A 115,343-nucleotide genomic window follows, 5' to 3' on the forward strand; every position below is an offset into this window, starting at 1 on the left:
TTCGCGCGGCAGCACGGTCTTCCTCACCTCGGACGGCCGGGAGCCGGCGGTGCGCTGCGGCCTGATCGAGGACCCGGAGATCACCGGGCTGGCGCTCTGCAGCGACGGCGTGCTCGACGCCGTGCTGGCCGCCGGGCGCGACGCCGAGGGCCGGCCGGCCCTGCTGGCGCCGGCCGACTTCACGGCCTATCTGCGCATGTTCGCCGATCCGGCGGCCCGGCCGGCCGACCTGGACGAGCGTCTCCGGTCACCCGACTTCACCGCCAGCTCGGCCGACGACAAGACGATGGTCCTGGCGGTGCGCGCATGACCCTCTACATCGAACCGGGCCGCCCGATCAACCTGGGCCCGCTCGTGCCCCTGGGCGAGGGCGGCCAGGGCGTGGTGCTGGGCCTGCCCGACGAGCCCGAGGTCTGCTTCAAGTTCTTCCTCGAGCCCTCCGAGGACCTCGACCGCCGGGTCAACGGCCTGCTCAAGCAGCGGCCGACCGAGTGGCCGGACGGCGGCGAGCAGGTCATCGCCTGGCCGAAGTGGCCGCTGCGGGACGAGACGGGCCGGATCCGCTCGGTGGTGCTCCCCCGCTTCGACGGCGCCTCCCTCTACGCGCTGTTCGACGCCGACCAGCGCCTGGAGTTCCTGGACCGCCCGACCTGGGCCACCTGCCTGCAGGCGGCGATCCGGATCAGCTCGATCTACCGGCAGCTGCACCGGGTCGACGTGGTCGTCGGCGACGTGAGCCCGAACAACCTGATCGTCGACCGGTCGGGCCGGATCGCGCTGATCGACTGCGACAGCGTGCAGTTCGTCGACGACTGGTCCCGCGAGGTCTTCCCGGCCGACGTGGCCACCCGCGAGTACTGCTCGCCCGAGGCCCTGCGCAGCCCGATCCGCCACCTGGCCCCGTCGCACGACCTGTTCGGCATGGCGATCCTGCTCTGCCAGCTGCTGATGGACGGCGACCACCCGTTCGAGGGCCGGCCGTTGCGCGGCCCCGACCGCGGCGTCGAGGGCAACATCCGGGAGGGCACCAGCGCCCTGTTCACCCCGGAGCGGCTGGTGCCGGTGGCCGGCCGGCTCGACCTGCGGGTGCTGCCCACGGTGGTCCAGCAGCTCGCGTTCCGCGCGCTCTCCCAAGGGCACACCCAGCCGCACGTACGGCCGAGCGCCGCCGAGTGGGAACGGGTGCTGCGCGGCGTGCTCAACGACCTGCTCGGCTGTCCCCGCCACGCCAACCACTTCTTCCCGGCCGCGCTCGGGCGGTGCCCCTGGTGCGCCCGGTACGACGCCGGCATCGCCGACCACTTCCCGCTGAGCTCCCGGAGGCCGCGATGACGACACTCGACGTGGCCGAGACGCATCCGGCCTGCACGGTCCTCGGACCCGGCCGCCGCTACGTGGTCTGGGTGCAGGGCTGCGGCATCGGCTGCGCGGAATGCGTGAGCCCGCAGTGGATCCCGTTCGACCACACCCGCGCCCGCGACGTGGCCGGGCTGGCCGGCGAGATCGCCGAACGGGCCGACGACGGCCTGACCATCAGCGGCGGCGAGCCGTTCGCCCAGGCCGACGCGGTGGCCGAGCTGGTGGCGGCGGTCCGCGCGCGCCGCGACCTGTCGGTGATGAGTTACACCGGCTACACGCTGGAGCATCTGCGCGCGCACGGCACTCCCGGTCAGCACCGGCTGCTGGCCCAGCTCGACCTGCTGGTGGACGGCCCCTTCCTGGCCCACCGGCAGGCGGCGCTGCGCTGGCGCGGCTCGGCCAACCAGCGCCTGCACTTCCTCACCGGCCGGCACGCCGCCCTGCGCGGCGACGCGGACCTCAGCGCCGGCCTCCAGATCGAGGTCGCGGCCGACGAGACCGTGCGCTGGCTCGGCGTGCCACCCGTACCGGGCTTCCGGCAGTGGATCGAGAACCGGCTCGACCTCGAGCCCCTTGAGCAGGAGCGAAACCTATGAGCGGATCCCCGAAGTACCAGACGGTGTCGAGCGGCGAGATCCGCCGGCGGCAGGCCGAGGAGGCGCGCAAGCGCCGCGAGGAGCAGCGCAGGGAGAAGGAGCGGCAGCGGCTGGCGGCGGCCCTGGAGCGGGCCCGGACGCTCGCCCTGCGCCGGGCCGAGGAGGTGGCCGAGCGGGCGGCCGCGCTGCGCCGCGAGGCGGAAGGGGCCGGGCTGGCCGGCGACCAGGCGGCCGAGAACCGGCTGGAGCAGGCCCGCGACCAGATCCGCTCGGCCGCCGACCGGGCCGCGGTCGGCGCCGCGGCCGGGATCGCCGAGGAGGTCGAGCGCTCGCTGGTGGGCCTGCGCCAGCACATCGACGACCACCAGCGGCAGCAGGCCCAGGAGCGGGTGGAGGCGGTGGCCGCGCAGCTCGCCGGCATCCCGGCCGACGTCCGGGCCCGCTACGACCGGAACGGGGCCGAGGAATGCGAGGAGCTGCTCGGCACGGCCCGCCGCTACGCCGGCCAGGCGCCCGCCAAGTCCGACACCCGGGCCGAGACCGCGGCCCAGGCCGTGCGGGAGCACCTCGACAAGGTCCTCACCCGCCGGGCCGAGGACGAGGCCCGCACCACGGCCGCCCGGGAGGCCGCCGAGGAGGTCTACCACCGCTTCGCCGAGCTGCGGGCCGACGCCGAGCAGGCCCGCGTGCCGCTGCCGGACTCCGACCGCATCGACGAGCGGCTGCACGACATGGCCACGGCCGTGCGCCAAGGCGACCCGGGCCGGGTGCTGGCCGCCCTGCCCGAGCTCACCGGCCTGGTCGACCGGGCCGAGGCCGCGCTCGACGGGCACATCGACCGGGTCATCGAGCGCCGCGAGCTGCTCAACTCGATCATCCAGGCGCTGCCCGAGGCCGGGTTCTCGGTCGACCGCGACAGCTTCGTGCAGCGCGAGGACGGTGCGATGGAGCTGCGGGCCGGTAGCACGGACGGGCAGCAGTTCGCGGTGCTGCTGCGCGACGGCGCCGGAAACGCCACCGAGGTGCTCTACAGCACCGACACGATGCACGAGGCGGTCGCCGCCGGCGACGGCAAGGCCGGCGAGTGCGGATCGCTGCTGTCGGTCATCGAACGGCTCAGCGAGCGGAGCCGCCGCGAGGGCTTCGAGCCCGGGACGGTCCAGTGGGACGACGAGGACGGCGACCAGCCGCCGCCCGCCGCCTACGCCCGGTCGAGCCGGCCGGCGCCGCACGGGCGGACGGCCGGATGAGGAGCGACACGCCCCGGGTGGCGGCCTGGCTGGTCCGGGCCTTCCACGAGCTGCAGCGCGGCCGGCACCTGCTCGTGCACGGCCACGTCGACGAGCTGGTCCGCTGGGATCACGAGTACCTGCCGCTGGCCGAGGTGCTGGCCGAGTTCCTGGCCGGGGCCGGCTTCGAGATCGTGGGCCGGCACAGCCTGGTCGACGGCCTCACCTATCACGACGACAACGCCCGGATGCTGGCCGAGCGGGCGGGCCGCACCGCGCCGTCCGCACTGCCCGCCCAGTCGGCGCCGTCCGCTCTGCCCGCGACGTCCGCTCTGCCCGCGACGGCCGCGGACCGGCCGAACGGCAACTGGGCCCCGTTCGGCGGCGGCGATCAGCAGCCGAGCCGCCGCGCCCACCGGCTCGCGCAGTCCGAGGCGAGCACCCGCGAGGCGCTCGGCAACGCCCCACCGGCCCGTCCCCGCACCACCACCGAGGCCCTGATCACCATCCGGCAGCTGCTGACCCAGCGGCGCACCCCCAGCGCCATCATCGTGGACGCGGCCGACCTGGTCGTCGGCGACGAGGCCCAGCCGGACGAGCGTCGCCCCGTGAACATCGCCCACGTCCGCCGGATGCTCGGCGACGCGGCCCGCACCGACGTGCTGGCCGGCGGGCAGCCGCTGCGCAACACCCTCGTCTTCGTCTGCCGCGAGATCGGCTCGCTGCCGGAGTGGCTGCGCGAGAGCCCCGACGTGGCCACCGTGCTGGCCGAGCTGCCCAGCGCCCAGGAGCGCGAGGACCTGCTCCAGCGCCAGATCAACGACTTCCACGGCGCGTCCGGGGCCGGGCCGGACTCGCTGCGGCAGGCGGTCACGACGCTGGTCACGCTGACCGACGGGATGGGTGTCCGCGACATCCAGGCGCTCCAGGTGACCTCGCGGATCACCGAGATCGGCCCGAACTCGCCGCGCAAGCTCGTGGCCCGGCACCGGTTCGGCGTCCGCGACGACCCGTGGGAGCACCTGGACATGGACCGGGTCCGCGACGCCGAGCGGGCCCTCAACGCCCGGGTCATGGGCCAGCCCACGGCCGTCCGGGCCGTCTCCGACGCGCTGGTCAACGCGCGGGTCGGCATCGACTTCGTGGCCGGCGACGCCGACGTCGGCAGCCGGCCCAAGGGCGTGTTCTTCTTCGTCGGCCCGACCGGTGTCGGCAAGACCGAGCTGGCCAAGGCCGTGGCCGAGCTGGTCTTCGACGACGAGACGGCGCTGCGCCGCTTCGACATGAGCGAGTTCAGCCAGGAGCACACGAGCGAGCGGCTCACCGGCGCCCCGCCCGGTTTCATCGGGCACGAGCAGGGCGGTGTGCTGACCAACTGGATGCTGGAGCGGCCGTTCAGCGTGATCCTGTTCGACGAGATCGAGAAGGCCCACCCGAAGATCTTCGACAAGTTCCTCCAGATCATCGACGACGGCCGGCTGACCGACGGGCAGGGCCGTACGGCGTACTTCTCGCACTCGATCGTCATCTTCACCTCCAACGTGGGCGCCTCCACGCTCCAGCCGGCCCATCCGGGCGCCCCGCCCGGCTACGAGTTCATCCGGCGGCACTTCACCGACGAGGTGACCCGGTTCTTCACCCAGGACCTGGGGCGGCCGGAGCTGCTGGGCCGCCTCGGCAGCGGCGTCGTCGTCTTCGACATCCTGCGCGAGCAGGTGATCCGCAGCATCGCCGGCAAGTTCCTCGAGCAGATCATCGTGTCGGCCCGGGCCCGCGGCTTCGAGCTGATCCTCGACCGGGAGGCGATCGACCGGGCCGTCGTCGAGCAGGTCATGGTCTCCGGGGCCGATCTGGGGGCCCGGCCCATCCGCGATCCGTTGCTGGAGCAGTGGATCCGGGTTCCGCTGAACCGCTGGATCATGGCGAACCAGCCGCCGCCGGGCACCCGGATCCTGATCCACCGCACGGCCTCGTCGCCGCCGTTCGGCGTCATGACCTATCCCGGGCACGGCGGTGACGCCGGATGAGCACCGACGCCGCACCCCGGTCGATGGACGAGCTGCTCACCGAGGTCACCGCCCTGGAGACCCTCGAAGAGCTTTCGAGAGAGCAGTTCGAGAGGTACGTCGAGGCGGAGGCGACCCTGGAGCAGGGGCTGCTGGCCGAGGCCACGAGGCTGCTGCTGGCCGTCGAGCACGACCGGTCGGTGCAGGTGCTCGACATGGTCACCGAGCTCAACCAGACCCTGCGCCGGATCGCCGCCCGCGAGGCGTCGCGCCCCGGCCGCACGCCTGAGGAGAGCGAGTTCTACGGGTGGTGGCGCTCGGCCGCCGACGGGCTGCTGCTGATGGTCGAGGGCCAGCGGCACATGACGACCGCCGAGCAGTACCGCATCCAGGGCGACCTGGAGAGCGCGAGCGAGCACCTGCGCCAGGGCTACGAGCTGTTCGACGACCTCTCCGAGAGCGACCATCCGCAGGCGCCGGTCGGTGAGATCCGCAAGCGGGTCGCGGTGGCCACGGCCCAGCTGTACGACTCGATCGGGCAGTCCCGCATCGGCAACTACCGGGGCGCGCACGACCTGCTCGACAGCGTCCGGGCCGGTTTCGACGAGCTGCTGGCCGAGATCGCCGAGGTCGACACCGACGACCTGCCGCCGCTGCGCGCGGTCCTGGCCGAGCTGGTCCGCGACCTGAACGGCTCGATGGTCGACATCGCGGCCCTGCAGGGCGTGGTCGAGATGATGATGGCCGGGCACGCGGGCCGGTTCCGCGACATGATCGTCACCGGCACGGCCGCCCTGGAGTCGTACCAGATCTCGCTGAACGCGGCCAGCGCCTCGGCCGCCGGCCGGCACGTGCTCGCCCTGCGCCGGCTCGAGATGGGCACCATCTCGTTCTGGATCGCCTACGCCGAGTCCGAGATCGCCGTCGACGACGGGAGCTGGGACCGCGCCGGCGAGTTCATCCGCAAGGCCCGCCGCCATCTCATGGACATCAACCGGCTCGGGGTCCGCAACCAGGAGGTCGGACTGACCGCGCAGCGGCCGGACATCTCCACGCTGGAGTTCATGCTGGCCGGCCTCGACCGGCGGGCCGAACGGGAACGCCGGCTCCGCGAGGACAACAAGGACCTGCGGGCGTCCCTGCACCGCGCTCAGCTCAGCAACATCAACGTCTACAACAGCGCCGAGGCGCGGCAAGGAGCAACCACCATGGGCGACTCGTTCCAGTTCAACGCCCCGGTGCAGAACACCGGGAACATGGGTGGCGGCAACAACCAGGCCACCACCCACCAGGCCGCGCAGGACGCGGGCGGCCCGGCCGACCTGCGCCGGCTGGCCGACCAGCTGGCCCAGCTGCGCGCGGTCCTGGAGACCGGCCCGCGCACGCCGGTCGAGCAGGAGTCCATCGAGCAGGTGCGCCAGGCCGAGACGGCGGCCCGCTCCGGCGACGAGAACACCATGCGCAGCCACCTGGCCGGTGTCGGCCGGTGGGTGCTGGGCGTCGCCGAGCGGATCGGCGTGGAACTGGCCACCACCGCCCTGCGGGCGAGCATCGGCGCCTGAGCCGAGACCCACGACAAGGAGCCGACATGACCATCTGGACCTCCGGCAACAACAATCACGCCGACGAGCCGGACGACGGCCTGGTCGACGACCCGATGCCGCCCACCGGCAACAACCGGCCACCGCGCCAGTCCGACCGCGGCGCCGGCCCGGCCGACCCGGCGCAGGGCGCCCGGCCCTCGGCTCCGGCCAACCCGTTCGCCATGTTCGACGACACCACGGCGCCGCCGCGCCGCCCGCAGCCCGCCCCCGCCGAGAACCTCGAGCCACCGCCGTCGCCGCTCGGCATCAACGTGCCGCCGATCCCGATGGACACGCCGGCGGCCCCGCCGCCGAGCAACAGCAACCGCACGATGACCGAGCCGGCGCCGCTGCCGATCCCCGGCGGCATGCGCCCCGGCCAGGTGCAGGACTCGACGGTCCGGATCGGGCTGTGGGGATCAACCCGGTCGGGCAAGAGCACCTATCTGGCCGCGCTGCCGATCGCCGCCATGCAGGGCGGTCACGGCTCGTGGGTGGTGGCCGGCACCGACGACCTGGCCGCCGACTATCTCAACCAGAGCGTCAACCGGCTGGTCGTGCAGCGGCGCTTCCCCCGGCCCAACCGGGTCATCGAGCCGATCAGCTGGACCTTCCACGGCACCCCGCCGCCGGCCGGCTGGGGCCGCGCCTTCTTCTCCAAGCGCAAGCCGGTGCCGGACTCGGTGGACTTCCGGCTGGAGCTGCACGACCCGCCCGGCTCCTTCTACGAGAACGGCCGCATCAGCGAGGAGGCGATCGAGCATCTGGCCAACGCCAACGGCCTGATCTACCTGATGAACCCGGTGCTCAACCGCAACGAGATCCAGATGAACTTCGAGGCGTTCTTCAGCGCCCTCCAGCGGCTGACCACCCGCATGTCGGCCTCGGGCCAGATGGACAGTGGCAAGCTGCCGCACTACGTCGCGGTCTGCGTGACCAAGTTCGACGACGAGCACCTGTTCCGCCACGTCGTCAGCAACACGAACTTCGTCCGGCAGGACCAGGACGGTCAGCGCCTGCCGCGCATTCCCCACGAGCGCTCGGCCGAATATTTCGCCTGGGTCTGCGAGCGGCTGCTCGGCGGCAACACCGAGCTGGTGCGCTCGGCGCTGAGCACCCATTTCCACGAGGACCGGATCAACTTCTTCGCGACCTCGGCCATCGGGTTCCGGCTCAACAGCAACAACATCTTCGACTTCCGCGACTTCCGCAACACCGAGCAGATCGACGGCGACACCGGGCTGCGCGGCATGCCGAGGCCGATCAACGTCCTGGAGCCGCTGATCTTCCTCGAGCGGCGCATCCGCGCCGCTCGGCGGTAGGGAAGCGGCATGTACCCGAGCACGGCGGCCGGTGACCCGGCTGCGACAGCGGCCACCCCGGTGCGGGCCGGTTGGGCGCTGTTCGGCAAGCACGCGGGCCAGACGATGGACTACACCATCCTCGAGGGCAGCATCCGCCCGGTGATGGCCGAGCAGTACATCCGCATGGGCCTGACCGCGCACGCCGACGACGAGGCGCTGGGCCGGGCCGAGGCGCTGCCCTGGCTCAGCTTCGTCGGCACGGCCGGCGAGCCGGCCACGGCGTCCTGCGTCATGCGGGTCGACTGGAGCGACCGGCGCGACGGCACCGGCCAGGTCGTCACGCCGACCCGGCTGCTGCTGATCCCGTGGGAGGACGCGGCCCGCGGCCGTACCACCTTCTTCGACCAGGCCCGCGCCATGACCCTGAGCTGGGAGGAGGTCAACGGCGCGCCGGTGCTGGCCGACACCGACGGCGTCTCGTTGTCCCTGCACCCCGACCACGCCGAGGTGTCGGAGACGGCCATCGAGCAGGTCGGCCCCGAATGGGCGGCCGCGGTGGCGGCGCTGCTGCTCGAGGGACGGCAGGTGGTGATCGCCATCGACCGCGCGCCGGTGTCGCTGGGCCAGCGGCTGCGCTATCTGGACGCCGTGTTCGGCCTGCTGCCCTACGCCTACCGGGCCCGGCTGAGCGCCGCCACCTGGGCCAGCTACCGGGTCAAGCACACGATGCGCCTCTCGATCGCCGAGCGGGCGGTGGCCGGGCAGATCGAGGTGAGCCCCGGCCAGCCGCCGGCCGAGCCGCAGGGACCGGAGGCGGCCGAATATCTGCGGATCCTGCGTGCTCTGACGAGCAAGGGGCTGACCTGGCGCCAGATCGTCGCCCACCTGGCCCAGCAGGGCGATCCCGCGCGCTGCCGGAGCGCCTCGGACGCGGTCGACCTGCTGGCCATGATGGACCTCTCGGCCTCGGTCTACCGCGACATCGTCAACGAGCGCGGGTCGGCGGTCCGCGTGGCGCAGGTGCTCGACACGTTCGGCTGGGAGGGTTTCGAGACGGCCGCGCGGCAGGCCGTGGTCGCCGGGTTCCTGGCCGGGGCCGCGGCCGGGGGCGACATGGAGGCCCAGGCGGTGGTCGCCGCGCACTGGTCGGCCGAGCCGGTGGTGGCCGAGGTGAACCAGCGGGTGTTCGCCGATCTCACGGCCAACCGCATCGACGCGCTGCGGGTCTGGTTCGCGCTCGCCCTGCGCTACGGCCCGAGCTGGCCGCAGACATTGCTGATCAAGGTGACCGGAATGGTCACCGAGCATCCGACCGGAGCGACCGTCACCGGCTGGCGCAAGCTGCTGGCCCGGCCGCCGGAGGGCACGGACTTCGCCGACCCGGAGATCCACCGGCTGTTCCTGGCGCGGGCCGGTGCGACCGCGACGCTGCTGACCACGTTCCGCTTCGACGCCGCCGGGATGCGCGGGCTGGACGCGCTGAGCGACCTCTGGCTCACCACCGTGCAGAACCAGCGGTCCTGGGTCAGGCCGGTGATCGCCGCGGTGAAGGGCAACTCGCGCGACATCTCGACCGCGCTGGTCGACATGATGTACAGCCACTGGCCGGGCGGCGTGCCGTACGTCCTCGAGGTCGCCGTGACCACCGGCCACTTCGACACCGTGATCGTGCCCATGATCCCGACGCTGGCCGCGGCGATGACCCAGTCGCCGGAGCACGAGGCGAGCATCCTGTCGGCCCTGCGCCGCCTCCGGGAGAACCGGGCGCTGCCCTCCCCGGCGTCGCAGGGCTTCATCGACGGGCTGATGCTGGTCGGGGAGAACAGCGCGCCCTTCCTCAACCGGACCCGGGGACGGCCGCACGACGCCTACACCGCCGCGCTGTGTCAGGTCGTCAGCCTGCCCGTGGTGGCGCGGCGGCGCACGGCCATCATCGACGGCCTGCTGAGCATCCTGCTCACCGACACCGCCACGGGCGAGGGGATCCGCCGGGCGGTGGCGGTGGCCAGCCAGGTGGGACCCGAGCTGATCGACCGGATCGCGCAGTACGTGAGCGCGTACTGCTACAGCCACCCCGACGAGATCGCGTCGCTCCAGTTGGGCCCGCAATGGCGGGCGCGGCTGGACGACTCCCTCATGCGATACAACGAGTTCGCCGAGCACTGCCGCACCGGCGCGCCCGGCGAGCGGATCGCGGGGGACCTCCTGGAACTGCTGGGCAACATCCCGCCGCAGCTGCTGGTGCAGCCCTTCCAGACCTGGCTCACCCCGGACCGGTCGTTGCAGGACGTCTTCATGGCGCGCCGGATCCTGTTCGTGCACGGCACGGCCGACGACCGTTACGAGGAGTTCGCCGGCTACATGATGTCCCTCATCTACCACGGCCCGTTGCGGGATCCGTACGCGAGGCACGTCGACGATCTGCTGGGCGCCGCTCGCAGCGAGCAGGACCAGCTCAAGAAGGCCAAACAACAGTGGGGCAACCAGCGCGGCTGGGCCTGGTTCCTCCGCCGGTGACAAGAGGAGCAACGATGATGCAGTTCACCCGTCGCGTCGCGGCCGTGAGCGCCGTGGCGCTGGCGCTGGTCGTGCCGCTGTCGGCGCCGGCGATGGCCGACGACAGCCGGGAGGACGTGTTCCGGCGGCTTCAGGTCGACCAGGTGCCGGCCGACTACGTGATCCTCGTGGACACCTCGGGCTCGATGGACGACCTCTTCGGCGGGGTCCGGTCGACGCTCGGCACGTTCCTGTCCGGGCTCTCCCCCACCGATCACGTCGCGTTGTTCACGTTCGACTCCGGCGCCGTGCCCCGCTACATCGGCCCGGCCGGCAACACGGCGCGGATGATGGCCGACCTGCCCGTCGTACCGGACGGGAGCAGCACCGACATCGGCCGGGCCATCGAGCAGGCCGTCTCCGAGCTGGAACGCCCCGGCGCCGCCGCCGTGGCCTCGGTCGTGCTGATCAGCGACGGCGGGCACTATCCGGGCGCCGGAACCGACTATCCGAAGTCCACCGGGACGGCCTGGGATGCTTTGAAGGCGCGGGCCGGCAAGCTGAAGACCACCTCGGTCAAGGGCTACGCGCTACCGCTCAGCGGCGAGAGCGGGGCGCCGCTGCTCGGCTCGGTCATCCGGGACACCACGGTGCTCGACCCCAAGGCGGTCACCCAGCTCGGCGAATATCTGGACCGCAGCAAGGAGGGCGCCCGCCTGGAGAAGGCACGGGTCATGCTCGCGCCCGACCAGGGCAAGGGCGTCACCGCGACCTGGGAGGCGCCGGCCACCGCCGACCTGACCGGCCGTGACGTGCCGGTGACCCTGACCCTGCAGTCGGACACCACGCACACCCCGGTGACCGTGACCGGCCTGAAGGCCGGCATGGCGGGCGGCCCCGACATCGCCGGCGAGATCCCGGAGCAGATCGACCTGGCCCCCGGCGAGAGCCGCACCTTCCCGCTCACCCTGACATGGGACCGCGAGCCGTGGCCGATCCCGTTCCACGACGAGCGCACGTCGACCGGCCCGCTGTCGCTGACCGGGCAGGTCACCGTCCCCTGGGCGGCCGCGCTCAAGCCCGACATCGATCTCAAGACGCCGGCCGGGCCGGCCGGGAACCCGCCCGGGCTCACGGTCTCGTCGACCGTCGGCACCTGGACGGCACAGGCCGTGGCCGCCGCCGTCGCCCTGGTCATGGCGCTGCTGATCGCCCTGATCCTCTATCTGCGCAAGCGGGCGCCGCAGTCGGGCACGCTGGTCGCGATCTCGCCGATGACCGGGCAGGAGGTGGCGCGGTTCCCGTTGCGGGGCCGGGTCACCCGCATCGGCGGCCAGGGCCTGACCGGCGAGGGCACCGTCGTGGCCCGGCGGGTCCCCCGTCAGGCCGCCAACACCGACGGCGTCGAGTACGAGATCAGGTTCCGCGGCCTCGACCGCACCGACACCACCACCCTGCCGTCCCGTGGATCGGTGCTGGTCGGCGGCGTGGCCTTCGAGCACCAGCCGCCGCCGGAGCCGATCCCGGCCGGCCGGCGCTGACTTTTGGGAGCGCTCCTGTTGAACCGTGCGCGGGGTGGATCACGTACTGACCGGCGTCGACACGCATTGCTCCTCGCCCGTCAACGAAAGGCCTCGCATGAGTCGCTCCCGCTACCGCGCACCGGGACGCACCTGGCTGTCCCGCCGCCGAGTCCTCGCCCTCGCCGCGACCGGCGTCGGCGTCTCGGCAGTCTCGGTCGCCGGGCTGAGCCTCGCCGGTGAGAACGAGCCCACGAGTGACGGTTCCCCGCTGGTCATCTCGATCCGGGACGCCAAGAAGGGCACGATCGACGTCTTCTCCGGCCAGAAGCTGAAGACGATCACCGACAAGAAGCTCGTCGCCAGCCTGCTCAAAGCCGCTTCTCGCTAAGGGGATCCGTCATGTCGTCACATCGCGAAGCCCCGGAGATCAGCAAGGACCCGGTGGCCGACAGCTCCGACCTGTACGCGTTCGTCAGCCCCGACGACCCCGACACGGTCACCCTGATCGCCAACTACGTGCCGCTGCAGCTCCCGGCCAGCGGCCCGAACTTCTTCGAGTTCGGCGACGACGTCGTCTACGCGATCCACATCGACGCCGACGGCGACGCCCGGGCCGAGATCACGTACGAGTTCCGCTTCCGCACCGAGCTGCGCAACAACAAGACGTTCCTCTACAACACCGGCCCGATCGAGTCGCTGGACAGCGAGAACTGGAACCGCCGCCAGTTCTACTCGGTGACGAAGGTCGACAAGCACGGCAAGAGCACGGTGCTGGCCACCAAGCTGCCGTGCCCGCCGTGCAACGTCGGCAAGGTCTCGATCGCCGACTACGACGCCCTGGCCGAGGACGCCGTGCACAAGCTGAAGACGGGCGAGAAGGTGTTCGCCGGCCAGCGCGCCGACGCGTTCTTCGTCGACCTGGGCGCCATCTTCGACCTGGGCACGCTGCGCCCGTTCCAGGACAAGCACCTGGTCGGCCAGCAGCTGTTCAACTACGCCGGCAAGGCGGTGAACGCCACCGACAAGACGAACGTGCACAGCATCGCCCTGCAGATCCCGGTCCACCAGGTCCGCCGCGACGGCAAGAAGAAGGTCCGCGGCCGTGACGCGGGCGCGGTGATCGGCGTGTGGACGTCGGCCAGCCGCCAGCAGGTCCAGGTCCGCGACGGGAACTCGTCGGGCGACGTGGCGGTCGGCCCGCAGGTGCAGGTGTCCCGCCTCGGCAACCCGCTGTTCAACGAGGTCATCGTCCCGATGGCCGAGAAGGACAAGTGGAACAGCCTGCCCCCGGCCGAGGACAAGCGCTTCGCCGAGTTCGTGGCCACGCCCGAGCTGGGCGCGCTGCTGCCGGTCCTCTACCCCGGCCTGTTCGACAACCTGGCCGCCCTGAACAAGAAGAAGGAGCCCCGCGCCGACCTGCTGGCCATCCTGCTCACGGGCGTCCCCGACGGCCTGATCGACGGCTTCCAGAACAACACGGGCGACCTCCAGGCCGACATGCTGCGCCTGAACACGGCGATCCCACCGGCCAAGGCGGAGAACAAGTTCGGCGTCCTGGGCGGCGACGTGGCGGGCTTCCCGAACGGCCGCCGGATCGCCGACGACGTGGTCTCGATCTCGCTGCGAGCGATCGCCGGCGCCACGATCCCGCTGGTGAACGCCGACTTCAAGCCGGACGCGGCGGCCGCGCTGGTGGAGCAGGGCCTGAGCATCAAGAACTCGAGCGCCAAGCTGCTGAAGAAGTTCCCCTACCTGGGAACTCCTTTCGACGGCTTCAGCAACCCGTCATGACGCACACCCATCACACCCTGGCCCCTTCCGGCCAGGGCACGGTGATGCTCGACATCGGCGGCACGATCGGCGCCCTGATCATCCACACCGGCGCCAGGTGGCACGGGCACGAGATCGAGGTGAGCCCGGCCGGCGACCCGTCCCACCGCACCCACGCGGCGGTCCGGGCCCGCCACGTCGACGGCGGCGTGACCTATTGCGCGGTCATCGACGCCCTGCCCGCCGGCACCTATCTGGTCTGGCAGAAGGCGGTGAACCCGTTGACCCACCTGGAGGTACGCGGCGGCGCCGTCACCGAGTACACCTGGCCCGCCCACGCCGAACCGGGCCGCGACTTCGTCGCACACTGACGACGCTCCGCTCCGGACATGCCGCGACCAGTTGATCACGGTCGCTATGGTCGCGGCATGTCGCCGAAGCAGAGATATGTGTTGCTGGGCCTCATGGCCGCATTCGTCCTGCTGGTGGCCGGCGGAATCGTCGTGCTGGAAGCGGACAGCCGCCAGGAGCGGGAGCCGGTCATCGCGTACGACGAAGCCCCGAAGGTCTTGCCGGTCCTGAAGTCGCTGGCCGAGGAGCACGTGACGTTCCTGAAGGATCAGAACGGGTGCCACGCGTACGAGGACGACAGGGAACGGCGGGCGAACGACCTCGGGGACACCTGCGCTCCGAGGCACGGCTACGAACAGTTCGACGCCGCGTCGGAGAAGCGCTTCGCCACCCTGCACGACAGGCTGGACGACCTCCCGTACGACGTCTTCTCGATCACCCTCGAGTACGCCCCCGGCGGCACCCCCGCCAAAGCCGGGTTGATGGTCGACACCGTCAACCCGTTCAAGCGGGACACCCTCTACTACGAGCCCGGTCACGCACTCCCCACCAGCGTGAACCAGGACGTCGAGTGCTACACCATCGACGCGGACTGGTACTACTGCTCAGAAGACTGGAATTAGCTCAGCCGCGGGCCGCTATCAGGCGGTTCACCTGCTCGCGGTGGCGGAAGCGGAACGTCGAGCAGCGCGAGTCGGCGAGGCTGGGATTCATGGCGTGATAGGCGCAGCCGCCCATGCAGACCGGCAACGCTATGCAGGAGCGGCAATCGGGGTCGGAGAACGGGTCGTACGTCAGCCATTTCGACAGGCGGTCGTTCTCCTTCGGCCAGTCCCGGAGGTTGCCGATCACCTCGCGGGGGTCGCCCACCGTCTCGGTGCACTTGTAGAGCTCGCCCCGGCTTCCGACGATGAGCTCGTTGGCGCGGACCGCCGTGCACGGCGCGCCGAGCGGGCGGGGAGCCGATGTTCTGAAGCCCAGACCGCCCGCCAAGGTGATGAATTGTTGTTCGGCCTCGGCGAAAGCGGAACGCGTCAGGCACTCGGTGGCGTAGCCGGCGCTGGGGGCCAGCGGGTTCACCCGGGCCGGCAGCACGTGGCCGGGGTGGACGCTCACGCGACCGGACAGGCCCGCCCCGGCCAGCAGGTGCAGCAGGCGTGGGTAGTGGGCCAGGTTGCCGGCGTCCAGGTTGACCCGCACCGACACGTGGAGGAGGTTGGCGGCGGTGACGATGTTGGCCAGGATCTGATCGAAAGTGCCCCGGCCACCGGCCAGGGGGCGGCGGCGGTCGTGCTGCTCGGGTGGGCCGTCCAGGGTGATCTGGCAGCGGGTGACGGCCCGGGAGCGCAACTGCTCGGCGACCTCGGCCGTGAGCAGGTAGCCGTTCGTGATGATCTGGGCGTTGTAGGCGGCGCCGGCCTCGGCGGCGCGGGCCAGGAGGCGGTCCGAGAGGCTGAGCAGGGCGGGCAGGCCGACCAGGGGCTCGCCGCCGTACCAGAGGACGGACAACGTCCGTACGGCCGAAAGCCGTTTGTCCACCAACTGCAGCAGGCGCTCCTGGACGTCGTCGTCGAGCAGCGACGGATGCTTGGCCTCGAAGCAGTAGGGGCAGTCGAAGTTGCAGCCCAGGCTGGTGACGATCGTCAGGCGGAAGGCCTGGTCGTCGTGCCGTGATCTCGCGTAGCGGTCGCGCAGCAGCGCCAGCTCGTCCAGCGAGTCCCTGATGATCATCTGGGCGGCGGCGAGGGAGTGCAGAAGGTCCGGGTCGACCGGCGCGCCGTCGTCGCCGGCGAGGAAGCGGGCGATCGGCTCCCGCTGTGCCGACGGCACCTCGACGATGCGGCCGGAGACGCCGTTGTAGACGTGCGACCGCGAGCCGTCGCCGACCCAGATGTTGTAGCGGGACTCCTTCACGGGCTCAGGCCTTCGATGACGGCGGCTTCCGCGGCCGGTCCATGGACGAGCACGATCTGGTTGTCACCCTGTTCCCGCGCCCTCCCGAAGTCCTCGCCCGACACCGCGCCGCAGGCGACGAACGTTCCCGATCCCTCGTCGTTCCCCTCCGCCTCTCCGGCGGTCTGCTCCGTGCTCGCCCTCAGGTCCAGCGGCGCCGGCGCCGGCTTCCGGCCGGAGACCACGTCGTCGACGTACTCCGTCAGCGTCCCGATGGCCCGCTGGATGTCCTCCGGATAGGACGCGAAGACGCGGCCTTCGAGGCGAAAGACGGTAAAACCGGTGCCGCCCAAATTGTCAGACATTGATGGTCGCCCCCTGAGCAATGGATCAATTAAAAATGATCGAGAAATGCCCATCCAATTCGCACACTCGCCTTCGCGAGGGCCGAAGTCAATACGCGGATCAGTCAGACGCGGCGGCCGATAATCAGATGCAGTCTGCGATTCCCCGGGCCTAGCATCAGGCATGGCCAGGCGACCGAGAGTCGTCGCCGCGGCGTGGCCCCAGCCGGCCGTCATGGTGGAACGGGTGCGTGAGCTCGCCGCGCTACGAGCATGCCTGCGTGACATCGGCCAGGGCACGGCCCGGGTCGTGGTCATCGAGGGCGCGGCCGGGATCGGCAAGACCGCGCTGCTCCAGGCCACGCGCGAGCGGGCCCTCGACGGCGGGCTGCGAGTGCTCGCCACCCGGGTGCCCCATCTGAGCACCGCCGCGCCGTACGAGTTGCTGCGCCGCCTTCTCGGGCCTGAGGTGGCCCGCCTCGGCGGGCCGGCCGCGCTGACCGGCGCCGCCGCCTTCGCGGCCCCGCTGTTCACGCCGGGCGCCACCGTCGCGGCCGGCGTCGACTACGGCTGCCAGTGGCTGCTGGCCGGGCTCGCCGACCAGGGACCGCTCCTGCTCGCGATCGACGACGCCCACTGGGCGGACGCCGATTCCCTGCGGGTGGTCGTCGACGCCGCCGAAGACCTGCAACAGGCCCCGATCGCGATCGTGGTGACCGCCCGTCCCGACACGGGCACGGTGGCCGAGCCGTTGCTGGCCCGGCTGGCCACCCTCGACTGGGCCGGCGTCGTCCAGCCGGCGCCGCTGTCCGAGGCCGGCGTCGCGACCCTGCTGCGCTACACGTTCGGCCACGACACGGACGCCTCGTTCACCGCCGCCTGCGCCCAGGCCAGCGGTGGCAATGTCTTCTACCTGCGCGAGCTGGTCCGCCCGTTGAAAGCAGCGGGTCTGTCGCCGGGCTCCCTCACCCCGGCCGACCTGTCCGCGACCGGGCCCGGCGCGCTGGCACACACCATGCGGTGGCGGCTCGGCGAGCTCGGCCCGGTGGCCACCGTCGTCGCCCAGGCCGCCGCCGTGCTCGGCGAGGACGTGCCGCTGGCCGGCGTGGCCGCCCTGGCCGGGGTGGCGGCGGAACCGGCCGGCGATGCCGCGGCCACCCTGCGCGGGTCGTCGATCCTGGCCCGCACGGACCCGGTCGCGTTCCTGCATCCGCTGCTGCGGGCCGCCGTCGAGCAGACGACCGGCCCGGAACGGCTGGGCCGGCTGCACGCCCGGGCCGCGGCCCTGCTGACCACGGCCGGAGCGCCGGCCAGCCGGATCGCCGGACACCTCCTGCACGCGCCGGCCACCGGCTCGCCCGAGGTCGTCGGCCTGCTGCTGGCCGAGGCCCGGCGTGACCTGGACGCCGGCTCGGTCGGCGCCGCGCGCCGGCTGCTGGAACGGGCGGTCGCCGAGCCACCCACCCCGGCCGCCCGCCCCGAGGTCCTGGCCGCCCTGGCCACGGCCGAGCGGGCCACCGGGGCGACGGCCGAGGCGCTGAGCCATCTCACCGAGGTGGTCGACACCGGCGGCCGGGAGGTGGCTCTGAGCGCCCTGGCCGACCTGCTGGAGCTGCTGTACGACCTGGGCGACCACGAGGCGGCGGCGAAACTGCACCGGCGCGCGTTCGACGCCGAACCGTACGGCGACGCGCCGGGCGAGGTGCGGGTGCGCGCCGCCCTGCTCCTGCACGTCGCCAACGGGCACGCCGAGCGGGCGCCGGACCGGCTGGTCGACGTCGACGTTGCCACGCTGCCGATCGGCTCCGGTGAGGAACGCCGCCTGCTGCTGTGCGCCGCCATCCATCACCGCGCCACCGGGAAGTGCCCGCCCGGCGAATTCGTCAGGCACCTGCTGCGTGTCGTCGAGGACCTGCCGTCCGACCGGCCGCTCACCTACTGCGAGGTCCTGGCCGCGCTCGAGGCGGCCGCGTTCCTGGCCGCGGCCGAGGCCATGGGAGAGGCCGAGGCGATCCTGGCCCGCCTGCAACCCGACGTGGCCCGGCTGCGCCGCGTCTCGCCCGAGCTTCAGGCCGAGTGGTCACACCGGACCATCCTCAACAGCCTGCGGCGCGGTCGCTTCGAGGAGACCCTGACCCGGCTGAGCGAGGCGGAGACGTTCGCCGTCCGGCACGGTCTACCGATGTACGCCTCGCTGGCCAGATATGCGCGCGGCTGCACCGAACTGGAACGGGGCGACTATCCGGAGGCCGCGCTGCACCTGCTGAACGGCAACACCGAGGTGCCGTTCGTGGGCGCGCTCGGCGAGCTGCTGTGCGGCCGCCCGGCCGAGGCGCTGAGCCGGCTCGGCCTGCCCACGGCGCTGGACGCCCCGATCACCGAGATCGAGATCGCGTACGAGGCCCATCTCGTCGCCAGCCACGCCTGCGAACTGCTCGGCGATCGGGTGGGGGCGCTGCGCGAGGCCGACCGCGAGTTGCTGATCCGGCGCCGGCACGGACCGTCGTACCGGCTGGCCCTGGCCCTGCGGCGGCGGTCCTCGTTCGCGCCGGCCCGCGAAGCCGTGGCGATGCTGGCCGAGGCGGTCGAGGTGTGTGCCGGCACTCCCCGGCTGCCCGTTCTGGCCCGGGTCCGGGCCAGCCACGGGGCCGCCCTGCGCCGGGCCGGGCGGCTGCGGGAGGCCCGCGCCGAGCTGGCGGCCGCCCTCGACCTGGCCACCCAGGTCGGCCTGGACCGGCTCGCCGGGCGCCTGGCCGGCGAGATCCACGCCGCCGGGGGCCGGCCCCGGCGTACCCGGGTGACCGGGGTCGCCTCGCTCACGGCCGGACAGGCCGCCGTGGCCCGGCTGGCCGCGGCCGGCTGCACGAACCGGGAGATCGCCGAGCGCCTCTACATCACCATCAAGACCGTCGAGACCCATCTCAACGCGGTCTACCGCAAGCTCGCCGTGCCGGGGCGCGACCATCTGACGCAATTCTCAGGGTCGCTACCCTGACGCTCGCGGGCGTCACCGAAGGCGAGGATGCCGTCATGCAGACCATCCGTATCCTCATCGCCGACGATCAGCCGCTGGTCCGCGCCGGGATCGCGGCTCTGCTCGCCGCCCAGCCCGGCATCGTCGTGGCCGCCACGGCCGAGGCCGGGCCCGGCGCCGCCGAGGCCGCCGCCCGGCACCGCCCGGACGTGCTGCTGCTCGACCTGCCGCCCGCCGCCGACGACAAGATCGACCTGATCGGGCGGCTGGTCACCGACACCGCCTGCCACCGAGCCGGCCATCCGGTCCGGGTGCTGCCGATGACCGCCGACTACAGCCCGGAGCGGGCCTGGCAGGCCATGCGGGCCGGCGCCGCCGGCTTCCTGCTCAAGTCGCGCCCGCCCGAGACCCTGATCGGCGCCGTACGGACCGTGGCCGAGGCCGGTGTCTGGCTCGATCCGGTGGTGCTGCGCGACATGCTGGTCGAGCTGGCCTGGCGCCCGGCCGGCGGCCGGAGCCCGTCCCGGCTCGTCGCCCGGCTCACCGCCCGCGAGCGCGAGGTGCTGATGCTGCTGGCGTACGGCCTGGGCAGTGTCGAGATCGCCGAACGCCTGTTCCTGAGCCAGGGCACCGTCCGCACCCACATCGGGCGGATCCTGATGAAGCTGGAGTGCCCGGACCGTACCCGGGCGGTCGTCGTGGCGTACCGCTCCGGGCTGGTCCGTACCGGCGCCGCCGCGGCCTAGGTCATTTCGGCGGTCTTCCTCCGGAGATCCTTGGTGTCCCTGATGGTCTCCGGATCGAAGGCCTTGACCGCCGCCTTGTCATTGAGCATGTCGTCCAGCAGATCGACGGCCTGTTTCGGCTCGGCCCGGCTCGTGCCCAGCCGGTCGTCCTGGTGGTAGAGGTTCGCCCGGCCGTAGTAGATGCCGAGGGCGCGGTTGAGCGCCGCCACGATCGGGTCGCCGGTGCCTTCGGTCCGCCGCCGGTCGGCGCGGACCTCCTGGAGCCGGCCGGCGACCTCGGGGAGCGCGTCCGTTCCGCCGACCGAGAGCCAGACCTGCGAGTCGGCGTCGAGCAGCACGTCGCCGTGCGCCTCGTCGCGCCGGCGCGTCGGATAGGCCACCCGCACGTCGAGCGACTCGCCCAGAACCACCAGCGAGTGACCGTGTGTCGTCCGGTCGGGGATGGCCACCAGCGGCGTCAGGCGGTAGCGGCCGGGCTCGGCGACCAGATAGCCGCCGGCGCCGAAGCTGAGGTAGAGATTGCGCTTCCTCGGCGGATCGCCCTTGGCCAGCGTCTGCGGGCGGCCGGAGACTTCGGCGAGGCAGCGCCGCACGGCCGGTGAGAACGACTGCGCGACGTCGATCCGGATGGGCCCGGGCGCGGGGTTGCGCTCGACCAGGATCTCCAGATATCCCGCTTTGATGTCGAGGACGTCGTCGGGCAGCGAGACCGGGGCGTCGCCCCTGTTCTCCAGGCTGACCTGGAGATAGAGCGGCTGGCCGTACGCGAACTTGGCGCCCCGGGCCGGCGGCCGCAGGGTGAGGCGCAGATCCTTGCCGGGCGTGGACGACAGGAAGGACGGCTTGGCGCCCTTGGCCCCGCTCCAATAGTCGAACGAGCGGAACAGCGACGCCCCCGGCATCACGGCCGGCAGCGCGCCGTGCCGTACGAAATCCAGCTCGTCGTCGTCGAAGCGGCTGCGGTACGCGTCCCAGTAGGCGTCCACCTCACCGCCGCCCCGGAACTTGTCGGGATAGTTCATGACCGACGGCGAGTCGGCGAAGCCGACCGCCCGCTCGAACCGGTGGGCCAGGTTGAGAGCGTGCCCGACCTCGTGCACCATCGTGTACTCGATCTGGCGCTCGGGATTCCGGTCGTGGAAACGCTCGCGGATCTCGTCGACGAAGACGGCGCAGCCCTGTCGCGGGAAGAGCTTGACGTCGAACATCACCCCGTACAGCCCGGCCCGGGTGGCCTGGGACAGGAGCATCAGCTGGACCCGCCAGTCCGGCACGCGCAGGTTGACGTTCTCGGCGGCGTACTTCTTCATGGCGATGTCCAGCACGGTGTAGACGTTGCCGTCGTGCCAGGCCCAGGCCGTGTGCCGCGGGATCCGGGGGCCGCCGTCGATCTCGTTCACCTCGAACCCGGCGCCGTCGAGGGACCGGCGGAGAGCCGCGCGGGCCTCGTCGCGGACCTCGACGCCCTCCTCGACCTCGATCTCGACGCTCAGCCGGCGGAGCCGGTCGCTGCGCCGCTCGACCTTCACCACCAGCGGAGTGCGGGCGGACAGGCCGTTCACCTGCTGGTCGAACCGCAACTTGACGGTCAGGACGTCAGGCCGGTCGTCCTTGCGCCGTACGGACAGCAGCCCCTGGGTGACCCGGCCGTCGGACGACTGGCAGATCACCGGCCAGGGACCCTTGGCGCTCGGCCCGCGGATGCCCGGTGCGAGCCGGAAGGAGGCCAGATAACCGCCGCCCGCCGCCTCCAGGAAAAGATCGCCACTCATCATTCCGGTGTCGTCCTCGCGGAACTCGAGACCGATCCCTTGATCGTTGGCCCCTTTGAATCTTCCATTCCTCATGAATCACATTCTTCAACCGGAGGGCCGCGTCATTCGTCGGCCGCACGCCCGATATCCGGTGTCGGATCACAGACGTACACACCGGGTTCTCTACGGCGTTTCGCCTATGCCGGACGACGTACCCGATGACGGCAATCGGCCGACGCGGAAAGCGACACCGGAAATCGACGATGGGAATCCGGCTTCCGCGAGGAAAGGACCACCGTCATGCCCGCCGTCACCCCGCCCGACGTGGAGATCACCGATCAGGCGCGCACCCCCGTCGAGGACCCCACGCTAGGGATCGGCGTCACCGTCGACCGCGACGGGACCCCGCCGCACCGTCTGGTCACCATCGGCGACTCGCTCACGCACGGGATGCGCAGCGGCGCCGTCTATCAGACCGAGCTGTCGGCGCCGGCCATCGTCGCGCACGAGCTGGGCTGGCTCGACCAGTTCCGCTATCCCACCTACGGCGGCCCCGGCGGCCTGCCGCTGAACATCGAGCTGTTCCTGCGCGAGCTGCAGGACCGCTACGGCGACAAGGTGGACTGGTGGGAGCTTCCGCTGGCCCTCTACAGCGCCCGGCAGTGGATGGACGGCGGCGAGGACTACTGGGAGCGCGGCCCGGGCTCGGCCGTTCCCACCACCACGAGCATTCCCCACAACCTGGCGATGTACGGATGGGACCTGCGCGACGCGCTCAGCCAGACCGCGGGCCGGATGCTGTCGCGGCTGCGCAGCCCCTCCGACGCCCTGATCAACCAGCGGATCGAGAACGACTCCGAGCGGGCCGCCCTGCGCATCTATCCCACCCAGCCGGTCTCCGGCCGCGACCGCACCGTCTTCGACCTGGCCGCCGAGCTCGGCAACGACGGCATCGAGACCCTCGTCGTCTTCCTGGGCGCCAACAACGCCCTCGGCGCGGTCACCGACCTGAAGGTCGTCTGGAGCGGCGACGGATATCGCGACCTCGACCGCAAGGGCGAATACACGGTCTGGCGGCCCACCCATTTCGTGGAGGAGCTGGCCGAGGTCGCCCTGCGCGTACGCGGGATCGGGGCCCGGCACGTCATCTGGTGCACGGTCCCGCACGTCACCATCGCCCCGATCTGCCGCGGCACCGGCGCCAAGATCGAGCCCGGCTCGCGCTACTTCCCGTACTACACCCGGCCCTGGATCAGCGACCGCGACTTCGACCCGGGCCGCGACCCGCACATCACCGCCGACGAGGCCCGCGCCGTGGACAGCGCCATCGACCAGTACAACGACGCCATCACCGACGTCGTCCGCGACGCCCGCACCGGCGGCGAGGACTGGTATCTGCTCGACATGGCCGGCGTGCTCGACCGGGCGGCCAGCCGCCGCTACCTCGACGACGTGACGGCCCGGCCCGACTGGTGGCGGCCCTATCCGCTGCCCGCCCCGCTGGCCATGCTGAACCCGCCGTACACCTCGGAGTTCCTCACCGCCGACGGCAACGGGGGCCGGGCCACCGGCGGTCTGTTCTCCCTGGACGGCGTGCACCCGACCGCGACCGGCGCCGGGATCCTGGCCCAGGAGATCATCCAGGTGATGCGGAGGGCCGGCGTCGGGTTCCGTACGCCCAACGGCGCCCCGCGCACCGAGCCGGTCGGCGTCGACTTCGCCCGGCTGCTGCGCCGCGACACCCTGGTCACCCGGCCGCCGCAGAACATCAACGCCGCGCTGTCGGTGTTCGGCTGGGCCGACGAGGCCCTCGACCTGATCCGCACGGCCGTCCCCTTCTGAAGCCATGACACAGACCCCCTCACCCCTGCAGACCTGGCCCGAGCCGTGGGCGGTGCAGGCGGCCGTCGAGGCCGACCGCATCGAACACCGCCTGCGGGCCGCGACCACCGGCACCCTGACCGGCGCGCAGGAGGTGAGCCGGGCGGCCGTCGAGTCGCATCTGAGCCAGGCCCGCGACGCGTGCCGCTGCACCTCCCGCCGCAAGCGCCGCGGCCTGCGCGACAAATGGCGCGGCACGTCGGTCGAGAGCGCGTACATGCACCTGCACGCGGCGAAGATCTTCCTGGCCGATCTGCTGCCCTGCGCCGAGTTCGAGGCGACGGTGCCCGAGGCCACCACCCGCCTGGCCATGGTGCTGGGCCCCGACGATCCGCGCCGCTGCGAGGTCGAGCGCCTGCTGAAGAACAGCCCGCCGGACCAGCGGCGCGCGGTCCTGAAGCAGGTGATGGAGACGGCCTACGACGCCCGGGACGAGGAGTACGTACGGCTGCGCGACTTCCGCAACATCATCCTGCTCACGGCCATGTCCATCCTCCTGTTCACCGGCATCCTGGTGACGGTGGTCGCGCTGTTCCCGAACGCGATACCGATGTGCTTCGAGCCGGGCGTGACGACCGCCGCGCCCAACCAGCCACCGCAGCCGAGCGTGTGCCCGAGCGGCGACCATCAACAGCCCACCGGCGGCGACATCCTGATCGTGGCCGCCCTGGGCGCGGTCGGCGGTTTCCTGGGCGCGCTCATCGCCATCCGCAATCTGCGGGGCACGTCGACCCCGTACTCGGTCTCGACGGCTCTCGCGGTCCTGAAGGTGCCGGCCGGGGCGCTGAGCGCCATCATCGGCATCCTGCTGCTGTCCGGCGGCTTCGTGCCCGGCCTGACCAACCTCGACAACCAACGGCAAATTCTGGCGTACGCCCTGTTGCTCGGCATCGCCCAGCAATTGGTGACCCGGGTCGCCGACGACCGGGCCCAGCAGATCCTCGATCACCTCCCCAGCAAGGAATCGCGCCCGGAGGCCAAGCCGTCATGAAACCCGAGAAGATCCTCAAGGCCGTACGGTCGGCCGGCGAGACAAGCATCGAGGACCTGCTCCGCCGGGTCGGCTCGGAGGCCGGCGTCAGCAAACTGAAGGTCGCGGCCGAGCTGTGGGACCTCATCCACTGGGGCCGCATCGGCCTGACCGGCGACGGCTGCGTGACCGCCCGGGGCGACGACCGGCGCCGCCCACCGCCCGCGCCCACCGGCCGCAGTTTCCGCGTGTCGGCCGAGTACCGCTGCGACGACTCACGCAGCGAGGGCCGCCTCGACTGCGACCGCGTCCTGCACTCGTACGCGCTGCACCGGCTGGCCGGCGTCACCCAGATCGTCAGCCCCGACTACTCCGGCTATCTGATGCACAGCCGGCTCACGCACTCCATCAAGGTCGGCCAGGTCGGCCGCCGGATCGCCGGCCGCCTCGCGGCCCGCACCGACCCCGCGGTCATCGAGGCCGGCGGCGGCCTGGACCCGGACGTCGTCGAGGCGGCCTGCCTGGCCCACGACGTCGGCCATCCACCGTTCGGCCACGCCGGCGAACAGGCCCTCGACAAGTACGCCCGCGAGCAGATGGACCTGCCGAACGGCTTCGAGGGGAACGCGCAGACCTTCCGCATCCTCACCGGGCTCGAGCACCGGTTCCAGCACCATCGCGGCCTCAACCTGACCGCGGCCACCCTGGACGCGGTGGTCAAGTACCCGTGGCTGCGCGAGGACCTGCCGGGCAGCCTGAAATGGAAGAAGTTCAACGTCTACCAGGTGGACTACGACATCTTCAAGAAGGTGCGGGCCCGGGTGCCCGTACCGCCGTACTCGCAGACCCTGGAAGCCTCGATCATGGACACGGCGGACGACATCACCTATGCGCTGCACGACCTCGAGGACTTCTACTGCGCCGGATCGTTCCCGCGCAACCAGATCGTCGCCGTGCTCCGCGATTTCCTGGGCGCGCGGCGGCAGAAGGCGTACGTACCCGTGGACGAGGACTTCCAGGAGCTGAAGGCGCTGGACGCCAAGCTCGCGGCCGAGCACCCCACGGTGTACGACCCCGAGCTGCTGGCCGCGGCGGCCGAGAAGGTCCTGGTCCTCATCGACTACACGATGCTCCGCCACTTCGACGGTTCGCGGGCGGCCTACGCGACGATCCGCTCCGCCTTCGCCAGCCGCACCGACTCGTACGTCCGCGGGGTGACGGCCGAGCCGAGGGGCTCGTACAAGGCGGTCACGGCCCGGCTGAGGGACGACCATTGGCACGAGGTCCAGGTGCTGAAATGGCTGACCCGCACGTTCGTCATCGACCGGGCCGAGCTGGCCCTGAGCCAGCTAGGCCAGACGCGGGTGCTGCGCGACACGGTCGCCCGGCTGGTCGAGTGGTCCGAGCTCGACCCGCGCCGCCTGCCGAAGACCCTCCAGGAGTACCAGAAGGGCCTGGCCGGCTCGCCCACCGACATCGGCCGTGCCGTCCTCGACTACGTCGCCTCCCTGACCGACGCCCAGCTCCTGACGTTGTCGAGGGCTCTGGCCGGCTCCGGCGAGCGGGGCATCGGCGGCACGTTCTTCATCCTCTGACCTCCGATCGCCCGGATCGTTCTTCCCGGGCAGAGGGGAGCCGGCCGCAGCACGCCGCTCGCACGGACAGCCGTGTGCTTCTGGCTAGGCTGGCCGGCATGCGGAGCATCAACGCGCTCGTGGTGGACGAGTACGGGGCGGTGAGCGGATTCTTCCCGGCCGGCGACCTCGTCTTCCCCGTTGATCCGGTCGAGGTCGCCATCCTGGACAACGCGGTCCGGGCCGCCCTCGGCGTGATGTGGGCCGTCTCGGCGGAGCAGATCGAGGCCTACGACTCCGGACACGGGCCGGCGCGGCCGAGCGATACCGCACGGGACGGCGGCGCGGGGCTGGACATCCTGATCGGTTACATCCGACAGCGACTGCCGGCGTTCGAGCAGGGGCTTCTCGCCCAACGATCGGCGGTGACCGGCGTAGAGCTGGCCGCCTTCGCCGGGACGCTGCGGATCACCCCGCGCGACCTGACGGCGAGACTGGCTCCGGTCGACGTCGGCGGCCGGCCCACCATCCCGGCCGTGACCAGGACGACCCTGGACCGGACGATGGCGAAGCTCAACCACCCCTACGTCAGCGGGCCGATCGCTGAACACCTCCGCGAGCACGCGATCGCCGTCGCCACCGAGGTCTGGCGGCCGGTGATCGACCCGGTGGCTCTGATCCCGGATCCGGTCCGGAGCGCGTGGCAGGTGGATCCGGACCGCTGGCCCGGGCACCCACCGATGGTCACCGCCGACATCACCGACCTGGTGCTGCTGGCCGCCCTCTGCGCGGTCGGTCCCGCGGCCGAGACGGTCACCACCACCGGCGATGAGGCGTGGCGCGAGTTGGGCCGACCGGACGACCCCGACCGGGTCCCCGGCGGGGGCGTGATCGTCCAGCCGGGGATCGACGTCGAGCGCTTGGACTACGCGCTGAGGCCCGAAACGGCGTTGCTCGCTGTCAATCAGGCATGACGACAGGCGTGGTCTTCTTCGACGTGGACGGAACGCTCGTGCCGGGGATCAGCAGCGGCCAGCACCTCGCGAACCGGCTCGGGCACGCTGAGCAGTGCCGGCAGGCCGAGGTCGGGTACGACTCCGGCCTCCTGACCAATCAGCAAGCCTCGATCATCGACGCCCGCGGCTGGGCCGGCTGGACACCCGCCGACGTGCGCGGATTCCTCGACGACCTGCCGCTGGTGGCCGGCATCCCCGAGACGATCGCCTGGTGCCGCGCGAACGACCTGCTGCCGGTCCTCGCCACGCTGGCCTGGGAACCGGTCGGCGCCTACCTCTGTGAACGGTTCGGGTTCGCCCGGACCTGCGGTCCGCGGCTGGAGATCATCGAGGGTCGCTTCAGCGGCGAGGTGGCCGAGCACACCGACGAGTACGGGAAACGCGACTACGCCGTGCGGGTCGCCGCCCACGTGCGCGCCGAGGGCGGTGACCTGCGCACGGTCCTGCCGCACGTGTCTGCCTGGCGGGGTGCTTCCGGCTCATTGGCCGGCTGATTCTCCAAGTGCACGCGAAGGGGGCGGCTGACATGGCTGGTTACTCGGGCACGCCGCTGCATCGCAAGCTTGGAATCAAACCCGGGCACCGAGTCGCGCTGCTCGGCGCGCCCGCCGGTTTCGCCGCCACTCTCGGTGAGCTGCCTGAGGCGGTCGTCATGGTGCCCGGTCTGGATGTCGACGCACCGAGCGATGTGATCGTGCTGTTCGTGACCGGACGCCATGAGCTGCGGGGTCGCCTCGACGAGGTCAGAGCGGGCATGGCCCAGGACGGTGGCTTCTGGGTCGCGTGGCCGAAGCGAGCGTCGAAGGTACCCACGGACGTCACCGAGGACGTCATCCGCGAGATCACACTGCCGACCGGGCTGGTCGACAACAAGGTATGCGCGATCGACGAGATCTGGTCGGGGCTGCGGCTGGTCATCCGCCGCGAAAACCGAAATCCACCCACCACCAGCGCTCTTTAGAAGGGTGGTGCGTCGGAGCCCGGTGTCAACGGGATCCGTTCGCGGTTACCGTTTCGCTTCTCCCGCGGCCAGCGGTCGTCGATGACTGCGGCCGCCTCCTCGCAGTCGTCGCAGGCGTTGTCCCGGGCCGGGGACCACGGGTACGGCGAAGCCGTCGCTTCGTCCCGGTAGCGACCGCACAACGTCGCTCCGAAGTAGCCGTATGCGTGGGCCTCGTCCGCTGGGACCTCGGCCCTTTCCCAGCGGGTGGTGGGCGGCTCGTGCTGCTGCCGCGTGATGTCGCCGGAGCGGGCCCACACCGTGGAGCGCGCGTAGCACCACGTGCACGCCCACTCCTCGTCCGGGTCGGGGCTCGGCAGTCGCCTCATCTCGTGCCCGCACACGTCGCACCGCAACTCGATCGGCTCCCGTCCGGGTCGATGAAGGCCACCCGCAGGGCAGGCTAGCCTTACTTGATCTTTAAGTGAGGAGCTCGGCGGTTGTCCAGACAAGGTAAGCCAGGCACGGCGATCCTGCGCAGGGCCGTCGCCCGGCAGGGCAAGCGCCTCTGGACCGGGACCGCCCTGGCCGGTTTGTACCAGTTGTGTGCGGCTCTGGTGCCGGTCCTGATCGGTGTGATCGTCGACCGGGCCGTCGGCCACGGCAGCTGGAGCGCGCTCGCCGTCTGGATCGGGGTGCTCGCCCTGATCTACCTGGTGCTGGCCCTGTCCTACCGCTTCGGCGCGCGCAATCTCCAGCGGGCCATCGCCGAGGAAGGGCACCAGCTGCGGGTCGAGGTCGCGGCCAAGATCCTGCACCCGCGCGGGCTGCGGACCGACCAGCGCTCCGGTGACCTGCTCACCGTCACCACCACCGACGCCGAGTACACGTCCTACTTCCTCGACCACATCCCGCGGATCACCAGCTCCTTCGTCGCCGCCTCGGTCAGCGCGGTCACCCTCCTCGTGATCTCCCTGCCGCTCGGGCTGATCGTGCTGATCGCGACGCCGATCGTGCTGGCCGCCCTCAACCTCACGGCCCCGCTGATCGCGCGCCGCGTCGCCGACCAGCAGAGCCAGGCCGGCAAGGCCACCTCGCTCGCCACCGACCTGGTGACCGGGCTGCGCCCGCTGCGCGGCATCGAGGGCCAGGACGCCGCCGCCGAGCGTTACCGGACGGTCAGCCGCCGGTCGCTGGCCGCCACCGTGCGCTCGTCCCGCACCCAGAACGCCTACCAGGGCGTCTCGACTCTGCTCAGCATGCTGCTGGCCGGCGGCATCGCGATCACCGCGGGCTGGTTCGCGCTGACCGGCCGGATCACGATCGGCCAGTTCATCACCGTGATCGGCTCGGCCCAGTTCCTGATCGAGCCGTTCGGTGTGCTCGCGGTCGTGCCGAGCTGGGTCGCCACGGCACGGGCCTCGGCCGACCGGGTCGCCTCGGTCACCCAGGCCGGGCATGTTCTGCGAGAAGGGACAAAGACCTTTTCCAGTACGCCGTACGAGCTGCGCCTGCACGACGTCTCCCACGGGCCGCTCACCGGGTTGTCCCTGCACGTGCGGCCGGGCGAGTTCGTCGGGGTGGTCGCGCACCGGCCCGCCGACGCGGAGGCCCTGGTGCGCCTGCTGGCCGTTCCCGAGACGTACGACGGCGAAATTCTCTTGAACGGTGAGCGCCTCGAAGCGGTGGACCGGGACGAGGCGCGGCGGCTGCTGCACGTCGAACCGCACCAGACGGACCTCTTCAGCGGCACGCTGGCCGAGAACATCGACCTGCGCGGAGGCGTACGTCTCGAGGACGCACTCCGTGCGGCCTCGGTCGACTTCCACGAGGAAGGGCTCGACGCGGAGGTCACCGAGCGTGGCACCAACCTCTCCGGCGGCCAGCGGCAGCGCCTCGCCCTGGCCCGCGCGCTGCACGCCCGGCCGCCGCTGCTCGTCCTGCACCATCCGACGACCGCGGTGGACGCGGTGACCGAGCAGGGCATCGCCGACGGCATCCGCGAGCTGCGGCAGGGACCATCATTCGCCACCGTGGTCATCACCAGCAGCCCGGCCCTGCTCGCCGCGGCCGACCGGGTCGTCGTCATCGGCGACGGCGCGGTCACCGCCGAGGGGCGGCACGCCGAGCTCAGCGAGAACGACGAGGCCTACCGGCGGGCGGTGCTGCGGTGATCCTCCCCGTGGCCACGCCCCGGGTGACCAGGGCCTGGGTGAGCCGTGAGTTGCGCGGCCGCCGGCTCGAGACCGCGCTCGCCCTGCTCACCGGAATGGTCGCGGCCGCCGCTTCGATCGCCCCCGCGTACGCGCTCGGGCTGCTCGTCGACCGCATCAGCGCGGGCGGCGACACCGGCTCGATCGTCCCGGTCGCGGTCGTCATCGTCGTCGCCGCCGTGGTCGGCGGCGCCGCCACCGGGCTGGCCGGCTTCCTGGTCGGCCGGCTGGGCTCCCGGATCCTGGCCGACCTGCGGGAGAGCACCGTCGCCACCGCCCTGCGGCTGCCCGCGCTGGTGCTCGACCGGGCCGGCCGCGGCGACCTGCTGTCCCGGGTGAGCGCGGACATCGCGGCCATCGACCGGGCCGTCAAGGAGGTCCTGCCCGGCATCATCTCGGCGATCCTGCTGGCCGGGCTGACCCTGGTCGCGATGGCCGGCATCGACTGGCGCCTCGGCCTGGCCGGCGCGGTCGCCGTGCCCCTCTACGTGATCGCGCTGCGCTGGTACCTCCCGCGCGCCGCCCCGTCGTACGCCGAGGAACGGGTGGCCATCGCCGCCCGCTCGCAGCTGTTCGTCGAGGGCATGCAGGGCCTGCCGACGGTGCACGCCTACCGCCTGGAGGACCGTCAGCTCGAGAGCATCGCGGCCGCCTCGGGCCGGGCCCGGGACATCTCGATCAACGTCTTCGGCTTCTACACCCGCTTCGTGGGACGCATCAACCGGGCCGAACTGGCGGGGCTGGGCGCCGTGCTCGTGGCGGGCTTTCTGCTCGTACGGGGAAATCTGGTGTCCGTCGGTGAGGTTTCCGCCGCCGCGCTGTTGTTCCATCGCCTGTTCGGCCCGGTCACGCTGCTGATGGCCACCTTCGACCGGGCTCAGGACGCCGGCGCCAGCCTGGCCCGGCTGGTCGGGGTGCTCGGCATGGACATCGAGCGCCGTACGACCGTGACGGCGCCGGCCGGGCGCGAGCTCACGCTGGACGACGTCACCTTCGCCTACAACGCGGAGCCCGTGCTGAGCGGCGTCTCCCTGCGGGTCGGCCCGGGCGAGCGGGTCGCTTTGGTCGGTTCCACCGGTGCGGGCAAGACCACGGCGGCGTCGCTGGCCGCGGGCATTCTCAAACCTTCCCAGGGGTACGTCTCGGTGGGCGGCGTTCCCGTCGCCGAGCTCCCGCCACAGACGATCGCGATCGTGAGCCAGGAGACACACGTGTTCGCGGGGCCGCTCGCCGAGGACCTGAGGCTGGCCCGCCCGGCGGCGTCGGACGGCGAGATCGAAGCCGCCCTGGACCGGGTGGGCGCGCTGGGCTGGGCCCGGGAACTGCCGGACGGCGTCGACACGGTGGTCGGCGACGGCGGCCACCAGCTGACGGCCGCCCAGGCGCAGCAGCTGGCGCTGGCCCGGGTGGTCCTTCAGGACCCGCCGGTCGTGGTGCTGGACGAGGCGACGGCCGAGGCGGGCAGCGAGGGCGCCCGCGACCTGGAACAGGCGGCCACCGCGGCCCTGGAGGGAAGGACGGCGCTGCTGGTCGCCCACCGCCTCACCCAGGCCGCCTCGGCCGACCGCGTCATCGTCATGGAACACGGCAAGATCATCGAAGACGGCCCGCACGCCGATCTGGTCGCCGCGGGCGGCCGGTACGCCCAGCTGTGGGCGGCGTGGTCGAGCCGGGCCTGACCGTCCAAGCTTCCCGCAGCAGACGCACAGCGGGCCCATAGAAAATCGAACTACACCGGAGGTGAACGAGGCTTCGCCCAGAGGGAGACTCCGGTGACCATTCCCGACCAGAACACGCCCGCCCCCACCCCGGCCGGCGAGCACCCCACGTCCACCCCGGCCGCGCACAGCGCCGGATGGACAGCGCACGGCGAGCACCCCACGGCCGCGGCGGGCCCGGGCGGGTGGCTTCCGCCGGGCGAGCACCCCACGGCCGCCACAGGCCAGGGCGGGTGGCTTCCGCCAGGCGAGCACCCCACGGGCCAGGGCGGGTGGCTTCCGCCGGGCGAGCACCCCACGGGCCAGGGTGGCTGGCTTCCGCCGGGTGGGCACCCGACGATCCAGGGTGCGTGGTCGCCGCCCGGCGGAAACTCCGCGACTGCGGGGTGGCAGCAGTACCAGCCCTCCCCTCACCCGTCACAGCCCCGGCGCCGGGCGAACCGCCTCGCCTTGGCGATCGGCGGCGGCGCGGCCGCGCTCGTGGTGGCCGCCGGGGCCGGGTTCGCGGCGGGCTGGTCCCTCCACCCGGACAATTCGGCCTCATCGGCGCAAAGTAGCGCGTCTCCCGTTCTTCCGCTCGTGCCCGGAACCGGCTCACAGTCCGGAGAGGGCGGCCTCGGCTCGGGATCGGGATCCGGCCTGGGATCGGGATCCGGCTTCGGGTCCGGATCGGGGTCCGGCTTCGGCGCCGGGTCAGGTGCGGACGGGTCCGGGTCGGGGGCGGCCGGGTCCGGGACCACCGCGGGCGGCGCCACCGCGAGCCAGGTCGCCGCGGTCGCCGCGAAGGTGGACCCGGCGCTGGTGGACATCACCACGGTGCTCGGCGCCCAGAACGCCGAAGCGGCCGGCACCGGCATCGTTCTCACCTCGGACGGCGTGATCCTCACCAACAACCACGTCGTCGCCGGGGCCACCAGCATCACGGTCACCGACATCGGCAACGGGAAGGACTACCGGGCGGCCGTCGTCGGCTACGACCGGAGCGCCGACATCGCCGTGATCAAGCTGTCCGGCGCGTCCGGCCTGGCCACCGCCACCCTCGCCACCTCGGCGACGGTGAGGACGGGCGACCCGGTCGTGGCCATCGGCAACGCCGGCGGCACCGGCGGCACCCCGAGCGCGGTCGGCGGCGCCGTCACCGCCCTGGGCCAGTCGATCACCGCCTCGGACGAGTCGAGCGGTTCCTCGGAGCAGCTGACCAACCTGATCCAGGTGAACGCCGACATCGAGGCCGGCGACTCCGGCGGGCCCCTGCTGACCACGTCGGGCCAGGTGATCGGCGTCGACACCGCCGCCTCGGCCGGCTTCAGCTACCAGTCCTCGGGCGGCGCCGGCTACGCGATCCCCATCGCCACCGCCGTCAAGCTGGCCGACCAGATCCGTTCCGGCGAATCATCGTCCACGGTCCACATCGGCGCCACCGCGTACCTGGGCATCCAGACGACCGACAGCTCCGACTACGCCACGTCCGGCCCGGCCGTCCTCGGCGTGGTCACCGGCTCCCCCGCCGCCACGGCCGGCCTCACCCGAGGCGACGTGATCACCTCGGTGGCCGGCACCAGGGTCGCCTCGGCCACCGCCCTGACCACGTTGCTGGACCGCTACCACCCGGCCAACAAGGTCAAGGTTGCCTGGACCGACGTCTCCGGCCAGTCCCACACCGCCACCGTCACCCTGGCCACCGGCCCGGTCGGCTGACAAGACCACCCACCCCGCCCCCAGACGGCCTCAGCCGGCCACGTCGACGACAACCCGGCTGAGGCCGTCCTTTCCCACCCCACCCGCATCCGCGCTCCCGCCCTCGCCGCTTCCACCCGCGCCACCTCCGCTCGCGCTGACGCTCCGGCCCGCGCGCAGGATGACGTTCTCCGGGTAGAGCTTGCCGAGCAGGGCCAGGAGGGCGAGGTCGTCAAGGGCATCGGCGTTCACGGCGACGTCACCCTCGCTCGTCCAGACCAGCCCGCCGGCGGCCAGGACAGCCGCGGGCTCGACGCTCCTCGGGGCCGCGCCCGCCGCCCCACCGGTCGGCGCGGGCGGCGCGTGGTAGGCGTATCGGTGGCCTCGCAGCGCCTGTCCGAGGTCGACGGAGGCCGGGCCCATCGCGATGTGCGCCGTTCGCACACCTTCGCCGATCGGGCCGGCGACGACCCGGGCCTCGCCCAGCTCCGGCGCCTCGGCGGGGAGCTGCTCGATGAGCGTGCGTGGCGCGGCGTAATAGTCCGCCGTCTCGCTGACGTACGCGGTGACCGGCGATCCCGGCGCCGCGGAACGCCACGTCAGCAGGTGGGCGGGCGCCGTCAGCGGCGAGGCGCCCACCACCGCCGGCAGGACCGTGCCGCCGTCGTGATCGAAGCCGTAAGCCCGCGTCCCGGGGACGGCGGCGCCCGTGACCGCCTGCCGGGCGAAGGCCACGATGCTGCTGTGCCGGATCTGCCGGAACAGCGCCTCGGCCAGGAACCTCTCGCGGGCCTCCTCGATGTGGCGCAAACCGGTCGGCGTGACCCACAGCGGCACCTCATCGGGGTTCGTGAACGGCAGCAGCGCGTCGCGCAGGAGCACCATCTGGTGCAGCCATTCGTTGAACAGCTGCATCGGCACCGGGCCGCCGCGCCGGCCCAGCAGCATGTCGGCCGCGGGCGCGGTGAGGAGATGCCCGTCGCAGTTGCTGCGGATGGCCAGCCGGCCCGCCGGCAGCGGGATCGGGTCGGTGAGCAACCGGTCGAGGGCCTGCCCGGTCCATCCCGCGATCAGCGCGCCGATCGCCGCCGCCTGGGCCGCCAGCTCACGATTGGCCGCCGACGCGGCCCGTAGCGGCAGGCTCGCCTCCCTGGTCTCGAGCCCGAGCGTCGCCTTGATCTGGTCGTCGAGCACGCCGCGGTCGAGCTCCGGGCTGGCGTCGATGACCCCCTGCAGCAGGGGTTCGCATCCGGTGAAGAACTCCCGGGCGGTCATGGTTCCCGTCTCCGGGAAGGTGTTCCAGCGGGTGCCTCCGAGCGGCATGATTGCCTCCTTCACCGCAGTGCGTCCAGGGCGACCTCCACGAGCGGTTCGAGCGCGCGCGGGTCCGGCGTCGTCTTCGACGACACGAGCAGTCCGTTCAGGAACGTGACCAGGAATTCGGCCAGTTTTCGCGGATCGCGGCCCGACCCGATCTCGCCCCGCGCGGCCGCCGCGCTCAGCACGCCGGTCAGCGCGTCCTGGCTGGCGGTCAGCGCCGCCCGCACGACGGCGCCGGTCGCGGCGTCGCCCGGCAGGCGCTCGGTGGCGGCGTTGACGAACAGGCAGCCGCGGCCGCCGTCGCAGGCGATCCGGATCCGCTCGATCAGCATGGCCCGGATCGCCGACCGGGCGTCCCCGCCCTCCTCGAGGCTGCGCAGCGCGTCGGCCGCGAGGGTCGCCCGATAGTGCTCGAGCGCCGCCCGGTAGAGCCCGTCCTTGCTGCCGAAGGCCGCGTACAGCGATCCCTGGCCGACGCCGAGGTGCTCGGTCAGGTCGCGGACCGAGGTCGCCTCGTACCCACGCCGCCAGAAGAGCTCCATCGCGCGGGCGACCACCGCCGACGTGTCGAACTCCCGCGTCCTCGCCATGAGCCGACGCTAGCAAATCTGTAACGGGCGTTCAAGAAAAGAATCCGGTCAAGAAAGCGGCCGCCCCTCCCGCAGCTCGCGCACCAGGGAGGAGACCACCGCCTTGAGGCTGCCGGCGTTGGCGTCGGCCACCCGCAACTGGCGCTGATAGCTGGCGCCGCCGGCCACGATGTCGCGCAGCCGGGCCAGCTCGGCCGTGCAGCCGAGCGACTCCGCGACCGGGGCCAGGGCCGGCATCAGCTCCTCGAGGTCCTTCGTGACCAGCAGCTCGTCGCCGGCGCCGTTCTGGATGATGATCGCCTCCATGCCGTACCGTGCCGCCCGCCATTTGTTCTCATGGACGAACCAGGGCTGGAGCCTCGGCACCTCGCGGCCGGCGTCGAGCTCGGCCGAGAAATGCTCGACCAGGCACTGCGTCAGGGCCGCGATGGCCGCGATCTCCCACGCGGTGGAGATGCCGTCGAAGGTGCGGACCTCGATCGTGCCCCACTTCGGCGACGGGCGGATGTCCCAGCGCAGCTCGTTCAGCTCCTCGATGACGCCGGTGTGGGTCAGGTCGGCGACCAGCTCCTCGTACTGTCGCCAGTCGGTCAGACAGGGCGGCAGCCCGGCCGTCGGCAGCTGCTGGAACATCAGCGCCCGGTTGGAGGCGTACCCGGTCCGCTCGCCCGCCCAGAACGGGCTCGACGCGCTCAGCGCCTGGAAGTGCGGCAGATAGGTGAGCAGGCCGTCGATGATGGGCAGCACCTTGCGGCGGTCCTCGACCGCGACGTGCACGTGGACGCCCCAGATCATCATCTGGCGGCCCCACCACCGGGTGCGGTCGATGAGGGTGTCGTAGCGGGGTTTACCCGGTGTCACCTGCTGCTGGAACCACTGGCTGAACGGGTGGGTGCCGGACGAGATGAGGTCGACGCCCATCGGCTCGGCCAGGTCGCCGATCCGCTCGGCCAGCCGGGTGAGGTCGTCGACGGCATCGCGCGCTCGCCGGTGAGGCGCGCTGACGATCTCGACGGTGTTGGTGAGCAGCTCGCTCGTGACGTGCGGAAACCCGTCCGCGATGCCGATCTTGGCCAGGAGCTCGGGCGCGGCCGGGGCGAGCTCGCCGCTGCGGCGGTCCACACAGGCGATCTCCCACTCGATCCCTAGACGCGATCTGTCCGACCGGGCGAAGTCGATTCCCATGCCCATACTGTACGTAGTCGAGGTTGCTCAGAGCGTCACGGCGGCGTAGACATCGCTCTATGCCCAGCGTGCTGCGCCGCCTCATACTGCTGACGTCCGCGTTGACGGTCGTCCTGGTGCCCTCCGCCGCCATCGCCCAGCCCTCGGAGCCCTCGGCCGGCCTGCTCCCCTTCCCCAGCGACCGGTTCACGGTCGCCGACAGGAGCAGCCCCACCGGGCGCCGCGTGCACTTCGCGGGCGGCGCGCTGCCCGCGAACGTGGCCGGCAAGCACATCGACCCCGCCGAGTGGAACCGGCAGGACGGCTTCAGCCCGGGCACGCCGATCCTGGCCGAGGTGCCCGGCCTCGACCCGGTGGCCAGCGGCATCGCGCCGGTCACCGACATCGGCCGCTCGCTGGCCCCGAACGCGCCGATCCTGCTGATCGACACCCGCACCGGGCAGCGGACGCCGCACTGGGCCGAACTCGACGCCCACGCGACCGAGCGGCCGTTGCTGATCATCCGGCCCGCCGTGGCCCTGCGCGAGGCCACCCGCTATCGCGTCGTGCTGCGGAACCTGCGCGACAGCGGCGGGAAGCCGGTCCGCGCGCCCCGGCCGTGGGAGTTCACCGTGGCCAGCACGGCCGGCCTCACCGGGCGGGTGCTGCACATGCGCGACCAGGCGTTCGCCGCCCTCGGGGGCCGCGCCCCGGCGTTCGCGGTCACCCAGGTCACCGACTACACCGCCGAGCAGGACGCGCGCATCGCCCGCCAGGTCCGCGGCACGGTCACCGTGCCGAAATACTTGACCGGCGACGGCGGCCCGGGATCGCGGCTGCTCGCCGAGCCGTCCGGCGACCTGGCGGCCGACTTCGTCTGCAACCTCCCACGCAGCGCCACCGCGGACCGGCCGGCGCATCTCTCGCTCTACGGGCACGGGCTGCTCGGCGCCCCGACCGAGATCAACGCGGGCAACGTCAAGCAGATGTCGCAGACGTACGACTTCATGTTCTGCGCGTCGAGCTGGATCGGCATGGCCTCGGGCGACATCCCGTACGTCGTACAGACCTGGAGTGACCTCAGCACCTTCCCCGCGGTGCCGGACCGTCTCCAGCAGAGTTTCCTCAATTTCCTCTTCCTGGGCCGGACCATGCTGGCGCCGGCCGGCTTCGCCTCGCACCCCGCGTTCCGGGACGCCCAGGGACGCAGCCTGCTCAACCGGGCCACCGGCCTGCACTACGACGGCAACAGCCAGGGCGGCATCAACGGCGGCGCCCTGACCGCGATCGCCCAGGACTGGACCCGGTCGGTCCTCGGCGTGCCCGCGATGAACTACAGCACGTTGCTGCAGCGCAGCGTCGACTTCGCCCTGTTCCAGCAGCTGCTCAACCAGTCCTACCCGGACGGGCACGATCAGCAGCTCATCTTCGCGCTGATCCAGATGCTGTGGGACCGGGCCGAGGCCAACGGCTACGCCCGCCACATGACCGGTGACCCGTTACCCCGTACGCCCGCTCATCAGGTCCTGATGCACGTGGCCTTCGGCGACCATCAGGTCTCACCGGCCGCGGCCCAGGTCGAGGCCCGCACCATCGGCGCCCGGATCCATCGGCCGGCGCTGGCTCCCGGCTGGTCCGACGAGGTCACGCCGTTCTGGGGCATCAAGCCGATCCCCTCCTATCCCTATCGCGGGTCGGCTCTCATCGTCTGGAACAGCGGATCGGCGTACGCCCCACCGCCCACCAACCTCGCACCCAGCGGCCCGCAGTACGGCCAGGATCCGCACGAGTTCCCCCGGGCGCAGGAGAGCGCCCAGCTCCAGAAGGCCACGTTCCTGCTCACCGGGAAGGTCATCGACGTCTGCCACAGCTCACCCTGCCCGCGCATCTGACTTTCGGCCGAGGCGGCCGTTCGGCCGAAAGACACAATTCGATGGAACCTCACAGGATCCTCACAGCTGTCCTTTTTGGATGTTCCGGAGCGGTTGCCGCAGCGGCGGCCGCCCGACCGGAAGGACCCCATGAGGCGATCACACTTCATCAGGTACGGAGCGGTGGCGGCGACGCTCGCGCTGACCGCCACCGGCGTGGGCGTGGCCCAGGCCGCGGCCGCACCGCCTCCGCTGTCGTTCGTCGCCGCCACCGGGCAGGTGACCGCCGAACGGTACGACTACGACGGCGAGATCTACTTCGACTTCGATCTGGGCCTGCACGTCATCGCGGGCAAGGACCCGCTGGAGATCTGGGCCCGCCGCACCGGCTACGACAAGCCGATCGTCGCCGAGCGGGCCGTGGTCCAGAACGGCAAGAAGAAGAAGGTGGCGCTGCCGGCCGGGCTGGTCACCGATTTCTCCGGCCTGAAGGACTTCACCACGATCACCATCACCGACCAGGCCGGCGCCGTGGTGACCGAGTACCGGACGCCGTTCTGCGGCAACAGCTGGCTGTCGGCCCGGACCCGGCCGGACGCCCCGGCCACCAACCCCTATCCGACGGGCTGCGGCGGCTACAACCCGTTCACGCTCGGGGCGGTCTGGGGCGTGCAGGCGGGATGGGACGCCGCGGTCCTCGACCAGCCGCAGACCGAGGCGTTCGATCTGCCGGTCGGCAAGTACACCGCCACCGCCACGGTGAACCCGGTCTACAAGTCGCTGCTCGGCATCCCGTCCGACCAGGGCACGGCCAAGGTCGAGGTCACGGTGGTGGACGCCGAGATCGACCGGGAGGGCCTGGCCCGGCTGAAGGCCTCCGAAACCCACGATGATCACTCCGCCGAGGGACCCCAGGTCTCCACCTACGTGCCGGAGCTGCGCGCCCCGGCCAAGCGGCCCACCCCGCTGAAGGCCACGCCCGCCGCCGGCCCCCGGCCCGACCTGCGCTCGCTGCCCGCGTGGGAGATCGCGCTGTCCGAGGAGGACGGCAAGGACTACGTCAACTTCGGCGCGACCGTGTGGAACGCCGGCACGTCCCCGCTGCTGGTCGATGGCTTCCGCCGCACCGGTACCGAGCTGATGGACGCCTACCAGTACTTCTTCGACGCCAAGGGCAACCAGGTCGGCAGCCGCCCGGCCGGCACCATGGAGTGGGACGCGCGCGAGGGCCACAAGCACTGGCACTTCACCGACTTCGCCCAGTACAACCTGCTCGACTCGACCCAGAAGCTCGCGGTCCGCAGCGGCAAGGAGGCGTTCTGCCTGGCCAACACCGACGCCGTCGACTTCACCATTCCGAACGCCAAGTGGCGCCCCGAGAACACCGACCTGTCCACCTCGTGCGGCGCCAACACCGTCGTCGCCGTCCGTGAGGTCCTGGACATCGGCAACGGCGACACGTACAGCCAGTACCGCCCCGGCCAGTCCTTCGAGATCACCGATCTGCCCAACGGCACCTACTACATCCAGGTGCTGGCCAACCCGGAGAAGAAGCTGGCCGAGCTCGACACCACCAACAACTCGGCCCTGCGCCAGATCATCCTCGGCGGCACGCCGGGCAACCGCACCCTGACCGTTCCCCCGGTCCACGGCATCACCGGCTGAGAAACGCGAGGGCCCGCAGGCCGCCTAAGGCTTGCGGGCCACCGCGCCGTAGACCGAGACCTGCCCGTCGGACGGCGCCGGCTGATCGCCCGGTTCGCCCAGCTCGGGCCGCCACGCGGGCAGGACGCACAGGCCCGGGTCGACCGGCTCCAGGCCGGTCAGGAACCGCTCGATCTCCGGCCGCGAGCGCACCTTCATGGTGACGCCCTGCCGGCGGTAGACCTCGGTCACCTGCTCCCACGCCTCCGGGCGGAAGTCGCCGGTCAGATGGGACAACGCCAGGTAGCTGCCCGGCGGCAACGCCGCCAGGAGCCGCTCGACGACGCCCCACGGATCGTCCTCGTCGCCGATGAAGTGCAGGACGGCGATGAGGAGCAACCCGACCGGGCGGCCGAGGTCGAGGGTGTCCCGTACGGTCGCCGAGCCGAGGATCGCCTCGACGTCACGCAGGTCGGCGCCGAGATAGCTCGTACGGCCGCGGGAGTCGCCGGTCAGCAGCGCCCGGGCGTGCGCCAGCACGATCGGGTCGTTGTCCACGTAGACGACCCGGGCGCCCGGGTCGACACCCTGGGCGACGTGGTGGACGTTCGGCGCGCTCGGGATGCCGGTGCCGATGTCGAGGAACTGATCGATGCCCCGCTCGGACAGGAAGCGCACGGCCCGGCGCAGGAAGAGACGGTTCTCCCGGGGCGGGATCCGGCTGTCCGGATTGGCCCGCAGGCCCCGGTGGGCCGCCTCGCGGTCGGCCGCGAAGTTGTCCTTGCCGCCGAGCAGGTAGTCGTACACCCGCGCCGGATGCGGCCGATCGGTGTGCAGGTCGATGCGCTCGGCCATCGGTGCCCTCTTCCCCCGCGGACATCAAGTGGCGTCGATCATCGCACGATCGCAATTGATTGACACATATCGATAGACCGGTCACCATGTCGTGGGAGCGCTCCCGACGAGAGGTGATCGGCATGCGACGGGCTCTGGTGATCGCAGCGGCGGTGTTTCTCCTGCTCACCGGCTGGGCGGTCCCGGCTCGAGCGGCCATCGACTCGAACATCAGTTTCGTGGGGCGCTGGAACAACAACGTGCCCTACTGGGCCGGGGCCTATCTGCGGGTCGGCTTCACCGGCACGACCGTGAAGCTCAAGCAGCGCAACACCGTCGACCTGTGGGCGAGCATCGACGGGAAGGCGTTCACCGCCTTCAAGGGCTCCGGCACCGTCAATCTGACCCCGGCCGCGCTGGCCCCCGGCAACCACACGCTGATCGTGAGCTATCGGCAGGTGGCCGGCTCGTACACCGGCGACGCGATCTTCCAGGGGCTGATCCTCGACGCCGGGGCCACCACCTTCAAGCCGCCCGCCCGCAGCCGGATGGTCGAGTTCATCGGCGACTCGATCACGGCGGGCACGACGAGCAGCCAGCTGGCGGTGACCGGGTACGGCTTCCAGACCGGGGAGCGGCTCGGCTACGACCACAGCCAGATCGCCATCGGCGGCATGTGCCTGTCCGAGACCACGGACGGCTGCTGGGCCCACGAGACCCGCTACTGGATGTCCAGCGGCGGCCAGGCCGGCGCCGACGCCTGGGACTTCTCCCGCTACACGCCCGACAGCGTCGTCATCAACCTGGGCACCAACGACAAGAGCCACGGCGTGAGCGGCCCCAGCTTCCAGGCGAAATACACGAATTTCCTGGCCCGGATCCGGGCCAAATTCCCGTACGCCAAGCTCTTCGCCCTGCGCACCTTCATCGGCCGCTACGCCACCGAGACGCAGGCCGCCGTACGGGCGCGCAACGCCGCCGGCGACGCGAACGTCGCCTACGTGGACACGACCGGCTGGCTGCCCGCCGACGGGCTCAGCGACTCCGTGCACCCCAACGACAAGGGCCACCGCGCCATCACCGACCGGCTGGCCCCGATCCTCAGCGCCCCGTCGTCCCTCAGCGCCCCATCGTCACTGTGCGCGCCGGTCGCGCCGGTCGCCGCCGCGGCCGCGACCACCGTCTGGATGGCCGGCGACTCCACGATGATGAACGCCTCGGCCTGCCCGATCGGCTGGGGCAGCCAGTTCGCCCCGTACCTGACCTCGGATGTCACCGTGCGCAACAGCGCGGTCGGCGGCCGCAGCATTCAGACCTGGCTGTACGAGGGGAACGTGACCAGCACGAAGAACGCGGCCGGCGAATGCGTGCTCAGCTCCACCGCCTACAGCTCACGGTGGACCGCCATGCTGGCCGGCTTCCGGCCCGGCGACCACCTGATCGTCCAGTTCGGCATCAACGACGGCACCTCGGCCTGCCCCCGGCACGTCGGCCCGGCGCGCTTCAAGGAGCTGCTCGGCGTGATGGCCGCGGCCGCGAAGGCCCGCGGCGTACAGCCGATCTTCGTGACGCCGGTCGCCGCCATCACGTGCAGCGGCGGCACGGCCGTCGGCAACCGTGGTTTCGTCACCGAGACGAAGGACGCGGCCGCCGCCAACGGCGTGCCCGTGATCGACCTGCACGCGCGCAGCGTCGCCCTCTACAACACGCTGAAGCTGTGCCCCAACAACGGCGACTACACGACCGGCGCCGTCGGCGCCTTCTTCTGCAACGACCACACCCACTTCGAGGCGGCCGGCGCCCAGCGGATCGCCGGTGTCGTCGCCACCGCCCTGCGCGAGCAGAACCTGCCGCTCGCCGCCTATCTCAGATGACGTCCGTTTTCTTCAAGACCTCGAAACCCCTTCCGCCGTACGGTCGTCGCATGGCACCCACTTTCAACGCGATCGGCCTGGCCGTGGCCGACATGGCAGCGTCCCTGGCCTTCTACCGCCGCCTGGGCCTGGAGTTCCCGCCCGGCGCCGAGAACGAACCGCACGCCGAGGCGACCGTCGCCGGTGGCATCCGGCTCATGTGGGACACCCACGCCTCGCTCCAGTCCTTCGACCCCGGCCACCGTCCCGGCGAGCCGTCCGGCGGCTGGGCCTTCCTCTGCGCCGACCCGGCCGAGGTCGACAGCGTCCACGCCGAACTGACCGCCGCCGGCCACAAGTCGGTCAAGGCGCCCTGGGACGCCCCCTGGGGTCAGCGATATGCCCAGGTGGCCGACCCCGACGGCAACGTGGTCGACCTTTTCGCCTGGTCATCTCAGTAGTGCACCGAGCGGCACGCCGGCCATGGCCCGCACCTCACGCGCCAGGTGGGCCTGGTCGGCGTAGCCGGCGTCGGCCGCCACCGCCGCGAACGGCACCCCGTCCCGGGCCAGCGCCACCGCCCGTTGCAGCCGGAAGACCCGGTGCAGCGTCTTCGGCCCGTATCCGAAGGCGTTGTTGCTGCGCCGCTGGAGCTGCCGCGCGCTGAGCCCGCACCTCTCGGCCACCACACCCACCGGCACCCCGGCCCGGGCCGCACCGGCCACCGCGACCATCACCCGGTCGGCCCCCTGCCACCGCCGCCGCGCCGCCGCCGTCAGCGCGCCCAACGGATCGCCGGCCTCGGCGATCGCCCGCACCTCGGCCGCCGGCCACAGAGCCTCCAACGGCACCTGCCGATCGACGACCTCGCAGGCGGGCACCCCGAGCACCCCGGCGCCGGTGCCCGCGCCGAACCGCAGCGCCACATGCCGGCTCCCCACCACGGGCAGCCCGAGCTGCGCGGTCGTGTCGGGCCCGGCGACGAACACCGTGCCGTCGCGCCAGATGAGATCGAGACAGCCGTCGGGCAGGATCCGCTTGGGCCCGTCACGGGCACCCGTCACACTGCGCCATGCGACGACGTACGGCAGCTCCGACTTCCATTCCTCGTACATGCCCCGACCCTCCCACGGGCGTACGACAAATTACTTGATCTCGTTCCCTCGCTGGTCGAGCTTGTGCGACTCCCAGTACCGGTCCCAGCCGTCCCCCACCTTCCGCGGCTCCTTACCCGCCGGGAAGCGCACATAGCCCTCCGGCACCGGCTCACCGTCGGGCACGCACCCTCGACCGGTGAGGCTGTCCACGGCGGCCACCGGGTATTCGCCGGAGCTGCAGATCGCCTCCTCGAACGAGCATCCCGCCACGCCGGCCAGCAAAAGGGCCACCACCAGGAACCGTCTCATGCCGTGAAGTCTTGTCGCCGGCGAAAAAGGGTGCATGGGTACGCGTACTCAACCGCTATCGTGCCGCCATGGCCGACACACACGAGCAGTTCGTCGCCTCCGGGCCGTTGCGGATCTGGACCGAGCGGACCGGTGGCCCGGGGCGCCCGGCCGTGCTGATGGTCATGGGGTCGGCCGCTCAGGGCGTCAGCTGCCCCGATGAGCTGGTCGCCCGGCTCGTCGAGCGCGGGGTCCAGGTGATCCGGTTCGACCACCGCGACACCGGCCGCTCCAGCGTCGTCGACTTCGACGCCCACCCGTACACGATCAGCGACATGGCCCGCGACTGCCTGGCCGTGCTGGACGGCCTCGGCCTCCGCTCGGCGCACGTGGCCGGCGCCTCCCTGGGCGGCATCATCGGCCAGTGGCTGGCCGTGCACGCGCCCGATCGCGTCCGGTCCCTGACGGTGATGTCGAGCTCGCCGATGGATCACGATCCGGGCGAGCTGTGGGCCCGGGCGCGGGCCGGGGAGCCGGCCGACCCCGACGACCTGCCGCCGCCGACCGCGGCGTTCCTCGCGCACGAGGCGGCCGGGCTGCCGCCGGGCGTGGAGTCCGATGTGGCCCTGTTCCGGGTCTTCAACGGGCCGGTCCGCCCGTTCGACGAGGCGGCCGCCCGGGACATGCTGGAACTGGCGCTGTCGCGGGCGAACGACCCGGCATCCGCGGCCAACCATCACCGGGCCGTGTGGCGGCCCGACCCGAGCCTCAAGGCACCGCTGTCGTCGATCACCGCGCCCACCTCGATCGTGCACGGCGACCAGGACCCGATCTATCCGCTCGGTCACGGCCGGGCCCTGGCCGCCGCCATCCCGGGCGCGACCCTGCACGTCGTGCCCGGAATGGGGCATGTCCTGACCTCGCCCGGCCTGCCCGGGGAGGTGGCCGACCTGATCCGGCTGTGACCGGGTCAGGTCCAGTTGAGCGGGCGCAGCTCCGGGCCGACGATGTGGCCGACGTGCGGGTCGGGGTGCTGCTGATCGTGCATGAAGTGGCCGGCGTACCAGATCACGACGTCCGTGCCGTCGATGCTCTCCCCGTTGACGTACTGGCTGATCTTGGTCTGGGTCTGTGACGGGGTGCCGCCGACACCGCCGTAGCCGTCGTCGATCTCGTCGCCGTGATAGCGCAGGAACCACATGTCGGCCACGCCGTACGAGTCCGCGGTGCCGTCGGTCAGGCCGGGCACGATCGTGTATCCGCGGTTGGTGTCACCGTCCCGCACCCGCCAGGGCCGGGCCGGCACGCCCCGTTTGACCGATCCCTCCCGGAGGCGGCGGACCCACGGCGGCTGGTTGGGCACCAGCGGCATGCGGCGTTCGACGACGTCCCGGCCCGCGCCCTCGATGTCGAAGTCGAGCCGCCAGTAGACGTGGTGCTGGTGCCGCTTGCACGTCCGCGGGTTGCGCGTGCCGGCGAAACCGAACCGGGGCTTGATGGTCCCGTCGTCGCGCAGTTGCCACTCGGAGACGTACCGGTACCAGGCCGCCTGGACCTCGCTGACGATCCGCAGCTCGCCGTCGGCGTAGCGGAACGCGACACCCTGGAAGTTGCCGGCGTCGGTGCCGGAATCGAGGATCGTGGCCGGCTGCTGGCTGCACACCCGCCAGCCGTTGCCGACCGGATCGGCGCCGACGGCCTGGAACGGGGTCTCCTCGTTCTGCCAGTCGCGATAGGTCGTGCCGTCGTCGTACAGGACGTTCAGGATCGGCACGTGGGCCCGGTAGAGCACCAGCCTGCCGCGATATCGCACCATGCGCAGCTCGACCCCGGAGCCTTTGCCGTACGTGGTGGGCTCGGAGTCGCGCGGCCGCACGACGGTGAAGCTCCACAGCTCGGTGCCGCCCCGGACCACCCGCACGTTCACCCGGCCCGGGCCGCCGGCGTCGGGCTCGCTCTCCACGCCGACCGGCAGCGTCGCCTCGCAGTCGTGGTTGGTGTGCCGGTCGACGCCCTCGGGGGACAGATCGACCTTGCGGTCGGCCAGGTCGACCGCCACGATCCGGTGCTTGGGGCTGTCGGTGGGCCGGTAGACGCCCAGGGTGACCCGGCGCTGGACGGTGCCGTCGTCCCGCTCGACGTTGGCCAGCGGCGGCATCGGCTGGTAGATGACGACGTCGGCGTAGTCCGGGTCCGCACGCAGGATGGCCGCCGCCTCGCGCAGCTCGGCGCGTGTGGGCAGGGGAACGTACGCGCTCGGCCGGGCCCGGAACTCGCCCGGCCGGCCGGTGTCGCCGGACACCTCGACCGCCTGTCCCGACTGGGTCGAGTAGAGCAGCGCCCGGTAGGCGCCCATCTGCTCCCCCTCACGGCTCTCCCACTGCGGCGGGCTGCCGATCACCATCTCCGGTTTGGCCACGCCCAGAAGGGCGGACACCTCCGCGTCGGCCAGCGCGGCCGCCACCAGTTGATCGGTCGTCAGCGCGGGCTCCGGCACGGGCTCGAGCAGCACCTCGGTCGTCTCCGGCATGTCTCCTCCCAGCTTCGTATCCGCCGAGCGTAGGACGGTCGCCGCCCAGCCCGGGGGCTCCGTCCTTGACTCGACAACGCCTAAGCTCACGATCGGGGGATGGGGGAAAAGACTCGATGACTGACCAGGCGTTGTACGGGCGTGACGCCGAGCTTCGGCTGCTGAACGGGCTGGTGCGGTCCGGCCGGGAGCGGGGTGGCGCGCTGGTGGTCCGGGGCGAGGCCGGCATCGGCAAGTCGGCGTTGCTGGCCGCGGCCCGCCGGACCGCCACCGCCGAGGGTCTGCTCGTGCTGTCGGCGACCGGTGTCGAGGCGGAGGCGCGGCTGCCGTTCGCCGGCCTGCACCACCTGCTGCGGCCCGTGCTCGACCGCGCCGGGTCCCTGCCCGCCCCGCAGCGCGACGCCCTGCTGGCCGCCTTCGGCATGACCGCCGCCGCCACGCCCGACCTGTTCCTGGTCGCCCTGGCCGCGCTCAACATGGTCGGCGAGACCCAGGGCACGCTGCTGATCGTCGAGGACGCGCACTGGCTCGACGAGGCGAGCGCCGAGGTGCTCGGTTTCGTCGCCCGGCGGCTCGACGCCGACCCGGTGCTGCTGCTGGCCGCCGTCCGTGACGGCTTCCCCTCCTCCTTCGGCGCCGACCTGCCCATGCTGCACCTGGAACGGCTCGGCGAGCAGGCCGCGGCCGCCCTGCTCGACGCCCGGGACGGTGCGCTGCCGCCGGGGGTGCGCCGCCAGGTGCTGGCCGAGGCCGCCGGCAACCCGCTGGCCCTGGTCGAGCTGGCCGCGGCGCCCGCGGCCGGCGCGTTGCGCCCGCTCAGCGACCGCCTGGAGGAGGCCTTCGCGGCCCGGGTGGCCAAGCTGCCCGCCGCCACCCGGTCCCTGTTGCTGGTGGCCGCGCTCAACGACGGCGACTCGCTGTCCGAGGCGCTCGCGGCGAGCGAGGGGACGGCGGCCGATGTCGGGCCGGCCGTCGAGGCGTCCCTGCTGGAGCCGGACGAGACCCGGGTCCGCTTCCGTCATCCGCTGATGCGCTCGGCCCTCCACCAGCGGGCCGGCCTGGCCGAGCGGCACGCGGCGCACGCCGCCCTGGCCCGGGTGCTGGCCGATCGTCCCGGCCGGGCCATCTGGCACCGGGCGGCGGCGCTGACCGAGCCGGACGAGAGCGTGGCCGCCGGCCTGGAGGAGCTCGCCGCGCAGTCGCGCCGGCGCGGCGCGGTGACGGCGGCGCTCTCGGCGCTCGAGCGGTCGGCGCGGCTCACCGCCGATCCGGCCCGCCGGGCCGAGCGGCTGCTGCGCGCGGCCGAGGCGGCGGTCGAGCTCGGCCGCCACGACGTGGTGACCAGCCTGATCGAGCAGGCCCGCACGGCCGAGCTGTCGCCCCGGCAGCGGGGACAACTGTTGTGGATCGAGGCGAGCTTCGGTGGCGGCCTGCGTGAGGAGCACCGGCGGCCGGAGGCGATCGCGGCCGCGGCCGAGAGGGTGGCGGCCGACGGGCACGTCGACGTCGCGCTGCGGCTGCTGAACGGGGCCGCGCTGCGCTCGTTCTGGACCGGGGCCGACATCTCGGCCCAGCACCGGATCGTCGACGTGGCCGAGGCGCTCGGCGTGGCCGCGGGCGATCCCGATCTGCTGGCGATCCTCGCCTTCGCCGCGCCCATCGACCGGGGCGCCACGGTCATCGCCAGCCTGCGGCGCAGCGCCGAGCGCTCGGGCGGCGACCCGGACGCGGTGCGGCTGGTGGGCTCGGCGGCGATCCTGGTCGGCGCCTTCGACCTGGCGCTGACCTGTTCGGCCGCGGCCCTGCCGGCACTGCGCTCGCAGGGCCGGCTCGGCCTGCTGGTCCGGGCTCTGGGCGCGCAGGCCTGGAGCGCCGCCCACCTGGCCGATCTGGACGCGGGCATCCCGGCCGCCGAGGAGTGCGCCCGGCTGGCCGCCGAGACGTCCCAGCCGCTGTTCGTCGGGATCGGCCGGTCCACCGCGGCCGTGCTGGCGGCGCTGCGGGGCGACGAGGAAAGCGCGCGCGGCCATGCCACCGTGGCCGAGCAGGGCGCCCTGTCCGGCGGGGTGCGCCCGGTGCTGGCCACGGCCCGGCTCGCCCGCGGGCTGGCCGCGCTGGGCGCGGGCCGCTACGCCGAGGCGTACGAGCACCTGCGGCGCATGCACGACCCGGCCGATCCCTCGTTCCACCCGGCGCTGCGGTGTTTCTCCCTGGCCGACCTGGCCGACGCGGCCGTGCACAGTGGACACGCCGATGACGTGCGGGACGTCATCGCCGAGATCGAGGAGTTCGGCCGGCGGACCCCGTCGCCGGCGCTGCACGGCGGCCTCCGGCACGCCCGGGCCGTCCTGGCCGACGACGACCGGGCCGAGGACCTGTTCCGGGCGGCTCTCGAAGAAGGCCCGTTCGGAAGGGCGAGGGCCCAATTGGCGTACGGGCGATGGCTGCGCCGTCAGCGCCGGGTCGCCGACTCCCGCGGTCCGCTGCGGGCCGCCCGCGACACGTTCGACAGCCTGGGCGTCACCCCGTGGGGCGAGCTGGCCCGGCAGGAACTGCGCGCCTCGGGTGAGACGAGCCGCCGCCGCACGGTCGAGGCGCACGAGCGGCTGACCGCCCAGGAGCTCCAGATCGCGCAGATGGCCGCCGACGGCATGACGAACCGGGAGATCGGCGAAAGGCTGTACCTGTCACACCGTACGGTCAGCTCGCATTTGCACCGGATCTTCCCGAAGTTGGAGATAACCTCGCGGGCGCAGTTGGGCGCGATCGTGCGCAGCCGGCCCACGGCCGTCATCTGACGCTCGCGAGCGTCACCGGCCGCGCCTAGCGTCACGCTCATGGGGAAGATGTGGTTCACGGTGCTCGGCCCGGTGCGGGCCTGGCGGGACGGCGCCGAGATCGACCTCGGCGCCCCGCAGCAGCGGTCCGTGCTGGCCGTGCTGCTGGCCCGGGCCGGTCAGCCGGTCAGCCTGGCCGAGATCGTCGACACCCTGTGGCGGGACGACCCGCCGGCGACCGCGGTCAACGCGGTGCACCGCAGCGTGGGGCTGCTGCGCCGGGCCCTGGAGCCGGGGCTGAGCGTGCGCGGGGTGGGCCGCTGGCTGGTCCGGGCCGGCGGCGGATATCGGCTCGAGGCCGGGCCGGACGAGGTCGATCTGCTGCGTTTCCGCGAGCTGCTGGGCCTCCAGGCGTACGCCGAAGCCCTGGAACAGTGGCAGGGTCCCGCCGCCGCCACCCTCCCGGCCGAGGTGCGCGGGCAGGCCGTCTTCGCCGCCCTGGACCGGGAGTACGAGGCCGCGGCGGCCGAGGCCGCCCTGGTGACCGGTGGTTCCGGCCGGCTGCTGCGTGCCGTGGAGCTGGCCGCCGACCGGGCCCCGCTGAACGAGTCGTTGCAGGCCCGGCTCCTGCTCATGCTGGCCGCGGCCGGCCGTCAGGCCGATGCCCAGAAACGCTACGAGGAGGTCCGGGCCCGGCTCGCCGCCGAGCTGGCCGTGGAGCCGGGCACGGAGCTGGCCGCGGCCGGGAAGAAGCTGGTCAAACCCACCACCGTGGCCCAGCTGCCGCACACCCTGCCGGGCTTCGCCGGCCGCGAGACGGAGCTGACGGCCGCGCTCACCCTGCCCGACCGGGAGCGGGTGGGCGCGATCAGCGGCATGGCCGGGGTCGGCAAGACGACCTTCGCGGTGCATCTGGCCCATCGGGTCGCCGGCCGCTGCCCCGACGGTCAGCTCTACCTCAACCTGCGCGGGTTCGGGCCGGGCGCGGCCATGGACCCGGCCGAGGCCCTGGTCCGGCTCCTGGCCTCCCTCGGCGTCCCGTCGCATCAGATCCCGGCCGATGTGGACTCGCGGTCCGCGCTCTACCGCAGCCGGCTGGCCGGCCGGCGGATGCTGCTGCTGCTCGACAACGCCCGCGACACCGCGCAGGTCCGCCCGCTGCTGCCGGGCGCGCCCGGCCACGTGGTGCTGGTGACCAGCCGCGACCGGCTCGCGGGCCTGGTCGTGTCGGACGGCGCGCGCCCGATCGCCATCGGCACGTTCTCGACCGGCCAGGCCCGGCAGCTGCTGGCCGCGCGGCTGGGGGCGGACCGGATCGCCGCCGAGCCGGCCGCGGTCGACAAGGTCATCGGCCGGTGCGGTGGCCTGCCGCTGGCCCTGGCGATCGTGGCCGCCCGCGCGGCCACCCAGCCGGGCCTGAGCATGGCCGAGCTCGCCGGCGAGCTGGACGCGGCCGACCGCCTGGCCCAGCTGACCACCGGCGACCCGGACAGCGACCTGCGGACGGTCTTCTCCTGGTCCTACCGGATCCTCGCCGACGGCCCGGCCCGGCTGTTCCGGCTGTTCGGCCTGCATCCCGGGGCCGACATCTCGGTGGCGGCGGCGGCGAGCCTGGCCGGCCTCGGCCCGGCCGCGGTCCGCCCCCAGCTGACCGAGCTGGTGCGCGCCGGCCTGCTCACCGAGGTGTCCCCCGGCCGGTACGGCGCCCACGACCTGCTGCGCGCGTACGCCGCCGACCTGGCCGGCACGGACGAGGCCGCCAGTTCCCGCTTGCTGAGCCACTATCTGCACACCGCGTACCGGGCCGCGATGCTGCTGGCGCCCGGCCTTGAGCCGATTCCGCTCGGCGAGACCGCGCCGGGCAGCCGCCCGGAGAAGCTGACCGGGGAGGACCAGGCTCTGGCCTGGCTCACCGCCGAATATCGGGTGCTGCGGTCCTTCGTGGACCGCATGACCGGCCTCGCCGCCTGGCAACTGGCCTGGACGCTGGACACGTTCCAGCGCCGCCAGGACCTGCGCCACGACCAGGTCACCACCCGCCGGATCGCGCTGGCCGCGGCCAAAGAGCTGGACGACCCGCTGTTGCTCGCCGACAGCTACCGCGATCTGGGCCACGCGCTGGCCCGGGCCGATCGCGCGGACGAGGCCCGCGCCCACTTCACGTACGCCATCGAGCGCTACATCGAGCTCGGCGAGGCCGTCCGCCAGGCACACACCGAGCGGGGTATCGGCTACACGTTCGTGAAACCGGGCCAGTACGACCGTGTGCTCGAGCACTACCTGCGGGCCGAGAGCCTGTACCGGGCCGCCGGTCATCGGGCCGGCCTGGCCAAGAGCCTCAACGAGACCGCCTTCCTGAACGCCAAGCTCGGCCGGCACGAGCCCGCCCGGCAGCGCTGCGAGCAGGCCCTGATGGTCTTCCGCGAACTGGGCGACCGGCACGGCGAGGCGGCCACCCTGGACACCCTCGGCCTCGCCCACACCGGCCTGGGCCAGCACGAGAGGGCGGTCGAGTGCTTCCGCTCCTCGGCCGAGCTGTGCGTGCGGATCGGCGACCGGCGTTCCGAGGCCGAGGTGCTGGTCAACCTCGGCGACGCCCACCTGAGCGCCGGCGACCAGGGGAAAGCCGTCGCCGCGTGGCGGTCGGCCGTGGGCATCCTCGAGGACCTCAAGCGGCCGGAGGCGACCGCCGTACGCAAGAAGATCGATGCCCACACTTTGCCCACTAGCGCTGCCTAACGTCTCGGGGCATGACGATTCCTGTTGTCTTCATCCATGGCCTGTGGCTGCACTCCTCCTCGTGGCAGCCCTGGATCGACCTGTTCACCGAGCGCGGATACCAGCCGGTCGCGCCGGGCTGGCCGGGCGACGCCCCGACCGTCGAGGAGACCCGGGCCAACCCGGACGCGCTGGCCGGTCACGGCATCGACGACGTCGTCGAGCACTACAGCGCGATCATCGCCGGCCTGCCCGCGAAGCCGATCCTCATCGGGCACTCGTTCGGCGGCATGATCGCCCAGAAGCTGCTCGGCCTCGACCTCGGCGCCGCGGCCGTCGCCATCGACGCCGCCCAGATCAAGGGCGTGCTGCCGCTGCCGCTGTCGACGCTGCGTTCCGGCTTCCCGGTGCTGGGCAACCCGGCCAACAAGAGCAAGGCAGTCTCGCTGACCCCCGAGCAGTTCCGGTACGCCTTCGGCAACGCCGTCTCCGAGGAAGAGTCCCGGCAGCTGTACGACCGCTGGTCGATCCCGGCCCCCGGCAAGCCCCTCTTCGAGGCGGCCGCGGCCAACTTCAACCCGCACTCGCCGGCCAAGGTGGCCACCGACAACGAGTCCCGCGGCCCGCTGCTGCTGATGGCCGGCGGCAAGGACCACACCGTCCCCGAGAACGTGGTGCGCGCGACCCTCAAGCAGTACCGCCACTCGCACGCGGTCACCGACATCGTCGACTTCCCGGACAAGGCCCACTCGCTGACCATCGACTCCGGCTGGGGCGAGGTCGCCGAGACCGCCCTGACCTGGCTGAAGAAGCAGGGCCTCTGATGGACCTGGCCCTGAAAGGCAAGACCGCCCTGGTCACCGGAGCCAGCAAGGGCATCGGCCTGGCGATCGTACGGGCCCTGGCCGCCGAGGGCGCGACCGTCGTGGCCGGCGCGCGCCACGTCACCCCTTCGCCCGGCGTGCACCCGATCACGGCGGATCTGAGCACCCCGGACGGTCCCGCCGCGCTGGTCGAGTCGGCGGTCGCGGCGCTCGGCGGCCACCTCGACATCCTCGTCAACAACGTGGGCGGGGTGAAGCCGCGCACCGGCGGTTTCCTCTCGGTGACCGACGACGACTGGCTGGAAGCCTTGACGATCAACTTCCTTTCCGCCGTACGGGTGACACGCGCGGCCCTGCCCTACCTTCTCGACAACCGCGGCACCATCGTCACGGTCGGCTCGGTGAACGCATCACTGCCGGACCCGCTGGTCATCGACTACAGCGCGGCCAAGGCGGCCCTGGCCAACTTCTCCAAGGCGCTGTCCAAGGAGGTCGGCCCCAAGGACGTCCGGGTCAACACGATCAGCCCCGGCCCGGTGGCGACCGACCTGTGGCTCGGCTCCGGCGGCGTCGCCGAGACCGTCGGCGGGGCCGCGAACCTGGCCCCCGACGACGTGGCCAAGGGCGCCGTGAGCGGCACCGCGACCGGCCGTTTCACCCAGCCCGAGGAGGTGGCCGACCTGGTGCTGCTGCTGGCCGGCGGCCGGGCCGGGAACGTCACCGGCGCCGACATCCTCATCGACGGCGGCATGACCGCCTCCCTGTGAAGGACTCCTCTGTGACCATCGCTGATCTGCGCGCGAGCGTGACCGGCCCGGTCCTCACCCCCGAGGACGACGGCTACGCGAACGAGCTGCACACCTACAACCTGACGGTCGTGCACACGCCGGCCGTCGTGGTCGGCGCCATGAACGCGGGCGACGTCCAGGCGGCGGTCCGCTACGCCGCCGCGCACGACCTGCCGGTGGCGGTGCTGGGCGCCGGGCACGGCAGCTCGGTCCCGTCGGCCGGCGCGGTGCTCGTCACCACCCGGCGGCTGACCGGCCTGAGCATCGACGAGACGGGCCGCACGGCGCGGGTCGAGGCCGGCGTGGTCTGGGCCGAGCTCATCGAGCAGGCGGGCAAGCTCGGGCTGGCCGCCCTGAACGGGTCGTCGCCCACGGTGACCGTGGTGTCGTACACCATCGGGGGTGGCCTCGCGCCTTTCGGCCGCAAGCACGGCTACGCGGCCGACCACGTGACCGCGCTCGAGGTGGTCACCGCGGACGGCGAGCTGCGCCGGGTGACCGCCGGGAGCGAGCCCGACCTGTTCTGGGCGCTGCGCGGCGGCAAGGGCAACTTCGGCGTCGTGCTGGCCGTCGAGTTCGCCCTGTTCCCGATCCGCACCTTCTACGGCGGCGGCATCTTCTTCCCGGGTGAGCTCTCCGGCGAGGTGCTGCATCTGTTCCGGCGCTGGACCCAGGACCTGCCGGAGGAGATGTCGGCGTCGGTCGGGCTGCTGCACCTGCCGCCGCTGCCGTTCGTGCCGGAGCCGCTGCGCGATCGTCTGGTGGCCCACCTGCGGATCACCTATCTGGGTGACCCGGCCGAGGGTGAGCGCCTGATCGCCCCGTTCCGGGCGCTGGGCGAGCCGGTCATCGACGCGGTGGCCGAGTTGCCGTACACCGCGATCGCCTCTGTCCACAGTGACCCGGTCGACCCGTTGCCGCTTTATGAGCACGGCGCCCTGCTCCGGTCCCTCCCGGCCGAAGCCGTGGACGAGTTCCTGCGCCTGGCCGGGCCCGGCTCCCCGCTGGTGCTGGCCGAGATCCGTCACATGGGCGGCGCCCTGTCCCGTCCATCCGCGGTCCCGAACGCGGTCGGCAACCGCGACGACACCCTCTACAACGTCTTCCTGGTCGCGGCGGGCGGGCCGCCGGACGCCGAGGCCCTGCACGCCTATGAGCAGCAGCTGATCGACGCCCTGTCACCGTGGTCGACCGGCCGCCGCTACCTGAACTTCATGTTCGCCGGCGAGACCGCCGGCCTGGCCTGGTCGCCCGCCGACTATCCCCGGCTCCAGGCGGTCAAGCGCCGCTACGACCCGGCCAATATGTTCCGGATCAACCACAACATCCCACCGGACTAGAGGCCACAACCTGGCCGCAATACCTGTGATGCTGGGCCCGTGACAGAGACACTCGACTCACGGGCCCTCAACCGGGCGACGCTCGCCCGTCAGCATCTGCTCGAGCGCGCCGGCGGCCCGGCGCTGGACATGGTCGCCCACCTGGGCGGGTTGCAGGCCCAGGAGCCGCAGGAGCCGTACGTCGGTCTCTGGTCGCGGGTGACCGCGTTCGAGCCGGCCGAGCTCTCGGGGTTGCTGGAGCGGCGAGAGGTCGTACGGATGCATCTCATGCGCCGCACGGTCCATCTGGTCACCGCCGGGGACGCCCGGAACTGGCGTCCCCGGCACCAGGCGCTCCTGCGCCAGAAGGTCCTCGGCGTCTATCGCCGCGAGCTCGCCGGCGTCGACCTGGAGGAGCTCGCGGCGCGGGCCGGGGCCCTGATGGCCGACGGCCGCCCGCGCACGGTCGGCGAGGCCGGCCGCGAAATGGCCCGGCACTGGCCGTCGGCGGCCCCGCGCGCGCTGGGCGAGGTGGTCATCGCGCTGGTACCGGCCGTCCAGATCCCGCCCCGGGGCATGTGGCGCGCCACCGGCGGCGCCCACTACCTGCCGCTGTCCACGTGGCTCCCCGCCAAGCCGCCGGCCGAGTCGGCCGACGCCGGTCTGATCCGGCGCTACCTGGCCGCCTTCGGGCCCGCGTCGACCGCCGACCTGCGCGCCTGGTGCGGCCTGGCCGGCCTGCCCGAGGCCGTCGCGGCCCTGCGCGACGAGCTCGTCGACGTCCGCGACACCCGCGGCCGCCGCCTGCTCGACCTGGCCGGGGCGCCCCGCCCCGACCCGGGCACGCCCGCCCCGGTCCGTTTCCTGCCGGCGTTCGACAACGCGGTCCTCGGCTATCACGACCGCAGCCGCGTCATCGACGACGAGCACCGTCTGCTCTCCGTCGCCGGCACCCGCTTCGTCCTGATCGACGGCCGCGTCGCCGCCACCTGGACGACACCCACCGCCACCAGCGGCCCGGTCGCCGTCACCCCGCTCCGCCGCCTCACCCGGGCCGAGCAGAGCGAGGTGTCCGACGAGGCCGAGCGCCTAACCGCCTTCCTGGGCCGTGACTAGCCGCGCGTGGTCGCGTTCGTTCTGGTCGGCGTAGTCGACGGCGAACCGGGTCATCGCCTCGTCGAAGCGGCGGCCCTTGCCGATGTAGCCGGCGATCGCCAGGGCGTCGCCGGTGCGGGCGTGGGCCCGGGCCAGCACGTGGGCGCAGCGCTCGGCGAACGGGACGAGGAAGGGGGCGATGAGTTCGCCGTTCGGGATCACCTTCATGTCGCGGAACTGCCGCACGTACAAGTCGCCGGTCCAGCCGAGGAAGATGTCGCTCGCGGCCTGGATCTGCCGCTTGCCGCGGATCACGCGCTCGCCGTGACCGGGGTACGGGCTCGCACCGAGGAACGGTTCGTAGACCGACGGCCCGGCCTGCTTGATCTGGAGGAACAGCGGCTCGCCGTTACGCCCCTGGAGCAGCACCAGATAGACCCGCATCCCGACGCTTCCGACGCCGACGACCTGGCGCACGGCGTCGACGAAGGTGAAGCGGTCGAGCAGGCCGCGCCGTTCGTACGGAAGGCTGTCGTGATAGGCCTGCAGCGTCTCCTCCACGTCGTCGGAGACCCGCACCCGGATCGGCGGATCCTCGACGATCCGCAACCGCCCGTCCACCACCCGGGTGAGCTTGCGGGCCGCGCCCGCGCTGGTCCGCCGCCGGGCCCGCCGCGCCAGCCGCGCCGACGCCTCCTCCTGCTCCTCGGGCCCGAACAGGTCGAGCAGCTGATCGGCGGTGACCACGTCGTACCAGATCCGCAGCTCGTCCGCGGTCGCATAAAATCCGATCTTCTCCCGGTACGCCCGCAGGGCCGCCCCCACCGCGGCCGAGCCGCGGTCGCCCCGCCCGGTCTCCCGGGCGAGCACGACGAGGCTGGCCAGATAGCGCTTGACGTCCCACTCGAAGGGCCCGCGCACGGTCTCGTCGAAGTCCCGCAGATCGAACGAGAGCTGCCGCTCCGGCGTCGCCCACAGCCCGAAGTTGAGCACATGCGCGTCCCCGCACAGCTGCACGTCGATCCCCGTGTGCGGCGCCGCGCCGAGATCGGCCGCCATGACCGCCGCCGCCCCACGGAAGTAGGTCCACGGCGAGACCGCCATCCGCCGCAGCCGCAGCGACACGAGCTCGGCCACCCGTGTCTCGTTCTGCGCGAGCACCGTCCCCAGCGCCTCATGCTCGCGCGTGGCGGGATCCCAGTCACCCAGCCCCGCCAGCGGCACGACGTCACGGGCCGCCCGCCCACGCCGCCGCCGCTCCCCCGGCGGCGCCGCCGGCGCCCGCACCGACCGGTACCCGCTGTCGCTCACCGGCCGAGGCTATGTCCGCCTCACCGCCGCCACCTCGCCCCCACCGGATGATGCGGCGCCGTCATCGGCTGAGCAGCGCGGGCAACTCGGACATGTGGGTGAAGACCAGGCTGGCCCCGGCCGCGCGCAGCACCTCGGGCGAGGCGTGGGTGGGGCTCGCGGGCGCGAACCCGAACACCGTGGCCCCGGCCGCCACGCCGGCGGTGATGCCGGCCACCGAGTCCTCGATGACGACGGCCTGGGCCGGATCGACCTGCAGAGCCTCGGCCGCCGCCAGATAGACGTCGGGGGCCGGCTTGCTGCGGGGCACCTCCATGCCGCTGAAGACCCGGTCGCCGAAGTAGCCGTCCAGGCCGGCCAGTTTCAGCTGCATCTCGACCTTGCCGCGGTCGGCCCCGCTCACGCAGGCGAACCGCTCGCCCATGAGCTCGGCCACGGCCCGGACCGTCTCCTGGACGCCGTCGATCGGGACCAGGCTCGACCGCAGCGCCTCGTCGCGGCGGCCGCGGAAACTGGCCAGCCAGGCGTCGTCGACGCGGAACCCGGTCTGCTTCTGGATGACCGCCCACTCGTCGCGCAGCGCCTTGCCGACGAACAGGTCGATGCAGTCGCGCTCGGAGATCTCCCACCCGAGGTCGATCAGCATCGTGCGCAGGACGCCGTTCGTGATGGGCTCGGAGTCGACGAGCACGCCGTCACAGTCGAAGAACACAGCGGAGGGAGTCACGGGCCGCCAGTCTAGTCCGCACAGCCGCAGGTGACACCATTGACGATCATTCATGGACGGAGATCAATTCATAAAGGCGATCTTCAAAAAGTACGCCGAGTCAGGTACAAGACATTCTTAATATTCGTCTTCTTCGTTGACTCACTCCCGCCAATCGACCACTGTGGGCAGCTGACAGCCATGACTCAACGGCGCGCGGGGGCGATCCGGAACAGGAGCTGTTGCAGGCGTGCCCCATTCTCGTCGCCGTTGATGCCGGCCGATTTTGGAGGTGGCATGCCGGTCACGCCGACATATCCCGGTGTCTACATCGAAGAGTTACCCAGCGCGGTGCGCACCATTACCACGGTCACCACATCCGTCACCGCCTTCGTCGGTCACACCGCCCGCGGCCCGGTGAACACGCCGGTCACCCTGACCGGCTTCGCCGACTTCGAGCGCCGCTTCGGCGGCCTGTCCGCGGACAGCCTGGTGAGCTACGCGGTCCAGCAGTTCTTCCTCAACGGCGGCTCGGTCGCCGTCGTCGTACGCCTGGCCAAGGGCGCCGTGGCCGCGTCCTTCCCGCTGACCGACAGCGAAGGCGCGACGGTGCTCACCGTCACGGCCCGCGAACCGGGGACGTGGGGCGACGGCCTGCGGGTCGAGATCGACCACGACGCGCCCGGCGAGGACGGCTTCAACCTGCGGGTGTTCGACTCGTCCGGCGCGGTCGACGAGCGCCACCAAGGCCTCACCCCGGACACCGCCGAGTCGGTGGTGAACGCGTCCTCCCGCACCATCGAGGTGCGAGCGGCCGAGGGCGCCACCAACCGGCCCGCCTCCTCGGGCACGGTGTCGGCCGATCTGACGACGGTGCCCGACCTGACCGGCCAGGAGATCGCCGTGTCGGTCGGCGCCGAGCCCGACGAGCAGACGGTCGAGTTCCTCCTGTACGACCCGGATACCGACGGCCCGCCTCCCGACTCCCCGGCCCGGCTGGCCCTGCTGCTCGAGCGCAAACTGCGGACGGCCGGAGCGGCGATCCCCGCGCTGGGCCGCGCCCGGGTCGGCACAGTCGCCGGCGGGCGGCTGCGCGTCGTACCGGGCGATCCCACCGCGACCGTCGCCTTCGCCGAGCCGAACGTGCTGGGCCTGGCCGGATCGCGGCCGGGCGCGTACAGCCTGGACGGCGGCGAACCCGGCGGCTTCCCCGACGCGGCCGACTTCCTCGGCAGCGAGGACGCCAAGTCCGGCATCCACGTGCTGCGCGACGTCGAGGACGTCAACCTGCTGTGCCTGCCCGACGTCAGCTCGACCGGCTTCGTCAACCGGGACGGCGTGCTGGCCGCGGCCAACGCGCTCTGCGCCACCAAGCGCATGTTCCACCTGATCGACAGTCCGGAGTCGTGGACCAGCCTGGACGCCGCCCGCGCCGGACTGCCGAACTTCGACCCGGCGCGCAGCTCCTACGCCGCGCTCTACTTCCCGCGCATCCGCCTCACCGACCCGCTCACCGGCCGCCTGCGGGAGTTCCCGCCGTCGGGCGCGGTGGCCGGCGTCATGGCCCGGACCGACGCGCAGCGCGGCGTCTGGAAGGCGCCCGCGGGCACCGAGACCAGGCTTTCGGCCGTACGGGAACTGAGCGTGCCGCTGACCGACCCGGAGAACGGCCTGCTCAATCCGCTCGGCGTCAACTGCCTGCGGACGTTCCCGGTGGTGGGGCCGGTCGTGTGGGGCGCCCGGACGCTCGACGGCGCCGACCAGTTGGCCTCGCAGTGGAAATACGTGCCGGTGCGCCGGCTCGCCCTGATGCTCGAGGAGAGCCTCTACCGCGGCACCAAGTGGGTGGTCTTCGAGCCGAACGACGAGACGCTGTGGGGTCAGATCCGGCTCAACGTCGGCGCCTTCCTGCATACGTTGTTCCAGCAGGGCGCCTTCCAGGGCACGTCGGCCCGCGAGGCGTACTTCGTCAAGGTCGACCGGGACACCACGACGCAGGACGACATCAACCGCGGGATCGTCAACGTCGTCGTCGGGTTCGCGCCGCTCAAGCCGGCCGAATTCGTGATCATCAAGATCGAGCAGCTCGCCGGGCAAGTGGAGGTGTGAGGGCCGGATGGCTGAGTTCGTCGTCAACGCCCAGCGGTTCGACCCGTACAAGAACTTCAAGTTCCTCGTCCTGTGGGACGGGCGGGTCGTGGCCGGCGTCAGCAAGATCAGTCCACTCAAGCGCACCACCGAGGTGGTCAAGCACCGCAGCGGGGGCGACCCCAGCACGCCGCGCAAGTCGCCCGGGCGCACCGAGACCGAGGCGGTCACCCTCGAACGGGGTGTCACCCACGACCCGGAGTTCGACCGCTGGGCCAACAAGGTCTGGGCGGTCGGCGCGGGCCGCGGCACCGAGGTGTCGCTGCGCGACTTCCGCAAGAACATCGTGATCCAGGTGCTCAACGAGGCGGGCCAGGTCGCGGTCGCGTACAAGCTCTACCGCGCCTGGCCGAGCGAGGTGTCGATCCTCGGCGAGATGGACGCGAACGCCAACGCGGTCGCGATCCAGAGCCTCAAACTCGAGTGCGAGGGCTGGGAACGCGACTTCGAGGTGCCCGAGCCGGAAGAGCCGATCGTCCAGATCCCGGCCTGATCATGATCGGGCCCGCGGACCTGCTGACCGCCTGGGAGTCCGGGCTGGCCGCGGGCAACCTCCAGCGCGCGCTCCTGCTGCACGCGCTGGCCGCCGGCCGCCCGGAGGCGGAGTTGCTCGCCGTTCCGGTCGCGCGGCGCGACGCCGACCTGCTGGCGCTGCGGCGCGCGTTGTTCGGCGAACGGCTGCCCGCCCGGATGACCTGCGCCGGCTGCGACGAGGAGCTGGAAGTCGACATGGAGGTGACCAGCCTGATCGGGGCCGGGCCGGCCGCCGGCGAGCCGGTCACGGTCGCCTCCGGGCCATGGCGGGTGCGGGTGCGCCCGCCCACGCCCGGCGACCTGCTGGCGGTCGCCGGTTCGGCTCGGGCCCGGGAGGCGCTGTTCGCCCGGTGCCTGCTCGAGGCCGAACGGGACGGCGAACCGGCCGGGGCGGCCGACCTGCCGGCCGACGTGAGCGCGAAGGCCGTCGCCGCGCTGGCCGAGGCCGACCCGTGCGCCGACATTCAGCTCACCGTCCAGTGTGTGCGCTGCGGTGGACCGGTGCGCTCGGCCCTCGACGTCGGCTCGTACCTCTGGGCCGAGCTGGACAACTGGGCCCGGGCCACGCTGCTCGACATCCACCTGCTCGCGTCCACGTACGGCTGGAGCGAGCCGGACTGCCTGGCCGTCAGCCCGACCCGCCGCCGCTACTACCTGGAGCTGGCCGGCCATGCCTGACTACTTCGACCGCCTGATCGGCCGCAGCCTGGCCACCGGCGACGCCTCCGGCCAGGCGTGGGTGCGGCCCCGGTTGCCGCAGCTCTTCGAGCGCCCGGCGGTGGAGGTCCAGGAGACCTGGGCCGAGCCGCCGGCCGCCTCACCCCCGCCGTCCGCCGCCGTGGCGCGTCCACCGGCCACCGCGGACCGTGAGCGCGTCATCGTCGACCACTCGCGCACCGCTGAGACCGTACGGGAGACAAGCGTGCGGGAGACGCTCAGGCCGACCGCCGCGCCCCCGCCGGAGGCGCCGGCTCCGGCCGAACCACGGGCCACCCGGCTCGAACGAGTCGTCGAACGACAGCCACCCCGTCCGGCCGCCCGGGCGCCGGAGAACCCGAGCGTGACCGAGCCGCGGCTGGAACGCCCGCTGGCGGCGCGGGCCGTCCCGGCGCTCCCCGTCGATCCTCGCCCGGCCGCGCCGATCGCCACCCCGTTCGCCACCCCGGAAACACCGGCGGCCCCGGAACGGACCGTCCGCGTCAGCATCGGAAAGCTCGCCGTAACCGCCGCGACACCGGCCCGCGCCACCGGCGGCGAACGGCCCGGCCGGGCCCGGCCGCGCGTGAGCCTCGACCGTCACCTGGGACGCGAGGAGGGTATGGCGTGAGCAACTATCTCGCGGCCGCGACCGTGACCGAGGCCCTGCGCCAGTTCTTCTTCCGGACGATGACCGACTTCCCGGTCGGCTTCACCGTGTCGGCCCGCAAGCCGCCGCCCGACCCGCCCACCGACCCGACCATCGGCATCTTCCTCTACAAGGTGCAGCCCAACGGCGCGCTGCGCGGCCAGGACGCGCCGACCCGGGCCACCGACGGCACCCTGCTGAAAAGGCCGCAGGCCGCGCTCGACCTGCACTACCTGATCAGCTTCTACGGCGACGAGTCGGAGCTGATCGCGCAACGGCTGATGGGGGCCGCGGTGCGCAGCCTCCACGAGGAACCGGTGCTCAGCCCGGCCGACATCGCCGAGGCCGCCCTGCAGCCGCACCTGGCCGGCACCGACCTGGGAGCCGCGCCGCAGCGGGTCCGCTTCACCCCGACCCAGCTCGACGTGGACGACCTGTCCCGGCTGTGGCAGATGCTCGCCGGGTCGTCGTTCGCGCTGTCGGTGATGTACCAGGCCACCGCCGTCCTGCTGGACGGCCGCGCGACCCCGGCCGCCGGACTGCCGGTGCTGCGCCGGCGGATTCACGTCGAGCCGTTCTCCCGGCCGGCCGTCGAACGGGTGCTGTCCGCGGTGCCGGGCGGCCCGGCCGACGACGGCCCGGTCACCGCCGACCGGGAACTGGTGCTGGCCGGGCACGGTCTCGCCCGCCCCGGGATGACGGCCGAGGTGGGCGGCCTGGCCGCGCCGGTCCTGCGGGTCACCGAATCCGGCGTGTTCGTCGGCCAGCCCGGCGAGCTGCCGCCCGGCGTCCAGCCGGTGCATCTGAGCTACGGGCCCGGGCTCGAATCCAACGCCGTGTCGTACGTGCGCCGCCCGCGCATCGTCGAGGCGGCCCACGACGACGGCCGTGTCCGCGTACGGCTGGACATGGGTGTGCGGACCGGGCAGCGGGTCGTGCTGCTGCTGGACGAGCACCAACCGTCCGGGCGCGGGCGCGGCTACCAGTTCACCGCGCCACCGGCGAACGGCGACGAGCACACCGTGCCGGTCGAGGGCGTGCGGGCCGGGACCTACGTGATACGCGTGCAGGTCGACGGCGCGCAGAGCCCGATCGAGGTGACCGAGCACGAGATCAGCGGCCCCGTCGTGACGGTACCGGCATGAACGACGGGGAGCTGCATCGGCGTGCGCTCCTCGCCGCCGTGGAGGCGGTGCTGGCGCAGCTGGAGGCCGACCCGGCTCCTCCGCCCGGACCGGGGCCGGCGCCGGCCCCGGTCCGGGCGGAGGAGCCGGCGGCCCTGGACGTGCTGCGCTCCTGCTTCGGCCTGACCGCGTTCGAGACCGACGTGCTGGTGCTGACCGCGGCCATGGAGCTGGAACCGAGCACCCCGGCCCGGTGCGCCAAGGCCGCCGGGGATCCGCTGCGCCCGTACCCCAGTTTCGCTCTCGCCCTGACCGCGCTGACCGAGCCGCACTGGAGCGCGCTGACCCCGATGGGGCCGCTGCGCCGATGGCGCCTCGTCGAGCTGCTCGGGGACGGCAGCGTCACCGGCGACCGGCTGCGCATCACCGAGCGGGTCCTGCATTTCCTGGTCGGGGTGTCCTATCTGGACACGGCGTTCAGCGGCCTGCTCCAACGGATCGAGCCGGTCCCGATCCCGGAGACGTACCGCCGGACGGCCCGCGAGCTGGCCGCACTGGACGTTGCCGACCTGGTCGGAGGTGACGCGCGGAGCCGCGCCGAGATCGCGGCGGCGGCGGCCCAGGAGAACGGCCTTGCGCTGTACGGGATCCGCGCGGCCGACCTGCCGGGCGAACCCGCCGACCGGGACGCCCTGCTCCGCCTCTGGGAACGTGAGGCGCTGCTGCTGCCGGCCGCGCTGCTCATCGACGCCGAGCCGTCGCAGGCCCCGGCCGTCGACGCGTTCGCCTCGGCCCTCGCCGTGCCCGTCGTGGTGTCGAGCGACGAGCCGGTCGCCGCCGCCCACCGCCGCCCACGCCGGGTGGTGCCCGGCCTCGACGCCGGCGAACAGCGGCAGATGTGGTCGGAAGCCCTGGGCGGCCTCCCGGCCGAACGGCTCGGCGGGTTGGTGGCCCAGTTCTCGCTGCCACCGCACGTCGTCCGGGCGGCCGGCGCCACCGCCCGAGGCGCCGTCTCTCGAACCGCGGCCTCCCCCACCGCGGACGGCGATGACCTCGTGGCCTCGGCCTGGCAGGCCGGCCTGGACGAGGCGCGGATGGGCCTGGACGAGCTGGGCCGCCGCATCGAGCCCACGGCCGGATGGGACGACCTCGTGCTGCCGGCCGCCCAGCGCCGGATCCTCACCGAGATCGCCGCCCACGTGCGCGGGCGCGACATCGTCTACGACCGGTGGGGCTTCGCGTCGGTGCTGCGCCGCGGCCTCGGCGTGACGGCGCTCTTCGCGGGCGGCAGCGGCACCGGCAAAACCCTGGCCGCCGAGGTGCTGGCGGCCGAGCTCGGGCTCGACCTGTTCATCATCGACCTGTCCCAAGTGATCAGCAAATACATCGGCGAGACCGAGAAGAACCTGCGCCGCGTCTTCGACGCCGCCGAACGCGGAGGCGCGCTGCTGCTGTTCGACGAGGCCGACGCGCTCTTCGGCAAACGCAGCGAGATCAAGGACAGCCACGACCGGTACGCCAACATCGAGGTCAGCTACCTGCTGATGCGGATGGAGGCCTACCGCGGACTGGCCGTCCTCACCACCAACATGAAGAAGGCGCTCGACTCGGCCTTCCTGCGCCGCATCCGCTTCGTCGTCGACTTCCCCTTCCCCGGCGTCACCGAACGGGCCGAGATCTGGCGCCGCGTGATCCCGCCCCAGGTGCCCGCCGACAACCTCGACTTCGACCGGCTGGCCCAGCTCACCGTTCCCGGCGGCAGTATCCGCAACGTGGCCCTGTCCGCCGCCTTCCTGGCCGCCGGGGACGGCACGGCCCTGGGCATGCGGCACGTGCTGGCGGCGGCCCGCAGCGAATACCTCAAGCTGGAACGCTCGCTCAGCCCGGCGGAGGTGGCCGGATGGGTGTAGACCGGATCGAGCTGGAGATCGGCGAGCTGATCCTCGACGGTTTCCCCCGCGCCGACCGCGACCGCATCGCGGCGGCCTTCACCCGCGAGCTCACCAGCCTGCTGCACGAGCGTGGCATGCCCTTCACCGGCGCCGACATCGACGTGCGCGACCTTCCTCCGCTGCCACCGACGGCCGGCCCGCGACGGCTCGGCCGCTCACTCGCCCGCGCCGTCCATGACAGCCTCTGCGAGGCCGCGGACTTCGGCGGCGCGGGCTTCAGCGGCAGAGACTTCGGCGGCGCGGGCTTCAGCGGCACAGACTTCGGCGGCGCGGGCTTCAGCGGCGCAGACTTCGGCGGCGCGGGCTTCAGCGGCACAGACTTCGGCGGTACGCGGTGAAGGCCGCGCCCGCGGCGCCGGCCGCCGCCCCGACCACGCGCCGTAAGCCCGCGGCGTCCTCGGCGCGGGTGCCCCGCGACCTGCGCGAGGTGCTGGCCGCGCCCGGCCGCCCGATCGACCTGGGCGTGCGCCGCGACGCCGAGAACCGCCTCGGGCACGACTTCAGCCGTGTGCGCGTCCACGCCGACCGCGACGCGGCCGCCCTCACCGAGATCCTCGGCGCCGAGGCCGTCACGGTCGGCCAGGACATCTTCTTCGCCGAGGGCCGCTACCGCCCCGACACGGCCGAGGGCACCCGCCTGCTCGTCCACGAGCTCCTGCACACCATCCAGGTCCCGCACGCGCCGGGCGCCCTCCGAGCGGGCCGCGACAGCGGCGCGGTCAGCCTCGCCACCGACGCCGTGGAGCAGGAAGCCGAACGGATCGCGACGGGCGACGCCACCGAGGTTCGCGAACGCGACCAGCAAAGCGCCGCCTGGCTCCGGCTGGCCACCGTGGGCGCGGACCGTCAGCGCACCGAACACCTCGACCCGGCCACGCTGGTCGACCGCCTGGCGGCGGGATTGGTGCGGAGTCTGCGGGGTGACCCCGAAGACAGGTCGGGCCGGGTGAAGCTGCAACTGGCGCGGTTCACGCCGGAGCTGCGCTCCGAAGTGCTCGACCGGATCGAGGCGCGGCTGCCGTCGGCCGAGTTCCTGGCGGTCAAGGAGTCGGCGGCGGAGGCCGACGCGGCGCCGGGAGACGGCGCGGTGGAGTCGGCGGAGACGCCCGCGCCGGTGACCGAGCCGACCACGGAGGAGCAGAAGCGGCAGGAGGCGGAGGAACAGACTCGGCAGGGCGACGAGGCTCAGCAGGAGCAGGTCGAAGAGGACGAGTCGCAGGAGTCGCCACCCGCCGGCAAGACTCCCACGCCGCCCGGCGAGGACCCCTCCGTCGAGGACCCCTCCGCCGAGGACCTCGCGACCGAGGACGAGCCGGCCGACGAAACCGCCCAAGACGAGAAGGCTGAAGAAGAGAAAGATCCCGGCGAGGAAGAGAAGGACAAGGAAGAGAAAGACAAGGAGAAGAAGCAGGAAAAGGCTGCCTCGAAGGAGGAACAGGAGAAGAGCGAGGCCGAGAAGGGCAAGCCGGGTACGCCGGCACCGGGCGCTCCGGGCACGGTGCCGCCCGCGACCGCCGCGCCGGTGGCCGGACCGGGCGCTTCACCGGACGCGGCGCTGGTGGGTGCGGGCGGCGCCGAACCGGTGATGGCCGAGAGCGTCGACGAGATCGCCGAAGGCCCGAACAGTCCCCTGACCCACCATGGCGTGCTGCGGCCGGAGCCCGCCGCTCTCGTCGAAGAGCCACCGCCCCTCGATGCCGCACAGCCCGACGAGGCATTGCCCAGCGAGGCACCGCCCGGCGAAGCTGAGCCCGACGAGCCGCCACCCGACCTTCTTCCCAAGACCGACCTCGACGTCTCCTCGGTGCCGACGGCGGACCAGGAGTTGCGGCTGCCGTCCTCCGGTGAGCCGCCCAAGCCGAGCGGGGTGCCCAGTTTCCCGGCCCCGCCACCGCTCGAACCGGCCGCGGAAGAGCAACTGGCCGCCGAGGCGGCCGGTCCGGCCCCCGCCCCGGGGCCCGCCGCCCTCGGATCCACTGAGCCCGCCGCCCTCGAAGCCGCTAAGCCCACCGTCGGGCCCACCGATCCCGCACTCGGGCCCGCCTCACTCGGGCCTGCCTCACTCGGGCCCGGTGCGCCTTCGGCCGCTGATCTCGGGACGGCTGGAATCCCGGCCGCCGGCGCGGGTGCCGCGCTGGGCGACACCGGGCCGATCACCGGAGCCGGTCCCGGCGTACCCTCCGAACTCGCCCCTGGGAACCTCGCGCCGGACGCGCCCGGCGCGGCACCGATCCCGCAGGACGCCTCGCTGGAGCCGGGTGGTGGCGCGTGTGGCGGGCCGCCGCAGCCGAGCACCGAGGAGGCCGGCGCGGGCGGCTGCGGTGGCGGTGGTGGCGCGGCCGGAGGCGAGGAGAAGCAGGAGCCCGAGCCGGCCCCGCCCGACGTCTCCGGGCAGGAACCCGCGGCCGCGCTGGCCACCACCGCGAACCTGCCGCCACACCAGATGACGACCGCGCTGGCCGGAGTGGACCAGGCGTCGGCCCGTACGGTCGGCGAGGAACACACGGCCCTGGCCGACGCCCCGCCCGAGTTGGACCGCCCGTCCGGCGCACCACAGACTCTGCACGGCGCTCCCGAGACCGCACCGGTCGCCGAGAACACGGTTGGCCGGCTCGAACGGGTCACCCCTGAGAACACCGGCCAACAGGACGCACCGCATGGCAAGGACGTCAACGGCAAGCCTTTGCCCGCTTCGGCGGTGCCGAGCCCGAACGTGGCCGGCACGCCCGAGGGCGACCTGACCGCGGACGACGTCGACAACATCGAGGCGGCCGTCGACAGCGTGCCGACCAGCGACCCGGCTTTGAACAGCGCCACGGTCGGCCCCGCACCGACGGTGGACCTTCAGGGCGAGACCGACCCGGCGCTGACCGACGAGCAGAGCCGGAAACTCGCGGAGAGCTCCGGCAAGCTGGCCGCGGTCGGGCGCGACGACGCCGCCCGCCCGCTCGGCGAGGATCAGATCTTCCCCGACGTGCCCCCGGAGACGTTGCGGGCTGAGGTCCCCGCCCCGCAGCCGGCCGGCATAGGCGCCGGCCCCGCGCCCGGCGGTCCCGGTCCGGGCCCGGGCGGTCCGGCCGGCCCGGGCGGCGCGCAGATGCAGGCCCTCTCCGTGGTGGCCCAGGAGGAACGCGGCCCGCAGATCCAGGCGTCGGCCGGCGAGGGCCAGGCGCAGATGGCGGCCGGCCGGCAGGAGAAGGACGCCGGTTCGGCGGCGGCCCGCGAGGAGAGCAGCGCCGAGGTCGCCGCGGCCGTTCAGCAGGGCGTCGAGTTGCAGACCTTGGAACGGGCCCGGGCCCAGGAGGAGGCGAACGGCCAGCGGGCGGAGTGGCGGTCCGAGCAGGAGACGCTGCTGACCGACAACGGCAAGCAGGCCACCGAGCATCACGGCACCGCCAACAAGGACATCACGACGGAGCACGACAGCAAGAACAACGAGATCAAGAAGGAGCAGGAGAACCACAACGACGGCATCCAGGCCGAACGCGAGAAGGCCGAACGCGACGCCCGTAAGGAAAAGGAGAAAGCGAAAGAGGACGAGGGCGGTTTCTGGGGCTGGGTGAAGAGCAAGGTCAAGGCGCTCTTCGACGCCATCATCTCAGCGATCAAGACCGTCTTCGAGTACGCCCGCAAGGCCGTTCAGGGCCTGATCGACGGCTTCAAAAAACTCGCCACCGGCCTGATCGAGGCCGCCCGCCGCTTCATCGTCGCCGCGATCCAGGTGCTGGCCGACGCCCTGATCGCCATCGCCGACGTACTGCTGGCCGCTTTCCCGGGTTTGCGGGACAAGTTCCGCCAGTTCATCACCGAGCTGCGCGACAAGGCCATCAACGCCGTCAACGAGCTGGCCGACCAGCTCAAGAAGGGCGTCGAGGCCCTGCTCGACCTGCTCGGCAAGGCCTTGACGGCACTGCTGGACCTCTACGAGAAAGCACTGCTGGCCGCCGTCGAACTCGTCCGCTCCGCCGTGAACAAGGCCATCGAGTGGGCCAAGGCCGCCATCGACGCCCTCGGCCAGCTGGCCGCCCTGATCGCCGACATAGCACCGGACCCGATCGGCTGGATCAAGAAACTGGGCACGGCCGCCAAGGAGGGCATCCGCAACCACCTCTGGGGCGAGATCAAGATCGCCGTCAAACAGTGGTTCAACCAGAAGGTCGAAGGCATCCTAGGCCTGGGCAAAATGGTCTACGACATCCTCGTCAAGGGCTGCATGTCGGTAGCCGAGATAGGCCGCATGGCCTGGCAGGCCGTCGTCAAAGCCCTCCCCGTAATGATCATCTCGCTGGTCATCGAAAAACTGGTCTCTCTGATCATCCCCGCCGCCGGCGCCGTTCTGGCCATAGCCCAGGGCCTGATAGCCGCGTACGGCACGATCAGCCAGATCATCACCGCTTTCGCCAAGTTCTTCGCCTTCCTCAAGGCCGTCAAGAACGTAGCCGGCGCGGCGTGCTTGTTCGCCCAGGCGATGGCCGCGGGCGTGGTGGCGCTGCTGGAGTTCATCACCAACTTCCTGCTGACCCGTCTGGGAATGGCCCTGAAGAAGGTGGGCGCCAAGCTCAAAGGCCTCGCCAAGAAGATCGCCGACAAGCTCCGCAAGCCTTCGGCCAAGCCGGGAGGCCGGCCGGGCGGCGCGGACGGAGTGAATCCGGGACGGCCGTCTCGGCCCGGTGTGGAGGCGGCACCCAGCAGGACATCCCGGTCCGGAGGCCGGCCGTACACGAAGGACCCTGGCCGCCGACGGCCTCGCCGGCGATCTGAGCGTCCCGGTCGAGACAGGCTCGGCCGGCCGCGGAATCGGCAAGGCCCACGCCGGTCGCGGCGCCCCGATCGACAGACGCCCCAGCGCACCGGCCGTGACCGGCGGAGGCCGAAGCAGACGAAGGACGAACGACTGAATCGGGCCGCGGCTCGGATTCGCCCGATCGTTCAGCGCCTGCTGAACCGCGGAGTACGCCGAGGCGTCCTGAACGCGGTGCTCGGTGCGATGCGACTCTGGTACCGCCTGTCGGCGGTCGAGGCCGAAGGACTGCGGACTGTTCTCATCCGGGCGCGGCTCAATCCGCAGGTCAAGATCACCGATGGTTTGACAATCGACGACGACCAGCTCCTACGCTTCATCGCCGAGGTGGCCGCGGAGATCGAGAATCATCCCGATACGGTCGCGGCGGAGGCGCGGATCAGCCCTATTCCGGTCGACCCCGAGGAGCTCAAGCAGCAGCCGAAGTACGCGCAGAAGGCCGAAGTCGGCGTCGAACGTTTCGGAATACCCAAAGGTGTTGGAATGGCCGCCGTCTTCCGCTTCCTCAGGGGACGCGACGCCCGGGGCGAATTGACGCACGACACACTGCATTTCCTGGATGCCGACGCAGTGGTCGACATGGCTGACCCGGAGAGCTTTCTTCCCAAGGTCTCGACCTACCAGAAAAACCAGTCGGACACCATCAGGAATGCGCGGGAAAACAGACTCGAACAGGCACGCCAGGAGGGCCGAGAGGCTCAGCAGCAGCAGTACGAGGACCAACGGCAAGTCCAGCTCCAGGTTTTGAAGAGAGTGAATCAGAAATCAGTGCGCCGCCGGTCAGGCCCCGCGGTCAGAGAGAACCGCGAAAGCGAACTTCCCTATGACAAGATCGAAAAGCTGTTCGGCGACGAGCAGCACGGCCGGCGCGTGGCAGAAGCCACTGAGACCCTGTCGCACGGCGGCCGGGTGACCGGAGAGGTCGGCCGGGATGCGGCCTTCCTGGGCGTACTCACCATGGGTGTCGAGGCTCGGCGAAACCCGAGAACCCTGGTCACAGCGGGCATGATGGTCCAGATGGCCGCTAGGGGCCAACAGCTCGATCTGAGCGATCCGGAGAATCCACGAGCCGTCGCCGGGAAGCCGTTTTCTCTCCCGGACGCGTTGAAGCTTCTTCCTATGGCGCCGGGAGGAGCGATGGAGGAGGCCCGGCAACTGGCCGATCATCTCGACAGACACGAGAGGGCAACGAATGAGGAGCGAAGTCGAATGACTCGATCGACCCCGGCCGAGAAACTTGCCGGACGCGAAATATTAATCATCCGAGCCTGGGTCAAGTCGATGAATATAACGACGTCGACGGGGAGCGAGCTGCAAACCGCCGATGACTTGAAACGGCAAATACGTGAACGAATGTATAAGCTGTACGGACTGCCTGGCCCCCGATGAGAACGAGGTCTGGATAAGAGATGCCCAGTACGTCGCAGCCGTGGACAAGGACCCGGCGCCTGATATTGCGACCGGAAGTCGGCAAGAATGCGGTCGATAATTACACGCGGAATCTTGGTTGGAGCGTGCGCAAAGAGGTTCAGGCCGACCCGGAAGAGGGAACTTCCTACCAACTCATCTGGCAGGCGGAACCTTCGGTAGAAGTCAGCTATTTCGACGACGAGGCGTCCGGCGCCAGGTTCCTGGTGGTTGTCGCCGAGGACGCCGGCGCGGCTCGGGCGACAGGCGAGAGGCTGGAATCGGGCCTTGACACCTGGCGGGTCGACGATCTCGTCGCCGCCGTCGACGACGCCGAGAATCCGGTCGAACTCGCCCGAGCAGTCCTACGCGCTGGGGTGGGCGCACCTGAGGAGCCCGACGAACGCTTCCTCAGCCGCATCACACGGGCCATGCGCCACGAGGACGAACGGGTTCGCGAGACGGCGATCTGGGCGGCCACCTATGTGCCCCGCCCGCAATACCGGAGCGCGCTGATCGAGGTTCGCGATCACGACGACAGCGATGAGCTCAGGGAACTGGCCGAGATCACGTTGGAGTCTTACGACGACGCGAATGTGCCGCGGCCATGACCCAATTCGTGGACATACCTAAGCCGGTGCGTGCGGGGATCGTGCTGATCGACCCCGAGCGGGGGACGCCGCAGCGGGTCATCGTCATGCAGTTCAATCCTGACTCGCTGCAGCGGTCGCTGACGCCGCAAGGGGCCGGGGGTGAAGGGCAAGGCGACCGAACCGAGGCGTTGCGGCTCAAAGGGCCGGCCGTCGAGACGTGGAAGTTCGACGCGGAGATCGACTCGACCGATCAGCCTGAGGTGCCCTCCCCCCATGGGATTCACCCTCAGCTCGCTGTGTTGGAGATGCTCATCCAGCCGCCCAGCGCTCGAGTGCGGGCCAACCAGGTGATCGCGGCGACCGGGGCTCTCGAGATCACGCCGGTCGAGGCGCCTCTGACGCTTTTCGTGTGGGGGAGCAAACGGGTGATGCCGGTCAAGCTGACCGAGCTGAGCATCACCGAGGAGGCGTTCGATGTCGATCTCAACCCCTATCGGGCGCTCGTGAGCATCGGGTTGCGGGTGCTCTCCACCAGTGACCTTCCCACCGGGCACCGGGGGGCCGATCTCTATCTCGCTCATCTCGCTCAGAAGGAGCGGCTCGCCGGCACCTCCGCCGGTGGGCGGCTGGCCACTCTCGGGCTCACCAACATCTGACGGCAGGAGGCACACGCATGACGGATCCCGCGGCGCTGGGCGCGGCTCAATCGCCGTACCCCCGGACCAGCCGTTATTTCGGTGCGGAGACCGCCATCCACGGCGACATCCCCTATCTTCGGCGGCGGCTTCTGCCTCAACCGGGCAGCTTCGCCTCGGTCGCCGAGCACGAGGTGAGTGCCGGTGATCGCGGAGATCTGCTCGCCAACCGGTATCTGGGCGATCCGGAGCTGTGGTGGCGGCTGGCCGATGCCAACGGCGTGCTCGATCCGGCCGAGCTGACCGCCACCGCTGGACGGCGTCTGCGAATCACGTTGCCCGAGGGTGTGGCCGCTCCTCCGGCCGGGACCGAGGTCTAGCGCATGCCCGATGTCGCGCCGATCTATCTCACGCTGCTGATGGGGCGCCAGATCGTGGCGCCCGCCTCCCAGCAGGTCACCGATGCTCTGCTGTCCGCGCAGATCACTGTGACCGCCGGGCAGCGCAGCGGCTTCCAACTGTCCTTCGATCTCTCACGGAACGGGGTGATCAACCGGACGTTGCTGCCGGCCGGCGGCTTCGACCCGCAGGTCCGGGTGGTGCTGGCGGCGACCGTGCGCGGGGTGCAGACCGTACTGATGGATGGGGTGATCATCCGGCAGGAGGTGGGGGTCAGCGGGGTTCCGGGGCAGTCGACGCTGACCGTCACCGGTGAGGATCTGACCGTCCTCATGGATCTGGAGGAGCGGGAGGGTGTGCCGTTCCCGGCCATGTCGCCGTCGGCCCGGGTGGCCGCGATCATCGCCCAGTACGCGCAGTACGGCATCACGCCTCAGGTGATTCCGGAGCTTGTTCCGCAGACACCGATGCCGACGCAGCGCATCGATTTTCAGAAGGGCACCGATCTCGGCTATCTGACCGAGCTGGCCAAGGCCAACGGGTACGTGTTCTATCTGGATCCTGGTCCGGCGCCGGGCCTCAGCCGGGCCTATTGGGGGCCCGAGGTGCGCCTCGGTGTGCCGCAGCACGCCATCAACGTCAACATGGATCACCTGTCGACGGTGGATCAGCTGACGTTCGGGTTCGACGGGTCGGCCCGGGAGGATCCGGTGGCCCGCATCCAGATTCCGTCGACCAAGGTCTCGGTCGTGCTGCCCGTGCCCGAGGTGAGTGTGCTGCGCCCGCCTCTCGCCCAGCGGCCGGCGCCCGCGCTCAAGAAGAAAGTCATCGCGGACACGGCCAAGAAGGACGCGCCGCAGGCGCTCGCCGAGACGATCGCCAAGGTGATCGAGTCATCGGACGCCGTCACCGGCTCGGGGCAGCTCGACGTGGTGCGGTACGGCGACGTGCTGCGGCCCAGGGAGCTGGTCGGGGTGCGGGGCGCCGGTGTCACGTACGACGGCCTCTACTACGTCAAGAGCGTCACGCACAACCTGCAGCGCGGCACGTACACCCAGAACTTCACGCTGGCCCGCGAGGGCCTGATCTCGCTGTTCCCGACCGTCGTCCCCTGAGGTGAGGTGAGCTGTGGCGCAGCCGGAGAGGTACCTCGGCAAGTTCCGGGGCACCGTCGTCAACAACGTCGACCCGATGCGGATGGGACGCGTCCAGGTGCAGGTGCCCGACGTGCTGGGCGTCACCGCGTCCTCGTGGGCGATGCCCTGCCTGCCGGTGGCCGCACCGCAGATGGGCGTCTCGGTGGTGCCGCCGGTCGGCGCCGGGGTGTGGGTGGAGTTCGAGCAGGGCGACGTCAGCTTCCCGATCTGGGTGGGCTGCTGGTACGGCTCGGCGGCCGAGGTGCCGGCGGCGGCGCAGACCGGGCCGCCGGACCGGCCGAACATCCTCGTGCAGACGCGGGGGCAGCAGGCGGTTGTGCTGTCCGACCTGCCCGGCAACGCCGGCATCACGCTCAAGGCCGCCAGCGGCGCGGCCATCGTCATCAACGAGTCCGGTATCTCGATCACCAACGGTCAGGGCGCCTCGATCACGCTCGTCGGTTCGACCGTGACCGTCAACCAGGGTGCACTGACCGTCACCTGAGAGCAGGAAGGAACGCATGTGGGGAACCTTCTGCACGTCGGCGCCACGGTGAACTGCCCGCACCAGGGCCGGGCGTCGGCTCTGCCCGCGCAGTCGCGGGTGCTGGTGGCCGGGCAGCCGGTGGCCAGCCTGGCCGATCTCTGGACCGTCGCCGGGTGTGTCTTCACCGCCGGCACGAAACCGCAGCCGTGTGTCAGCGTCACCTGGGTGTCGCCGGCCGCGCGGGTGATGGTGAACGGGTCGCCGGCCCTGCTGCAGTCGTCGTCCGGCATCTGCCAGAGCGCCGAGCGGATCCCCCAGGGCCCGCCGAACGTGGTCGTGGTGCAGCAGCGGGTGGTGGGCGAATGACCCGCGTGGACCTGGACTTCCCGTTCCACCTCGACCGGCGCGGGCGTACCGCGGATGTCGGGTACGACGGGCACGTCCGCGACATGGTCGAGCAGCTGCTGTTCACCAGTCCGGGCGAGCGCGTGATGCGGCCGGATTTCGGCTGCGGGCTGCTCGATCTGGTCTTCGAGCCGAACAGCCCGGAGCTGGCGGCCACGCTCCAGCTGTCCGTGCAGGCCGCGTTGCACCGCTGGCTGGGCGACGTGCTCGAGGTCGAGACGCTGGAGATCTTCAGCGTGGACAACCTGATCCGGGTCGAGCTGTCCTATGTGGTCCTGTCGACCGGGTCGCGGCAGACGGCCGTGCTAGAGGCGGGAGAATCAGCATGATCATCGAGCGGCGGCGTGGCGACGTGCGCCACGGGCCCCTCAACGGCATCGACGGCGTCGAGGCGAGCGACGACGGCCGCCGGCTCACCGTCACCTTCCTCGGCAAGGCGCCGCGGCGTCTCGGCCCGGCCAACGTACGGATCGACGGCGGCCGCCGGATCACCGGCATCCGGGTGCTCGACGTCCAGGTACGCCGGGAGGACGACCCGGAGCTCGACGATCATGCGGAGGTGACCGTCGACCGGGCCGGTGACACGTCCACGTACACGCTGAGTGTGGTCGAGGAGGGCGCGCACGGCCGCCCCGGAACCCGGCCCCTGCACGGCTTCGACCCCAGGTACGCGAGCGCGCCGGTCCGTTTCCGGCTCAACTGCCCCACCGACGTCGACTGCGCCGATCAACCACCCGCGCCGCAACCGCACCGGTCGCAACCGGTCATCGACTACACCGCCCGCGACTACGCGCGGCTGCGCCGCCTGCTGTTCGACCGCCTCGCCCTGACCATGCCGAAGTGGTCCGAGCGGCACGCGCCCGACCTCGGGGTGACCCTCGTCGAACTTCTCGCGTACGCCGGTGATCAGCTCTCCTACTATCAGGACGCGGTGGCCACCGAGGCCTATCTGGACACCGCGCGCCTGCGGGTGTCGGTCCGCCGCCACGTACGCCTCGTGGATTACCAGATGCACGACGGCTGCAACGCGCGGGCGTGGGTCGCTCTGTCGGCCGAGGAGCCGGTCGAGCTCGAGGCCGGCACGTTCCGCTTCGTGTCGGTGGACGTCAGCCGCCTCGACCCGCGGGACCGCCCGGATCTGCCGGTCGCGCTGACCGAGGAGACCCTGCGCCGTCTCCCCGCCGGCACTTCCTACGAGATTTTCGAGCCGGTACGGGACACCGCCCTCACCGTGCGGCCGGAACGGAACGAGCTCAGCTTCTGGACGTGGGGCGAGGACAAGTTCCACCTGCCGGTGGGCGCCACCTCGGCCACCCTGCGCGACGACTGGGCCGGCGACTGGCAGGAACCGGCGGAGGAGGAGGGCGAGGACGACGGCGAGGAGCGCCACCCGCGACCGCGGCGGCTGGCGCTGGCCCCGGGCGACGTTCTCATCGTCGAGGAGGTGATCGGCCCGCGCACCGGCTCGCCCGCCGACGCCGACCCCACCCACCGCCAGGCCGTCCGGCTCACCGGCGTCACCGCCGAGGTCGACGATGTCCACGGCCAGCCGGTCCTGGAGGTCACCTGGGCTGTCGAGGACGCGCTGACCTTCCCGCTCTGCGTCGCCACCGGCGGCCGCGCCGGCGTGAGCGTGGCCCGGGGCAACGTCGTCCTGGTCGACCACGGCGACGGCCGGGGCGAGCCCGAGGAGATCCCGGTGCCACCCGGCAACCGTAAAGGCGACGAGATCAGCGTGCCGCTGACCGAGGACGACGTCATCGCGCTGGCCGGGTGGTTCGGCCGGGACGCCGTCGACCGGGCCGGCGTCGACCACCGCGCGCCGGTCGCCGACCAGGCCGCGGCGCTGGAGGCTCTGTTCGCCCAGGTCACCTATCCCCCGCTGCCGCCACGGTTCCGGCCGCGGCTGCGCGAGGCCCCGGTCACCCAGCGGGTGCCGTTCCCCGAGCCGTCGGTGGTCTCCGCCGGCCAGTCCCGTGTGCTCGCCGGCTTGCCCGACCGGGCGCGGGAGCGGCTGGAGGAGCTGTGGCGGGTCGCCCGCGACAAGCACCGCCTGACCCGTCGTCAGATCGACGAAGTGGCCACGCTGTTCGGCGCGGGGCTCGTCGAGGAATGGGGCCTGGCCCGCCGCCCGGCCCGGGTGCTGCGCGATCTGCTGGCCCGCTTCGACCGGCTGCTCGCGGCCAAGCTGCGCCGGCTCGCCTCGCTGCGCAGCCGGACCGCCAACGGCGAGGTGCTTCCCGCCGGCTACGTGTGGGAGATCGCGCACAGCTGGGGCCCGGCCTACGCGGACGGCCTCGACCCGGCCGGCCCTCGCCTCGCCGGTCCGGCCGCCGGGGCCCTGCGCCAGGACCCGCGGCAGGCGCTGCCCGCCCTGACCGGCGCCTGGACTCCCCGGCGCGACCTGCTCCGCAGCGGCCCCCGCGACCACCACGTGGTCGGCGAGCTGGAGGACGACGGCCGGCTCGCGCTGCGGTTCGGCGACGGCCGGCACGGCACGGCCCCACCACCGGGCGGCCGGTTGCTCGTCGGCTACCGGATCGGCAACGGCGCCGCCGGCAACGTCGGCGCCGGGGCCATCGGGCACCTCGTCGTGGCCGATCCCGTGGAGCTGGCCTGGGTACGCAATCCGATGCCGGCCGGCGGCGGCGCCGACCCCGAGCCCGTCGACCAGGTACGCCAGCTCGCGCCCCTGGCCGTCCGGCGCCACCGGCTGCGGGCCGTGACCGCGGCCGACTACGCCGAGCTGGCCTCGGCCGTGCCCGGCGTGCAGCGCGCCGCCGCCCAGCTCCGCTGGACCGGTCTCGGGCAGCGGGTGCACGTGGCGGTCGACCCGCAGGGGGCCGAACGCCCCACGCGGGCTCTGCTCGACGCCGTGGCCACCGCGCTCGAGCAGTACCGGCGGATCGGTCACGACGTGGTCGTCCAGCCGGCCGTCCTGGTGCCGCTGGACGTCGAGCTGACCGCCTGCGTGGCCGGCGGCTACCGCTCCGGCGCGGTGCGGGCCGAGCTGCGCCGGGCCCTCCGCGCGCTCTTCGACCCGGACGCGCTGACCTTCGGCGACCCGGTGCGGGCCAGCCGCCTCGTCGCGGCCGCGGCCGCGGTTCCCGGCGTCACCACGGCACGGGTGACGCGTCTGGGCCGGCTGTTCCATCCCGACCCCGCCGAGCCGGACGGCGGTGTGCTGCCGCTCGGCCCGCTCGAGGTGGCCCAGCTGGACGACGACCCCAGTCTGCCGGAGAACGGCCGGCTCACGATCGTGCTCGGAGGTGAGCGATGACCTGCCTCGACTGCGCCGAGGACTGCGGTTGCGCCGGGGACTGCGGCTGCGCCGGGGTGGACCTGGCGACGCCCCGCCCGGTGGACAATCCCCCCGGCCGTTCCGCGCTGCGGTACCGCACCGGCGACCACGGCGAGTTCCTGTCCTCGATGCTGGCCCGGCTGTCCAGCCCCGGTCATCCGGCGCTGGCCGGGCTGACCGTGCGCTCGGCCGACGACCCGGCGATCGCGCTGCTCGACGCCTGGGCCGTCGTGGCCGACCTGCTCACCTTCTATTCCGAGCGGATGGCGAACGAGGGCTATCTGCGCACGGCCACCGAGGAGAGCTCGCTGCGGCTGCTCGGCCGTCTCGTCGGGCATCTGCCCCGGCCGGGCGTCTCGGCGGGCACCTACCTGGCGTACACGGTGGACCGTGATCCGGCCGCCGAGGGTGACACGCGGGCCACCATCCCGGCCGGCGCCCGGGCCCAGAGCGTGCCCGGCGAGGGTGAGCAGCCGCAGCCCTTCGAGATCGCCGAGAGCCTGCCCGCCCGGTCGTCCTGGAACGACCTCCAGGTCCGGCTCCGCCGTCCCCGCCGGCTGACGCTGGAGACCCTCGACCGGCTGGACCGGGTGCACCTGGCCGGCGCCGCGACCAACGTACGGGCGGGCGACCGGCTCCTGTTCGTCTTCGGCTCCGAGCCGGCCCGCCAGGCGATGCGCGTCGTCCAGCGCGTGACCATCGACCGGGATGCCGGTGTCACGGTGGCCGAGCTCGACGGCCCGCCGCTGCCCGGCCTGGCCGATCTCACCGGCGCGTTCGAGGCGCTCGTCGGCTGGGCGAGAACAGACGAGGGCATGTACGAGCGGAGCCGCATCGTGCAGCGCTACGTCACCGACCATCTCGACACCATCGTCGCCGGCCTGCCGATCGACTCCGCGACACGGTTCGGCGACCGGCTCGACGCCGCCCTGGAGCGCCTGGCCGAGACGGTCGCGCTCGCCCGCCCGTACGCGAACGTCCACCGCTGGCTCACCGGCAAGCTGGAGCCGGCGCTGAGAGAGCTGCGGGCTGCCGTGGCGGCCCTGGAACCGGCCCAGCCACCGGCCGGGGCGCCCCGGCTGCACACCGCGCTCGGCCTGGACCGCGCGGACGCCACCGCGGCCGCGATCGCCGGCATCGGCGCGCTGCTCGGCGCCCTGCGGGTGCCGCCGTCCCGGCCACCGGACGGGCCGCGGGCGCTGGACCGCGACCCGGCCCAGCTCTACGCGCCCGGCTCGGACGTCGCCGTGCAACTGCTGGCCGCCCTCGACGAGCGCCTGCGCGACGGTCTCTATCCGGCGCTGCGCGAGGTCGGCCTGACCGCGCCGCCGGCCCTGGCCGCCCTGCTGGCCGTCCGGACGGTCGCCACGCCGTTCGGCGCCACCGCCCCGCTCCAGCCGGTGACCGACGACCAGGGCCAGGTCACCGGCTACGTCGACTGGCCGCTGCGGGGCCGGCAGAGCCTGGCCACCCGGGTCTTCTTCGACGAGGACAACGGCCAGGTGCCCGAGCGGGCCGAGTTGACCTGGACCGAGCAGGACCGGATCGTCGACGCCCGGCGCCAGCTGGCCGACGACACCGACGACGAGTTCGACTTCGGGCCCGGCCGGGTCCACCTGACCGTTCAGGGTCCCGTCATCGACCTCGCCCGGGCCGAGCTGGGTGTCACCTTCGTGTTCCGCCCCGAGCTGCCCGCCCGCCGCGTCTTCGTCGCCCGCCCGGACGGCGACGACCGGGTCCGGATCGTGGTGGACACCGAGCCGCCCGGCGGCGGGGAGCCGCTCACCGTCCAGCTGTCGCGCCGCGAGTCGCGCACCGCGACCCACCTCGGCCTGCAGCTGAGCATCGCCCGCGAGACGACGGTCGTGACCGTCACGATCGCCGCGCCGGTCGCACTCAGCTCGCCCAACGTCATCGCGCTGGACGCCGTCTACGACGGCATCGCCCCGGGCTCCTGGGTGGTGATCCAACGGCCCGGTAAGACCTCGCCGCTGGCCGAGGTGATCACGCGGGTCCGCTCGGCCCGGGTGGTGTCGCGGGCCGCGTTCGGTATCACCGGCAAGGTGACCGAGCTGGTGCTGGACAGCCGCTGGCTGGACGAGGACGACCAGTCGCTCTCCGACATCCGGCAGACCACCGTCCACGCCCGCGGCGAGCCGGTCGAGCCGGCCACCGAACCGGTCACCGACGACGTGTCCGGCGCCGAGCTGGAGCTGGCCCGGCTGTACGAGGGGCTGATACCCGGCCGCTGGGTGGTGGTGACCGGCGAGCGCACCGATCTGCCGGACACGCCCGGCATCACCGGCACCGAGCTGACGATGATCGCGGCGGTGCGGCAGAGCGTCGACGAGCAGCGCCCCGGCGACCGGGTGCACACCACGATCGTGCTGGCCTCTCCTCTGTCGTACCGCTACCGCCGGGAGACCGTGCACCTGCTGGCCAACGTCGCGCCGGCCACGCACGGCGCCACCCGTGACGAGCCGATCGGCAGCGGCGACGCCGGCCGGGCCAACCAGAACTTCCGGCTCTTCCAGGGCCCGCTGACCTGGCTCGCCGCCGACACCCCGCGCGGGGCCCGCAGCACCCTGGAGATCCGGGTGAACGGCGTGCTCTGGTCGGAGGTCGACAGCCTGGCCGGGCGAGGGCCGCTCGAACGCGTCTACACCAGCCGGGCCGACGACGACGGCCGTACGTCGGTCACCTTCGGCGACGGCGAGCACGGGGCCCGGCTGCCCACCGGTTACCAGAACGTGCGGGCCCGCTATCGGGTCGGCACCGGACGGCCGGGCAATGTGGACGCCGGCCGGATCACCCAGCTGCTGACCCGGCCGTTGTGGGTGTCGGCGGTGCACAATCCGCTGCCCGCCACCGGTGGCGCCGATCCGGACGACGCCGAGCAGGCCCGCCGCGGCATCCCGCTGTCGGTCACCGCGCTCGACCGCCTGCTCTCGGTGCCGGACTTCGAGGACTTCGCCCGGCTGCGGGCGGGGATCGGCCGGGCCTCGGCCCGCCGCCTGTTCGACGGTTCGCGGGAGGTCGTGCACGTCACGGTGGCCGGGGCCGGCGACATTCCGCTGACCCCCGACTCCGGTGTCGTGCGGTCCCTGCACGCGTCGCTGGCCACCTTCGGCGACCCGCAACTGCCCGTTGTGGTCGCGGTGCGTGAGCTGGTCCTGCTGATCATCGCGGCTGACGTACGGGTTCTGCCCGCTCACTCATGGGAGGCCGTCGAACCGGCGGTCCGCGCGGCGCTGCTGGACCGGCTCGGCTTCGACCGCCGCGAGCTCGCCCAACCGGCGTACCTCTCCGAAGCGGTGGCCGCCGTGCAGGCCGTGCCCGGCGTCGACTGGGTCGACGTGAACGTGTTCGCCGGTGTTCCGGCCGGCATCACCCCGGCCGGGCTGGAGACCTTGGCGGCGCAACTCACCGAAGCCCGCACCGTGGTTCCGGCCGGGCCGGCCCGTTTCGCCGAACAGAGGTACGAGGTGGCGGCCGGCACGACCGAGTCCCTGACCGCGATCGCCGCCCGCTCCGGCATCACCGTGGACGCCCTGCTGCGCCTCAATCCCGGCCTGACCGACGCGTCGCCGGTGCGCGGGCCGCGCTCGCTGGTGGTGTTCCGCGGCGTACGGCCCGCCCAGCTGGCACTGCTCTCGCCCGCCGTGCCGGACACGCTGATCCTTAAGGAGGTCCGATCGTGATCGGCCCGGACCGTCTGTTCGAGCTGCTGCCGCAGCTGCACCAGCGCCGCGACGCCGAGGCCGGCGGCCCGCTGCGCGACCTGCTGGCCGTCATCGCCGAGCAGGTGAACCTGGTCGAGGCCGACATCGCCCGGCTCTACGACAACTGGTTCATCGAGACCTGCGACGACTGGGCCGTGCCCTATCTGGGCGACCTGGTCGGATACCGCACCCCGCCCGGCTACGCCGAGGCCCTCTCCCCCGCCCTCGCGGCCCGGCTGGCGCCACGGCGCGACGTCGCCGACACCGTGGCCGGGCGCCGCCGCAAGGGCACGCTGCCGCTGCTGGAGGAGCTCGCCGCGGCGGTCGCGGACTGGCCGTCGCGGGCGGTGGAGACGCGCCGGCTGGTCGCGGCCACCCAGCCCGTACGCCTCGGCGCGGTGGCCGGCTCACGCACCCTCGACGTCCGCCAAGGCGGCGCGCTCGACCTGCTCGGCGGCCCGTTCGACGAGCAGGCGCACACCGCGGGGCGGCCGCTCTACAACCCGCCGGGGGTGGCGCTGTTCGTGTGGCGGCTCCGGCCGTACTCGATCACGCGGGCGCCCGCGCACTGCCTCGACCGGGCGCGCAACCTCTACACCTTCTCGGTTCTGGGCAACGACGTACCGCTCGTGGTCAAGCCGATCCCGGAGCCGTCGGCGACGCACATCGCCACCGCCGAGAACGTGCCGGTGCTCATCCGCCGCCGTCTCCTGCTGGACCAGCTGGCCGACCTCTACGGCCCGGGCAAGAGCCTGGCGATCTGGCGGGACGACCAGGACGAGCCGATCCCGCCGGCCGAGGTCGTCGTGGCCGATCTGTCCGACTGGGCGTACCGGCCGCGGCGCGACCAGGTGGCGGTCGACCCGGTACTGGGCCGGATCGCGTTCGGGGCCCGCAGCGCGCCCCGGCGCGGCGTCTGGGTGACCTACCACCACCTGTTCAGCGACGACATGGGCGGCGGGGAGTATCAACGGGAGCGGTACACCCCGCCGGGCGCCCGCGTGTACCGGGTCGGCGCGGACGGCGACTTCGAGCGCATCATGCCGGCGTACGAGCGGTGGCGGGAGGACAACGCGGACGGCTCGGTGCCCGAGGCGATCATCGAGATCAGCGGCAGCGGCGCCTATCAGGAACAGCTGGAGTTCGTCCTCGATCCGGGCGACCGGCTCGAGGTCCGCGCGGCCGAGGGCTCCCGGCCGGTGCTGCGGCTGCTCGACTGGTACACCAACCGGCCGGACTCGCTGAACATCAAGGGACCGCTGCCCGAGGACTGCCGCGACGACGACCGGCCGCCGCCCCGGGTGACCCTGGACGGCCTGCTCGTCACCGGCCGCGGGGTCAGCGTCACCGGGACGGTCGGCGCGCTGGTCATCCGGCACAGCACGCTCGTGCCGGGCTGGGCGCTGGAGCCGCACTGCGCGCCCACCCACCCCGAGGAACCCAGCCTCGTGCTGGAGGACACCACCGCCTGCGTGCGGATCGAACGCAGCATCCTCGGCACGATCCTGGTCATCGCCGACGAGGTCCGCGCCGATCCGCTGCCGATCCACCTGTCCGACAGCATCCTGGACGCGACCGGCCGCGACCGCGAGGCCCTGTCCGCGCCCGAATGCCGGCACGCGCACGCGGTGCTGCACGCCCACCGGAGCACGGTGATCGGCGAGGTGCACACGCACGCCGTCCAGATCGCCGAGGACAGCATCTTCGACGGCCGGGTGCACGTGGCCCGCCGCGGCATCGGCTGCATGCGGTTCTGCCACGTGCCGCCGGGCTCGCGCACCCCGCCGCGCTACCGGTGCCAGCCCGACCTGGCCGGCCCGGCCGAGGCGGCCCGGGTCCGGCCGCGCTTCACCAGCGACCGGTACGGCTCACCCGCCTACGGCCAGCTCGCCGCCGCGTGCGCGGTCGAGGTCAGCCGGGGCGCGCAGGACCGCTCCGAGATGGGCGCCTTCCACGACCTGTTCCAGCCGCAGCGCGCCGACAACCTGTACGCCCGGCTCGAGGAGTTCACGCCGGCCGGCGCCGCCCCCGCGATCGTCTACGTCACCTGAGAGGAACTGCGATGAAGGGCGACTTCAGCCGCCACACCTTCCAGCCCGGCAAGAACTACTCCGCGGTCCTCCTGCAGCAGGGCCGGGCGCTGCTGGACGCCGATTTCAACGAACAGGGCGCCATCGGGCTCCGCCTGATCCGCGCGCTGGCGGCCGACCTGATCGGCCCGCACGGCGGGCCGGGTGAGGGCTTCCGGCTGACGGCGATCGAGGGCGATCCGGCGAGCCTGGCCATCGCCGGCGGCCACTACTACGTGGACGGTCTGCTCGTCGACGCGAACCGGCCGGAGCCGCCGCGGCCGGTGGGCGGCCCGGAGCCGGAACCGGGGGCCGGCTGGACGTACTGGGATCAGCCGTGGGCCTACCTCGATCCGGAGGACCCGGATGACGAGTTGCCGGCCCGGCCGCCGTACGTCCTCTGCCTGAAGGTCTGGGAGGACCTGGTGACCGCGGCCGAGGATCCGGAGATCCGGGAGACCGCGCTCGGCTCGGCCCTGCCCGACACGGCCGCCCGCAGCCGGGTCTTCTGGCAGGTGCTGCCGGCCCGCGGGCTCGACCTGTCCGGTGTGAAGACCGCCGACGCCGTCCGGGAGCGTTTCGCCGGCTGGGCGGGCGAGCGGACCGGGCCGTCGAGCCGGCTGGCGGCCCGCACCGAGCGGCCGGCCCGCACCGAGGAGGACCCCTGCATCGTCGCCCCCGACTCGCGGTACCGCGGCCAGGAGAACCAGCTCTACCGGGTCGAGGTGCACGGCGACCGGACGTTCAAATGGTCGCGCGACAACGGATCGGTGACGTTCCCGATCGCCGCCGTGGACGGCGACTGGGTGACGCTGGCCGCGCTGGGCCGCGACGACAAGCTCGATCTGCATGTGGGCGACGCGGTCGAGGTGGCCGACGACGCGTCCGTGGCCCGGGGCGTGCCCGGCAAGCTTCTCCGGGTCGAGGACGTCGACGTGCCGGACCGCCGGGTCCAGCTCTCCGGCGAGCCCGGCCCCGGGGCCGGCCGGATCGCCGCCCGGCATCCGCTGCTGCGCCGGTGGGACCACCCGCGGGCCCGCGACGAGGGACCGGGCGACGGCGCGGTGGAGATCGTCGAGGGCGAGTGGCTCAGCCTGGAGAACGGCGTCCAGGTCTGGTTCGAGCCCGGCGGCGTCTATCGCACCGGCGACTACTGGCTGATCGCCGCGCGTACCCTCACCGGCGACGTCGAGTGGCCGCGCGACGACGAGGGCCGGCCGTTGCTGCGGCCGCCGGCCGGCGTGACCTTCCACTACGCGCCGCTGGCCTGGGCGCACGGCGACGGCGATCCGGAGGATCTGCGCCTGACCTTCGAGCCGCTCACGAGGCGACCAGCGCCTTGATGCTCACCGTGGCGGCGCCGCGCGCCCACTCCTCGAACGGCAGCGGGCGGATCGAGAGTGGACAGTCGGCGGCGGCGCCGAAGGCCCGGCGCTGGAAACCGGCCCGGATGTGCGGCTCGAACAGGTCGTAGGCGGCCAGGCCCTCGCCGGAGACGACTATGCGGGCCGGGCCGACCAGGTTGGCCACCGCGGCGATGCCGGCGCCGATCGCGTCCCCGGCGCGGGCGAAGACCTCGCAGACCGCCACGTCGCCGGACCGGGCCAGCGCCACCGCGTCCTCGAACGTCAGGCCGGGCCGCCCGGCCGCCGCCCGGGCCTGCCGGACGATGGCGTCGGCGCCGGCGATCGCCTCCACGCAGCCGCGGCTGCCGCAGTGGCAGGCCGGGCCGTCGACGTCGATGCCGATGTGGCCGATCTCGCCGGCCACGCCGTGCGCGCCGGAGACGAGCCGGCCGCCGACGACCAGGCCGCAGCCGATGCCGGCGCCGACGGTGACGAGCGCGAACGACTCGGCCCCCACGCCCTCGCCGAACCAGTGCTCGGCGATGGTGAGCGCCTTGACGTCGTTCTCGACCGTGACGGCGAGGCCGGTGATCTTCTCGGCCCGTTCCCGCAGCGAGACGTCGTGCCAGCGCAGGAACGGCGAATAGCGGACCAGGCCGGTGAGCGGGTCGACGTCGCCGGAGACGGCCAGCCCGAGCCGGCGGGTGCGCGCCCGATAGTCGCCGGGGCCGTCGAGCAGGTCGTCGACGAGCTCGCCGAGCTGGGTGAGCACCTGGTCGACGTCGGCCACGGGCAGCCGCCGGTGGGCCGACACCCGCACCTGGGCGCGCAGGTCGCAGACCACGCCGATGAGCTCGTCGGCGGTGATCTTCACGCCGACGAAGAACTCGCTGTCGGCCCGGATGGCCAGCGGGCTGGCCGGGCGCCCGGCGCCCGGCCCGGTGCGCTCGGTGGCGGCCAGCTCCTCGAGATAGCCCAGGTCGATGAGCGGGCGGGCCGCCTTCGTGACGGCGCCGGAGGACAGGTCGAGGCGGCGGGCGAGGGCGACGCGGGTGATCGGGCCCTCGGTCAGGACGGCGGTGAAGACGGCTGTCACTGCGGGCGCTACGGCGTCAGCCTCGGGAAACATGGCCGAAATCTAAGCTCAATAATTTCCTTCGTCAAGTATTGATTTAGCCGTAAATTGGGTCCTAGGCTCGCCGCGCTGTATTGACGGCCTTCAGGAGACTGCCGATGCCTTCCACTGATCTCTTCTACGATCGGCCGGCCGAGCGCTGGTTCGAGGCCCTGCCGATCGGCAACGGCCGGCTCGGCGGCATGGTGTACGGGGGCATAAGCACCGAAACCATCCGGCTCTCCGAGTCGACCGCGTGGTCCGGGGCGCCCTCGGACACCGACGTGAGCCCGACCGCCCTCGGCGAACTGCCGGCCATCCGGCAATTGCTCTTCGACGGGCGGTACGCCGAGGCCCAGCGGCTCGCCGAGCAACATCTGCCCGGACGGCCCACCTCGTTCGGCACGAACGTGCCCCTCCCCCGACTGCGCCTCGACTTCGGCGACGTCGGCGAGGCCGGGCGCTACCGCCGCTCTCTCGACCTCGGCACCGGCCTCGTCCGCGTCGAATGCGACGACCACGTACGGGAGGTCTTCGCCTCGCACCCGCACGGCGTCATCGCCATGCGCCTCACGGCCGGAAGCCCTCTGAGCTTCTCCGCCACCCTGGACGACACCATCCTGCCCGGCGCCACCACGGCCACCGAGGACGGCCTCGCCTTCAGCGGCCGCGCCGTAGAGTCCTTGCACAGCAACGGCGAGAACGGCGCCGCCGTCGAGATCCGTGTGCGCTTCCGGCTCGAGAGCGGCACGCTGAGCCGCGACGGCGACACGGTCACGGTCAACGGCGCCGACGCGGTCGTCGTGCTGATCGCCGTGGGCACCGACTGGGCCGGCGAGGACGCCGCCGGCCGGGCCGAGAAGCTGGTCGCCGTCGAGGCCGGCTACGAGACCCTGCGCGCCGCCCACGTCGCCGACCACCAGGCCCTGATGGGCCGGGTGTCGCTCGACCTGGGCGAGCCGGTCGCGCTTCCCACCGACGTACGCCGGGAGCGCCTGGCCCAGGGACACCGCGACGACGATCTGATCGCCCTGTACTACCAGTACGGCCGCTATCTGACCGTCGCCGGCTCCCGGGCCGGCTCGCCGCTGCCGCTGGCCCTGCAGGGCGTCTGGAACGACGGGTTCGCCAGCAGCATGGGCTGGAGCAACGACTTCCACCTCGACATCAACACCCAGCAGAACTACTGGGCGGCCGAGTCGGGCCACCTCGCCGAGTGCCAGACCCCGCTGTTCGGCTTCCTCCAGCGCCTCGCCGAGGCCGGGCGGAGCACGGCCCGTGAAATGTACGGCGCGGGCGGCTGGGTGGCCCACACGGTCACCAACGCCTGGGGCTACAGCGCCCCCGGCGCCGGCATCGGCTGGGGCCTGAACGTCACCGGCGGCGCCTGGATGGCCCTGCAGCTGTGGGAGCACTACGAGTACGGGCTCGACGAGGACTACCTCCGCGAGCAGGCGTACCCGGTCCTGCGCGGCGCGGCCGAGTTCCTGCTCGACTATCTGGTGCCCGAGCCCACGAACGGCTGGCTGGTGGCCGGCCCGGCCGAGTCGCCGGAGAACGCCTATCTGGCCCCGGACGGCGCGCGCTGCTCGGTGGCGATGGGCACCACCGCCGACCGCGCCTTCGCCGAGGCGATCCTGCGGATCTGCGCCCGGTCGGCCGAGATCCTCGGCGTCGACCCCGCACTTCGCGCCCGCGCCGAGGCGGCCCGCGAGCGGTTGTCCCCGTTCCGGATCGGCAAGCACGGCCAGCTCCAGGAGTGGCTGCACGACTTCGACGAGGCCGACCCGGCCCACCGCCACACCGCGCACCTGGTGGCGGTCTTCCCCGAACGGCAGATCACCCCGCGCCGTACGCCCGAACTGGCCCGGGCGGCCGCGGTCACCATCGAACGGCGGCAGGCCGCGCCCGGCTGGGAGCAGACCGAGTGGGTGGAGGCCAATTTCGCCGCCTTCTACGCCCGCCTGCTCGACGGAGACAAGGCCCTGCACCACATCACCCGCCTGATCGCCGACGCCAGCGAGACGAACCTGCTGAGCTATTCGCAGGGCGGCATCGCCGGCGCCGAGCAGAACATCTACTCCTTCGACGGCAACTCGGGCGGCAGCGGCGCCATCGCCGAAATGCTGCTCCAGTCCGACGGCGAGGAGATCGAGCTGCTGCCCGCCCTGCCCACCACGTGGCGCGACGGCTCGGTGCGGGGCCTGCGAGCCCGGGGCGGTTTCACCGTCGACCTGACCTGGCGCGAGGGACGGCTCGAAAAGGCTCGCATCCGCGCCGACCGCAAGACCGTCGCCGCCCTCCGCTACCGCGACTCGGTCATCGACCTCACCTGGGACGAGGCCCAGGACCACGCCGTCGACCAAAGCCAATTCCCAGCCGACTCCGCGCCCGCTGAATGACCAGGTAGAAAATCTATGCGCGGTGTGCGGCCGCCTTCTCAATGGCATCGAAGATGTCCGAGTCAACAGCCTGTTGCCAAGACGGCAGTTGATCCCAGTCGGCGACATAAGACGGCTTGGGCTCTTCGAAGGCACGGTAGATCTGCCCGGTCCAGCAAAGGGCCACGAACCGGCCACGCTGTTCGCGGCTGAGCTTCGCGACGGCGCCATCGCTCACGGCGATGAACGCCAAAACCTGGTCGCACACCGCGGCGGCGGCGGCGCGCTCCCACTCCGGTGTTTCCTCCCACGGTGCTATATATCCAGCCTTCGGCTCACCTGGATAGTGGCGCCGTACACCGTCAATCCATGCTTCGCGGAACATGCGGCCTTGGTCGGACATCGGCAGTCCTCCGGTTAGTAGGTCGTTCGGGCGAAAGCGAGGACTCCAGTGAGCCGGTCGTCGAGAGCGACGATACGAGGGTCACCTTTAAGGGGAATCAGCTGCGTCTGCAGCGACCGGAGTCTACGGCCGAGGTAGCCGGGCGAACGGGACTGTTCGGCGATGTCGACTGCGGCATGGCCGTGCTGGAGTATCTCGTCGGCGTCACGTCTCCGCGCGCCAACCACTGCAAGATCGATCAGGAGGCTGCTTCGGCGGCGAGGCGAGACACTTCGCACGAAGGCTGTCGTCAGCGCGCCAGCCGCAAGTTCGGGCTGCCCGAGCGTCAGGTGACAGGCACCACGTTCTTCATCAAGGCGGTTTCCGTCGAATCGGAGCCAACCGCCGGGATTGATCAAGTCTCGTGCTCCGGTGATCTGTTCGGCGAGTGACCAGAATCGTTGGAACCCCTCCACGTCTTGCAGTGTGGCGGCGGTCTGAGCCCGGACGGAGGCAACCCAATAGCGGGTCGCGAGTTGGCCATCGCCTCGAGCGGCGATCCGGCTCGCGGCGTCGAGAATTCTCGCGGCCTGGTCGTACCGCTGGTCGTACAGACTGACGTACCCCATGCGGGTCAGCGCACAGGCCCAATGGTCGTGTGCGCCGGCTTCCTTCGCCGCGGAGGCGGCCAAGTTGTAGCAATGGGCAGCGTCGGCATAGAGGTCGCTATCGAAGAAGATCTCGCCGGCGAGCTGGAACAGTTCGCTCACCAGAATGCACACCTGTCTGTGCTCAGACTCAGTCTTGACCCTGTCCAGGTGGCCGATGAGGACCTGCAGCTGGTCTTGGGCCAGCGGATAAACGAGGTGCTTGGTCGCCGATAGACCGAAGACTCGCCAGAGATGGGCGTTGAAGTTCCGGAGCTCCGTCAGGTCTGCGGACCGTCGGCTGGCCGGACGATCGTCGGACTCGACGGCTGGCGGGAGGCAGATCAGCGTTTCAGCAAGGCCGAAGAGGCGAAGAAGCTCGCGGCGGTACATGGCGAAAACACCTGTCGTTTGTGAAGCGGCCCCGGCTGCGCCGGGCGGGGCGAGCGCGGGGGCAGCCATAGGACGTTCATCGCCGTCGCCGATCAGCAGGTCCGTGAGCACTTCGGAGGTCACCTGAAGCGCCTTGCTGAGGCGGTCTCGGGTGTAGGGCTGAGGTGAGGTCTCACCTCGCTCGATGCGTCCGATCGTGGTGCGATCCAACGCGATCAGAATCGCGAGTCGTTCTTGGCTCAGGCCCACTTCCTCGCGGCGCCGAATCAAACGGCTTCGTCGCGATGCCATGAGCACCTCCGCATGACCCGGGTTCGTCGCAAGCCTACGGGACGCCCGGATGTTGAGCGGGTACGCCGCGGCGATGCATCAGAGATGCCTCATTAGCGCCGTGTTCTATCGATGCTCGCCCCGGTTTGCTGGAGGGGTATCAAACACTGCTTCTCTGGACGCTGGAGCTGGGATGTCTCTCTCGATGCTGTTCGACGAGGCCACGGTCAGCGACATGATGACCGCGTGGCCGACCAGGCCGGCGCTTCACACACCGCCCGGCGACAGCCGCCTACCCGCCATGGTCAACGCGGACCTCATCAACGGATACCTCGAAGGCGGGACTGCGCCGGCAGATCAGCTCATCGTGATCAAAGACGGTGCGGCACTGCACTCCCGGGCATACACAACGGACGGCTACGTCGACCCTGACAAGATCGTAAAATGGCGCCGCCGGGGGTACACGGTCCAACTGCGCAATCTGCATCGCTGGGCTCCAGCGGTGCACGCGATCTGCTCGGCGATCCAGAACGAGACCGGATACGGCTGCTACGCCACCGGCTTCGTCACCCCAGCCGGAGGACAAGGGCTTCATCACCACTGGGACCAGAACATGGGTCTGATATACCAGATCGCCGGTCACAAGACCTGGCAGATCTGGGAACCGGGCGTCGAAGAACCCCACAATGAGCAGTTCGCTTCCAACACCTCACCGGGCAGCGATGTCATCGACCGCATGAAATCGATGCACGCCGACTTCGAGTTCGACCTCGACCCTGGCCAGATCCTGGTGCTCCCGCGCGGCTGGATGCACAACCCACACGCTCGCGGCCAGACGACGGACAGCGTCCATGTGACCTTTGTGGCCCGCGAGCTCACCGGCTACTGGATCGCAGGAAAGCTGGCCCAGGCTGCGCTGACCTCCGCACCACTGCGTCGCGCCATCCCTCCCGCCAGCGTCGTTGACCTCGTAGCCTTCGCCGGGCAGGTCACCGAGGCGCGCGACCTGCTGACGCAGTGGCTGGCCAGCACCAACGTCAGCGCCCTGGCTACCGAGCTTCTCGAGGCTGCACGCACTCACCCCCAGGTCGACTACATCTCCCACGCACCCCGGCCCCGGCCCACCGGCCATGACCAAACGGCCCGTTGAAACGGGATACCACTGGCGCATCCGGCGCCGGCGATCCATAAACGCGCAAGGAGCAGCTGTGACACTCACGCCCACAATGCCGGTCCAGGCCGGCAAAGACCCGCAGACCCTCATCGATCCGGCCATCTTCGACAAGCTCGCTGTGCACTTCGCCGCTGTGCAGGAGGTCACCAAGACCTACGCCCGGCGGGCTGTCGGACAGATGCTGCTCATGCTGAAGGCGCACGCCGACTCGCAGCACGACCCCGACTTTGGCCGGCTGTTGCCGGACGGCCGGTCCTACCGTGTCGTCCCGACCGAGCCGGTCGACGCGGCCTGGCACGTTTCCCTCCAACACACCGAGCCTTACCAGGCCGCATGTCAGCAGATCGCGGGACACTTCGTGCACCACATGCCGATCCTCACGCAGGGCATGGCGGACGGCTCCTCCATGGAGTACACCCACCAAGCCCTGAAGGCGACCGGCTACTACATCGACCCCGAGTTCTGGGACGGTGAGACGAAGTCCTGCTGCCCGCCGAATCCAGGAGTCTGAAAGGGCCAGCTGACCGATGCGCATTGATTGGGCCGAGCTGCCAGACGCCGTCACGAAAGAAGTGGCCGACCGCGTCGGCGAATCTCTCATCGTCGTCCCGGCCACAACCGGGGATCACGCGGAGATAGCCGCAACCGTCGTCGGAACCCACGCGAAGGTCTTCGTCAAAGCGGCCCGCACCGACTTCGGCGTCCGGTCACTGCGCTTCGAGCTGCGGGTGAGTGAAGCCCTCTGGGTGCCTTACTCACCCGCTGTCGAATGGCACTTCGAGGCGGCCGGCTGGCTGGTCGTGGGCTTCGAGCACTGCGAAGGCCAACACGCCGATCTGTCGCCCGGAAGCCCTGACCTGAACCTTCTCGGTGAGGCTCTGATGGTGCTCCATGAGACATCAGCACCCGATGTGCCGTTGTTCAGCCCGAAAGCACGACTTGGGTTCGAGCACCCCGCCATGGACGGCGACACGCTCGTTCATACCGATCTCGGCCCGGCCAACCTGATCGTCACTCCGCGCGGTCTGCGAATCGTCGACTGGGCCATGGCGACCAGAGCCGCGTCCTGGGTGGAGCTGGCCATGCTGACCCAGTGGCTGATCGGCGCCGGTCACACCCCGGAACAAGCCGAGCGGTGGCTGAGGCTCCAGCCCGCGTGGGCTCTGGTCGATGCGAAGGCCGTGGATTACTTCGCGACGAAAAACGCCGAGAAATGGGAGGCCAAGTCGGTACGGTCAACCGCTGCTTGGATGCATGACCTGGCCGCCTGGACGTCGAGGTGGGCGGCCTATAGAGACGACGGCCAGCTGCGGCACTAACCTGCCTACATGGCTGACCCCGGGTCCGTTGTGCTGCAGGAACTGATCGTCGCCGACGCTGAGGAGTTGCGGGCGTGGCTGGCCGAGAACCATGACACGTCGCCCGGCATCTGGCTGGCGCTGACCAAGAAAGGCGGCACCGTCACCACGCTGACGTGGCAGCAGGCGGTTGATCAGGCTCTGTGCTTCGGGTGGATCGACGGGCAGGCCCGGCGGCACGACGACGCCATGTCGTGGATCCGGTTCACGCCCCGGCGGGCCCGCAGCTCCTGGTCGCAGCGCAACGTCGGGCACGTGGCCCGGCTCGAGGCCGACGGTCTGATGCATCCCGCCGGGCGGGCCGCGGTCGAGGCGGCCAAGGCGGACGGGCGCTGGGAGGCCGCCTACGCCCCGCCGTCGGAGGCCGTGGTGCCCGATGACCTGCTGGCCGCCATCGCGGCCGAGCCGGCCGCTCAGGCCATGTTCGACGTGCTCACCAGCGCCAACCGCTTCGCCCTGATCCACCGGATCAACGGCGTCAAGCGGGCCGAGACGCGGGAGCGGAAGATCGTCGAGTTCGTGGCCATGCTGGCCCGGCACGAGACGATCTACCCGCAGAAGGCCCGGCCCACTGCCTGAGGGCAGCGGGCCGGGCTCCGGCTCCTACTTGTTGGTGGACTTGTACCGGTCGTACGCCTTCTGGTTGAGCTCCAGGTAGCGCTTCATGCCGATCCCGTCCAGGCCCTTCACGAAGGCGTCCCAGTCGGTGTCGATGTTCTTCGAGCCGGTGATGAAGGCCAGCTCGCCCTGGCTGACGTAGCTGTCGAGGTTGGTCTTCAGGGTCGCCAGCTCGGTGACGTCACCGGGGTCGGTCCAGATCTGGGCCTCCGGGAAGACCTTGCTCTTGTCGACGTGCGGCTCGTAGAGCTTGGACGCCTCGAACAGACGGCGCTCCAGACCCTGCTCGGAGTAGATGTCCTTCGGCACGGCCTGCTCGTTGCGCAGCTTGGTCGTGACGTTGTACTGCGACATGGACGACCAGGCGACGTTCTTCGGGACGTCGGCCGAGTCCTTGGCCTTCCAGGTCGGCTTCACGCTCGCGTCGAGCGCGATGTCGTCGGCGGCGGGCTTGACCCAGGCGACGTTCTCCGGGCCGGCGTTGACGGTTAGCTGACCCTCGTCGGTGTAGATGTAGTTGAGCATCTTGAGGGCCGCGACGCGGGCTTCCTTGCTCGACTTGTTGGTCAGCATGAAGGTGTAACCGGTCGAGGTCGGGTTGTTGTAGGCGGTGTAGCTCTTGCCCGCGGGCCCGGTCAGCGGCGGCACGGCGTCGTACTGCTTGTCCCGGCCGTCCTTCTGGCCCAGCTGGACGAAGATGCCGGGGTAGAGGACCGGCGAGGAGCCGATCCGCACGGCCTTGGGGTCGTTGCCGGTGGCCTGGAGCGCCTCGGCGTTCTGGGTGAACGAGGCCCGGTCGATCAGGCCTTCCTTGTAAAGCGAGTTGATGTACTCCAGGCCCTCACGCCACTCGGCCTTGTCGACCGGCGTCTGCACCGTGTCGCCGTTGAGCTCGAGCAGGGACGGGACGCCGTTGCTGGCGCCGAACGGCGCGTAGGCGAACGCGCTCATCAGGTAGCCGATCAGCGTGCTGTCCTGCGTGTCGGTGATCATCGGGATCTCGTCGGCCTTGCCGTTGCCGTTCGGGTCCTGCGTCTTGAAGGCCCGCAGGACCGTTCGCAGTTCCTCGGTGGTCTTCGGCATTTGCAGGTTGAGCTTCTTGAGCCAGGTGGAGTTGAGCCAGAGCTTGTTCCAGTACGTGCAGTGGAAGCAGTCGGACCACTGCGGCAGGGCGTAGATGTGCCCGTCGGGCGCGGTGGACATCGCCTTGAGGACCGGGTTGGCATCGAGCGCCTTCTGTACGTTCGGCGCGTTCTCCTTGATCAGGTCTTCCAGCGGCACGGCGACGCCCTGCTGGCCGAGCTTCTGCACCTCGGTCTTGGTGAAGGCGTCGACGTACGGGGTCAGCATGAACAGGTCGGGGTAGTCGCCGCTGGAGATGGCGATCTGGCGCTTCTCCTTGGCCGGCCCGCCGTCCATGGTCGTGGTCGTGAACTGGAACTTGATCTTGAACTTGTCGCTGACCATCAGGGTCGTGGCGTTGGTGTCCAGCTTGGTGTCGGCGTCGGCCGCCGCCATCGCCGTGATGATCACCTTGTCGCCGTCCATCTTCGCCTGGGGAGCGTCTTCCTTCTTGCTCCCTGAGCAGCCAGCCGCCACCAGCGTCGCGGCGACACCGAAGGCTATAAATGATCTCTTCATGATTCCTTCCGATGGGTGAGGGGTCAGCCCTTGACGGCACCGACGAGCACGCCCTTGGTGAAGAAGCGCGCGACGAACGGGTAAATGATCAGAACCGGCAGGCTCGAGATGACGATGAGCGCGTACCGCAGCACGTTGGCCAACTGCATCTGGTGCATCGACTGGGCCAGGTCGACGGAGCCGGCCCGGCCCGGGGTGTTGAGGATGAGGATGTTGCGCAGCACGATCTGCAGGGGGAACAGATCGGGGTCCTTGAGGTACACCAGGGCGTCGAAGTAGGTGTTCCACTGATAGATCGTGTACATCAGGGCGAGCACAGCCAGCAGCGGCTTCGACAGGGGCAGCACCACCGACCACAGGGTCCGCAGGCCGCCCGCCCCGTCGAGCTGCGACGCCTCGTAGAGCTCGTCCGGGACGGTGTTGGCGAAGAAGGTGCGGGCGATGATCACCTGCCACACGCCGATCGCGTTGGGGATCAGCAGGGCCCAGCGGGTGTCGAGCATGCCCAGGTCGTGCACGACCATGTAGGTCGGGATCAGGCCGCCGGAGAACAGCATGGTGAAGATGAGCAGCGTCATGATGACGTTGCGCCCGTAGAAGTTCTTCCGGGAGAGCGGGTACGCGATGGCCACGGTCAGCGTGACGCTGATGATCGTGCCGCCGACCGCGTAGATCAGCGAGTTGTAGTAGCCCTGGAGGACCTCCGAGTTGCTCAGCGCGGACCGGTAGGCCTCGAGCGAGAACTCGACCGGCCACAGGAACACGCGGCCCGCGTTGACCGCCTCCGGGCTGCTGAACGAGCTGGCCACGATGTAGATCAGCGGCAGCAGGACCAGCGCCAGGAGCACGCACAGCATGAGCGTGACGACGATCAGGAACATCCGGTCGCCGAACGGCTCACGGACCTTCGGGGCCGTCGATTTCTTCGCAATGGTCGTCGCTGTCATCGCCACAGTCCGTTTCCGGTGACCCGCTTGGCGACGAAGTTGACCACCAGCAGCAGGCAGAGGTTCACCACAGAGTTGAAGAGGCCCACGGCCGTGGCCATGCTGAAGTCGGCGTTGATCAGGCCGGTCTTGTAGACGTACGTCGGAATGATCTCTGATTGGGCGAGATTGAGGCTGTTCTGCAGCAGATAGGCCTTCTCGAACCCGATCGCCATCATGTTGCCGACGCCGAGGATCAACATGATCACCGCGGTCGGCATGATGCCGGGCAGATCGATGTGCCGGATGCGCTGGAGACGGCTGGCCCCGTCGACCTTGGCCGACTCGTGCAGCGCGGGATCGATGCCGGCCAGCGCGGCCATGTAGATGACGGCCGAATAACCGGCCGTCTGCCAGACGTCGGACCACACGTAGACGTGCCGGAAGAAGTCCGGATCGCCGAGGAAGTCGATCGGGCCGGCCCCGATGTTGCCGATCCCGTCGTTGACGACGCCGTTCGGCGCCAGCAGCAGGATCGTGATCGAGACGACCACGACCGTGGAGATGAAGTACGGCGCGTAGGTGACCATCTGCACGGTCCGCTTGAACCAGCCGTTGCGGATCTCGTTGAGCGCGATGGCCAGCAGGATCGGGATCGGGAAGCTCGCCAGCACCAGGTAGAAGGCCAGGATGAAGGTGTTCTTGAGCAGGGTCCCGAAGACCGGGTTGGTGAACAGCCGCTGGAAGTTGTCGAACCCGACCCACTCGCTGCCCCAGGGACCCAGCACGGGGCTGTAGTCCTTGAACGCGATGACGTTGAAGGCCATCGGGATGTATTTGAAGATCACGAAGTACGCGATCGGGACGAGCGCCAGCAGGTAGAGCTGCCAGTGCAACCGCCAGGACTTCTGGAACTCGGCCCGCCGGCTGCGCCGGCGCACGACCGGCCCGGAGGACCGCTCGGCCGCTCCGGCCTGCGGAATCTTGTGCGGGGTGATGGTTGCCATCAGACCTCCTGCGGGCAGCCGGAGAGGCCGGTCGGCACCGGAACGGCCCTCATGGCCGAGGTCATCGGCTGACGGCCGATCTCGGGAAACATGGCCGAAACCTAAGCTCAATAATTTCCTTCGTCAAGTATTGATTTCCTTAAGTCGGCGGTCCTAAGCTCGTCGCACCTTGTGCCCGCCCTCTCACCAGCGCCGAGGCCCCGACACCGACCCACCGAGCGGTCGCGGGCCACTGTGGACGTTCGGCGCGGGCCGGGCTTCGTACCCCCGCTTCAGGAGGTAACACCGTGAGGTTCCGTTCCGCCGCCGTCCTCGGTTTGGCGATGCTCCTACCGCTGGGCGCCGGCGCGTCCGCGGCCCAGGCCGGCCCGGCAGCTCCCAAGCCGAGTCCGGACGCTGCCGCCGCCACCCGCGTCCCGCCCTCGGTCGCTCCCTCGGCGTCCGCCGCCGGGCCGGGCGCCTCGACCCCCGATCCCTGGGCCGTCAAGCCCTACATGGGGTGGAGCAGCTACAGCATGCAGGTCTACTCCGGCAACGGTAAGTGGATCACCGGCGAGCAGCTGATCAAGCAGTCCGACGCCATGAAGTCCAAGCTGCAGAAGTACGGCTACAACTACATCAACGTCGACGCCGGCTGGAACGACGGCGTCGACGCCAACGGCCGCCCGAAGCCCAGCTCCACGCTCTATCCGCAGGGCCTGCAGAAGGTCATCGACCACGTCCACAAGAACGGCCAGAAGTTCGGGCTCTACATGATCCCGGGCATCTCCCCCGACATCTACAACGCGAGCCTGCCGATCCTCAACGCCCCCGGATGCACCACGCACGACATCGTCAAGCAGCCGATCCAGCAGGCCGACTACTGGAACATCGGCTACCGGATCGACTTCTCGAACCCCTGCTCGCAGAAGTACATCGACTCGATCGCCGACCTCTTCGGCTCGTGGGGCGTCAACTTCGTCAAGTTCGACAGCGTCACCCCCGGCTCCGGCATCAGCGACCTTTCGCTCGACGCCCGCGACGACGTCGCCGCCTGGTCGACGGCGCTGAAGCGCAACAAGATCTGGTTCGAGCTGTCCTGGGCCCTCGACCCCAAGTACGCCGACTACTGGCGCTCCAAGGCCAACGGCTGGCGCATCGACTGGGACGTCGAGTGCTACTGCGCCAACGAGGCGCTCACCCAGTGGCAGAACATCGCCCGGCTCTTCCCCGACCTGGCCACCTGGTGGCGCAACGGCGGTAACGGCGGCTGGAACGACCTCGACTCGCTGAACGTCGGCAACGGCACCATGGACGGCCTGACCCAGGACGAGCGGCGGACCGCGATGACCCTCTGGGCGATCTCGGCGGCTCCGCTCTATCTGGGCAACGACCTGACCAAGCTCGACGCGTACGGCCTGAGCCTGCTCACCAACCCCGAGGTGATCGCGGTCGACCAGGCCGGCACCCCGGCCCGGCCCGTCTCCACCACCTCGCAGCAGCCGGTCTGGTACGCCCTGAACGCCGACGGCAGCTACACGGTCGCGCTGTTCAACCTGGGCCGGGCCGACAAGGACATCACCGCCAACTGGTCCGACATCGGCCTGACCGGCGCCGCCACCGTCCGCGACCTGTGGGCCCGCAAGGACCTGGGCCGCTTCGCCACCGGCTACACCGCTCCGGCGGTGCCGATCCATGGCGTACGCCTGCTGAAGGTGACCCCGCAGGCCGGCGCCAAGGTCGCCGTCAACAACGACGCCCTGCGCGTCGGCTACACCGGGGACTGGGCGCGCAACGGCGGCCAGGAGGTCGCGGCCACCTCGCAGCCGCTCGAACTGACCGTCACCGACACCGGCGCCACCACCCCGCCGTCGACGTCGGGCCCGGTCCGCACGATCGTCCACGACAACACCGACACCGGCATCGCGTACGCCGGCACCTGGTCGCAGAGCACCGGCCGCGGCCTCGGCGACTACAACGACAACGTGCACTACACCGAGCGCAACGGCGACTCGTTCCAGTACACGTTCACCGGCACCGGCGTCTCGTACGTGACAGAGATGGACTCCTCGCAGGGTGAGGTCGACATCTACCTCGACGGCACCTTCGTCAAGACCGTCAACACGGGCCGTGAGCAGGGCCAGCCGCGCCTGTCGCAGCAGGCCGTCTTCTCGGTCAACGACCTGCCCAACGGCAGCCACACGCTGATGGCGGTCAAGAAGTCCGGCTCGTTCATGCTGCTCGACCGGATCGACGTCCTGCAGCCGAGCCTGCTCGACCCGCCGACCGCGTCCTTCGACAAGAAGGCCCCGGCCGACGTCACGGTCAAGCTGCTGCGCGACGGCAGCGAGTTCATCGGCATCACGGGCCTGACCAAGGGCACCGACTACACCGTTTCGGGCTCGACCGTCACCCTGCGCTCGGCCTACCTGGCCACCCTCGCCACCGGAAAGGCGCAGCTCGACTTCGCCTTCCGCGGCGACTTCCTCGACGACGTCCACGCCACCAAGGTCAACGGCGATTCCGTCTCGTACGCCTTCAGCGGCACCGGCGTCGAGTGGATCACCGCCGTCGGCCCCGACCAGGGCCTGGTCGACATCTACATCGACGGCAAGCTCACCAAGCGGGTCGACACCTCCAGCGCCGCCCGCGCCACCCAGAAGACGGTCTTCACCGTCGCCGGCCTGAAGAACACCAAGCACACCTTCAAGGCCGTGAAGGTCTCCGGCGACGTGCTGCGCACGGACGTCATCCGCTACACCACGAAGTAACCCCCCACTGAAAAGGCCGGGACGCAGCGTCGCGTCCCGGCCTTTTCGTCTCTCCAGTTGTCTCGCCGCAGCTCAGGGGCGAGGCTGTGCACATGATCAAGGTGCGCGTCTTCGGGGGCCTGCGCGTGTGGCGCGAGGGCGCCGAGGTCGAGCTCGGGGCGCTCCGCGTCCGGACGGTGCTCGCCGTCCTGCTCGCCGCGCGCGGCGCCACGGTCGGCGTGGCCGAGCTGATCGACACGCTGTGGGGCGACCGGCCCCCGGCCAGCGCCGAGAACCAGGTCCAGCGCCTGATCGGGCAGGTCCGCCGGTTGTTCGAGCCGGACCTGCCGGCCCGGGAGCCGGGCGCCTGGCTGCTCCCGGTCGGCGAGGGATACCGGCTGCGGCAGGACACCCGGACGTCGGATCTGATGGCGTTCTTCGAGCTGGCCGCACAGGAGCAGATCGAACAGGCGCTGACCCTGGCCCAGGGGCAGCCGTTCGCCGGGCTGCCGGCGAGTGTGCTGGAACTGCCGGCGTTCACCGCCATCGAGACCGCCCGCATCGAGGTGGCCGTCCGGGCCGCCGACCCCCGGCTTCTTCCCCTGGTGAGCTCGGCCGCGGCGTCCGCGCCGTTCCACGAGCCCCTGCAGGCCCGGCTGATCCGGTTGCTGACCGCGGCCGGGCGGCGGGCCGAGGCGCTGACCCACTACGAGGAGGTGCGGCAGCGGCTGGCCGAGGAGCTGGGCGCCGATCCGGGCGACGAGCTGCGGGCGGCGCACCGGGAAGCGCTGGCCGACCCGTCGCGGCCCTCCCAACTGCCGCTGCGGGTCACCGCGTTCAGCCCGCGTGACGACCTGACTGCGGCCCTTGAGGGCGGGCGCCGATCCGGCCTGGTCGTGCTCACCGGCATGGGCGGCGCCGGCAAGACCGCCCTGGCCGTCGACTGGGCCCACCGGATCGCCGGCGACTACCCGGACGGTCAGCTCTACCTCGACCTGGGCGGCTTCGCACCGGGCGGCCGGCAGCCGCACCCGGCCGAGGCCCTGACCACGCTGCTGATCAGCCTGGGCGTCACGCCCGCGGGCGACGACCCGGGCGCGCTGGGCGCCCAGTTCCGCTCCGCCCTGGCCGGCCGTCGCATGATCGTGCTGCTCGACAACGCCCGCGAGTCGGCCCAGGTCCGGCCTCTGCTGCCCGCCGCGCCGGGCAGCCTGGTCGTGATCACCAGCCGCAACCGCATGCCCAGCCTGGTCGCGCGCGAGGGAGCGTGGCCGGTGCACGTCGGGCGGCTCAACCGCGTGGCGGCCCGGAACGTCCTCGCCCGCCGGCTGGGCGCGCCGAGGCTGGCGGCGGAGCCCGCGGCGGCCGACCGGCTCGTCGAGCTCTGCGCCGGCCTGCCGCTGGCGCTGTCCATCGCGGCCGCCCGGATCGCGGTCAGCCCGGGCGACTCGCTGGCCGGCGTGGTGGCCGACCTCGACTCGGCCGATCACCGGCTCGACGTGCTCGACACCGGGGAGGAACACGACAGCGTACGGTCGGCCTTCTCCTGGTCCTACCGCGTGCTGTCCGAGCCCGCGGCACGGCTGTTCCGGCTGCTCGCCGTCCACCCGAACACCGACGTCTCGGCCGGCGCCGCGGCCGCCATCGCGGGCGCCGAGGTGCGGGCCATGCTGACCGAGCTGACCGTCACCACCATGCTGACCCCGCTCGGCGGGGGCCGGTACACGGCGCACGACCTGCTGAAGGCCTACGCCGCGGAACTGCTGGACGACGACCGCGACGGCCGGCTCGACGCGGAACGGCGGCTGGTCGAGCATTACGTGCACTCGTCGCGCAACGCCTACCTGACCTTCAAGATGCTGCCCCCGCCCGATCCCGGGCCGCCGCCGCCCGGCGTTTTCCCGTCCCGCCCGCACGACGTGGGCGCGGCGCAGAGCTGGCACCGGGCCGAGCGCGCCACGATCCCGGCCGTCACCGATCTCGCCCTGCGCCGGGGCTGGGCCCGCAGCGCGGCCCTGATCATGCTGCACGTCCGGCCGATGCGGTCGTCCCAGCTCGAAGCGTCGGCCGAGATCCGCCGGCAGGCGACGCGCGCGGTGGAGGCGGTGGCCCTCCTCGGCGATCCGGAGCTGGAGACGCTCATCCTGCGGGACGCGGCGGTGCAGCTGAGGCCGCACTCGCCCGATCTGGCCCGCGACTACCTGCTGCGGGCGCTGGCCATCGCGGAGGACCGGGGCGACCTGATCGGTCAGGCGCAGATCCTGCGCAACCTCGCCTTGGATCCCGGCGCCGCCGGGCCCGAACAGTTGACGTACGCGGAACAGTCCGTCGCCGTCGCTCGCCGGGCCGGCGACCCGAGCGTGCTGACGTACGCGCTGGAGAATTTCGCGCGCCTGCTGCACGAGCACGACCGGCCGGCGCCGGCCGCCGTCGCCGCGGCCGAGGCCTTCGAGCTGGCGGGAGAGGCCGGTCTGACCGAATTCCAGTGCTACATGGGCGCGGCCCGGGCGTGGATCGCGCTGAAGCTCGGGAACGACGAGGAAGCGGCGCGGATGGCGCAGTGGGCCGTGGAACAGACCGACCCGGCCGACGAGATCACCGTCTGGTTGGCGGCGATGTCGCTGGCTCTGTCCCGGCACCGCCTCGGTGACGCGAACCGGGCCCGCGCGGCCGCGGAGCGGGTCCGTTCCCTGGTCCGGGGACGCGAGACCGTCTTCGCCGACGTCGTCGGCCACGCCGAGTTCGCCCGGGAGATGGCCGAAATGGACGTCATCCTGGCCGGCCAGGGCACTGCAACCGGCAGTCAGTGATCGTGCAGTGGTTCCTGGTGTGCTCGGCTGACCACACAGAGGGGAACCGAGATGAACCACTGGCAACGCCACCACGCCCTGCAGGACTTCCGCGCGGAGGTCCAGAGCCGATGACACCCACCGTTGTGCTCGTCCACGGCGCGTTCGCCGACGGGTCGAGCTTCGCCCGGCTCGTGCCCGAGCTGCTCGACGCCGGCCTGAAGGTGCTCGTCCCGGCCGTGCCGAACCGGTCGCTGTCGGGCGACGCCGCCTACATCAGCTCCGTGCTGCGCTCGATCGAGGGGCCGGTGGTGCTGGTCGGTCACTCGTACGGCGGCGCGGTCATCACCGTCGCCGGCGCCGAGGAGAACGTCCAGGCGCTGGTCTATCTGGCCGGCTACGCACTGGAGGAGGGCGAGAGCCTGGCCGAGCTCCAGGGCCGGTTCCCCGATTCCGAGCTCGCGTCGGCGCTGGTCTACACCCCGTACCCGATCGACGGGTCGGCCGAGCCCGGCACCGATGTCAGCGTCGACGTCGAGAAGTTCCCGAAGATCTTCGCCCACGACGTCGACCCGGAGGTGAGCCGCGTCCTCGCGGTGTCGCAGCGGCCGCTGGCCGCGGCCGCGTTCACCGAGCCGGCCGCGGTCGCCGCCTGGCGGACCAAGCTGTCCTGGGGCGTGATCTCGACCAGCGACAACACCATCAACCCGGACGTCGAGCGCTTCGGCTACCAGCGCGGCGGCATCCGGCCGGTGGAGATCGACTCCTCGCACGTCGTCATGATCTCGCACCCCGAAGAGGTCGCCGACGTGATCCGCGGGGCGATCGCCGCGATCGGCCGCTGATCGCCGGGGCCATCATGGAGTCATGCGCGCCGCACGCCTCATTCGCATGGCTCTGCTCGTCCAGTCGAGTCCCGGGCTGACCGCCGCCGCGCTGGCCCGGGAACTGGAGGTCTCCGAGCGCACGGTCATCCGGGACGCGCAGGCGCTGCAAGAAGCCGGGGTGCCGATCCGGTCCGAGCTCGGGCGCGGGGGTGGTTATCACCTCACGCCCGGATATCGGACCCGGCTCACCACGCTGCATCCGACCGAGGCGGAGACGCTCTTCCTGTCGGGGCTGCCCAGCGCGCTGCGCGATCTCGGGCTGGCCGACGCGGCCGGGGCGGCGCGGCTCAAGCTGTCGGCCACGCTGATCCCGTCGGTGCGGGCGGCGGCCGAGTCGTCGGTGCGGCGCTTCCACCTCGACGCGCCGGCCTGGTTCCGGGAGCCGTCGGCTCCGGCGGTGCTGCCCGAACTGGCCCGGGCGGTGTGGTCCGATCACACCGTCGAGCTGACCTACGCGCGCCCGGGCCGGGACGGCACGGTGACGAGGCTCCTGGAGCCGTACGGCCTCGTCCTGAAAGCCGGGGTCTGGTATGTCGTGTGCCGTGTGCCGGACGGTGCCTGGCGCACCTATCGGGCCGACCGGGTGACCGCGACCGGCGCCGGCGAGCCCTTCGACCGCGACCCGGACTTCGACCTGGCCGCCCACTGGGAGGCCGGCGCCGCCGAGTTCGCGCGGGCCATGCTGCGTACGACGGTCACCCTGCGCACCACCGAGGCCGGCCTGCGGCGCCTGCGGGCCGTGGCCGATCCGGCCCGGGTCGCCTCGGCCACCGGGCCGGACGCGGACGGGCGGGTCACGGTCGAGCTGCCGGTGGAGTCCGAGGAGGTCGCCTTCGGGCAGCTCGTGGGGTTGAGCGCGACCGTCGAGGTGCTGGCCCCGGAGGGCCTGCGCGCCCTGTTCCGCGAGCACGCGCAGGCCCTGTCCGGGCTCTATCAGCGGTAGTCGTCCGGCGCGGCCTGTTTGCCGCCGTAGACGACGTCCTCGAAGTAGGCGATCGAGTCGGGCTGGGTGCCGTCCACATCCCGTACGTCATAAGCCTTGGCCAGATCCGCGCTGGAGACCGACCGGCCGTTCCAGCGGGACGCCCGATCGGGGTCGGCGGCGAGGGCGGCCACCCCGCGGGCCAGATAGTGCGGAGACTCGGCGATCGCGAAATGCGGCTCCTGGGCGACCGCGTCGCGCCAGTTCTCCTCGGTCACGCCGAAATGGCCGAGCATCTGCTCGGAGCGCAGGAAGCCCGGGGTCACGGCCACAGCCGTACCCCCAAATTCTTTGAGCTCCTCCCCCAGCCCGAAGGCGATGCGGATCGGCGCGTTCTTGGCCAGGTCGTAGTAGAGGTTCTCGCGGTAGCGGCGGTTGAAGGCGGCCGTGCCGTCGGTGACCTCCACGTGCAGCGGCGCGTCCGAGCGGATCAGCAACGGCAGGGCAAGCGCGGCGGTGATCAGGTGCGAGCGCACGCCGAGCTCGAGGATGCGCAGGCCGTCGGCGAGCGGCGTCTCCCAGCTCTTCTTGCCGAAGACCGACCCGATGAGCAGGTGCTCGCCACCCCACAGGTCGTTGACCAGGATGTCGAGCCGCCCCTGCTCGCGCTCGATCCGTTCGGCGAGGGCCCGCACCTGAGCCTCGTCGAGATGATCGGTGGGTACGGCGATGCCGGTGCCGCCGGCCGCGGTGACCAGTTCCCCGGTCTCCTCGATGGTCTCGGTGGCCCGGCCGACCTCACTGACGCGGTCGCGGGTGGTGCGGCCGGTGACGTAGACGGTGGCCCCGGCCCGGCCGAGCTCGACGGCCATGGCCCGCCCGGCCCCGCGGGTGGCTCCGGCAACAAGCGCGATCTTGTTTTTCAGGTCCATGTCTCAACGGTGAACGCCAAAGGTGACAGGCCGCGTCACCTTTTCTCGTGTGTCCGCCACCACACGACCGCTCCTTGCTTCGAATTCGAATCGGATCTATCTTGGTCCTCAGGTGCTTCGAACTCGAAGCAAGCGGTCCCCACGAAGGCGAGCGGTTCCATGAAGGCAGTGGCCCTGATCCGGGTGGCCGAGCCGCGCGTCGACGTCGCGGGCCGGGTGCCACTGGCCGATCCGCCGGCCCTGCACGCCGGCGCCGCCGCGGGCACCCTGCCCAGCGGCAAGACCATCGTCACCGTCAACTGAAGGAGCCCCGATGATTCCCGCCGACGACCCGTCCCGCTCGCTGACCGTCGCCAACCCGGACGACCCCGCCACCACCTACATCTCGCTGGTCGGCAACACCTACGCCATGCTCATCACCGGCGAGCAGACCAACGGGCAGTACTGCCTCATCGACATGCGCGTCCCGGACGGCGGCGGCCCCCCGCCGCACCGGCACGACTTCGAGGAGATGTTCACGATCCTCGAGGGCGAGATCGAGTTCACCTTCCGCGGCGAGAAGCACACCGTGCGGGCCGGCTCGACCGTCAACATCCCGGCCAACGCCCCGCACCACTTCCGCAACGTCTCCGGCGCACCGGCCCGCATGCTCTGCATGTGCACCCCGGCCGGCCAGGACGAATACTTCACCCGCATCGGCGACGTCGTCGCCGGCGCGGACGCCCCGCCGCCCCAGCTCTCTGACGGCGAGCTCGCCGAGCGCCGCCGCCGCGCGGCCGAGCTGGCGCCGACCTACCGGAGCGAGTTCCTGTAACACAATCACAATCTTGAATGTATGGGAGCGCTCCCGTAGCGTCTTGAGACATGATTCTCCGACGCATCGTGATCGTCCTGGCGCTGGTGGCGTCGTTCCTCGGAGTAGTGACCGGCACGGCCACGGCCGCGCCGGTCACCGATGTCGCCGCGGGATATCTGCACACCTGCGCGGTCCAGACCGACGGCTCGCTGTGGTGCTGGGGCGGCAACGGCAGCGGCCAGCTCGGCGACGGCACCACCACCGCCCGCACCACCCCGGTCCGGGCCGGCACCGCCACCACATGGAAGGCCGTCGACGCCGGCACGAGCCATACCTGCGCCGTGCGCACCGACGGCACCCTCTGGTGCTGGGGCAGCAACCGCCGCGGCCAGCTCGGCGACGGCACGACCGCCAACCGCACCGCGCCGGCCCGGGTCGGCGAGGCCACCACCTGGTCCTCGGTCAGCGCCGGCGACGCGCACACGTGCGCCGTCCGCACCGACGGCAGCCTGTGGTGCTGGGGCTTCAACCGCCTCGGCCAGCTGGGCACCGGCACCGGCGACTACACCGTGAGCACCCCGGTCCGGGTCGGCACGGCGAGCACCTGGGCGAGCGTCGCCACCGGATACGCACACACCTGCGCCACCCGCACCGACGGCACGCTGTGGTGCTGGGGCGACGGCAGCGCCGGGCAGCTCGGCCTCGGCGCCACCGCCTACACCACCACCCCGGCCCAGGTCGGCACGGCCACCACGTGGTCGCAGGTGACCACCGGGTACGCCTTCAGCTGCGCCGTCCGCACCGACGGCACCCTCTGGTGCTGGGGCGAGAACGGCTACGGCCAGCTCGGCGCGAACGTCACCTTCCAGCGCGCGCCCCTCCAGGTCGGCGCCACTTCCTCCTGGACCGCCGTCGACGCCAGCTTCGACACCGCCTGCGCCACCCGGTCCGACGCCACCCTGTGGTGCTGGGGCAACAACATGGCCGGTCAGATCGGCGACGGCACGACCACCAACCGGTACGCCCCCACGTCCACCGGCGTCACCGCCGCCCGCGGCTTCGCCGTCGCCTATCACTCCTGCGCGACCCGCGCCGACGACACCCTCTGGTGCTGGGGCTTCAACGCCTCCGGCCAGCTGGCCGACGGCACCACCACCGACCGTCCCACGCCGGCCCCGGTGACGCTCCCCGCCTGATCACCGGCGGCCTCAAGATCATAAACTCGGCCGCCATGCGGATCTCGTCGAAGGATGTGCAGGTCAAGAAGCATCCGATCATGCTGCTGCTCGGGCTTTTGTGCGTGTTGCTGCCGATCTCGCACGCCTACCACGGCTCGTGGACCAGCTCTCTTCAGATCCTCGCCAGCCTGCTCGTCTTCCCGACCATCGGCCTCGCCGTGCTGCGCGCGCGCAGGGTCAAACTCGGTGAGCTCCCACCGGCGAAGGGCCACGGCTCCCGGCTCCTGCTCGGCCTGTCGGCCGTGTGGGCGTCGGGACCGTTCCTGCTCCTCGGCGACGACCGGCTCTACAGCGGCTCGGGTGGCATGGACGTGCTGGCCTTCCTCGGCTCGGCGGCGGTGTGCGAGCTCGTCGCCCTGGCCCTGCTCGGCTCCACCGTCCGCCCCAACGACGCCGAGCCCAGGTCCCGGCCCTTCAATGTGCTCGCGGCCCTCGGCGTCATCGGCGTCCTGCTGATCGTCGTGAACGTGGTCCCACCCGAGCCGGTGCCGGCTCCCGCGGCGGCCGCCGCGACGATCGCCCCGACGGCGCCCGCCACCACCGTCACCACCACGCCGCCGGCCAGTTCGTCACCGGCGCCGCCACCGCCCCCGGTCCTGATGCCCGGCCTGACCGGCGTCCTCCTGACCGGCGTCCGCGACAAACTGCCCGCCGGCATCGGATGGGACCACGAGGACCGGTCGCCGCGCGGCCGCGGCATCCTCGTCGAGCGCAACTGGACCGTGGTCGAGACCGAGCCGGCCAAGGGCCAGCCGCTCAGGTCCGGCCAGCAGGTACGGTTGTACGTCCTCAAGAACGAGGAGGCGGCCTGGTTCGCCAAGCACCCCACGATGCCGAAGATCAAGCCCGGCACCGAAGGCTCCGACCTGATCGGCCAGGGCGAGCCCCTGGACGGCATCTGGGAGCTGGTCGAATACCGCTACCCGAAGGGCAAGGCGCCGAAGGACGCCCGCGACCCGCACGAGAACCTGAAGGGCTGGGAGCCGCCCGCCGAGAAGGCCGCGCGGGCCGGCCTGAAGGAGGCGTACAGCTCGTTCGGCCTGGTCGTCGGCACGATCCCGGCCGCCGGCCAGAAGGTCCGCCCCGGCCGTCTGATCGTCGTCACCCTCCGGGACAAGCCCTTGGACGACTCGCCCGGAGGCAGCGGTTCGATCCCCGACTACAACAACGGCGACGACGACTTCAACGTCCCCGGTTGGCTCTGCCCGACCCGCTTCTGCTGAGACTAAAGGCGTGTTCCAGAAGTCGGTGGCCGGTCTTCCGCGTTGCCATGGCGAGTGCGGGTCGGCGAAGTAGATCCGCAGCCCGGTGTGGTTCTCGATCCGCTGGTGGTGGAACATCTCGTTGCCTTGGTCCCAGGTCAGGGTTCGGCGCAGTCGGGCCGGCATCCCGGTGAACACCTCGATGAGGGCGTCCCCGACGGATTGGGCGCTGTGCGTGCCGCGCAGTTTGACCAGCACGGTCAGGCGCGTTTTCCGTTCGACCAGCGTGGCGATGGCGGACCGCAGACCGCGAGACTCGACCACGGCGGGGCGCTGGTGGATCGATTTCATCATGGTGGATTGCTTCAGGGCGCCCTCACGGGAACGCCCGCGCCCACGGCGCCGCCGATAGGTGCGGCCGGTGCGCAGGTCAGCCGGGCCGGGCGGCACGATCAGACCGTGGTGGAGCGCCTGATAGATCGCCTCCGGGCAGATTTGCCAGGCCCTGCGCGACGGGTATCGGCTCCCCGACGGCCAGCCCGTCAGCGATCTCGATCCGGTCGTCCTGGCTCAGATATCGGCCACGATCGACGTCTCGATGAAGTTCACGCTGCCAGCGTCGATGAACCACAGCGATCCGCAGCTGAGCGACACACCCACCTCGGCCGCGGCCCGGGCGCGCCGCGGATATCCCTCCTGATTAGCTCGAAACAGCGGCGTTTGACGTCCACTGGCATCTGGTTCTGCCACCAGGCAAGAACTTCATACCGGAGACCTCCTGGCCACCGCGGCATGATCCGACCGATGGACAGTGGGCCGGGTCGGCCGCAGAAGCGGGAGAGGCGTGGTACGGATCCCGCCCGGGCCCCCGAACGGCCGCCGCGGCCGCCTCTTCCACATCGGAGGCTGCTCCGTCGAGCACGTGGACCCGGGTCGTCGCGTTGCCGCGCGGGGTGAGCAGCCCAGCGCGAGTCAATGCCTGAATGTCCCGGATCGCCTGGTCACGGCTCAGATTCTCGTCCTGCTGATAAGTGGTACGCCGCACTTCGCCGACCGCCGCCGCGTAGAGGGCCGACACGACCCGCTCGGGCAGCCCCCGTTCCTGAGCCAGCCCGGCCAAATCGTTCCACAGCCGTACGGTCCAGTCGTACCGCCGTTTCACGCGCTGCGCCTGCCTGTGATGCGCCGCGAAGACGAACCGCACCCATGAGTGAGCATCCCGCTCCGGCTGGAAACTTCCGCCCTGTACGGATCGGAGCGCCTCGTAGTACCGGACGGTGTTCGTCTGCTCCCCGAGCCATTCCTCGATCGAGGAGAACTCGGGCGCCAGTTCCCCGACGAGTGCCATCACCAGGGTGTGCAGCGCCCGCGCGGTCCGCCCGTTGCCGTCACGCCAGGGGTGAATGCCGACCAGATTTGACTTCGGGAACCTCGTCGGCGCCGGGGCCGGTATAGGCCGGCTCCAGAGGGTCCCTGCTCGACACGTAGATTCCGCCGGCCCGGTATCGCCCCGGCCAGTTCGCGGGCTGGTACTTCGTGATCATGAAGTGGAGAGCAGACAGCAGCGTCTCCGAGTATTCGAAGAAGCCCATCATCGGGGCCTGCCGCACGTACGTCATGGCGTCGCGATAGCCGATGACAGCTTGCTGCGTCTGTTCCCCGGCTTCCGCCGACATCGGGGCATGCTCGACCAGTGCGCGAGCGTCCGTGCTGCTGATGGTGATGTTCTCGATGGTGTTGGAACCTTGGATGGCCGCAGCGAACAGGCTGCGCCGCAGCTGACCCTCCCACCGTGGCTTGGCCCGCCCCTATGCTACAGCTGCTGTAGCATAGGGGCCCTGAGCTGCTATTCCTTGACCGGAATCGACTGTGACTTCAGGGTGGCGATCGTGCTGGCCTGGGCGTCCTCGAGGGCCTTGGTCAGCGTCTCCTGGCCGGTGACGGCCTTCTTGAAACCGTCGGAGGCGTCGGCGTAGGTCTTGGTCATCGTCGGTCCCCACGTGAAGTCGGGCTTGACCTGGGTCGAGGCCTCGGCGAAGACGTCGTAGATCTTCTGGCCGCCGTAGAACTCGACGCCCTCCTTCAGGGCCGGCAGCGACGCGCCCTCCTTGGTGGCCGGGTAGAGCTGCGCCTCCTTGTTCAGCAGGGTCAGCGCCTCGGTCGAGGTGTTCAGCCACAGCGCGAACTTGGCCGCCTCGTACGGGTGCTTCGAGTTCTTGAAGACCGCGGTCGACGAGCCGCCCCAGTTGCCGGCGACCTTCTCACCGGCGTTCCACTGCGGCATCGGCGCCACCGCCCACTTGCCCGACGTCTTGGGCGCGCCGGCCAGGATCGAGTTGGCTCCCCACACGGCCGAGACCCAGGTCCAGGCACTGCTCGAGTTGTACGCGTTGTCCCACTCCGGCGTCCACGGCGGCACCGACGAGACGAGCTTCTTGTCGATCAGGCCCTGCCAGTAGCCGGCGACCTTCTTCGTCGGCTCGTCGGTCATCGTGACCGTCCAGTTGGTGCCGTCGTTGCCGAACCAGTGGCCGCCCGCCTGCCAGACCAGGCCCGCGAACTGGTTGATGTCGCTCTGCGAGAAGTTCGTGATGTAGCCGCCCGCGGCCTTCACCTTCTCGGCCGCCGCCGCGTACTCCTCCCACGTCGTCGGGACCGGGATGTTGTTCTTCTCGAACAGGTCCTTGCGGTAGAACAGGCCCATCGGGCCGGCGTCCTGCGGGATGCCGTACACGTGGCCCTGCTCGCCGAAGGTGACCTGGTTCCAGGTCCAGTCGATGAACTTGCTCTGCGACTGGGTGACGATGTCGCAGCCGGCCAGGTCGGTCAGGCCGTCCTGCACGCGGAAGCTGGGCAGCGCGTCGTACTCGATGTGGCCGAGGTCGGGCGCGTTGCCGGCCTTGAGCTGGTTGAAGAAGTTGGCGTAGGTGCCGCCGTTGCCGTTCGGGCCGGTCTGCACCTTGACCTGGATGTCGGGGTTGGCCTTGTTCCAGACGTCGACGACCTTCTCGATGCCGGGGATCCAGGTGGTGTAGGTCAGGGTGACCGGTGCGCCGGCCGGGGCGCACGAGGAGGCCGCGGTCGTGGAGTCGGAGGAGGAGTCGCCGGACGAGCAGGCCGCGAGGGAGAGAGCCGATGTCAACAGAACAGCAAGAGCGCGATTGCGCATGAAAACCCTCCTACTTAAGAGATCCAGAGCCGAGGCCGCTACGCCAGAAGCGCTGGAGTGAGAGAAATGCGATGACCATCGGAACGATCGAGACGAACGCTCCGACCAGGACCAGGGCGCGCAGCTCCGGATGCTGGTTGACCTGGGAGTTCCAGGAGTAGAGACCGAGGGTCACGGGGAACAGCCGCTCGTTGCCGAGCATGATCAGCGGCAGCATGAAGTTGTTCCAGACCGCGACGAAGTGGAAGAGGAAGATGGTGACGAAGGCCGGCGCCATCAGCCGTACGGAAATGGTGAAGAACGACCGCACCTCGCCCGAACCGTCGATGCGGGCCGCCTCCAGGAGCTCGTCCGGCACGCTCGCCGCGGCGTAGATGCGGCCCAGGTAGACGCCGAACGGGTTGACCAGGCTGGGCAGGAAGACCGACCAGAACGTGTTGGCCAGCTCGGCCTTGCTGAACATGAGGAACAGCGGCAGCGCGAGCGCGGTGGCCGGCACGAGCACGCCGCCCAGCACGATGTTGAAGATGAGCTCCCGGCCGCGGAACACGTACTTGGCCAGGGCGTAGCCGCACATGCCGGCCAGCAGGGTGCCGAGCAGGGCGGCGCCGACCGTGTAGCCGACCGAGTTGAGCAGCCAGCGCAGGAAGACGCCGTCGTTGTAGCGGAACAGGTCGGCCAGGTTGGTGCCGAGCGCGAAGTTGTCGGGCAGCAGCGCGTGCCCCTCGGTGACCTGCCCGTCCTGCTTGCCGGAGGCGATGAACAGCCACCACAGCGGCGTCAGGAAGTAGAGCGTGAAGACGGCCATGACCAGCATGGCGGCGTACCGCGGGACCTTGAATGCGGTCATCACTGCACGCCCTTGCGCTGAGTGAACTTGAGGAAGGAGAACGAGAGCACGAACGTCGCGAGGGCCAGCACGACCGAGAACGCGGCCGCCAGGTGGAAGTTCGGGATGCTCGCGGTGCTGAGCACGGTCAGGTTCGGGGTGTACGTGCTGGACACCGCGGAGCTGAAGCTGCGGAACACCTGCGGCTCGGCCAGCAGCTGGAGCGTGCCGATGATCGAGAAGACCGTGGTCAGGACGATGGCCGGCATGACCATGGGGATCTTGATGGACCAGGCCGTACGGAACACGCCGGCCCCGTCGATCTTGGCGGCCTCGTAGATCTCGGTCGGCACGGCCAGCAGCGCCGAATAGATGATCAGCATGTTGTAGCCGACGTAGACCCAGGTCACGACGTTGGCCATGGCCCACAGGACCAGGCTCGGCGAGAGCAGGTCGACGGACGAGGTGACCTCGGTGAACGGCGACAGGTTGGGCGAGTACAGGTAGCCCCACATGATCGCGGCGACCACGCCCGGCACCGCGTACGGCAGGAAGTAGACGAGCCGGAAGAACCGGCGCCCCTTGACCAGCCCGGAGTCGAGCAGCAGGGCCAGGAACAGGGCCAGGCCGAGCATGACCGGCACCTGCACGGCGCCGAACAGCAGCACGCGCCCGATCGACTCCCAGAACGGCCCGTCGCTGAAGACCTGCTTGTACTGGGTGAGACCGCCGAAGACCTCGGTGGCCGGCCCGAACGTGCCGGTGCGCTCCACCGTGAACAGCGACTGCCAGATCGCGTAGCCGATCGGGATCAGGTAGAAGAGCGTGAACAGGACGCCGAACGGGGCGACGAAGAACAGGATGGCCTTCTTCACGATTCACGCACCACCCGGACGGCGCCGGCCGGCACCCGCAGCCGTCCGGCCACCGGCTCGCCGGCGATCAGTTCGTGACCGGTGACCGCGTACTCGATCTCGTGCTCGCCGTGGTTGATGACGAAGGCGTACGGCCCTCGCCGCACCACCTCGATCGGCCCATCACCGGTGTCCGGGACGCCGATCACGTGGCTGAGCACCGTTCGCATCGAGTCGCGGTCGAGCGCGGTCGCGACGTACCAGGCGTTGCCGTTGCGGGTGATGGCCGGAACGCCGGGCAGCGGGCCGTCGGCGTAGCGGGCCACGACCTCGGCGCCGGTGGTGCGGAGCCGCTCCGTCCACAGCGCGGCCTTGCTGCCGTCGTCCAGCGTCACCGTCGTGCCCGGCTTCAGCGGCGCGAACTCCTCGACGGTGACACCGAGCAGGTCACGGAACGCGCCGGGGTAGCCGCCGGGCCGGATGCGGTCGTCACGGTCGGCGATCCCACTGAAGAAGGTGACCAGGACACGGCCGCCTCGCTCCACGTACTTCTGGATCGCCGCCGCCTGCTCGTCGGTGACGAGATAAAGGCAAGGGACGATTACTTGGGCGTACGCCGACAGATCGCCGTCCGGGCTGATGACATCCGCCGTGACACCGAGGTCGCGCAGTCCACCGTGGACGGCGTGCACCTGGTCGAGATAGTTCACCGCCGTCGACGGCCGGCCCTCCTGCTCGGCCGCCCACCAGGCCTCCCAGCTGAAGATCACCGCGGTTTCCGTACGGACCGTGGTGCCGGCCACCTCGCCCAGCTTCCGCAGGACGGCGGACAGCTCCAGGACCTCGCGCCACTGCTCGGTCTCGGTCCCGGCGTGCGGCAGCAGCGCCGAATGGAACTTCTCGCTGCCCTGCGACGAGGCCCGCCACTGGAAGAAGCAGACCGCGTCGGCCCCGCGAGCGACGTGGGTGAGCGTGTTGCGCAGCATCTCGCCCGGCGCCTTGGCCAGGTTGACCGGCTGCCAGTTGACCGCGCCG

Annotated in this window: 93 protein-coding genes and 1 pseudogene (2 of these 94 only partly in view); 67 read left to right on the top strand and 27 right to left on the bottom strand. The window is 71.4% G+C overall.

Going from position 1 to position 115,343, the window contains the following annotated elements; translation table 11 throughout:
* The 13 genes from ACFY36_RS10185 to ACFY36_RS10245 form a co-directional block, all read left to right on the top strand.
* On the top strand, positions 1 to 310 hold the 3' portion of the coding sequence (locus tag ACFY36_RS10185) for a PP2C family serine/threonine-protein phosphatase (protein WP_499745587.1). 434 nt of this gene lie to the left of the window's left edge; the window shows 310 of its 744 coding nt (coding positions 435–744); the start codon falls outside the window, past its left edge; its stop codon occupies positions 308 to 310.
* Entirely contained in the window at positions 307 to 1,332 is a 1,026-nt protein-coding gene (locus ACFY36_RS10190) for a protein kinase domain-containing protein (protein ID WP_499745588.1), read from the top strand. The genes ACFY36_RS10185 and ACFY36_RS10190 overlap by 4 nt, the downstream gene beginning before the upstream one ends.
* Positions 1,329 to 1,955 (top strand): 4Fe-4S single cluster domain-containing protein, encoded by a 627-nt coding sequence (locus ACFY36_RS10195; RefSeq protein WP_499745589.1) that lies wholly within the window; start codon positions 1,329 to 1,331, stop codon positions 1,953 to 1,955. Before ACFY36_RS10190 ends, ACFY36_RS10195 begins: the two co-directional genes overlap by 4 nt.
* Positions 1,952 to 3,205: a hypothetical protein gene (locus ACFY36_RS10200; RefSeq protein ID WP_499745590.1), complete on the top strand. Its 1,254-nt coding sequence runs from the start codon at positions 1,952 to 1,954 to the stop codon at positions 3,203 to 3,205. Before ACFY36_RS10195 ends, ACFY36_RS10200 begins: the two co-directional genes overlap by 4 nt.
* Positions 3,202 to 5,211, top strand: coding sequence for an AAA family ATPase (locus ACFY36_RS10205; RefSeq protein WP_499745591.1), 2,010 nt, complete (start codon positions 3,202 to 3,204; stop codon positions 5,209 to 5,211). Before ACFY36_RS10200 ends, ACFY36_RS10205 begins: the two co-directional genes overlap by 4 nt.
* Entirely contained in the window at positions 5,208 to 6,752 is a 1,545-nt protein-coding gene (locus ACFY36_RS10210) for a hypothetical protein (RefSeq protein WP_499745592.1), read from the top strand. The genes ACFY36_RS10205 and ACFY36_RS10210 overlap by 4 nt, the downstream gene beginning before the upstream one ends.
* A 26-nt stretch (positions 6,753 to 6,778) precedes the next feature.
* Complete coding sequence (locus ACFY36_RS10215) at positions 6,779 to 8,095, top strand: hypothetical protein (protein WP_499745593.1); 1,317 nt, start codon at positions 6,779 to 6,781, stop codon at positions 8,093 to 8,095.
* A 9-nt stretch (positions 8,096 to 8,104) separates the two neighbouring features.
* Positions 8,105 to 10,594: a hypothetical protein gene (locus ACFY36_RS10220; protein WP_499745594.1), complete on the top strand. Its 2,490-nt coding sequence runs from the start codon at positions 8,105 to 8,107 to the stop codon at positions 10,592 to 10,594.
* A gap of 14 nt (positions 10,595 to 10,608) precedes the next feature.
* Complete coding sequence (locus ACFY36_RS10225; protein ID WP_499745595.1) at positions 10,609 to 12,114, top strand: VWA domain-containing protein; 1,506 nt, start codon at positions 10,609 to 10,611, stop codon at positions 12,112 to 12,114.
* A 97-nt stretch (positions 12,115 to 12,211) separates the two neighbouring features.
* The gene (locus tag ACFY36_RS10230; protein WP_498689006.1) at positions 12,212 to 12,484 is read left to right on the top strand and encodes a hypothetical protein; all 273 of its coding nucleotides are present in this window, start codon (positions 12,212 to 12,214) and stop codon (positions 12,482 to 12,484) included.
* Positions 12,485 to 12,495: 11 nt separating this feature from the next.
* Positions 12,496 to 13,887, top strand: a complete 1,392-nt coding sequence (locus tag ACFY36_RS10235; protein ID WP_499745596.1) for a DUF4331 domain-containing protein — start codon at positions 12,496 to 12,498, stop codon at positions 13,885 to 13,887.
* A complete protein-coding gene (locus ACFY36_RS10240; protein ID WP_499745597.1) occupies positions 13,884 to 14,237 on the top strand; it encodes a phospholipase in 354 nt (117 codons plus the stop codon). The genes ACFY36_RS10235 and ACFY36_RS10240 overlap by 4 nt, the downstream gene beginning before the upstream one ends.
* Positions 14,238 to 14,294: 57 nt before the next feature.
* Positions 14,295 to 14,840, top strand: coding sequence for a hypothetical protein (locus ACFY36_RS10245; protein ID WP_499745598.1), 546 nt, complete (start codon positions 14,295 to 14,297; stop codon positions 14,838 to 14,840).
* A gap of 1 nt (position 14,841) precedes the next feature.
* Here ACFY36_RS10245 and ACFY36_RS10250 read toward each other — a convergent pair whose 3' ends face one another.
* Complete coding sequence (locus tag ACFY36_RS10250; protein WP_499745599.1) at positions 14,842 to 16,131, bottom strand: radical SAM protein; 1,290 nt, start codon at positions 16,129 to 16,131, stop codon at positions 14,842 to 14,844.
* Positions 16,128 to 16,475, bottom strand: a complete 348-nt coding sequence (locus ACFY36_RS10255) for a hypothetical protein (RefSeq protein WP_499745600.1) — start codon at positions 16,473 to 16,475, stop codon at positions 16,128 to 16,130. The genes ACFY36_RS10250 and ACFY36_RS10255 overlap by 4 nt, the downstream gene beginning before the upstream one ends.
* Before the next feature lie 163 nt (positions 16,476 to 16,638).
* Here ACFY36_RS10255 and ACFY36_RS10260 point away from each other — a divergent pair, with 163 nt between their 5' ends.
* Together ACFY36_RS10260 and ACFY36_RS10265 are read left to right on the top strand one after the other, a co-directional pair.
* A complete protein-coding gene (locus ACFY36_RS10260; RefSeq protein ID WP_499745601.1) occupies positions 16,639 to 19,449 on the top strand; it encodes a helix-turn-helix transcriptional regulator in 2,811 nt (936 codons plus the stop codon).
* 35 nt (positions 19,450 to 19,484) lie between these two features.
* A complete protein-coding gene (locus tag ACFY36_RS10265) occupies positions 19,485 to 20,174 on the top strand; it encodes a LuxR C-terminal-related transcriptional regulator (protein WP_499745602.1) in 690 nt (229 codons plus the stop codon).
* Here ACFY36_RS10265 and ACFY36_RS10270 read toward each other — a convergent pair.
* A complete protein-coding gene (locus ACFY36_RS10270) occupies positions 20,171 to 22,021 on the bottom strand; it encodes a hypothetical protein (protein WP_499745603.1) in 1,851 nt (616 codons plus the stop codon). The two genes, ACFY36_RS10265 and ACFY36_RS10270, sit on opposite strands and share 4 nt — an antisense overlap.
* Before the next feature lie 207 nt (positions 22,022 to 22,228).
* Here ACFY36_RS10270 and ACFY36_RS10275 point away from each other — a divergent pair, with 207 nt between their 5' ends.
* The 6 genes from ACFY36_RS10275 to ACFY36_RS10300 all read left to right on the top strand — a co-directional run bounded on the left by ACFY36_RS10275 (position 22,229) and on the right by ACFY36_RS10300 (position 28,330).
* Complete coding sequence (locus ACFY36_RS10275) at positions 22,229 to 23,770, top strand: hypothetical protein (protein WP_499745604.1); 1,542 nt, start codon at positions 22,229 to 22,231, stop codon at positions 23,768 to 23,770.
* A gap of 4 nt (positions 23,771 to 23,774) precedes the next feature.
* On the top strand, positions 23,775 to 24,800 hold the full coding sequence (locus ACFY36_RS10280; RefSeq protein WP_499745605.1) for a hypothetical protein: 1,026 nt from the start codon (positions 23,775 to 23,777) through the stop codon (positions 24,798 to 24,800).
* Positions 24,797 to 26,374 carry a deoxyguanosinetriphosphate triphosphohydrolase family protein gene (locus ACFY36_RS10285; protein WP_499745606.1) on the top strand — a complete coding sequence of 526 codons (1,578 nt, stop codon included), beginning with the start codon at positions 24,797 to 24,799 and terminating at the stop codon, positions 26,372 to 26,374. The genes ACFY36_RS10280 and ACFY36_RS10285 overlap by 4 nt, the downstream gene beginning before the upstream one ends.
* Positions 26,375 to 26,472: 98 nt before the next feature.
* Positions 26,473 to 27,327, top strand: coding sequence for a hypothetical protein (locus ACFY36_RS10290; RefSeq protein WP_499745607.1), 855 nt, complete (start codon positions 26,473 to 26,475; stop codon positions 27,325 to 27,327).
* A complete protein-coding gene (locus tag ACFY36_RS10295; protein ID WP_499745608.1) occupies positions 27,324 to 27,863 on the top strand; it encodes an HAD family hydrolase in 540 nt (179 codons plus the stop codon). Before ACFY36_RS10290 ends, ACFY36_RS10295 begins: the two co-directional genes overlap by 4 nt.
* An 8-nt stretch (positions 27,864 to 27,871) precedes the next feature.
* Complete coding sequence (locus ACFY36_RS10300) at positions 27,872 to 28,330, top strand: DUF3052 domain-containing protein (RefSeq protein WP_499745609.1); 459 nt, start codon at positions 27,872 to 27,874, stop codon at positions 28,328 to 28,330.
* Here the strand turns inward: ACFY36_RS10300 and ACFY36_RS10305 are convergent.
* Positions 28,327 to 28,698 (bottom strand): hypothetical protein, encoded by a 372-nt coding sequence (locus tag ACFY36_RS10305; protein ID WP_499745610.1) that lies wholly within the window; start codon positions 28,696 to 28,698, stop codon positions 28,327 to 28,329. The two genes, ACFY36_RS10300 and ACFY36_RS10305, sit on opposite strands and share 4 nt — an antisense overlap.
* A gap of 111 nt (positions 28,699 to 28,809) precedes the next feature.
* On the opposite strand from ACFY36_RS10305, the gene ACFY36_RS10310 reads away from it, so the two are divergent.
* The 3 genes from ACFY36_RS10310 to ACFY36_RS10320 all read left to right on the top strand — a co-directional run bounded on the left by ACFY36_RS10310 (position 28,810) and on the right by ACFY36_RS10320 (position 33,938).
* Complete coding sequence (locus ACFY36_RS10310) at positions 28,810 to 30,483, top strand: ABC transporter ATP-binding protein (protein ID WP_499745611.1); 1,674 nt, start codon at positions 28,810 to 28,812, stop codon at positions 30,481 to 30,483.
* The gene (locus ACFY36_RS10315) at positions 30,480 to 32,201 is read left to right on the top strand and encodes an ABC transporter ATP-binding protein (RefSeq protein ID WP_499745612.1); all 1,722 of its coding nucleotides are present in this window, start codon (positions 30,480 to 30,482) and stop codon (positions 32,199 to 32,201) included. The genes ACFY36_RS10310 and ACFY36_RS10315 overlap by 4 nt, the downstream gene beginning before the upstream one ends.
* 93 nt (positions 32,202 to 32,294) lie before the next feature.
* The gene (locus ACFY36_RS10320) at positions 32,295 to 33,938 is read left to right on the top strand and encodes a S1C family serine protease (RefSeq protein WP_499745613.1); all 1,644 of its coding nucleotides are present in this window, start codon (positions 32,295 to 32,297) and stop codon (positions 33,936 to 33,938) included.
* Between the two features lie 30 nt (positions 33,939 to 33,968).
* Here ACFY36_RS10320 and ACFY36_RS10325 read toward each other — a convergent pair whose 3' ends face one another.
* The 3 genes from ACFY36_RS10325 to ACFY36_RS10335 are packed head-to-tail and all read right to left on the bottom strand — an operon-like array spanning position 33,969 to position 37,012.
* Positions 33,969 to 35,240, bottom strand: coding sequence for a hypothetical protein (locus ACFY36_RS10325; RefSeq protein ID WP_499745614.1), 1,272 nt, complete (start codon positions 35,238 to 35,240; stop codon positions 33,969 to 33,971).
* 11 nt (positions 35,241 to 35,251) lie between these two features.
* Positions 35,252 to 35,827 (bottom strand): TetR/AcrR family transcriptional regulator, encoded by a 576-nt coding sequence (locus ACFY36_RS10330; protein ID WP_499745615.1) that lies wholly within the window; start codon positions 35,825 to 35,827, stop codon positions 35,252 to 35,254.
* Positions 35,828 to 35,875: 48 nt separating this feature from the next.
* Positions 35,876 to 37,012 (bottom strand): glutamate--cysteine ligase, encoded by a 1,137-nt coding sequence (locus ACFY36_RS10335; RefSeq protein WP_499745616.1) that lies wholly within the window; start codon positions 37,010 to 37,012, stop codon positions 35,876 to 35,878.
* Positions 37,013 to 37,071: 59 nt separating this feature from the next.
* Between ACFY36_RS10335 and ACFY36_RS10340 the strand changes: the two genes are divergently transcribed.
* A complete protein-coding gene (locus ACFY36_RS10340; protein WP_499745617.1) occupies positions 37,072 to 38,883 on the top strand; it encodes a hypothetical protein in 1,812 nt (603 codons plus the stop codon).
* Between the two features lie 129 nt (positions 38,884 to 39,012).
* Positions 39,013 to 40,527, top strand: coding sequence for a lysyl oxidase family protein (locus ACFY36_RS10345; protein ID WP_499745618.1), 1,515 nt, complete (start codon positions 39,013 to 39,015; stop codon positions 40,525 to 40,527).
* 24 nt (positions 40,528 to 40,551) lie between these two features.
* Here ACFY36_RS10345 and ACFY36_RS10350 read toward each other — a convergent pair whose 3' ends face one another.
* On the bottom strand, positions 40,552 to 41,361 hold the full coding sequence (locus tag ACFY36_RS10350; RefSeq protein WP_499745619.1) for an SAM-dependent methyltransferase: 810 nt from the start codon (positions 41,359 to 41,361) through the stop codon (positions 40,552 to 40,554).
* Positions 41,362 to 41,483: 122 nt separating this feature from the next.
* Here ACFY36_RS10350 and ACFY36_RS10355 point away from each other — a divergent pair, with 122 nt between their 5' ends.
* Positions 41,484 to 43,214 carry a GDSL-type esterase/lipase family protein gene (locus ACFY36_RS10355; protein WP_499745620.1) on the top strand — a complete coding sequence of 577 codons (1,731 nt, stop codon included), beginning with the start codon at positions 41,484 to 41,486 and terminating at the stop codon, positions 43,212 to 43,214.
* A gap of 50 nt (positions 43,215 to 43,264) precedes the next feature.
* Positions 43,265 to 43,654: a VOC family protein gene (locus ACFY36_RS10360; RefSeq protein ID WP_499745621.1), complete on the top strand. Its 390-nt coding sequence runs from the start codon at positions 43,265 to 43,267 to the stop codon at positions 43,652 to 43,654.
* Here the strand turns inward: ACFY36_RS10360 and ACFY36_RS10365 are convergent.
* Both ACFY36_RS10365 and ACFY36_RS10370 read right to left on the bottom strand, forming a co-directional pair.
* Complete coding sequence (locus tag ACFY36_RS10365; protein WP_499745622.1) at positions 43,643 to 44,308, bottom strand: helix-turn-helix domain-containing protein; 666 nt, start codon at positions 44,306 to 44,308, stop codon at positions 43,643 to 43,645. The two genes, ACFY36_RS10360 and ACFY36_RS10365, sit on opposite strands and share 12 nt — an antisense overlap.
* Positions 44,309 to 44,338: 30 nt before the next feature.
* Positions 44,339 to 44,599 carry an SCO0607 family lipoprotein gene (locus ACFY36_RS10370; RefSeq protein WP_499745623.1) on the bottom strand — a complete coding sequence of 87 codons (261 nt, stop codon included), beginning with the start codon at positions 44,597 to 44,599 and terminating at the stop codon, positions 44,339 to 44,341.
* A gap of 68 nt (positions 44,600 to 44,667) precedes the next feature.
* Here ACFY36_RS10370 and ACFY36_RS10375 point away from each other — a divergent pair, with 68 nt between their 5' ends.
* Complete coding sequence (locus ACFY36_RS10375; protein WP_499745624.1) at positions 44,668 to 45,543, top strand: alpha/beta fold hydrolase; 876 nt, start codon at positions 44,668 to 44,670, stop codon at positions 45,541 to 45,543.
* A gap of 5 nt (positions 45,544 to 45,548) precedes the next feature.
* Here ACFY36_RS10375 and ACFY36_RS10380 read toward each other — a convergent pair whose 3' ends face one another.
* Positions 45,549 to 47,108 (bottom strand): hypothetical protein, encoded by a 1,560-nt coding sequence (locus ACFY36_RS10380; RefSeq protein ID WP_499745625.1) that lies wholly within the window; start codon positions 47,106 to 47,108, stop codon positions 45,549 to 45,551.
* A gap of 116 nt (positions 47,109 to 47,224) precedes the next feature.
* On the opposite strand from ACFY36_RS10380, the gene ACFY36_RS10385 reads away from it, so the two are divergent.
* Genes ACFY36_RS10385 through ACFY36_RS10410 form a run of 6 tightly spaced genes read left to right on the top strand, consistent with a single transcriptional unit; the run spans position 47,225 to position 56,650 of the window.
* Positions 47,225 to 49,906, top strand: coding sequence for an ATP-binding protein (locus ACFY36_RS10385; RefSeq protein ID WP_499745626.1), 2,682 nt, complete (start codon positions 47,225 to 47,227; stop codon positions 49,904 to 49,906).
* A 39-nt stretch (positions 49,907 to 49,945) separates the two neighbouring features.
* A complete protein-coding gene (locus ACFY36_RS10390) occupies positions 49,946 to 52,624 on the top strand; it encodes an AfsR/SARP family transcriptional regulator (RefSeq protein ID WP_499745627.1) in 2,679 nt (892 codons plus the stop codon).
* A gap of 11 nt (positions 52,625 to 52,635) precedes the next feature.
* Positions 52,636 to 53,427 (top strand): alpha/beta hydrolase, encoded by a 792-nt coding sequence (locus ACFY36_RS10395; protein ID WP_499745628.1) that lies wholly within the window; start codon positions 52,636 to 52,638, stop codon positions 53,425 to 53,427.
* Positions 53,427 to 54,194 (top strand): SDR family NAD(P)-dependent oxidoreductase, encoded by a 768-nt coding sequence (locus tag ACFY36_RS10400; protein WP_499745629.1) that lies wholly within the window; start codon positions 53,427 to 53,429, stop codon positions 54,192 to 54,194. The genes ACFY36_RS10395 and ACFY36_RS10400 overlap by 1 nt, the downstream gene beginning before the upstream one ends.
* An 11-nt stretch (positions 54,195 to 54,205) precedes the next feature.
* Positions 54,206 to 55,555, top strand: a complete 1,350-nt coding sequence (locus tag ACFY36_RS10405; RefSeq protein ID WP_499745630.1) for an FAD-binding oxidoreductase — start codon at positions 54,206 to 54,208, stop codon at positions 55,553 to 55,555.
* A 39-nt stretch (positions 55,556 to 55,594) separates the two neighbouring features.
* Positions 55,595 to 56,650: a winged helix DNA-binding domain-containing protein gene (locus ACFY36_RS10410; protein ID WP_499745631.1), complete on the top strand. Its 1,056-nt coding sequence runs from the start codon at positions 55,595 to 55,597 to the stop codon at positions 56,648 to 56,650.
* Here ACFY36_RS10410 and ACFY36_RS10415 read toward each other — a convergent pair.
* Together ACFY36_RS10415 and ACFY36_RS10420 are read right to left on the bottom strand one after the other, a co-directional pair.
* A complete protein-coding gene (locus ACFY36_RS10415) occupies positions 56,624 to 57,940 on the bottom strand; it encodes a DUF2252 domain-containing protein (RefSeq protein ID WP_499745632.1) in 1,317 nt (438 codons plus the stop codon). The two genes, ACFY36_RS10410 and ACFY36_RS10415, sit on opposite strands and share 27 nt — an antisense overlap.
* Positions 57,941 to 58,001: 61 nt before the next feature.
* A complete protein-coding gene (locus ACFY36_RS10420; protein ID WP_499745633.1) occupies positions 58,002 to 58,667 on the bottom strand; it encodes an HAD family hydrolase in 666 nt (221 codons plus the stop codon).
* 276 nt (positions 58,668 to 58,943) lie between these two features.
* Between ACFY36_RS10420 and ACFY36_RS10425 the strand changes: the two genes are divergently transcribed.
* The 19 genes from ACFY36_RS10425 (at position 58,944) to ACFY36_RS10515 (ending at position 86,047) form a co-directional block, all read left to right on the top strand.
* Positions 58,944 to 60,755 carry a phage tail sheath family protein gene (locus ACFY36_RS10425; RefSeq protein ID WP_499745634.1) on the top strand — a complete coding sequence of 604 codons (1,812 nt, stop codon included), beginning with the start codon at positions 58,944 to 58,946 and terminating at the stop codon, positions 60,753 to 60,755.
* A 7-nt stretch (positions 60,756 to 60,762) separates the two neighbouring features.
* On the top strand, positions 60,763 to 61,287 hold the full coding sequence (locus ACFY36_RS10430; RefSeq protein ID WP_499745635.1) for a phage tail protein: 525 nt from the start codon (positions 60,763 to 60,765) through the stop codon (positions 61,285 to 61,287).
* Between the two features lie 2 nt (positions 61,288 to 61,289).
* A complete protein-coding gene (locus ACFY36_RS10435; RefSeq protein ID WP_499745636.1) occupies positions 61,290 to 62,006 on the top strand; it encodes a hypothetical protein in 717 nt (238 codons plus the stop codon).
* Positions 61,999 to 62,655 carry a hypothetical protein gene (locus ACFY36_RS10440; protein WP_499745637.1) on the top strand — a complete coding sequence of 219 codons (657 nt, stop codon included), beginning with the start codon at positions 61,999 to 62,001 and terminating at the stop codon, positions 62,653 to 62,655. Before ACFY36_RS10435 ends, ACFY36_RS10440 begins: the two co-directional genes overlap by 8 nt.
* Positions 62,652 to 63,818: a Pvc16 family protein gene (locus ACFY36_RS10445; protein ID WP_499745638.1), complete on the top strand. Its 1,167-nt coding sequence runs from the start codon at positions 62,652 to 62,654 to the stop codon at positions 63,816 to 63,818. Before ACFY36_RS10440 ends, ACFY36_RS10445 begins: the two co-directional genes overlap by 4 nt.
* Positions 63,815 to 65,707, top strand: coding sequence for an ATP-binding protein (locus tag ACFY36_RS10450; protein ID WP_499745639.1), 1,893 nt, complete (start codon positions 63,815 to 63,817; stop codon positions 65,705 to 65,707). Before ACFY36_RS10445 ends, ACFY36_RS10450 begins: the two co-directional genes overlap by 4 nt.
* Positions 65,698 to 66,087, top strand: a complete 390-nt coding sequence (locus tag ACFY36_RS10455; RefSeq protein WP_499745640.1) for a pentapeptide repeat-containing protein — start codon at positions 65,698 to 65,700, stop codon at positions 66,085 to 66,087. The genes ACFY36_RS10450 and ACFY36_RS10455 overlap by 10 nt, the downstream gene beginning before the upstream one ends.
* Entirely contained in the window at positions 66,084 to 71,939 is a 5,856-nt protein-coding gene (locus tag ACFY36_RS10460) for an eCIS core domain-containing protein (protein ID WP_499745641.1), read from the top strand. Before ACFY36_RS10455 ends, ACFY36_RS10460 begins: the two co-directional genes overlap by 4 nt.
* A 125-nt stretch (positions 71,940 to 72,064) precedes the next feature.
* Positions 72,065 to 72,568, top strand: coding sequence for a HEAT repeat domain-containing protein (locus ACFY36_RS10465; RefSeq protein ID WP_499745642.1), 504 nt, complete (start codon positions 72,065 to 72,067; stop codon positions 72,566 to 72,568).
* A complete protein-coding gene (locus ACFY36_RS10470; protein ID WP_499745643.1) occupies positions 72,565 to 73,206 on the top strand; it encodes a hypothetical protein in 642 nt (213 codons plus the stop codon). The genes ACFY36_RS10465 and ACFY36_RS10470 overlap by 4 nt, the downstream gene beginning before the upstream one ends.
* A gap of 17 nt (positions 73,207 to 73,223) precedes the next feature.
* Positions 73,224 to 73,565, top strand: a complete 342-nt coding sequence (locus ACFY36_RS10475) for a hypothetical protein (RefSeq protein ID WP_499745644.1) — start codon at positions 73,224 to 73,226, stop codon at positions 73,563 to 73,565.
* Between the two features lie 3 nt (positions 73,566 to 73,568).
* Entirely contained in the window at positions 73,569 to 74,699 is a 1,131-nt protein-coding gene (locus tag ACFY36_RS10480) for a hypothetical protein (protein WP_499745645.1), read from the top strand.
* Positions 74,700 to 74,712: 13 nt separating this feature from the next.
* Positions 74,713 to 75,225, top strand: coding sequence for a phage baseplate assembly protein V (locus ACFY36_RS10485; RefSeq protein ID WP_499745646.1), 513 nt, complete (start codon positions 74,713 to 74,715; stop codon positions 75,223 to 75,225).
* An 18-nt stretch (positions 75,226 to 75,243) separates the two neighbouring features.
* Complete coding sequence (locus ACFY36_RS10490; protein ID WP_499745647.1) at positions 75,244 to 75,573, top strand: hypothetical protein; 330 nt, start codon at positions 75,244 to 75,246, stop codon at positions 75,571 to 75,573.
* The gene (locus tag ACFY36_RS10495) at positions 75,570 to 75,941 is read left to right on the top strand and encodes a GPW/gp25 family protein (RefSeq protein WP_499745648.1); all 372 of its coding nucleotides are present in this window, start codon (positions 75,570 to 75,572) and stop codon (positions 75,939 to 75,941) included. Before ACFY36_RS10490 ends, ACFY36_RS10495 begins: the two co-directional genes overlap by 4 nt.
* The gene (locus ACFY36_RS10500; protein ID WP_499745649.1) at positions 75,938 to 78,892 is read left to right on the top strand and encodes a putative baseplate assembly protein; all 2,955 of its coding nucleotides are present in this window, start codon (positions 75,938 to 75,940) and stop codon (positions 78,890 to 78,892) included. Before ACFY36_RS10495 ends, ACFY36_RS10500 begins: the two co-directional genes overlap by 4 nt.
* A complete protein-coding gene (locus ACFY36_RS10505; protein ID WP_499745650.1) occupies positions 78,889 to 82,614 on the top strand; it encodes a putative baseplate assembly protein in 3,726 nt (1,241 codons plus the stop codon). The genes ACFY36_RS10500 and ACFY36_RS10505 overlap by 4 nt, the downstream gene beginning before the upstream one ends.
* Positions 82,611 to 84,686, top strand: coding sequence for a hypothetical protein (locus ACFY36_RS10510; protein WP_499745651.1), 2,076 nt, complete (start codon positions 82,611 to 82,613; stop codon positions 84,684 to 84,686). The genes ACFY36_RS10505 and ACFY36_RS10510 overlap by 4 nt, the downstream gene beginning before the upstream one ends.
* A gap of 11 nt (positions 84,687 to 84,697) precedes the next feature.
* Positions 84,698 to 86,047 carry a DUF6519 domain-containing protein gene (locus ACFY36_RS10515; RefSeq protein ID WP_499745652.1) on the top strand — a complete coding sequence of 450 codons (1,350 nt, stop codon included), beginning with the start codon at positions 84,698 to 84,700 and terminating at the stop codon, positions 86,045 to 86,047.
* Here ACFY36_RS10515 and ACFY36_RS10520 read toward each other — a convergent pair.
* On the bottom strand, positions 86,025 to 87,179 hold the full coding sequence (locus ACFY36_RS10520; RefSeq protein ID WP_499745653.1) for an ROK family protein: 1,155 nt from the start codon (positions 87,177 to 87,179) through the stop codon (positions 86,025 to 86,027). The genes ACFY36_RS10515 and ACFY36_RS10520 overlap by 23 nt on opposite strands.
* 104 nt (positions 87,180 to 87,283) lie before the next feature.
* On the opposite strand from ACFY36_RS10520, the gene ACFY36_RS10525 reads away from it, so the two are divergent.
* On the top strand, positions 87,284 to 89,566 hold the full coding sequence (locus tag ACFY36_RS10525) for a glycosyl hydrolase family 95 catalytic domain-containing protein (RefSeq protein ID WP_499745654.1): 2,283 nt from the start codon (positions 87,284 to 87,286) through the stop codon (positions 89,564 to 89,566).
* Positions 89,567 to 89,579: 13 nt separating this feature from the next.
* On the opposite strand, the gene ACFY36_RS10530 is transcribed toward ACFY36_RS10525, so the two are convergent.
* Together ACFY36_RS10530 and ACFY36_RS10535 are read right to left on the bottom strand one after the other, a co-directional pair.
* Positions 89,580 to 89,948, bottom strand: coding sequence for a hypothetical protein (locus ACFY36_RS10530; RefSeq protein ID WP_499745655.1), 369 nt, complete (start codon positions 89,946 to 89,948; stop codon positions 89,580 to 89,582).
* A gap of 14 nt (positions 89,949 to 89,962) precedes the next feature.
* On the bottom strand, positions 89,963 to 91,258 hold the full coding sequence (locus ACFY36_RS10535) for an NsdA family TPR-like regulatory protein (protein WP_499745656.1): 1,296 nt from the start codon (positions 91,256 to 91,258) through the stop codon (positions 89,963 to 89,965).
* A gap of 184 nt (positions 91,259 to 91,442) precedes the next feature.
* Here ACFY36_RS10535 and ACFY36_RS10540 point away from each other — a divergent pair, with 184 nt between their 5' ends.
* From ACFY36_RS10540 to ACFY36_RS10555, 4 genes are read left to right on the top strand one after another with little or no spacing between them, the layout of a single operon-like run.
* A complete protein-coding gene (locus ACFY36_RS10540) occupies positions 91,443 to 92,387 on the top strand; it encodes a JmjC domain-containing protein (protein ID WP_499745657.1) in 945 nt (314 codons plus the stop codon).
* 58 nt (positions 92,388 to 92,445) lie between these two features.
* A complete protein-coding gene (locus ACFY36_RS10545; protein WP_499745658.1) occupies positions 92,446 to 92,922 on the top strand; it encodes a glycine-rich domain-containing protein in 477 nt (158 codons plus the stop codon).
* A 16-nt stretch (positions 92,923 to 92,938) separates the two neighbouring features.
* Entirely contained in the window at positions 92,939 to 93,730 is a 792-nt protein-coding gene (locus ACFY36_RS10550; protein ID WP_499745659.1) for an aminoglycoside phosphotransferase, read from the top strand.
* 9 nt (positions 93,731 to 93,739) lie between these two features.
* Complete coding sequence (locus ACFY36_RS10555) at positions 93,740 to 94,348, top strand: YdeI/OmpD-associated family protein (RefSeq protein ID WP_499745660.1); 609 nt, start codon at positions 93,740 to 93,742, stop codon at positions 94,346 to 94,348.
* Between the two features lie 24 nt (positions 94,349 to 94,372).
* Here the strand turns inward: ACFY36_RS10555 and ACFY36_RS10560 are convergent, their stop codons facing one another.
* The 3 genes from ACFY36_RS10560 to ACFY36_RS10570 are packed head-to-tail and all read right to left on the bottom strand — an operon-like array spanning position 94,373 to position 97,961.
* Positions 94,373 to 96,028: a type 2 periplasmic-binding domain-containing protein gene (locus ACFY36_RS10560; RefSeq protein ID WP_499745661.1), complete on the bottom strand. Its 1,656-nt coding sequence runs from the start codon at positions 96,026 to 96,028 to the stop codon at positions 94,373 to 94,375.
* A 23-nt stretch (positions 96,029 to 96,051) separates the two neighbouring features.
* Positions 96,052 to 96,975: a carbohydrate ABC transporter permease gene (locus ACFY36_RS10565; protein ID WP_499745662.1), complete on the bottom strand. Its 924-nt coding sequence runs from the start codon at positions 96,973 to 96,975 to the stop codon at positions 96,052 to 96,054.
* Positions 96,972 to 97,961: an ABC transporter permease gene (locus ACFY36_RS10570; protein WP_499745663.1), complete on the bottom strand. Its 990-nt coding sequence runs from the start codon at positions 97,959 to 97,961 to the stop codon at positions 96,972 to 96,974. The genes ACFY36_RS10565 and ACFY36_RS10570 overlap by 4 nt, the downstream gene beginning before the upstream one ends.
* Before the next feature lie 287 nt (positions 97,962 to 98,248).
* Between ACFY36_RS10570 and ACFY36_RS10575 the strand changes: the two genes are divergently transcribed.
* From ACFY36_RS10575 to ACFY36_RS10590, 4 genes are all read left to right on the top strand, one after another.
* A complete protein-coding gene (locus ACFY36_RS10575; protein ID WP_499745664.1) occupies positions 98,249 to 100,711 on the top strand; it encodes a X2-like carbohydrate binding domain-containing protein in 2,463 nt (820 codons plus the stop codon).
* Positions 100,712 to 100,803: 92 nt separating this feature from the next.
* On the top strand, positions 100,804 to 103,500 hold the full coding sequence (locus tag ACFY36_RS10580; protein WP_499745665.1) for an AfsR/SARP family transcriptional regulator: 2,697 nt from the start codon (positions 100,804 to 100,806) through the stop codon (positions 103,498 to 103,500).
* A 110-nt stretch (positions 103,501 to 103,610) separates the two neighbouring features.
* Positions 103,611 to 104,324 carry an alpha/beta fold hydrolase gene (locus ACFY36_RS10585; protein ID WP_499745666.1) on the top strand — a complete coding sequence of 238 codons (714 nt, stop codon included), beginning with the start codon at positions 103,611 to 103,613 and terminating at the stop codon, positions 104,322 to 104,324.
* Between the two features lie 22 nt (positions 104,325 to 104,346).
* Positions 104,347 to 105,309 carry a helix-turn-helix transcriptional regulator gene (locus tag ACFY36_RS10590; protein WP_499745667.1) on the top strand — a complete coding sequence of 321 codons (963 nt, stop codon included), beginning with the start codon at positions 104,347 to 104,349 and terminating at the stop codon, positions 105,307 to 105,309.
* Here ACFY36_RS10590 and ACFY36_RS10595 read toward each other — a convergent pair.
* A complete protein-coding gene (locus ACFY36_RS10595; RefSeq protein WP_499745668.1) occupies positions 105,300 to 106,220 on the bottom strand; it encodes an SDR family oxidoreductase in 921 nt (306 codons plus the stop codon). The two genes, ACFY36_RS10590 and ACFY36_RS10595, sit on opposite strands and share 10 nt — an antisense overlap.
* Positions 106,221 to 106,379: 159 nt before the next feature.
* Between ACFY36_RS10595 and ACFY36_RS10600 the strand changes: the two genes are divergently transcribed.
* Genes ACFY36_RS10600 through ACFY36_RS10615 form a run of 4 tightly spaced genes read left to right on the top strand, consistent with a single transcriptional unit; the run spans position 106,380 to position 109,477 of the window.
* A complete protein-coding gene (locus ACFY36_RS10600; protein WP_499745669.1) occupies positions 106,380 to 106,523 on the top strand; it encodes a hypothetical protein in 144 nt (47 codons plus the stop codon).
* 10 nt (positions 106,524 to 106,533) lie between these two features.
* On the top strand, positions 106,534 to 107,034 hold the full coding sequence (locus tag ACFY36_RS10605; RefSeq protein WP_499745670.1) for a cupin domain-containing protein: 501 nt from the start codon (positions 106,534 to 106,536) through the stop codon (positions 107,032 to 107,034).
* 50 nt (positions 107,035 to 107,084) lie between these two features.
* Positions 107,085 to 108,212, top strand: a complete 1,128-nt coding sequence (locus ACFY36_RS10610; RefSeq protein ID WP_499745671.1) for an RCC1 domain-containing protein — start codon at positions 107,085 to 107,087, stop codon at positions 108,210 to 108,212.
* Between the two features lie 35 nt (positions 108,213 to 108,247).
* Positions 108,248 to 109,477 (top strand): PASTA domain-containing protein, encoded by a 1,230-nt coding sequence (locus ACFY36_RS10615; RefSeq protein ID WP_499745672.1) that lies wholly within the window; start codon positions 108,248 to 108,250, stop codon positions 109,475 to 109,477.
* Between the two features lie 96 nt (positions 109,478 to 109,573).
* Here ACFY36_RS10615 and ACFY36_RS10620 read toward each other — a convergent pair.
* The 7 genes and pseudogenes from ACFY36_RS10620 to ACFY36_RS10650 all read right to left on the bottom strand — a co-directional run.
* A pseudogene (locus ACFY36_RS10620) lies at positions 109,574 to 109,906 on the bottom strand (transposase); the annotation flags it as partial.
* Positions 109,907 to 110,156: 250 nt separating this feature from the next.
* Entirely contained in the window at positions 110,157 to 110,804 is a 648-nt protein-coding gene (locus ACFY36_RS10625; RefSeq protein ID WP_499745673.1) for a Fic family protein, read from the bottom strand.
* 40 nt (positions 110,805 to 110,844) lie between these two features.
* The gene (locus ACFY36_RS10630; RefSeq protein ID WP_499745674.1) at positions 110,845 to 111,132 is read right to left on the bottom strand and encodes a hypothetical protein; all 288 of its coding nucleotides are present in this window, start codon (positions 111,130 to 111,132) and stop codon (positions 110,845 to 110,847) included.
* 170 nt (positions 111,133 to 111,302) lie between these two features.
* Entirely contained in the window at positions 111,303 to 112,625 is a 1,323-nt protein-coding gene (locus ACFY36_RS10635) for an ABC transporter substrate-binding protein (RefSeq protein ID WP_499745675.1), read from the bottom strand.
* 10 nt (positions 112,626 to 112,635) lie between these two features.
* Positions 112,636 to 113,475, bottom strand: coding sequence for a carbohydrate ABC transporter permease (locus ACFY36_RS10640; RefSeq protein WP_499745676.1), 840 nt, complete (start codon positions 113,473 to 113,475; stop codon positions 112,636 to 112,638).
* Positions 113,475 to 114,329, bottom strand: a complete 855-nt coding sequence (locus ACFY36_RS10645) for a carbohydrate ABC transporter permease (RefSeq protein ID WP_499745677.1) — start codon at positions 114,327 to 114,329, stop codon at positions 113,475 to 113,477. The genes ACFY36_RS10640 and ACFY36_RS10645 overlap by 1 nt, the downstream gene beginning before the upstream one ends.
* On the bottom strand, positions 114,326 to 115,343 hold the 3' portion of the coding sequence (locus ACFY36_RS10650; RefSeq protein WP_499745678.1) for a beta-galactosidase. 908 nt of this gene lie beyond the right edge of the window; only the last 1,018 of its 1,926 coding nucleotides appear in the window; its start codon lies beyond the right edge, outside the window; it ends in the stop codon at positions 114,326 to 114,328. Before ACFY36_RS10650 ends, ACFY36_RS10645 begins: the two co-directional genes overlap by 4 nt.

This window comes from Actinoplanes sp. NPDC000266, assembly GCF_042899005.1.
Taxonomy (GTDB): domain Bacteria; phylum Actinomycetota; class Actinomycetes; order Mycobacteriales; family Micromonosporaceae; genus Actinoplanes.

What these genes read in the sequence shown, in the direction of transcription:
- ACFY36_RS10190 (WP_499745588.1), top strand. Translation starts at nt 307, where the DNA reads ATGACCCTCTACATCGAACCGGGCCGCCCGATCAACCTGGGCCCGCTC.
- ACFY36_RS10195 (WP_499745589.1), top strand. Translation starts at nt 1,329, where the DNA reads ATGACGACACTCGACGTGGCCGAGACGCATCCGGCCTGCACGGTCCTC.
- ACFY36_RS10200 (WP_499745590.1), top strand. Translation starts at nt 1,952, where the DNA reads ATGAGCGGATCCCCGAAGTACCAGACGGTGTCGAGCGGCGAGATCCGC.
- ACFY36_RS10205 (WP_499745591.1), top strand. Translation starts at nt 3,202, where the DNA reads ATGAGGAGCGACACGCCCCGGGTGGCGGCCTGGCTGGTCCGGGCCTTC.
- ACFY36_RS10210 (WP_499745592.1), top strand. Translation starts at nt 5,208, where the DNA reads ATGAGCACCGACGCCGCACCCCGGTCGATGGACGAGCTGCTCACCGAG.
- ACFY36_RS10215 (WP_499745593.1), top strand. Translation starts at nt 6,779, where the DNA reads ATGACCATCTGGACCTCCGGCAACAACAATCACGCCGACGAGCCGGAC.
- ACFY36_RS10220 (WP_499745594.1), top strand. Translation starts at nt 8,105, where the DNA reads ATGTACCCGAGCACGGCGGCCGGTGACCCGGCTGCGACAGCGGCCACC.
- ACFY36_RS10225 (WP_499745595.1), top strand. Translation starts at nt 10,609, where the DNA reads ATGATGCAGTTCACCCGTCGCGTCGCGGCCGTGAGCGCCGTGGCGCTG.
- ACFY36_RS10230 (WP_498689006.1), top strand. Translation starts at nt 12,212, where the DNA reads ATGAGTCGCTCCCGCTACCGCGCACCGGGACGCACCTGGCTGTCCCGC.
- ACFY36_RS10235 (WP_499745596.1), top strand. Translation starts at nt 12,496, where the DNA reads ATGTCGTCACATCGCGAAGCCCCGGAGATCAGCAAGGACCCGGTGGCC.
- ACFY36_RS10240 (WP_499745597.1), top strand. Translation starts at nt 13,884, where the DNA reads ATGACGCACACCCATCACACCCTGGCCCCTTCCGGCCAGGGCACGGTG.
- ACFY36_RS10245 (WP_499745598.1), top strand. Translation starts at nt 14,295, where the DNA reads ATGTCGCCGAAGCAGAGATATGTGTTGCTGGGCCTCATGGCCGCATTC.
- ACFY36_RS10255 (WP_499745600.1), bottom strand. Translation starts at nt 16,475, where the DNA reads ATGTCTGACAATTTGGGCGGCACCGGTTTTACCGTCTTTCGCCTCGAA.
- ACFY36_RS10260 (WP_499745601.1), top strand. Translation starts at nt 16,639, where the DNA reads ATGGCCAGGCGACCGAGAGTCGTCGCCGCGGCGTGGCCCCAGCCGGCC.
- ACFY36_RS10265 (WP_499745602.1), top strand. Translation starts at nt 19,485, where the DNA reads ATGCAGACCATCCGTATCCTCATCGCCGACGATCAGCCGCTGGTCCGC.
- ACFY36_RS10270 (WP_499745603.1), bottom strand. Translation starts at nt 22,021, where the DNA reads ATGAGGAATGGAAGATTCAAAGGGGCCAACGATCAAGGGATCGGTCTC.
- ACFY36_RS10275 (WP_499745604.1), top strand. Translation starts at nt 22,229, where the DNA reads ATGCCCGCCGTCACCCCGCCCGACGTGGAGATCACCGATCAGGCGCGC.
- ACFY36_RS10280 (WP_499745605.1), top strand. Translation starts at nt 23,775, where the DNA reads ATGACACAGACCCCCTCACCCCTGCAGACCTGGCCCGAGCCGTGGGCG.
- ACFY36_RS10285 (WP_499745606.1), top strand. Translation starts at nt 24,797, where the DNA reads ATGAAACCCGAGAAGATCCTCAAGGCCGTACGGTCGGCCGGCGAGACA.
- ACFY36_RS10290 (WP_499745607.1), top strand. Translation starts at nt 26,473, where the DNA reads ATGCGGAGCATCAACGCGCTCGTGGTGGACGAGTACGGGGCGGTGAGC.
- ACFY36_RS10295 (WP_499745608.1), top strand. Translation starts at nt 27,324, where the DNA reads ATGACGACAGGCGTGGTCTTCTTCGACGTGGACGGAACGCTCGTGCCG.
- ACFY36_RS10305 (WP_499745610.1), bottom strand. Translation starts at nt 28,698, where the DNA reads ATGAGGCGACTGCCGAGCCCCGACCCGGACGAGGAGTGGGCGTGCACG.
- ACFY36_RS10325 (WP_499745614.1), bottom strand. Translation starts at nt 35,240, where the DNA reads ATGCCGCTCGGAGGCACCCGCTGGAACACCTTCCCGGAGACGGGAACC.
- ACFY36_RS10330 (WP_499745615.1), bottom strand. Translation starts at nt 35,827, where the DNA reads ATGGCGAGGACGCGGGAGTTCGACACGTCGGCGGTGGTCGCCCGCGCG.
- ACFY36_RS10335 (WP_499745616.1), bottom strand. Translation starts at nt 37,012, where the DNA reads ATGGGAATCGACTTCGCCCGGTCGGACAGATCGCGTCTAGGGATCGAG.
- ACFY36_RS10340 (WP_499745617.1), top strand. Translation starts at nt 37,072, where the DNA reads ATGCCCAGCGTGCTGCGCCGCCTCATACTGCTGACGTCCGCGTTGACG.
- ACFY36_RS10345 (WP_499745618.1), top strand. Translation starts at nt 39,013, where the DNA reads ATGAGGCGATCACACTTCATCAGGTACGGAGCGGTGGCGGCGACGCTC.
- ACFY36_RS10350 (WP_499745619.1), bottom strand. Translation starts at nt 41,361, where the DNA reads ATGGCCGAGCGCATCGACCTGCACACCGATCGGCCGCATCCGGCGCGG.
- ACFY36_RS10355 (WP_499745620.1), top strand. Translation starts at nt 41,484, where the DNA reads ATGCGACGGGCTCTGGTGATCGCAGCGGCGGTGTTTCTCCTGCTCACC.
- ACFY36_RS10360 (WP_499745621.1), top strand. Translation starts at nt 43,265, where the DNA reads ATGGCACCCACTTTCAACGCGATCGGCCTGGCCGTGGCCGACATGGCA.
- ACFY36_RS10365 (WP_499745622.1), bottom strand. Translation starts at nt 44,308, where the DNA reads ATGTACGAGGAATGGAAGTCGGAGCTGCCGTACGTCGTCGCATGGCGC.
- ACFY36_RS10370 (WP_499745623.1), bottom strand. Translation starts at nt 44,599, where the DNA reads ATGAGACGGTTCCTGGTGGTGGCCCTTTTGCTGGCCGGCGTGGCGGGA.
- ACFY36_RS10375 (WP_499745624.1), top strand. Translation starts at nt 44,668, where the DNA reads ATGGCCGACACACACGAGCAGTTCGTCGCCTCCGGGCCGTTGCGGATC.
- ACFY36_RS10380 (WP_499745625.1), bottom strand. Translation starts at nt 47,108, where the DNA reads ATGCCGGAGACGACCGAGGTGCTGCTCGAGCCCGTGCCGGAGCCCGCG.
- ACFY36_RS10385 (WP_499745626.1), top strand. Translation starts at nt 47,225, where the DNA reads ATGACTGACCAGGCGTTGTACGGGCGTGACGCCGAGCTTCGGCTGCTG.
- ACFY36_RS10390 (WP_499745627.1), top strand. Translation starts at nt 49,946, where the DNA reads ATGGGGAAGATGTGGTTCACGGTGCTCGGCCCGGTGCGGGCCTGGCGG.
- ACFY36_RS10395 (WP_499745628.1), top strand. Translation starts at nt 52,636, where the DNA reads ATGACGATTCCTGTTGTCTTCATCCATGGCCTGTGGCTGCACTCCTCC.
- ACFY36_RS10400 (WP_499745629.1), top strand. Translation starts at nt 53,427, where the DNA reads ATGGACCTGGCCCTGAAAGGCAAGACCGCCCTGGTCACCGGAGCCAGC.
- ACFY36_RS10425 (WP_499745634.1), top strand. Translation starts at nt 58,944, where the DNA reads ATGCCGGTCACGCCGACATATCCCGGTGTCTACATCGAAGAGTTACCC.
- ACFY36_RS10430 (WP_499745635.1), top strand. Translation starts at nt 60,763, where the DNA reads ATGGCTGAGTTCGTCGTCAACGCCCAGCGGTTCGACCCGTACAAGAAC.
- ACFY36_RS10435 (WP_499745636.1), top strand. Translation starts at nt 61,290, where the DNA reads ATGATCGGGCCCGCGGACCTGCTGACCGCCTGGGAGTCCGGGCTGGCC.
- ACFY36_RS10440 (WP_499745637.1), top strand. Translation starts at nt 61,999, where the DNA reads ATGCCTGACTACTTCGACCGCCTGATCGGCCGCAGCCTGGCCACCGGC.
- ACFY36_RS10450 (WP_499745639.1), top strand. Translation starts at nt 63,815, where the DNA reads ATGAACGACGGGGAGCTGCATCGGCGTGCGCTCCTCGCCGCCGTGGAG.
- ACFY36_RS10455 (WP_499745640.1), top strand. Translation starts at nt 65,698, where the DNA reads ATGGGTGTAGACCGGATCGAGCTGGAGATCGGCGAGCTGATCCTCGAC.
- ACFY36_RS10470 (WP_499745643.1), top strand. Translation starts at nt 72,565, where the DNA reads ATGACCCAATTCGTGGACATACCTAAGCCGGTGCGTGCGGGGATCGTG.
- ACFY36_RS10475 (WP_499745644.1), top strand. Translation starts at nt 73,224, where the DNA reads ATGACGGATCCCGCGGCGCTGGGCGCGGCTCAATCGCCGTACCCCCGG.
- ACFY36_RS10480 (WP_499745645.1), top strand. Translation starts at nt 73,569, where the DNA reads ATGCCCGATGTCGCGCCGATCTATCTCACGCTGCTGATGGGGCGCCAG.
- ACFY36_RS10495 (WP_499745648.1), top strand. Translation starts at nt 75,570, where the DNA reads ATGACCCGCGTGGACCTGGACTTCCCGTTCCACCTCGACCGGCGCGGG.
- ACFY36_RS10500 (WP_499745649.1), top strand. Translation starts at nt 75,938, where the DNA reads ATGATCATCGAGCGGCGGCGTGGCGACGTGCGCCACGGGCCCCTCAAC.
- ACFY36_RS10505 (WP_499745650.1), top strand. Translation starts at nt 78,889, where the DNA reads ATGACCTGCCTCGACTGCGCCGAGGACTGCGGTTGCGCCGGGGACTGC.
- ACFY36_RS10515 (WP_499745652.1), top strand. Translation starts at nt 84,698, where the DNA reads ATGAAGGGCGACTTCAGCCGCCACACCTTCCAGCCCGGCAAGAACTAC.
- ACFY36_RS10520 (WP_499745653.1), bottom strand. Translation starts at nt 87,179, where the DNA reads ATGTTTCCCGAGGCTGACGCCGTAGCGCCCGCAGTGACAGCCGTCTTC.
- ACFY36_RS10525 (WP_499745654.1), top strand. Translation starts at nt 87,284, where the DNA reads ATGCCTTCCACTGATCTCTTCTACGATCGGCCGGCCGAGCGCTGGTTC.
- ACFY36_RS10530 (WP_499745655.1), bottom strand. Translation starts at nt 89,948, where the DNA reads ATGTCCGACCAAGGCCGCATGTTCCGCGAAGCATGGATTGACGGTGTA.
- ACFY36_RS10535 (WP_499745656.1), bottom strand. Translation starts at nt 91,258, where the DNA reads ATGGCATCGCGACGAAGCCGTTTGATTCGGCGCCGCGAGGAAGTGGGC.
- ACFY36_RS10540 (WP_499745657.1), top strand. Translation starts at nt 91,443, where the DNA reads ATGCTGTTCGACGAGGCCACGGTCAGCGACATGATGACCGCGTGGCCG.
- ACFY36_RS10550 (WP_499745659.1), top strand. Translation starts at nt 92,939, where the DNA reads ATGCGCATTGATTGGGCCGAGCTGCCAGACGCCGTCACGAAAGAAGTG.
- ACFY36_RS10555 (WP_499745660.1), top strand. Translation starts at nt 93,740, where the DNA reads ATGGCTGACCCCGGGTCCGTTGTGCTGCAGGAACTGATCGTCGCCGAC.
- ACFY36_RS10560 (WP_499745661.1), bottom strand. Translation starts at nt 96,028, where the DNA reads ATGAAGAGATCATTTATAGCCTTCGGTGTCGCCGCGACGCTGGTGGCG.
- ACFY36_RS10565 (WP_499745662.1), bottom strand. Translation starts at nt 96,975, where the DNA reads ATGACAGCGACGACCATTGCGAAGAAATCGACGGCCCCGAAGGTCCGT.
- ACFY36_RS10570 (WP_499745663.1), bottom strand. Translation starts at nt 97,961, where the DNA reads ATGGCAACCATCACCCCGCACAAGATTCCGCAGGCCGGAGCGGCCGAG.
- ACFY36_RS10580 (WP_499745665.1), top strand. Translation starts at nt 100,804, where the DNA reads ATGATCAAGGTGCGCGTCTTCGGGGGCCTGCGCGTGTGGCGCGAGGGC.
- ACFY36_RS10585 (WP_499745666.1), top strand. Translation starts at nt 103,611, where the DNA reads ATGACACCCACCGTTGTGCTCGTCCACGGCGCGTTCGCCGACGGGTCG.
- ACFY36_RS10590 (WP_499745667.1), top strand. Translation starts at nt 104,347, where the DNA reads ATGCGCGCCGCACGCCTCATTCGCATGGCTCTGCTCGTCCAGTCGAGT.
- ACFY36_RS10595 (WP_499745668.1), bottom strand. Translation starts at nt 106,220, where the DNA reads ATGGACCTGAAAAACAAGATCGCGCTTGTTGCCGGAGCCACCCGCGGG.
- ACFY36_RS10600 (WP_499745669.1), top strand. Translation starts at nt 106,380, where the DNA reads ATGAAGGCAGTGGCCCTGATCCGGGTGGCCGAGCCGCGCGTCGACGTC.
- ACFY36_RS10605 (WP_499745670.1), top strand. Translation starts at nt 106,534, where the DNA reads ATGATTCCCGCCGACGACCCGTCCCGCTCGCTGACCGTCGCCAACCCG.
- ACFY36_RS10610 (WP_499745671.1), top strand. Translation starts at nt 107,085, where the DNA reads ATGATTCTCCGACGCATCGTGATCGTCCTGGCGCTGGTGGCGTCGTTC.
- ACFY36_RS10615 (WP_499745672.1), top strand. Translation starts at nt 108,248, where the DNA reads ATGCGGATCTCGTCGAAGGATGTGCAGGTCAAGAAGCATCCGATCATG.
- ACFY36_RS10625 (WP_499745673.1), bottom strand. Translation starts at nt 110,804, where the DNA reads ATGGCACTCGTCGGGGAACTGGCGCCCGAGTTCTCCTCGATCGAGGAA.
- ACFY36_RS10630 (WP_499745674.1), bottom strand. Translation starts at nt 111,132, where the DNA reads ATGTCGGCGGAAGCCGGGGAACAGACGCAGCAAGCTGTCATCGGCTAT.
- ACFY36_RS10635 (WP_499745675.1), bottom strand. Translation starts at nt 112,625, where the DNA reads ATGCGCAATCGCGCTCTTGCTGTTCTGTTGACATCGGCTCTCTCCCTC.
- ACFY36_RS10640 (WP_499745676.1), bottom strand. Translation starts at nt 113,475, where the DNA reads ATGACCGCATTCAAGGTCCCGCGGTACGCCGCCATGCTGGTCATGGCC.